This is a genomic window from Bradyrhizobium sp. CCBAU 051011 (assembly GCF_009930815.1).
In the GTDB taxonomy this organism is placed as follows: Bacteria; Pseudomonadota; Alphaproteobacteria; order Rhizobiales; family Xanthobacteraceae; genus Bradyrhizobium.
Window position 1 is genome coordinate 398,239 of sequence record NZ_CP022222.1, and the last position, 114,561, is coordinate 512,799.

Consider the following 114,561-nt stretch of genomic DNA (forward strand, 5'->3'; position numbering starts at 1 on the left):
ACGGAATGACGGCGCGCGCCTCAGCTCCTCATCGTCGATATCGAGTTCGTAGGCTTCGAACCTGGTGTTGTAGCGCAGCCGTCCCCAAGGCAACGGGATCAGATTGGCTCCGATGCCGAGAAAGCCGCCGAAACTCAGGATAGCATAGGATACTTTGCCGGTGACCTTGTCGATCATCAGCCGTTCTGATGTGGCCAATCGTATCCCCGTTCGGCCGGCGCACCGCGGTCCCCTCGACACGGTCGCTTGCGATCAACGGATGCGGCTTGGCCATGACGTCGCTTGCCATTGAACCCTCCACACATCTGTATAGAAACCAACGTTGCACTGCGTGAGCAGTTCCGCCGCCGAAATGAGACAACCATCCTTCCCTTTCGGAAAGGCTGGACAGGCCGACGCGGGAAGAACGTCAGCTCTGGAAGTCGATCAGAAGCGCCGAGTAACCTGGCCGGCAATCAAATCGTCGATCTTGGATTTGAGCTCGTCGGGCGAGGGCCGCGTGCCGCTGGCCTGGGCGCTGGCGCGGCTCGCCTGCATGGCGGAATCGATATCGGTCAGCGCCGCCGACAACGCGTCCTGATCGGACGAACTGATGGCGCCGGATTTAACTTCGGACAACAACTCGTTCCGCAACATCTGCAGGGGCGACTGACGGGTATTGATGGAGGCCGCCGAAATCGAGGTCATGATAGCTCCAGGGATGGGTCAGGTGATTCGGTTACTCGCGGGAACGCATCGGACGCGGCGAACGTAGGGCTCGCGCTCTTAACGAGGTCTCTTCAGCGCGCCCCTCGCCTGTTGCCCGGTATTGCCCGGGGCCATCCAGAAACATCCGGAAACAAAAATCCTTCGCCCACACGCCCGAATCACCGACAAAAGGTCGGAATGGCCCAGGCAATCCCAACATCCTCGTCGTCGAGGACGACCGCGAAACGCGGACGCTGATTGCAAAATACCTGCGCAATAACGCCTGCAACGTGAGGACGGCTGTCGATGGCCGCGAGATGGCGCGCGCCATGACCGACCGCCGGGTCGATCTGTTGATCCTCGACGTCATGCTGCCCGGCGAGGACGGTCTCACCCCTCTGCCGCAAGGTGCGCGCGGAATCACAGACGCCGATCGAGGACGATGATCCCGGCATTTCGGATGCGCAGAAGCAAAACATGCTGGAGCCGTTCGTGCGCGGCGACGACGCTCGCAACATGGATGAGGCGGCGGGCTTCGGCCTCGGCCTGTCGATTACGAACGCCATTGTGCTGGCGCATGGCGGGACGCTGTCGCTGCACGACCGGCCGCCGCACGGGCTGGTGGTGCGCATGCAATTGCCGACACGTCAGAACGGCGGCCGCGCCGCGGCCTAGTTCATCGCGTCAGGCAGCCAGCGCGTCGGGATCGGCTTCCTCGTAGATGGCGATCGCCTCGAAGCGATAGTCGCAGGCGCGGCAGAACCAGAGAAAGGAGGTGCGGCCTTGACTGCTCTCGACCCAATCGGGTCTCGGAATCGGCTTGCCGCACTGGGCGCAGGGATTTCCGCGAGGCAGATAGCTGGTGTCAAGTCGAGCCATGGCGCATCTCCCTAGATTTCGGACGCCGTAACGACGTCTCGCTTTTTGAAATTTCGTTGAATGGGACAGGTTTGCTGTCGGAATGAATTGATTGGGTATTTCGTCGCGGCGTCTTCTTTACACCTTGACTGCGACTTTTGCACGACATTCCTCGCGCGTCCGCATGACGCAGATTCGCGTCGACAGACGCGATGCATCGCACGCACAACGTTAACGTCACGTGAGCCGCGTTCGTTAACACATGCCTCCGCGCAGAGATCTCGCCGCGATGTCGTCCGCTTTTTGCCACATCTTGGCCCGCACATGGAACTAACCGGAAGCATCAATCGTTCACGCGTCCATCCGCCGAGATCGTTTTTATGAAAAGTTTTCCGAAATTCGTCTGGCTCGCGGCCACCGCGGCGCTGTTCGTTTCATCGGCCGCAATCGCGCAGAGCCGCGTGCAATATGAAAGCATGGTCGCATCGCACGCAGCCGCCAACAACGTGCCGGAAGCGCTGGTGCATCGCGTGATCGTGCGCGAGAGCAAATATCATCCGAACCTGGTCGGGCGCGGCGGCACCATCGGGTTGATGCAGATCAAGCTGCCGACCGCGCGCGGCCTCGGCTACACCGGCGATGCCGCGGGCCTGCGCGATCCCAGCACTAACCTCGCCTGGGGCATCAAATACCTTGCCGGCGCCTACCGCGCCGCGGGCGGCGACCACAGCCGAGCCGTGCGCTATTATGCGAGCGGCTATTACTACGCTGCAAAGCGCCAGCGCCAGGAACGGCCGCTGCAAATCGCGCCGGTCCTCGCAAGTGATGCACCGCCGAAAATCGTCGCCGCGCCGGTCGCGACGGCCAGAACGCCCGCCGACGCCAACGCGCTGCAGACGGCAAAATAGCTAAGTCTCGTGTCCCGGGCGCGGGGCAGCGCGTTTGCGCTGCTCCGCAAAACCGGGACCCAATGCCAGCCGTCCGAGACCCCAGCTCAGCAGCGCACCGCTGCTGCACTGCGCTGGGTCCGGGCGCGATAGCGGGGCAGGTTCCCGTACGGCCGCGTTGACACCTCCACCCAACCGCCTACATTAGACCTGTTCCGAGGGGTGCTCCGTGAGGAGCTGAGATACCGCAAACTTTGGGCCGAACAGCCCAAGACCGCGGTGACCCTTTGAACCTGATCCGGGTCATGCCGGCGAAGGGACAGGGATGTACCAGAAGTCAGATCTGCGCGGGGATTCTCCCGTTTCCATCATCGGCGCGGGCATTGCCGGCGCATGGCAGGCCTTGCTGTTCGCCCAGGCCGGCCACGCCGTCACTCTGTACGAGCGCAGTGACGCCGCTATGACGCTTTCCACCAGCCACTGGGCCGGCGGCATGCTGGCGCCCTGGTGCGAGGCCGAGACCTCCGAGCCCGTGATCGGCCGGCTCGGCATCCGCTCGCTCGATCTGTGGCGCGAGCATTTTCCCGATACCCCGTTCAACGGCTCGCTGGTCGTGGCACACCCGCGCGACCGCGCCGATCTCGAACGCTTTGCCAGACTCACCGCCGGCCATGTCAGGCTCGACGCGCAGGCGCTGAGCGAGCTCGAACCGTCGCTGGAAGGCCGCTTTCGCACCGGCCTGTTCTACGCCGACGAGGGCCATGTCGAGCCGCGAAAGGTGCTCCCCGAGCTGCACGCCCGCATCACAGCGGCTGGCGGCACCATCAAGTTCGACTGCGATGCAAAAGCGGAAAATCTCGACGGCGTCGTCATCGATTGCCGCGGGCTGTCCGCGCGCGACGAGCAGCCGGAGCTGCGCGGCGTCAAGGGCGAGATGATCATCGTCGAGACTTCAGAGGTCGAGCTGTCGCGCCCGGTGCGGCTGATCCATCCGCGCTGGCCGCTCTATGTGATCCCGCGCGGCGACGGCAAGTTCATGCTGGGCGCGACCTCGATCGAGGCCGAGGACACCGGCGTCAGCGTCCGCTCGGCGCTGGAGCTTTTGGGCGCCGCCTATGCCGTACACCCGGCCTTTGCCGAGGCGCGCATCGTCGAATTCGGCTCCGGCCTTCGTCCCGCCTACCCGGACAACCTGCCGCGGATCACGGCCGGCAAGAACAAGATCGCTGTGAACGGGCTTTACCGCCACGGTTTCCTGCTGGCGCCCGCGCTCGCGGAAGCGACACTCGCCTTTGTGCAGCGTGGCGCCATCGACAATGAGGTGATGCGATGCGTGTAACCGTCAACGGCGAAGCGCGCGAGATCGCCTCGACGCGCGTCGACGCACTGCTCAGCGAACTCGAATACGAAGGTACGCATTTCGCGATCGCGCTGAATTACGACGTGCTGCCGAAAAGCCGCTGGGCCGAGACGACGCTGAAGGCCGGCGACGAGATCGAGATCATCACGCCGCGGCAGGGAGGGTGAAGGCGATGGTGAGCAGAGCCGCAGTCTCCCTTAACCTCTCCCCGCTTGCGGGGAGAGGTCGGATCGCTCTTGGCGATCCGGGTGAGGGGGTACAGGTCTCGAGGCATCGGTACTCGCGGAAGCAGCCCCTCACCCCAGCCCTCTCCCCGCAAGAGCGGGGCGAGGGAGCAAACCGGAATCGCGGAGGCGCATAGTGCTGAACTTCTACGGCAAAACCTTTTCCTCCCGCCTGCTGATCGGCACGGCGCTCTATCCGTCGCCCGCGATCATGCAGGACGCGATCCGCGCCTCGCGCGCCAACATCGTCACCGTGTCGCTGCGGCGCGAGGCTGCCGGCGGCAAGAGCGGGGACGCGTTCTGGTCGCTGATCCGCGAGCTCGATGTCACGGTATTGCCGAACACCGCCGGCTGCCGCAGCGTGCGCGAGGCAGTGACCACGGCCAAGCTCGCACGCGAACTGTTCGGAACGCCCTGGATCAAGCTGGAGGTGATCGCCGACAACGACACGCTGCAGCCCGACGTGGTCGGCCTCGTCGAAGCCGCCGGCATCCTGATCAAGGACGGCTTTGAAGTATTCCCCTATTGCACCGAGGACCTGTCGGTCGCGATGCGGCTGGTCGACGCCGGCTGCAAGGTCGTCATGCCGTGGGCCGCGCCGATCGGAAGTGCAAAAGGCATCACCAACCGCGACGCGCTGAAATTGATGCGCGAACGCTTGCCGGATATCACGCTGGTGGTCGACGCCGGCCTCGGCGCGCCCTCGCATGCGGCGCACGCCCTCGAACTCGGCTACGACGCCGTGCTGCTCAATACCGCGGTTGCAAAAGCCGTCGATCCGGTCGCGATGGCGAATGCATTCCGGCTCGGCGTCGAAGCCGGCCGAACGGCTTACGAAGCCGGCCTGATGGAAGCCCGCGACTTCGCCTCCCCCTCAACCCCTGTGATCGGGACCCCGTTCTGGCATGCCGTATCCTGACAGATTTTATCCCGTGGTCGACAGCGTCACCTGGGTGGCCCGGCTGGCGCTGCTCGGCACCGGCACCATTCAACTGCGCGCCAAGGACCTCAATGAATCGGAGGCGCTGCAGATCGTCACCGACGCGCTCGAAGTCATCAAGGGCACCGACGTCAAGCTCGTGGTCAACGATTACTGGCGCGCGGCGATCGTCGCCGGCGCCCAGCATTTGCATCTCGGCCAGGAAGATCTCGTTGACGCGGACCTCAACGAGATCCGCAAAGCCGGGCTGACGCTCGGCATCTCCACCCATGACGACGAGGAACTGGCGACGGCGCTCGCCGCCAAGCCCGATTACATCGCGTTGGGTCCGATCTTCCCGACCACGCTGAAATCGATGCGCTTCGCGCCGCAGGGCATTCCAAAAATCACCGAATGGAAGAAACGCATCGGCGACATCCCGCTGGTCGCGATCGGCGGCATCAAGTTCGAACAGGCGGCCGAGATTTTTGCCGCCGGCGCCGACTCCATCGCCGTCGTCAGCGACGTCACCCAGAACGCCGATCCCGATGCAAGGGTGCGGCAGTGGCTTGGCCAGAGCGCGGAGGCTGCGTGAGATGAAGGCGAACCCATCAGCCGTCATTGCGAGCGAAGCGAAGCAATCCATTGGCACCGAGAATTCGGCGACAATGGATTGCTTCGTCGCTTCGCTCCTCGCAATGACGGACGAGACATATGCGCTCGCGGAGGCACCCCCACCCCAACCCTCCCCCGCAAGAGCGGGAGAGGGAGCGCAGCGAGTTCTTGGCGCCCTCCGCTTACGCCGCAGGGAGCGCAGCGAGTCCTCGTTACCCTCTCCCGCTTGCGGGGGAGGGTGGCGCGCGCGTCAGCGCGCGACGGGTGGGGGCTCGCGCCACAAATTTCGCTACCGGATGGATCCGCAGTGCGGCCCCGTCCGGAATGACAATAAGATAACGGAGGATACCTTATGAACATCCGCTCCAATCCCGACACCACCCTGCCCGCCGTCACCACCGGCCCGCTCGCCTCGTCGCGAAAAATCTTCGCCACCCCCGACGCCGCGCCCGATCTGCGCGTACCCTTGCGCGAAATCATCCTCAGCGAGGGCGCAGGCGAACCGGACCTGCCGGTCTACGACACCTCCGGCCCCTACACCGACCCGACCGTCACCATCGACGTCAACGCCGGCCTGCCGCGCAATCGTATGGCCTGGGTGAAGGAACGTGGTGGCGTCGAGGAATATGATGGACGCGCGATCCAGCCGGAAGACAACGGCAATGTCGGCGCCTCGCATGCCGCAAAGGCCTTCACCGCGCATCACAAGCCGATCCGCGGCCTCGACGGCCACAAGATCACCCAGCTCGAATTCGCCCGCGCCGGCATCATCACGAAAGAGATGATCTATGTCGCCGAGCGTGAAAATCTCGGCCGCAAGCAGCAGCTCGAGCGCGCGGAGGCCGCATTGGCTGATGGAGAAAGCTTTGGCGCCTCGGTGCCCGCCTTCATCACGCCGGAGTTCGTCCGCAGCGAGATCGCGCGCGGACGCGCCATCATCCCCTCCAACATCAACCATGCCGAACTCGAGCCGATGATCATCGGCCGCAACTTCCTGACCAAGATCAACGCCAATATCGGCAACTCCGCCGTCACCTCGTCGGTGGAGGAGGAAGTCGACAAGATGGTGTGGGCGATCCGCTGGGGTGCCGATACCGTGATGGACCTCTCGACGGGCCGCAACATCCACACGACGCGGGAATGGATCTTGCGCAACTCCCCGGTGCCGATCGGCACCGTGCCGATCTACCAGGCGCTGGAGAAGTGCGAAGGCGATCCGGTAAAACTGACCTGGGAGCTCTACAAGGATACGCTGATCGAGCAGTGCGAACAGGGCGTCGACTACTTTACGATCCACGCCGGCGTGCGCCTGCCCTACATCCACCTCACCGCCAACCGCGTCACTGGCATCGTGTCGCGCGGCGGCTCGATCATGGCGAAGTGGTGCCTGGCGCATCACAAGGAGAGCTTCCTCTACACCCATTTCGACGAGATCTGCGACCTCATGCGCAAGTATGACGTCTCGTTCTCGCTCGGCGACGGCCTGCGCCCCGGCTCGATCGCTGATGCCAACGACCGCGCGCAGTTCGCCGAACTGGAGACACTCGGCGAGCTGACAAAAATCGCGTGGGACAAGGGTTGCCAGGTGATGATCGAAGGTCCCGGCCATGTGCCGATGCACAAGATCAAGATCAACATGGACAAGCAGCTCAAGGAATGCGGCGAAGCCCCGTTCTACACGCTTGGGCCGCTGACCACAGACATCGCGCCGGGCTACGACCACATCACGTCGGGCATTGGCGCCGCCATGATCGGCTGGTTCGGCTGCGCCATGCTCTGCTACGTCACGCCGAAGGAGCATCTCGGCCTGCCCGACCGCAACGATGTCAAGGTCGGCGTCATCACCTACAAGATCGCGGCGCACGCCTCTGACCTCGCCAAGGGCCACCCCGCCGCGCAACTCCGCGACGACGCCCTCTCCCGCGCCCGCTTCGACTTCCGCTGGACCGACCAGTTCAACCTCGGCCTCGATCCGGACACGGCCAAGAGCTTCCACGACGAGACGCTGCCGAAGGAGGCCCACAAGGTCGCGCACTTCTGCTCAATGTGCGGCCCAAAATTCTGTTCGATGAAGATCACGCAGGACGTGCGGGACTACGCGGCAACGCTGAACGATCCGGCTGGAATCGGGATGTCGGTGAGCGGCACCATCGAGGATGGCATGGCGGCGATGAGCGCCAAGTTCAAGGAGATGGGGTCAAGTGTCTATCTGGATGCGGACAAGGTGAAGGAGAGCAACCGGGTGCTATGAGGACTGCGCACGCATCCGGACCGCGATGACCGACAGCCTGACCGGTGTCTGGGACGGCACCTTTGTTCAGCAGCAGGTAGGGATGGTCACGTTTCTGGCGACGCTCATCGAATCCGGTGGCGCGCTCACAGGAAACGTGACCGAACCCTGTACCGTCCCCGGCTGCCCGATCAGCACCCACAACGCTTCGATTGCGGGTCATCGATCCGGCAGCGCCGTCTCGTTCGTCAAACGCTACGAGCCGCCCGGCCACGGCTACAGCACTGTCTCTTACGAGGGCTCGGTCAATGCCGAAGCGACGGAAATCGACGGACGCTGGAAGCTGCCGGGCACGTCGGTATCAGGATCATTTCTGATGGTCCGCTCAAGCAAGCCTGCAGAAGCGGTGGCGGCGGAAGAACGGGCGAAGGAGCCGGCGCGGTAGCGAGCAAGCGTAGCCCGGATGAGCGCAGCGACATCCGGGACGAATATCCGCGCATATCGCTGCGCTCATGCAGGCTACGGCCCTCGGGCCTCCTGGCCAATACGCGACTGTCGAACTGCCACCCGGTCCGCATCATGTAAATTCGCCGAATGAGTTCTGGACCCGAGCAATTTCGGGCGTGCCCTACCCCGCCGATTTCGTAGTTGAGGCGGGCAAGGCATACTATCTGCTGCCCAAGCGTTGGGGCGAAGATGCCGTTACACCTACACCATGGTGGGTTCCGTCGTCGTGCCGCAGAGAAGCTCCGTCGCGCACAGCACCTTCTCCGTTCATGCCGCCGCTGCAAGCGCTCCGCCGCCGGCGGAATTTGACAAAATTGAGCTATGCGAAGCTCACGCCACTATCTGCCTGCTACCGAACATATACCTATAGGTGTGGAAAATAATCACCAAAACTTTTCCGTGCCTATTAATCTTTCGTTAACCATTCGCGCTCACGCTTCCCTGCGGCAGGGGGAGTGTGATTCCTGATGTTTCTGCTCCGCGTTTCGGAGCAGGCGTCGATCGGGAGGTGTTGATGCCCCGTGAGTATTTTGACGTTTATCTCGGCACGGACTGTGTTCCGGTGACCGAAATTCCGCTGTCGGATTTCAAAAGCCCGTCGCCCCATGAGATCGTGCCGATGCTGATCGGCTCGACGGTCGAGGCGATCGAACGCGAGCTCGTGCTGCAGACGCTGGCGCGCTGCCACGGCAATCGCACCCACGCCGCGCGCCTGCTCGGGCTCTCGGTGCGCACCATGCGCAACAAGATCCGGCAGTACGCGACCGATGGCGCCGACATACCGGCCCACAATTAGAGCGCAGCTTGAGCAAAGCGATCTTCGCCGACTTGTCCGCCGTAGCTCGCCAGAGCGAAGGCGGAAGCTTGGGGAGCGAAGGCGGAAGCGTGCCCACCATCATGAGCGCGGCGTGAGCTGGTGGGCACGGCGCTCCGCGCGTTTGCTCACCCTGCGGACCCGTCGCTGCGGACTGATTTGCTTTTCGTGCAAGCGCAATCTAAACGTGTACCCTGCGGCAAACTGGCACGACGGGCAAATCACTAAAACCTGTCCAGCACTTCGCGCAAAAAATATTCCGCTTAACATGGCGGGCAAATCAGCGGCATGACTCCGCTCGTCTCACCCGATGGAGGGGCGGCTCGCGATCGTTACGAACGTGCGGTGAGATGCGATGGACGTGAATGGCGCACACGACGTAGGCGCCTGACACGCCGTCATTGCGAGCGCAGCGACTTGTCCGCCGTAGCTCGAAGAGCGAAGGCGGAAGCAAATCCATCTATCCCGACGCCGAGACATGGATTGCTTCGCTTCGCTCGCAATGACAGGGATAGGCCGCGGCGTACCGGATCGCCCGTCAAGCCGGGCGACGACCATGGAAAGCTGAACGACGCCCCGACCAACCGCCACAGGCGATGACCATGCCTCTGAGCACAATCAGGCGGCACCATGCGCCTATTTGAAAATCAAATGACCGAGCCACACTTCGATTATTTTTTTGTTTACCCGTCGAGATTGAAATGACCTGACTTATTTTCGACGCACGAAACGCCAAGAAGAGTTGAGATCGCGGAGTCGCAATAAAGATAAAGTCCGTGGCGGGGAAAGGGAAAACGTGGGTGAACTCCTAGGCTCGTTAGCATTTTCTCTGATCGTCATCGCGCTGATCGCCGCCGCCTGGGCCTGGATTTCGACGCTGCTCAGGAAAGGGATGATGGCGTTGCTCGGCTTCGACCGGATCTGCGTCCAGCAATTCGAGACCGTGCTGCTCTACCGGAACGGGCGTTTTGAAAAAGCCCTCACCCCCGGCCCACACCGCATCCGCGCCGGAAGCCGCCAGCTAGTGCGGATCGATCTGCGCCCGGAGGTGTTTCGGTTCAAGCAAGGCGCCGTCTCCGCCGACCGCTTTGCCCTCAACTTCATCTATGTCGTGCGGACCCAGATCGTCGACCCCCGGGCCTCGTTCGAAAGCACGCAGAGCTACCGGGACGAGGTCTGCATGCGCCTGCAATCGGTGGTGAAGGCGGTGTGCAGCCGCAAATCCCGCCTCGAAATTCAGATGGACCACCAGACCTTCAGCAACAGCGTCCAGAAGGCGGCCAACCAGGTGTTTCGCTCGATCGGTTGCGAATGCCTGACCTTCGAGCTGATGGAGGTCGATGTCGCCGGGCTTGCCGTCGAGTTGGACAACAGGCGAGCGGGCGTAGCGGTGCACGCGCCTGTGGCCGTGGGTGAGAAGGGCGCGTTCGCTGCAATGTGATCGCGCCGGGCTCGGCGGCCGATCGATCGGGCACGCCGCCGCCGGCCACCGGGAATAAATTGGGCCGTCAGGGCCTGACAGGGAGACGGCTCCCGCTGCGCCACTCCCGATTTCGAATGAATCATTCTAGCCGGCGCCCCGGGCCGTATCGCGATGCCGTCACCAGGCTGAGCGCCTGCGCAGCTCGTCTGCGCAAGCCGAATGGCTTCCGGGATTGCGCAAATGGCGGCAATGCCCAACTCTTCCCTATCGTCATTCACCCGGACCCATCAGACATGAGCCAGACCAAACTGTTCGAGCCCTTCAAGCTTGGCCCGATCACCCTGCCGAACCGCTTCGCGATGGCACCGCTGACCCGCAACCGCGCGGTGCCTCCCGGCATGGTGCCGAGCCCGCTCGCGGTCGACTATTACGGCCAGCGCGCATCCGCCGGGCTTCTCATCACCGAAGCCAGCCAGGTCTCGCAACAGGGCCAGGGCTATCAGGACACGCCCGGCATCTATTCGAAGGAGCAGGTCGAAGGCTGGCGCAAGGTCACCGACCGCGTGCACGAAAAAGGCGGCCGCATCTTCATCCAGATCTGGCATGTCGGCCGCATCTCGCACACCACGCTGCAGCCCGGCGGCGGCAAGCCGGTGGGACCAAGCGCGATCCGCGCCAAGGGCAAGACCTTCGTCAACGGCACGTTCACTGAAATCTCAGAGCCCCGCGCGCTGGAGCTTTCGGAGATTCCGGGGATCATCGAGGACTTCAAGCGCGGCACCGAGAATGCGCTGGCCGCCGGTTTCGACGGCATCGAAATTCACGGGGCCAACGGCTATCTGCTCGACCAGTTCGCGAAAGACGGCGCCAACAAGCGTACCGACGCCTATGGCGGCGGAATCGAGAACCGCGCCAAACTGATGCTGGAAGTGTCGAAGGCGGTCGCCGCGGTCGCCGGCCCCGAGCGCACCGGCATCCGCATCTCGCCGGTGACGCCGGCCAATGACGTTTCCGACAGCAATCCGCAGCCTCTGTTCGACCACATCGTCGATGGGCTCAGCGCGCTGAAGCTGACCTATATCCACGTCATCGAAGGCGCGACCGGCGGCCCGCGCGACAACGCTCCGTTCGACTACGCATCCTTGCGCAAGCGCTTCAGCGGTGCCTATGTCGCCAATAACGGCTACGATTTCGACCTCGCGACAAAGGTGCTCGAGGCCGACGCCGCCGATCTCATCGCGTTCGGCAAACCGTTCATCTCGAACCCGGATCTGGTCGAACGTCTGAAGAAGGGCGCGCCCTTGAACGAATGGGACAAGGCAACGTTCTACGGCGGTGGCGCCAAGGGCTACACAGACTACCCGACGCTGGGAGCGGCGCAGGCGGCGGAGTGACCCCTCCCTCTGGCGAGGTAAGAAAAGAAAAAAGGCCGGGATCGCTCCCGGCCTTCTCCTGTTTGCATCACTCGCAGCTTGCGAAGCTTACTTCGCCTCGGCCCGCTTCGGCGGGGTGGCCGGCCACGACTTCACCAGCGTGTCGTAGTCGACGGTTTCGCCCTTCGGCTTTTCGTTCGCCAGCTTGCGCTGGGGAGCGACGTTGCCGTCCTTTTCGGACTTGGCGAACCAGAATTCGGCCGTTTCCTTCTTGTTCAGCTTCGGCCCGCACTCCTTCTGCACGCCGGACTTCTCAAGACGCTCGAGCACCGAGTCCTGGGCTGCGGCCAGCGCATCCATCGCCTGTTGCGGCGTCTTCGCACCGGACGACGCATCGCCGATGTTCTGCCACCACAATTGAGCAAGCTTCGGATAGTCAGGCACGTTGTTGCCGGTCGGGGTCCACTGCACGCGCGCGGGCGAGCGGTAGAACTCGATGAGGCCGCCGAGCTTCGGCGCACGCTCGGTGAACGACTTGTCCCAGATGTCGGATTCACGAACGAAGGTGAGACCGACATGGCTCTTCTTCAAGGACACCGTCTTCGAGTTGATGAACTGCAGATAGAGCCAGGCCGCCTTGCGGCGATCCGGCGGGGTCGACTTCAGGAGCGTGGCGGAGCCGGCGTCCTGATAGCCGAGCTTCATGCCCTCTTTCCAGTACGAGCCGTGCGGCGAAGGCGCCATGCGCCACTTCGGCGTGCCGTCGGCATTCACGACCGGGATACCGGGCTTCACCATGTCGGCGGTGAAGGCGGTGTACCAGAAGATCTGCTGCGCGATCGCACCTTGTGCCGGCACCGGTCCCGATTCGGAGAAGGTCATGCCTAGCGCCTGCGGCGGGGCATACTTCTTCATCCAGTCGAGATATTTGACGATCGAATAGACCGCCGCCGGGCCGTTGGTGTCACCGCCGCGCTCGACGGATGAACCGACGGGACGGCAGCCTTCCATGCGGATACCCCATTCGTCGACCGGCTTGCCGTTCGGGATGCCTTTGTCGCCGTTGCCAGCCATCGACAGCCAGGCGTCGGTGAACCGCCAGCCGAGCGAAGGATCCTTCTTGCCATAGTCCATGTGGCCATAGACCTTGACGCCGTTGATCTCCTTGATGTCGTTGGTGAAGAACTCGGCGATGTCCTCATACGCCGACCAGTTCACGGGCACGCCGAGCTCGTAGCCATACTTGGCCTTGAACTTGGCCTTGTACTCCGGATTGGAGAACCAGTCGTAGCGGAACCAATAGAGGTTCGCGAACTGCTGGTCGGGAAGCTGATAGAGCTTGCCGTCCGGACCCGTGGTGAAGGATTTGCCGATGAAGTCGTTGACGTCGAGCTGCGGATTGGTGACGTCTTTGCCCTCGCCGGTCATGTAATCCGACAGGATCACGGTCTGGCCGTAACGGAAGTGGGTGCCGATCAGGTCGGAGTCATTGATCCAGCCGTCATAGACGTTCTTGCCGGACTGCATCTGGGTCTGCAGCTTTTCAACGACGTCACCTTCCTGGATCAGGTCGTGCTTGACCTTGATGCCGGTGATCTCGGTGAAAGCCTTCGCCAGCGTCCGCGCTTCATACTCATGCGTCGTAATCGTTTCCGACACGATGTTGATTTCCATGCCCTTGAAGGGGGCGGCGGCCTTTTCGAACCACTGCAGCTCCTTCAGCTGGTCGGCCTTCGACAGCGTCGACGGCTGGAACTCGCTGTCGATCCACCTCTGGTTAGTGGCGTCGTCCGCACGCGCGGGTGCGGCAATGGTCATGGAAGCGGCGATCAGCGCAGCCGCGCTGGTCATCGTCAGAAAGCTCTCCTTGGTCAACGGACCATTCCTTCCTCTCAAGCGTCGCATGTTGGATCCTCCGGTTGCAGCGACAAACACAAACTCAGGCCCGGGTTGATCCCGGATCTGCTCTTCTTCGCTCCTCAGACGGTGCGGAAGATCGCAACGGCCGAGACCAGCGAAATCAGGGTTGCGAGCCACAGGCTCGAAATCTCAACGCCCTCCCCGATCGGCAGCGTGGCGATCGGATCGGTGCCAACAAAGGCGATCCACAAAAGGTGAATGACGGCTGACAACACCAGCGAAATGAAAAGCCGGTCGCCGCGTGTGGTCGGAATGCGCAAAACACCGACGCGCTCGGCTTCGGGATAGACAGCCGCAAGCCAGGTCATGGCGCCGAGCGTCAGCGCCAGCATCACGAAAAAGATCGCGGTCGGCAGCGTCCAAGCCATCCATGCGATGTGTTCCATGGCTACACCCGTCCCAGCGCGAACCCGCGCGCGATGTAGTTGCGGACGAACCAGATCACCAGCGCGCCAGGAATGATGGTGAGCACACCGGCGGCGGCGAGCAGGCCCCAGTCCATGCCGGCGGCCGAGACCGTACGCGTCATAATGGCCGAGATCGGCTTGGCGTTAACCGACGTCAGCGTTCGCGCCAGCAGCAATTCGACCCAGGAGAACATGAAGCAGAAGAATGCCGCGACGCCGATGCCGCTGGCGATCAAGGGCACCAGGATCTTGGCGAAGAAGCGCGGGAACGAATAGCCGTCGAGAAATGCAGTTTCGTCGATCTCGCGCGGCACGCCCGAGACGAAGCCTTCGAGAATCCACACCGCGAGCGGCACATTGAAGATGCAGTGCGCGAGCGCGACCGCCCAGGGCGTATCGAACAGGTTGATCGCCGAATAGAGGTTGAAGAACGGCAGCGCAAACACCGCCGCCGGCGCCATGCGGTTCGACAACAGCCAGAAGAACAGATGCTTGTCGCCGAGGAAGCGGTAGCGCGAGAAGGCATAGGCCGCCGGCAGCGCCACCGCAATCGAGATCACGGTGTTGATCAGGACGTAAGTCAGCGAGTTGATGTAGCCGGAGTACCAGCTCTCGTCGGTGAAGATGCGCTTGTAGTTCTCCAGCGTGGGCTGGTGCGGCCACAGCGTCATCGTCGTGACGATCTCGGTGTTGGTCTTGAAGCTCATGTTGACGAGCCAGTAGATCGGCAACAGCAGGAAGATCAGGAACAGCACCATGATGATGCGGCGGCCGGGAATCGAATTCATCAGACGCCTCCCGGCTTGGCGGGACGCTCAGTCCCGGCATTGGTCATGACGGTGTAGAACACCCAGCACACGATCAGGATGATCAGGTTGTAGACCAGCGAAAGTGCTGCGGCCTTGCCGAGGTCGAACTGCCCAAGCGCGATCTTGACCAGTTCGATCGAGACAAAGGTGGTGGAATTGCCTGGGCCGCCGCCGGTGACGACGAACGGCTCGGTGTAGATCATAAAACTGTCCATGAAGCGCAACAGCACCGCGATCAGCAGCACGCGGTTCATCTTCGGCAGTTGGATCGCCTTGAACACCGCCCAGCGCGAAGCGCCGTCGATCTGCGCCGCCTGGTAATAGGCGTCGGGGATCGACTTCAGCCCGGCGTAGCATAGCAGCGCGACGAGGCTGGTCCAGTGCCAGACGTCCATCACGATCACGGTGGCCCAGGCATCGAACTCGTTGGAAACATAATTATAGTCGAAGCCGAGACTGTTCAGCGTGTAGCCGAGCAGACCGATGTCGGGCCGGCCAAAAATCTGCCAGATCGTACCGACCACATTCCACGGAATCAGCAACGGCAGCGCCAGGATGACGAGGCATACGGCGACCGTCCAACCCTCGCGCGGCATCGATAGCGCCACCACGATGCCGAGCGGTACCTCGATCGCCAGGATGATGGCGGAGAACAGCAGGTTACGGCCGAGCGAAGCCAGAAAGCGACCGCCGAGATCGGTCGAGGGATCGAGCAGTTCCTTGAACCAGCCGACGCCGTTCCAGAAGAACTGGTTGTTGCCGAACGTGTCCTGCATCGAATAGTTCACGACTGTCATCAGCGGCAGGATCGCGGAGAACGCGACCACCGCGAATACCGGCAGCACCAGGAACCAGGCCTTTTGGTTGATGGTCTTGTCCATCAGGCAACCCCCTCGACCAGACGGCTGTCGGCATAGACGTGAACATGGGCGGGATCGAACACGAGGCCGACCGTATTGTCGGACACGGAGAATCCCGGCGGTACCCGCGCGGCGAACTTGGCATCGCCGATCCGCACGCGGGCGAAACGCGCGCGGCCGAGATCGTCGATGCGCTCGATCGTGGCCGACAGCAGGCCCGATGCGGGAGCGGCGATATTGACGAATTCCGGCCGCACGCCGATCTCGATCTTCGCACCTGCCGGCAGCACGCCGTAATTGCGGTGCAGGCCGATGACGTGGCCGTCGATCCGCGCCTCATGCCCGCCCACGACAGCCGGCACGATGTTCATGCCGGGCGAACCGATGAAGTAGCCGACAAAGGTATGAGCTGGCTTGTCGAACAGCTCGGCGGGCGTGCCGCTCTGCACCACACGGCCGTCATGCATGACGACCACCGTATCGGCAAAGGTCAGCGCCTCGGTCTGGTCATGGGTGACGTAGATCATCGTGAGATCGAGTTCGCGGTGCAGCGCCTTCAGCTTCGAGCGTAACTGCCACTTCAGTTCGGGATCGATCACCGTCAGCGGCTCGTCGAACAGAACGGCAGCGACGTCGGAGCGGACGAGGCCACGCCCAAGCGAAATCTTCTGCTTGGCGTCGGCGGTCAGGCGCGTCGCCTTGCGGCCGAGATAGGGCGTGAGATCCAGGAGATCGGCGATCTGCTTCACCCGCTTCTCGACCTCGACCTTCGCCACGCCGCGGTTCTGCAGCGGAAATGCAAGGTTCTGCCCAACCGTCATGGTGTCGTAGATCACCGGAAACTGGAACACCTGAGCGATGTTGCGCTTCTGGGTTGACAGCGGTGTGATATCGGTGCCGTCGAACAGGATTTTTCCCCGCGAGGGTACGACGATGCCGGAGATCAGGTTGAGCAGCGTGGTCTTGCCGCAGCCGGACGGGCCGAGCAGCGCGTAGGCGCCGCCCTGCCGCCAGGTCATAGTCACCGGCTTCAGCGCAAACGACTCCGCCGGCGCGTCATTTCCGCCGTAGGAATGTGCGAGATCGACGAGGTCAATGCGTGCCATGTCGCATCTTCCTCACATGCTCATGTTTTGTGATGGCGCGGCGACCAGGCGGTCGGCGGCGTCGAACACGAAGACATTGTCGGGATTGAGCACGGCATCGAGCACATGGCCGGGCTCGTATTCATGCACGCCCGGCAGCACCGCGACCCAGTTGGAGGCACCGCGGTTGAGATGCACAAAACTTTCCGAACCGGTGATCTCGGTCACGGTGACGGTGGCGTGAAAGGCATGGCGGCCGGCGACGCCGTTTGCCACTTCGAGCTGATGGGCGCGAAAGCCGACGCGATACGGACCGTCGGCGAGCGATGCGTAAAGCCCGGTGGCCGGCGCCTGGATGCCGCCGGCATATTGCACGGACCCGTTCTTCTTCTCGATGCCGACGATATTGAGCGGCGGATCGGAGAACACCTGCGCCACCCGCAGCGTATCAGGCTGGCGATAAACTCTTGAGGTATCGCCGGCCTGCAGAACCTTGCCTTCCCACATGCAGACGGTGTTGCCGCCGAGCAGCAGCGCCTCCGACGGTTCGGTTGTCGCATAGACGAAGATCGAGCCCGACGCTTCGAAGATGCGCGGTAGCTCAGCGCGTAATTCCTCGCGCAGCTTGTAATCGAGATTGGCAAGCGGCTCGTCGAGCAGGACGAGGTCGGCGCCCTTGACCAGCGCGCGCGCGATCGCCGTGCGCTGCTGCTGGCCGCCGGAAAGCTGCAGCGGCGTGCGCTTCAGATAGGGCTCGAGCCGCAGCAGTTTCGCTGCCTCCTGGACCCGCCGGTCGATTTCCTCACGCGGCCTGCCCTGCACCCGCAGGGGGGAAGCGATGTTCTCGTAAACCGTCAGCGAGGGATAGTTGATGAATTGCTGATAGACCATCGCGACCGAGCGCTGCCGCACATCGGCGCCGGTGACATCGTTGCCGTCGACCAGCACGCGGCCGGTCGCAGGCTTATCCAGACCGGCGAGCAGCCGCATGATCGAAGTCTTGCCCGACAGCGTCGGTCCGAGCAGCACGCTCAGCGTGCCGCGTTCCAGCGTTAGCGAGACGTCGCGAATGGTCGCCATGCCATCCACGGTTCGCGTGACATGTTCGAGCGTGACGCTCATGGCCGTCCTCCCGCCTCACGCAAGGGACGTTCGTCGGAGCCGCTGTTGGCCTTGATCCATTCGTCGAGGGCTGCGATTTCGTCGGCCGACAGCCTCAAGCCGAGCTTGGACCTCCGCCACACCACGTCTTCGGCGCTGCAGGCCCATTCGTTCGAAATCAGATAGCGGACCTCGCTTTCGGTCAGCGTAGCGCCAAACGACTGGCCGAGGTCGGCGAATGATTTCGCGTTGCCGAGCAATTTTGTCGCACGCGTGCCATAGGCATGCGCGAGCCGATTGGCGTGCGCCGGTTCGAGGAACGGATATTTCCGTGTCAGTTCCGCGGTCAGCGCAGCGACCGCCGAACCATCCATGTCGCCGCCGGGCAGCGGCGCCTTGCCGGTCCAACCTTCTTTGTCTTTCGCACTGTGCAGGTAGGGCGCGAGCCGCTCCAGCGCTTCTTCCGCCAGGCGCCGATAGGTCGTGATCTTGCCGCCATAGATCGACAGCAGCGGCGCGCCGCCCGGCGTGTCGAGTTCGAACACATAGTCGCGCGTCGCCGCCTTCGCTTCGCTGGCGCCGTCGTCGTAGAGCGGGCGCACGCCAGAATAGGTCCACACGACGTCGGCAGGCAGCACCGGCTTTTTCAGGTACTCGCTGGCCGACGCACAGAGATATTGAATCTCCTCGGGACTCGCCTTCACCTTGCCCGGATCGCCGTCATAGTCCCGATCGGTGGTGCCGATCAGCGTGAAGTCGTCCTGATAAGGAATGACGAAGATGATGCGGCCATCCGCATTCTGGAACATGTAAGCGCGGTCGTGATCGTAGAGCTTGCGCACCACGATGTGGGAGCCCTGCACCAGCCGCACCTTCGCGCGCGCGTTGACGCCTGAGCCCGACGAGAGCACCTGTTCGACCCATGGACCGCCGGCGTTGACCAGCGCGCGCGCCTGGATCGTGGTGCGCATACCGCTGATCGTGTTCTCGACGGTGAGGTGCCAGATGCCGTCGATTTGCCTGATCTCGACCGCGCGCGAGCGGGTGTGGATTTCTGCGCCGCGGTCCGCCGCATCCCGCGCAGTGAGCACGACGAGACGCGCGTCATCGACGAAGCAGTCGGAATATTCGAAACCGCGCCTGTAGCGGTTGGCGATCAAGGGTTTGCCCACTTCGTCATGGACGAGATCGACCGAGCGTGTCGGCGGCAGCAGATGGCGGCCGCCAATATGGTCGTACAGGAACAACCCTAGCCTGAGCAGCCATGCCGGGCGCAAGCCGGAATGGTGCGGCAAAACGAAACGCAACGGCCTGATGATGTGGGGCGCGATCTGCCAGAGAACTTCGCGCTCGATCAGCGCTTCGCGAACCAGACGGAATTCGTAATATTCGAGATAGCGCAGCCCGCCGTGCACCAATTTGGTCGACCAGGACGACGTTCCACTCGCCAAGTCATTCATTTCACAAAGGAAAACGGAATTGCCCCGGCCCACCGCGTCGCGCGCGATGCCGCAGCCATTAATACCGCCTCCGATAATGGCGAGGTCGAATATCCGATCCAACAGGCGCTTCCCCGGCGATCGCCTCTTCACTTCGGCGATTTTACTTTCGGATCTGAGTTAATCACAAACAAAAACGAAAGCAAGACGAAAGCGAAGTTAAGTGGAACCAGGCGTGGAGAATCCGCTTCGAGAGAGTTGGATAGGCCGCGCTGCACCCTTCGAGACGTCGCTGCGCGGCTCCTCAGGATGAGGTCTTAGACTTCCCTGGTGCCAAGCAGGAGGCACAGCCTTCCTGAATGGAAGACCTTAGACCTTCATGGTGAGGAGCGCGGTGAAACCACGCGTCGCGAACCATGAGGCCCGGACGGGCGCGCTGCACTACTTCAACCGCACCACCGCGGCTGACTCGCCTGGCTCATCGATATCCGCCGCCGGTTTCTCCATCGCCTCGATCACCTCGATGCCGCGATGGTGGCAGATGTTGGCAAGTCCTGCCGGCAACGGCGCGTCGGTCACAAAAGTCTGGATCTGACTGAGATGGGCGATGCGCACCGGCGCGCTGCGGCGGAGTTTTGTCGAGTCCGCGACCAGCATGACGCTGCGGGCGTTGGCGATGATGGCCTGCGCCGCCTGCACCTCGCGATAGTCGAAGTCCAAGAGCGCGCCCTCTTCGTCGATCGCGGATGCGCCGATGATGGCGTAATCGACCTTGAACTGGCCGATCAGGCTGATCGCGGTCGAGCCGATCACCGCGCCGTCGGCGCGGCGCACCGCACCGCCCGCCACGATCACCTCGATGCGCGGATGCCGATAGAGCAGCATCGCGACGTTGAGATTGTTGGTGATGACAAGCAGGTCCTCATGCGAGGTCAGCGCGCTCGCAACTTCTTCGGTCGTGGTGCCGATGTTGATGAACAGCGAGCAGCCGTTCGGAATCCGCGACGCCGCGGCGATGCCGATCGCCCGCTTCTCCTCCGCTGCCACGAACCGCCGCGCCTCATAGGCGAGGTTTTCGACGCCGGAGGCGATGATCGCGCCGCCGTGGATACGGGTCAGCGAGCGCTGGTCGCAGAGGTCGTTGAGGTCCTTGCGGATGGTCTGCGCCGAGACCTCGAAGCGCTTGGCGAGGTCTTCCACCATCACCCGACCAAAGGCGCGGGCGATGTTCAGGATCTCAGTCTGGCGGTGGGACAGTCCGGCCATGGCGGCACCCTTGAGATACTTTGGGGCACGAGGACAGTTTGGGGCACAAAGTTGCCGTCATGGTGCGGCTGATTGGCGTCGCGGTCAACGAGGGAGATCGGCCGCACGGGCAGCCGACGGGCCGAAACAGGGAAACTGGTTAAGGCAAGCGAAGTAGTACGCGGCGCTCGACAAAACGACAGATGGCTGAAAGAGTGCCGCACAACTCAAAAAATGGAGGAAACCATGAAGATCGATCGGCGTCAGCTCGCCCTGCCCGTACTCGCACTTGGGCTGACACTTGGGCTCATGAGCGTCGTCCCCGCGTTTGCCGGTGCGGACGAGGATGCCATTGCGAAGAACGTCGAAGCCTTCCGTGCGGCGCAGGCCGCTGGCAATGCCGAAGGGATCGCCTCACTCTGCGCCGAAGAACTTAGCTACAGCCACTCGAACGCCAAGGTCGACACCAAGGCGGCGCTTCTCGACGGCGTCGCCAAGGCCAACTACAAATGGACGTCGCTCGAATACAAGGATCCCACGATCCGCGTCGTCGGCCCGACCGCCATCGTGCGCTTCAACTTCGTCGGCGAGCAGGAGTTCACCGACGGCAAGAAGACGCCGCAGAACCTGCACATCCTGATGAACTGGCAGAAGCAGGGCAACGACTGGAAACTGCTATCGCGGGCGGCCACCAAACTCTGACCTGCACACGACCGGCGCTGGCGGCTAAGCCGCCAGCATCATCCCGCTGGCGAGACGGCAGGCCGCGCGCTCGGCCTCCCGCGCGTTGCGAAAAATCTGACCTTCCAACTGGTTGAAGCGGTGCGAGGCGGCAAAGAACCGATAGCCTTCCGGCGCGCGCACGATGATCCCCGCCGGCTGCGAACCGACTTCGATGATATAGGTGTCCGACATGACCCAGCCTCTGATTTCTTCCGGGCTTACAACGGGTTGCAGGGCTAATTGTTCCCCTTCACCGTTGCGTCGTGAGGTCGGTTTATGTCAAAGCTGGGCGTGGAATACGCTGGCGAATCGCCAAAATGGCCGGAGAACTGACATGATGCCGAAATTCGCGCTCTCGATGCTGGTCGCTCTGGCGGTTTGCGCGCCGCTCCAGGAGGCGGCGGCGCAGGAAAGCACGCTCGGCGGCGCACTGTTCGGCGGCGCCGCGGGCGCGATCGTCGGCGGCGCGCTCGGCGGTGGCCGAGGCGCAGCGGTCGGCGCGATCGTGGGTGCCACGACGGGGGCCGCAATCGGCGCCCAGGGCGAGCCACGGCCCGGCGGTTATCGCTGGTATCAGGGCGGCTGCTATGTGGAGCAGCCCGGCGGCTGGCAGGCAGTTTCGCCGCGCTATTGCGGCGTCCAGGCACAATACGCACCGCCGCCGCCCCGCTATTACGACGACACGCCGCGCTGCATGCGCTCGTCGACCTACGATCCGCGCCGCGGCACGTTCATCGGCCGCGACGGCTACGAGCGTCCCTGCCCGTAAGATTTTAGGTCTTAATCACGCCGTCCGCTCCAACCGGCTGCGGACGGCCGTTGTCGTCGATCGAGACGTAAGTGAAATTGCCGTCGGTCACCAGGATCTGTTGCAACTCCTTGCGGCGCACGACCCACGCTTCGAGATGGATCGTGAGCGAGGTGCGCCCGACCCGCACCAGATTGGCGTAGACCGAAACGAGATCGCCGACATAGACGGCTTTGCGAAAATTCATCGCCTCGATCGCCACCGTCACGGTGCGGGATTTGGCGATTTTGGAAGCAGCTACGCCGCCGCCGATATCCATCTGGCTGAGCAGCCAGCCGCCGAAGATATCGCCATTCGCATTGGTGTCAGCCGGCATCGCCAGCGTGCGGATGCAGAGCTCGCCGCGCGGCTCGGTTTCGGTGTCGGCCGGCGCGTGCACATGCGTCTCCGTCACTTGAACGTCTCCCAGCCGGCATCGGGCGTAAACCGGCCGCCGAATTTGTCGGTCAGCGCTTCCAGCGTCGAGACCACGTTCTCCACGCCCCGGGTTCGCGCATAGTTCAAGGGACCGCCGCGGAACGGCGCGTAGCCGGTGCCGAAGATGACCGCGCCGTCGACGACGTCGGCGTTGTCGACGATGCCCTCGCGCAAGCAGGCGACGCAGACATTCGACATCGGCAGGATCAGCCTATCGATCATTTCCGCCGACGGCTCCGAGATCACGGACATGCCGCCGGTGTCGGCCTTGCCGTCCTTCCAGGTATAAAAGCCCTTGCCGGTCTTGCGGCCGAGTTCGCCCTTGGCGACCTTTTCGCGCAGCCATGCCGGCGTCGGCGGCAGCATGTCGCCGAATTTCGAGCGCAGCATATCGCCGACGTCGAGGCAGATGTCGAGGCCGACCTGATCGGCCAGTTCGATCGGCCCCATCGGCATCCCGAACTTCTTGGCGGCGGCGTCGATCACCGTCTTGTCGATCTTTTCGTCCAGCATCACCATCGCTTCCAGCATGTAGGGCGTCAGCGCGCGGTTGACGAGGAAACCGGGCGAAGACTTCACCGGCAGCGGCAGGCGGTCGATGGCGCCGACAAAAGCCAGCGCCTCCTTCAGGAGTTGCGCATCGGTGCCGTCATGGCTGACGACTTCGACGAGCTGCAGCCGCGAGACCGGATTGAAGAAGTGCAAGCCCAGCAGCCGCTCGGGCCTTTGCAGCGTGGTGCGCAGGTCCTGCAACGGGATGCTCGAGGTGTTGGTGGCGAGGATCGCGCCCGCTTTCATTCTCGGCTCGAGGCCGGCGTAGACCTTCTGCTTCAATTCAAGCTTTTCCGGCACCGCCTCGATGATGAGATCGGCGTTCCGCACGCCTTCGGCCTGCATGTCCGGCATCAGCCGGTCCAGTGCATCGCGCACGGCCGTGCGCTTGCGCAGGATCTTGCCGTAGAGATCGGCGGCGCGCTTGATCGCGCCCGCGATCGGTTCCGGCTTCATGTCGGCTAGCGTCACCCGCAAATCCTGCCCGGCGCACCAGGCGGCGATGTCGCCGCCCATGGCACCGGCGCCGATGACGTGAACGTGCTCGATCTTATTGCCGCTGCCGGCAAGCTTCTTCATCTGCTCGCGCAGGAAGAATACGCGGATCAAGTTCTGCGCGGTCGGCGTCCCCATCAATCTGGCGAACGACGTCTTCTCCGCGCTCAGCATCGCCCGCCGGTCGCCGCCGTGCTTCTCCCAGAGATCGATCAGCGCATAAGGCGCGGGATAGTTCGCTTCCGGCGCAGCCTTGGCGGCCTCGCGGCGCATCCGTCCGGCGAGGAATCCCCTGACGGGGCCGAGGCTCAGAATAGTGTTGAGCGGCCCCGGCTGCGCGCGCTTCAGGCGGCCGGACACGGCGTCCTTCACCGCATTGCGAACATGCCGCTCCTGCGTCACGGCGTCGACCAACCCGAGCGACTTTGCCCGGCGCGCATCGATGGTCTTGCCGGTCAGCATCAGCGGCATCGCCTGCATCGGATTGACGAGCTGGGTGAAGCGCACAGTGCCGCCGAGGCCGGGATGCAGGCCGAGCATCACCTCGGGGAAACCGAACCGCGCGTCCTCGATCGCAATCCGCATCTGGCAAGCCAATGCCACCTCCAAGCCGCCGCCGAGGCAGAAGCCGTGAATCACGGCCACGCTCGGAACCCGCAAGGCTTCGAGGCGGTCGATCACCGCGTGCGCGCGGCCGATCTCGGTTTCGACTGCGGTTACGTCGGTCGCGCCGCGAAACGCGTTGACGTCGGCGCCGGCGATGAAGCCGGATTTCTTGGCGGAGCGGATCACGAGACCTGTGGGACGCTGGCCTTCCAGCTCGGACAATATCTTGTCCAACTCTTCGAGCAGGTCAGCCGACAGTGTATTGGCGCTGGTGCCCTCGCGATCGAACAACAGCCAAGCGACGCCATCGGCATCGCGCGTCAGCTTGAAATTCCTGTACGGGCTGTCAGCGCTGGGCGTCGGCCCGAGTTCGAGCACGCGATCGCCGAGAACGTTCATGATCTGGCTATCCATGCTCACACCGTCTCTATCAGCATTGCGCCGCCCTGCCCGCCGCCGATACATTCGGTGGCGATGCCGCGCCTGGTGCCCAACCGTTTCATGGCATTGACGAGATGCAGCACGATGCGGTTGCCGCTACACCCCACCGGATGGCCGAGGCTGATCGCGCCGCCATCGACGTTCAATCTGGTCTGGTCGAGTTGACCCGCCGCGCCGTCGAGACCCAGAATCTCCTTGCAGAACTTCTCGTCGTTCCAGGCAGCAAGACAGCCCAGCACCTGCGTCGCAAACGCCTCGTTCAATTCCCAGGTCTCGATATCGGAAAGCGTCAGCTCGTTGCGCTTGAGAAGCTCGGTCGCCGACAGCACCGGGCCAAGGCCCATGATGCCGGGATCGAGCGCCGACCACTGGCTGTCGAGAATAACCGCCTTCGGCACCAGTCCGTGTTTCGCCACCGCCTCTTCGGACGCGAGGATCACCCAGGAGGCGCCGTCGGTGATTTGCGAGGAATTGCCGGCGGTGACCTTGCCCCAGGGACGTTCGAACACCGGCCTCAGCTTTGCCAGCGACTCCGGCGTCGAGTCCGGCCGCACGCCATCGTCATGATCGTAGAACTTGCCGTCGCGCGCAAATGCGGTTTCGACCTCGCCCTTGAGCCAGCCTTCCGATTGCGCCTTCGCCAGCCGCCGGTGGCTTTCGGCGGCATAGGCGTCCGACTGCGCGCGGGTCACGCCGAACAAATGCCCGACCACTTCGGCGGTCTGGCCCATATTCAGTTCGGTGATAGGGTCGGTGAGCCCACGCTCGAGGCCGATGATCGGCTTGAAATAGCTCGGCTTCACCTTGAGCGCGGCCATGATCTTGGCGCCGATGCCCTTGGCTCCGGCAAGGCCTGCGAACCAGCGCACGCCCTGTTGCGGCCAGACCAGCGGGGCGTGGCTCAGCGCTTCGGCGCCGCCGGCAAGAATGAGGTCCGAGACGCCCTCGCGGATGTAGCGGTAAGCGGTATCGATCGACTGCATGCCGGAGCCGCAATTGATCTGCACGGTGAAGGCGACCATCTTCTCGCCCATGCCGAGCCGCAGCGCAGCGACGCGCGCGGGGTTCATCTCGTCGGCAATGACATTGACGCAGCCGAGGATGACCTGGTCGAAGGCGTCAGGCGCAAAGGGCTGCCGCGCCAGTAGCGGCCGGCCGCACTGTACTGCGAGATCGACCGGGGTGAACGGCCCGGGGCCGGAGCGTGCTTTCAGGAACGGCGTCCGGCTGCCGTCGACGATAAAAACCGGTCGCGCCATCAGCTTGCCGCCCTCTGTTCACCCAGTTCCTGGAAGAACTGATGCACGTCGGCGCCCTTCCTGTAAATCGGCGACAATGCCTCAGGTGCGAAATCATCAACCTCGATCACTTTGGCAACCGCCTCATGCGCGGCGGCCAGCTTCTCGCCCTGCGCCTGGGTGATGACGCCCTTCTTCACCGCCTCCTTCCAGTCATGAAGGCGCGCCGCGCGCATCTGCTTTGCGACGTCCTCCACCGCCGTGACCAGACGGAACGCCTTTTCCAGCCGCGCGATACCGCCGTCATCATCGACGGCTGACAGGTCGGCGGTGAGCCGGTCGCGTGCTGCCGACGGCTCCAGCACGAGCTGTGCACATTCATGCACGACACGGTCGGACGGCCCGGTCACCTTTGCGCCGAACGGCTGGATCAGGAATTTCAGGATCACAGCGACGAACCGGTTCGGCAGGTTGGCGAGGATTTCGGCGAAGCGGTTTTCGATTGTGCGGAAGCCGCTCGCCATGCACCATTCGAGTGCGGCGAAATCGGCCTGCTGGCGTCCCTCGTCCTGCCAGCGCTTCAACGCGGCCGACAGCAGATAGAGCTCGGAGAGGATATCGCCGAACCGCGCCGAGAGCATTTCCTTACGCTTGAGCGCGCCGCCCAACGTCAACAGCGCCATGTCGGCGCACAACGCGAACGCCGACGAATAGCGCGAGAGCTGGCGATAGAACCGCGTCGCCTCGCCGGCATCGGGCGCCGGCGCCAACATGCCGCCGGTCCAGCTCCGGCCCCAGGCGCGGAACATGGTTTTGAAACTGTGGCCGACATGGCTCCAGAACGCCTTGTCGAAGGCTTCCAGGCCCTTGGCACGGTCGGCCTCACCCAGTGCATTCATCTCGTCGAGCAGGAATGGATGTGCGCGGATCGCGCCTTGGCCAAACACGATGAGATTTCGCGTGAGGATATTGGCGCCCTCGACGGTGATGCCGACCGGCACCGCACGATAGAGGCTGCCCATATAGTTCTGCGGGCCGTCGATGACGGCCTTGCCGCCATGGATGTCCATGGCGTCGTCGATCACGATCCGCATCCGATCGGTGGCATGCAACTTCATGATGCCGGAAATGACCGCTGGGTGATGCCCCTGGTTGAGCGCCGCACAGGTCAACCGACGCGCGGCGTCGAGCAGGTAGGCGGTGCCGGCGATGCGGGCGAGCGGCTCCTCGATGCCTTCGAACTTGCCGATGGAAATGCCGAACTGCTCGCGGATGCGGGCATAGGCGCCGGTGGTGCGCGCCGCATAGGCCGCGCCTGCCGCCGAGAGCGACGGCAGCGAGATGCCGCGGCCGGCGGCGAGCGCCGTCATCAGCATCTTCCAGCCCTGCCCGAGCCGCTCCTGCCCGCCGATGATGTAGTCCATGGGAATGAAGACATCGCGGCCCCAGTTCGGGCCGTTCTGGAACACCTGCATCGCCGGCAGATGGCGGCGGCCAATGTCGACGCCGGGCAGATCGGTCGGGATCAGCGCGACGGTAATGCCGAGTTCTTCCTCGGTGCCTACGAGATGATCGGGGTCATAGGCCTTGAAGGCGAGACCGAGCAGCGTCGCGACGGGACCGAGCGTGATGTAACGCTTGTGCCAGTTGAGCCGCAGGCCCAGCACTTCACGCCCCTCGAAATTGCCCTTGCAGATGATGCCGGTGTCGACCATCGAGGCCGCATCGGAGCCGGCTTCCGGGCTGGTCAGCCCGAAGCAGGGAATGTCGGTGCCTTCGGCAAGGCGCGGCAGCCATCGCTGCTGCTGCTCCGTGGTGCCGAAGCGCATCAATAGTTCGCCGGGCCCGAGCGAGTTCGGCACCATTACGGTGACCGCTGCGGTCAGTGATCGCGAGGAGAGCTTGCGCACCACTTCCGAATGCGCATAGGGCGAGAAGCCGAGTCCACCAAATTCTTTCGGAATGATCATGCCGAAGAATTTGTGGCGCTTGATGAAGGCCCACGCCGCCGGCGGCAGATCGCGCCATTCCCAATTGATCTTCCACTCGTCGAGCATGGCGCAGAGCTCGTCGACGGGGCCGTTCAGGAACGTCCGCTCCTCTTCGGTCAAAGTGGCCGGTGCAGTCGCCAGCAATTTCGACCAGTCGGGATTGCCGGTGAAGAGGTCGGCATCCCACCAGACATCGCCCGCCTCCAGCGCCTCGCGTTCGGTATCGGACATCGCGGGCATGGCGCCGCGCGCGAAAGCGAAGATCGGCTTGCTGATGAAATCGCGGCGGAAGCTCATGGCGACCTCCTCATGATCGGGGCGCGACACCGCGCCTCACCTGGCCAAACGTCAGTTCATTCTAGCTGAAAAGCTCGGAATTCGGGGCCGTTAGCGGCCGGAATGAAGCGAAATTGATAAACCGGGAGATTAACGGCTGATGTCCCGGACCCGTTCCAGCACGACTTGCATTATCCGGCGGTTGAAGACGGACGTTGCAGGATGGTCCCGCGGCGCTGCCGGCCCGACCAGCGGGCGAACTTCTTACGAGTCGCGCTTGTGGCGTCGTCGTTCGTTGGGGACGAACACGGCAAACACTTCCCTAACGCGAACGGCCGGCGTCACGTCGCGGGTAAAGCGAAGCTCCGCCGTCGTCCGGGTTTCTTCGACGCGAGGTGCATAGAGAGCGCTGCCATAGAGCGATCCGTCGAACCGCAAATTGCTTTCGTCGTCAGTGAGGTAAGCGTTCGAAGCAAACAGGAATACGAGCAGCGTCGATCCGACGACGGTAAAATATTTGAATATGGGCATTGGTATACGAGCCTTCCCCTTCTTTGGAGGGAAGGTGCATCGCGCGTCATCAAAGCGAGGTTTAAGGGCGCCCAGCTTTTGCCCAAACGGTTGGCTGCCAGTTGCCTATTTGTGACAAATCTTAATGAATCGCCGCGGATCGACTAGCGAGACAACCCCGCGGCAGCTGCTCCACCCCGCCGTTGCGAGCAATCGCTTCGAACGATCGGGCCTCCGGCTCGCGCCGGTGCCCGATCGCAAAATTGAACCAAGAACCGCTCAGCCCGGTCCCGCCCCCTGCGTTGCAGTGTACACCGCGTAGAGCGACTGGCTCGCAGCCATGAACAGGCGATTGCGTTTCGGTCCGCCGAAGCAGATGTTGCCGCACACTTCGGGCAGGCGGATGCGACCGATCAGCTTGCCATCCGGCGACCACACCGTGACGCCGCTGTAGCCGACGGCGCGGCCGGCATTGCTGGAGCACCAGACATTGCCGTTGACGTCGCAGCGCACGCCATCCGGTCCGCATTTCACACCGTCGACCATGAAGTCGCTGAACCGCTTGTGGTTGGTGAGCTTGTTGTCGGTGCCGACATCGAACACGAACATGTCGCCCTTGCCGCCCGGACCGGTATCGCCTGGGCCTTTGCCGGTGCTTGCGACATAGAGCTTCTTATAGTCGGGCGAGAAGCAAAGGCCGTTGGGATCCGGCACCTGCTCCTCGGTGACGACGAGATCGATGCGGCCGGACGGATCGATGCGATAGCAATTGGTCGGCAGCTCGCGCTTGCCCGGCACGAAACCGGCTGGCTGGCCGATCCTTGGATTGAGCTTGCCGGCGGAATTGCTCGGTCCTCCAGCAACGTCGGGCTCGCCCTCGTAGAGCTGGCCGCCATAGGGCGGATCGGTGAACCAGTAGCTGCCATCCGGATGCGCGACGACGTCGTTCGGCGAATTCAGCTTCTTGCCATTGTAGGAATCGGCCAGCACGGTCGCGGTGCCGTCGTGCTCGTAGCGCACAACGCGCCGGGTCAGATGCTCGCAGGAGAGCTGCCGCCCCTGGAAGTCGAACGAGTTGCCGTTACTGTTGTTGGACGGCGTGCGGAAGACGCTGACGTGACCGTCGTCCTCCGACCATCGCATCTGCCGGTTATTGGGGATGTCGCTCCACAGCAGATAGCGCCCCTGCGAGCTCCAGGCCGGGCCTTCCGCCCACAACAGTCCGGTATGAGACGCTTGATCGCGGTGTTGGGCTGGGCGAGGTCGTTGAAGGACGGGTCGACGGCGATGATGTCGGGATCCCAGAAGTAGGTGGTCGGGGGGCGCCGCGCGGACTGAAATCGCGCGGCGGGCTGGTGACTGTCGACGGCGGCGCCACGGGGCCGGTCTGGGCCAATGCGCTGCCTATCCCGGTGGCGGCGGCGCCTGCACATGCCGCCAAACCCTGGACAAGCGTTCGTCGCGATATGGTGGCTTCTGAATCGCACTCCTCATGGCGCGTCATCGCGTCCTCCCAAATGTGTTTGCCGGCCGTTGATCCGGCCTGGCAACTTGAGGTTAGTCCGGACCGCGTCCGGTTGCGAGAGCCCGCTTTGGATTCGCACTCGCCTAATCAAGCTCGCAGTCGATCATGGCAATACCTCGTCCAAACGAATGTCTGTCGTGGGGGCTCCGCCGTCATCACTTGGGGCAATTGCCCACGTGGCGATCAGGCAGGCGACATGCTAATCATTCGACGGCTCGTCGAACTCCTCCGGCAAGTCCTCTGTCCGCGGGACAACAAAATGAAAATGCCGATGCGACGGATATTGCATTGCACCGCAGGATCGCGCGCCGGACGGCTTCTTGCCGCGGTCTTGTCGTTGGCGATGTGGACCAGCACGGCCGCAGCCAACCAGGCGGCCAGCATCCCCGCGCCATCTCCAGACAAGCTCGAGCGCATCACTGAATTTTTCAATAATGAGGTCGCGACCGGAAAGCTGCCGGGCGCCGTTATATTGATCCAGCAGCACGGCAGGCTGGCCTATCTGAAATGTTTCGGCGTCCAGGATGTCGAGACCAAAACTCCGATGTCATCAGACACGATCTTTGCGCTTCATTCGATGACGAAGCCGATCACCAGCGTCGCGGCCATGATGCTGATCGACGCAGGCAAGCTCTCGCTCGCCGACTCCGCCTCAAAATTCATTCCGGCATTTGCCGACGTCAAGGTAGGAGTGGCGTTTGCCGCGGCTGACGGGACGCCCTTTCTGAAACTTGTCCCACCGGACCGGCCGGTGACGATCGAGGACCTGCTGCGCCATACCTCGGGCATCATCTACGACTACATCGGCGGCAAGCTGATCGATAAAGCGTATAAGGGCTCCGGCCTTTTCGACGGCAGGTACAACAACAAGGTGTTTGCCGAGCGCATGGCCAGGTTGCCGCTGGCAAGACAGCCCGGCACGCTTTGGCGCTACGGCCATTCGACCGATGTGCTCGGCCGCATCATCGAGATTGTCTCCGGACAGACGCTCTATCAATTCGAGAAGCAGCACATCTTCGATCCGCTCGGCATGACCAGCACCAAATACGCTCTCGAAAGCGCCGGCGAACACGCCCGGATGGCGGAGCCGCTGCCGAACGACACCATCCTGAAGGATTCAGAGGCTGAACGGCGCGCCCATCCCGAATGGGAGTCAGGCGGCGGCGGGTTGGTCTCGACCTTGAACGACTATGCGCGCTTTGCCCAGATGATCCTCAACGGCGGGGAGTTCGACGGCAAACGCTACCTCAGCCCGGCGGCGTTCAGGGCGATGACATCTGACCATGTCGGGCCGACATCCGGCGTTGCGCGGGATTATTTCTACTTTCCCGGCGATGGCTTCGGCTATGGTTATGGCCTTGCCGTACGCACCGATCCGGGAAACGCCAAGCCGCCGCCGGGTTCGATCGGCGAACTCAAATGGGATAGCGGCAGCGGCACCTATTTCGGGGTCGATCCTCACCTGAACATGATCTACATCATGCTGGAGCAGACCCAGAACGAACGGGGCCGCATCCTGCCCGCCTTCAAGAAGCTGGTTTACGACGCATTCGCCACGGACAATTGATCCGGTCGCTGCGCTACGTCAAACCTTCGTCGGGAATATTCAGCACGTTGCCGCATGCCTTGCAGTGGACCGCATCGCTGTCGTGACGCTGCAATCCGCAGGTGGGGCAGGAAAACCGCACCTTGTGCGGGGTCAGCAGCGCGCGGGCGAGATTGAAAAACAGGGTCACGCCAAAAATCATGATGACGACCGTAATCATGCGGCCGGTCGTGCCCGACAGGGTAATGTCGCCAAAGCCGGTCGTCGTCAGCGCGGTCACCGTGAAGTACAGCGCGTCCGCATAGTTCGCAATCTGTGGATTGCGAAACTTCTGCGTCTCGTAAACGATCGCAGTCATCACGAAGATGAATACCGCGAGGTTGGTGACCGCAAAGATGACTTCCTCATTGCGCCGGAAGAAATTGCTGTCTTCGCGCAGACGCGCCAGCATCTGGTAGTCGCGCAACAATCGCAGCGTCCTGAGCACGCGAAGAAAGCCGCCGGCTTCTCCCGCCAGCGGCGCCAGGAATGATATGATCGCGACGATGTCCGTCCAGGTCGAGAAGCGGGTGAATTCGCGCAGCCGATGCCGGCTGACCAGCAATCGCGCGGAAAAATCCGCAAGGATAACGACCCCGAACAGAACGTCGAGCGTTTCGGTGATTTCATTCGAAGGCAGAAACGACGTCGCGATGATGAACAGGACAGTTACGATATCAAACACCAGCAGCGCATAGCGAAAACGGACGCCCTCCGGCGTCGCGCCCTCGTAGAGGCTGCGAGTGCTCCGTCTTATGGAAGCGAACGACATGGCGGCATCTTCACCATTCGCACGTGCTATTGCAAATGATGGTTGGTGGCGACGAGAAATCACTTCCTGTTGGCCGCTTCGCGTTCGATGAACGCCACCTCGGTGCCCTTCTTCAGGAGCATTGCCAGCCTGTCGGCGTCCCAGTTGGTGAGGCGCACGCAGCCATTGGACTCTGACTTGCTGACTTTAGACGGGTTGGGCGTCCCGTGAATGCCATATCCTTCCTCTGAAAGTCCGATCCATTGCGACCCGACGGGATTATTGGGGCCGGGCCTGATCTTGAAGGCTCGCTTGGATTTGACTCCCTTGAACTTGTAATCTGGATTGTACCGGTAATACGGATTTGCATCGATCGAGATCACCTTGAGGACGCCGCCGGGGCTCGGCTTCTCCTCGCTGCCCACGGTCGCGGGAAAAAATGCGATCAGTTCGGAGTTCGCGAAGGCTCTGACGGTTTGAGACGCCTTGTCGACCTCGACACGCGTCACGGCCGGCTTGCCCTCCTTGGCCGGGACGTTGACCACCGCGATGGTTTGTCCGGCCTCGTCGAATTTCTTGCCGGGATTAAGAGCTGCGAGCAGCGCTTCGCTCATGTGAAACTTTTCGGCGAGGGCTTCCCGCGGGCTGGTGTAGTCCAGCGACTTGAGGTCTTTCAGGTCTTCCATCTTCTCAGGAAGCTTCTTCAGGAACGGGCCTTTGACGTCCTTGTCCGCGATCTTGTAATCGACGACGACCGGATCCGAACCGGTGGCAAGCAAAGCGGCCCAGATTTCGGAAGTCAGGGGCTGCTTGTTTACGGCCAAGCCTTTGGATTCGGCAAACGCCTTCAGGGCTTTCTGGGCATTCTCGCCAAGCTTGCCGTCGATCTCGCCCGGGGAGAAATTGGCGCGGTCAAGCAGCACCTGAGCCTTGACGATGACGGGATCGATCTTGCCGTTGGCCGGCAGCTTGCCCTTGAATTCAGCATTGTTGATCGCTGCCGCGTCGGGGCCGGCAACGGCCGGCGCGGCGAAGCAGGCGAGCAGAAACAGCCCGGCAAACCAGCGGATCATCGGCAATCTCCCAAATACGGACGATAAAGATTTCGACGGGCCGGAGTTCCCTGCAGCCGTCGGTTCAGAAGCGTAGCCCGGGTGTAGCGAAGCGTAACCCGGGTAAGGGAGAAGAAAGATCAATCCGGCCGGATCATCTCGAACATGTTTTCCGGCTTGATCTCGAAATAATCGCCCCGGCGGCCGGCGCGGACGATCGGATGGGCCAGCCCGGTCTGGTAGACGCCGTCCTTGATGAAGGTCTTGTCGATGTGGACCGCGACGACTTCGCCGAACGTCACCCAGGCCTGCGCCTTCTCGCCGTCCTTGCCCTGCAACTGGAGTATCTGCGTCAGCTTGCACTCGAAGGCCACAGGGCTTTCCGCCACTCGGGGCACGTTGACGAGCTTGCAGGGCGCGGCCGTGAGCCCTGCGATCTTGAACTCATCGACGTCGCGGGCAACGTGCGCCGCCGTCGCGTTCATCTGCTTCGCCAGATCCATGGTGGCGAGATTCCAGACGAACTCGCCGGTGTCCTGGATATTGCCCGCGCTGTCCTTCCAATTGGTCGAGGAGAAGCCGATGATCGGCGGCACGTAGCAGAAGGCGTTGAAGAAGCTGTAGGGCGCCAGATTGACGTTGCCGCTGCCGTCGCGCGAGGAAATCCAGCCGATCGGGCGCGGGGCGATGATGGCGTTGAAGGGATCGTGCTTGAGGCCGTGGCCGTTCTTCGGCTCGTAAAAGTGCAGGTCTTTGGTCGTCACGCCGGGACTCTTCCGTCATTGCGAGGAGCGAAAGCGACGAAGCAATCCAGGCCGCGTCGCGCGGAGCCAGTGGATTGCTTCGCTTCGCTCGCAATGACGACGGAGTCAAGTGGCGAAGAGCTCAATTCGCCTTGCGCGGCTCAAGAGCCCGGAAAAGGAAATCGATCATCTGGTCGATCGTTGCGCTGGGCTTGTTGACGGCCTGCGCGATCATCTGCGGGTGGAAGAAGCGGACCATGCCGGTGCAGGTGCACAGCGCTGCCAAAGGCAGATCAGGCGCCTCAAACTCGCCGGACGCCACGCCCTGTGCGATCACCTGGCCGATGATATCTGTAACGCATTCAATATGGGCGACACAGACGTCCCAATCCTCCTCCATCGCGATCTCGACCATCTCGTGCAGCTTGGAATCGCCGACATAGCGCTCGGTGTTCATCCGATTGATGGTCTTGAGCAACTCGCGCAAGCGAGGTTTCGCCGGACCGGGCTGGGCTGCGATCCGCCGCGCCTCGACCTCGACCTCGCCCATCAGCGTGCGAGCCACGCCCTCGTGGATCGACTTCTTCGAATCGAAGAAGCGATAGACGTTGGCGGGGCTCATCCGCAGTTCCTTGGCGATGTCGGCGACCGTCGTCTTCTGGTAGCCCATCTGCCTGAACAGACGCTCCGCCACCACGAGAATCTTTTCCCGGGTATCCGTCTCGACGTGTTCAGAAATAAGCGTCATGTCAGCTCTCAATGTTCAATTATTCTGCGGCGTCGGCAAGCGGAATCGCGTGTGGTCCTTTCGGATGCAACTTGGCCTCATGCTGCGCCGCAAGATCAGGTTGCTCGGCCTGGCCGCTTTCCTCCAGGCTCTTCCTGAACCAGAGTGCGTAAAGACCCGGCAGGTACAGCAAGGTCAGGAAGGTTGCAACAAACAACCCGCCCATGATGGTGATCGCCATCGGCCCCCAGAAAGCGGAGCGGGACAGCGGAATCATGGCCAGAATCGCTGCCAGCGCGGTCAGCACCACCGGGCGGGCACGGCGGACGGTGGCTTCGACGATGGCTTCCTTGCGTGTCAAGCCCTGAGAAACATCCGCCTCGATCTGATCGACCAGGATCACGGCGTTGCGCATGATCATACCGGCCAGCGCGATCAGGCCAAGCAGCGCCACGAAGCCAAACGGCTGGTTGGCGACATTGAGGCCGAGCGAAGCGCCGACGATGCCGAGCGGCGCGGTCAGGAACACCAGGATCAGGCGCGAGAAGCTCTGCAACTGGATCATCAGCAGCGTCAGCATCACCATGACCATCAGCGGAAACAGCACGAAGATCGAGGCATTGCCCTTGGCGGATTCCTCGAACGCGCCGCCCGGCTCGATCCGGTAGGCCGGCTCGAGATGGTCGCGGATTTCCTTCAGCTTCGGCCAGATCTGGTTGGTGACGTCGGGTGCCTGGACACCGTCGACGACGTCGGTGCGCACCGTGATCGCCATGTCGCGGTTACGCCGCCACATGATCGGCTCCTCATGGGAATACTCGATCTTGGCGATCTGCTGCAGCGGCACGGCGACGCCGTTGCGTGAGGTCACGGTGAGGTCGCCGACGCTCTTGAGATCGAGCCGTTCGGACGGGATCGCGCGGGCGACCACGCCGACCTTCTCGATGCCGTCGCGGATGGTCGTGACCTGCGCGCCCGAGATCAGCATGGCAAGCGCCTGCGAGACGTCCTGCGGCGTGAGACCGAGCGCGCGGGCGCGGTCCTGATCGACCACGAGCTTGAGGTAGGGCGACTGCTCGTTCCAGTCGAGCTGCGGCTCCACGACGTTGGGATTCTGCTTCATCACGTCGCGCACCTTGTAGGCGATGTCGCGAACGGTATTGGCGTCGGGGCCGATGACGCGGAACTGCACGGGGAAGCCGACCGGCGGGCCGAAGTTGAAGCGATCGATGCGCACGCGCGCTTCGCTCAATTCGCCTTCGGAAACCGCCTTCTCCAGCCGCGCCTTGATGCGCTCGCGGGCCTCGACGTCCTTCGAGACGATGACGATCTCCGCAAAGGCCTCGTTCGGCAGTTGCGGATTGAGGCCGAGCCAGAAGCGCGGTGAACCCTGACCAACATAGGAGGTATAGGTCGCGATATCCTTGTCGTCCTTGAGCAGCGTCTCGGCCTTCTTCACGGACTTCTCCGTGACGTTGAAGGCCGTGCCCTCGGGCAGACGTAACTGCAGGAACAGCTCAGGCCGCTCCGACAGCGGGAAGAACTGCTGCTGGACCTGACCGAAGCCGACGATCGAAAGAGCGAACACGCCAACGGTGGCCGCAACCACTTTGATCCGGTGATCGACGCACCACTGCACCACAGCGCGCAGGCCGCGATACATCCGCGTCTCGTAGATCGCGTGCGGATCGTGGTTGTGATGCACGGCGATGTTGGGCAAGAGCTTGACGCCGATATAGGGCGTGAAGATCACCGCGACGAACCAGGAAGCGACCAGCGAGATCGCCACGATCCAGAAGATGCCGCCGGCATATTCGCCGACCGCCGAATTGGCAAAGCCGATGGGGAGGAAGCCAGCGGCCGTGACCAGCGTCCCCGTGAGCATCGGAAACGCAGTTGATTCCCAGGCAAAGGACGCCGCGCGGACGCGGTCCCAGCCCTGTTCCATTTTCACCACCATCATCTCCACCGCGATGATGGCGTCGTCGACCAGAAGGCCGAGCGCGATGATCAGCGCGCCGAGCGTGATTCGGTGCAGGTCGATCGACATCGCGTTCATCACGATGAAGACGATGGCGAGCACCAGCGGCACCGACATGGCAACCACGATGCCGGTGCGCCAGCCGAGCGCCACGAAGGAGACGAACAGCACGATCGCCAGCGCTTCGACGAAGGAATGCACGAACTCGCCGACCGCGCGTTCGACAACCTTCGGCTGATCGGCAATCTGCTCGACCTCGATGCCCTGCGGCACGGCCTTCATGAATTCGTTGGTCGCCTTCTCGACGTCCTTGCCGAGCTCGAGGATGTTGGCGCCCTTGGCGGTGACCACGCCGATGCCGATCGCGGGCTTGCCTTCCTGCCGCGCGACGAAGGTCGGCGGATCGACGAAGCCGTGGGTGACGGTGGCGATATCGCCGAGCCGGAACACGCGGCCGTTGCTTTCGACCGGAGTTTCCGCGACCGCCTTGGCGCCGTCGAGCGCGCCGGTGACGCGCAGCGGCACGCGCTGCGAGGAGGTTTCCACCGTGCCTGCCGGCGTGACGTTGTTCTGCTTGGCCAGAGAATCGAATAGCGCCTGCGGCGTGATGCCGAGGGTTGCCAGCTTGGCATGCGAGAACTCGACGAAGATGCGCTCGTCCTGGGTGCCGTAGAGATTGACCTTGGTGACACCCGTGACCTTCAACAGCCGCTGGCGCATGCCCTCAGCCGTTTTCTTCAACTGCGCATAGTCGGCGCCGTCGCCGGTCATCATATAGAGAATGGAATCGACGTCGGAGAATTCGTCGTTGACGTTCGGGCCGAGCAGGCCTGCGGGCAACTGGCCCTGCACGTCGGCAAGCTTCTTGCGCAACAGATAGAACAGGTAGGGCACGTCCTTCGGCGGGGTCGAATCCTTGAACGTGACCTGCATCGCCGTGAACGAGGGCTTCGAATAGGTCTGCACCTTCTCGAAGAACGGCAGTTCCTGCAGCTTCTTCTCGATGGGATCGGCGACCTGGGTCTGCATCTCCTGCGCGGTCGCGCCCGGCCAGATCGCCGAGACGTTGACCACCTTGACCGTGAAGAACGGATCCTCGGCGCGGCCGAGCCGCTCATAGGAGAAGAAACCGGCAGCACCCAGCACGATCATCAAGAACAGGATCAGGGTCGGATGGCTCACCGCCCAGCCCGAGAGATTGAAGCGCTTCATGTCACTCTCCGACGATAACCCAATTGCCAAATACGGTACCGTCATTGCGAGGAGCGAAGCGACGAAGCAATCCATGCTTCCACGCGGCGAAATGGATTGCTTCGCTGCGCTCGCAATGACGGCGGAAAACTCAGAACGACAGCGACGACACCACCCGGACCTTCTGGGCCGGATCGAGCTTCTGCACGCCGAGCGCGACCACCTTGGCGCCATCGCTGACGCCGCCGGAGATCACGACCGAATTGCTCTCGTAGGATTTCACAATGACCGGCTGCAGCTTCACCGCGCCGGCATCGTCGACGGTATAGAGCGAGGGATTGCTGCCTTGGCTGAACAGCGCCGACAGCGGCAGTTTTGCGACGCGCTCGGTGGCCGCATCCGCCAGCGTCAGCGTCGCGGTCATGCCGAGCGAGACCTTGTCGTCGGCCTCAGGCAGCGAGAACTTGGCGAGATAGGTCCGGGTTGCCGGATCGGCCGATGGCGCGATCTCGCGCAATTTCGCGGTGTATTTCTTTTCCGAGTCTGACCACAGCGTCACGCTGGCGGTGCCGGACTTGGCGCGGCCGACCAGCGTTTCGGGGATCGCGACCACGGCTTCCTTCTCGGCAAAGCGGGCGACGCGGATCGCGGTCTGGCCGGAAGCCACGACCTGGCCGGGTTCGATCAAGGTTGCGGTGACGACGCCGCGGGTATCGGCGAGGAGCGTCGCGTAAGAGAGTGAGTTCTTGGTAAGTTCGACCTGCCGCTCGGCGCGGTTATAGCGCGCTCTCGCCTCATCGGCGGCCGCGCGGCTCTGGTCCATCTGCGCATCCGTCGTCCAGCCCTTGGCGCGCAGATCCTTGGCGCGCTGTTCGGAGGCGCTCGCCTGCGCCAGCACACCGGTCGCGGCGCGGAATTCAGCCTCGGCCTGCTCGGCCTGCAGCTTCAGATCGACTTCATCGAGGGTGGCGAGCGGCTGGCCGACATCCACGGTCTGACCGACCTCGACCAAGCGCCGGGCGACCTTGCCGGGGACGCGGAAACCCATGTCGGTTTCGATCCTGGGCCGGATGGTGCCGACGAAGCTGCGTTCCGGGGTCTCAGCCGCGTATTTCACGGTCGCGACCAGAACCGGACGGCCCGGAGCGGCCGTTTCCGCCGCCTTTTCATTGCAGCCGGCCAACGCGAATACCGCAAACGCCAACGAAGCTCCCGTCAACAGCCTGTAATAGCTAGAGAAAACGGAACGGGCGAACATCGGACTCTCCATCGCAGGATCTGGTGAAGAGTATCGAATGCTCACTGACGATTGTCAACATTCGTCACTGATCATGAATTCGTGAAGGAAAGTTAAGTTAAGAGGTAATTGCTTTCCGGAGAGATGCCTCCCGGGCCGGCTCGATGCTTAGTCCAGATCTGCCCAATAAATCTCGGGGGACGGAGCCCTCAGCCCGCGCGAGGCTCCCCGGATCGCTGCACTCCACGGCTTTCGCTACCCTCGACCCGCCCGCATCAGGCACGTCGAGCTTTCTGGCGCTTCTTCTTTGCTGTGGTCTTCTTCGGGCCTCTCGCGGTCTTGCTCGCAGGCCTTGATTTTTGGTTGCTCGATTTCCCGGCGGCCGACCTTTTCGTCGCCTTTTTTGCGGTTCGAGTCTTGGCAGAGGAAGCCTTCGCATTTCGAACCTTGGCAGTTCGTGCCTTGGCAGCGCCGGCTTTCCTCGCCCTAGCTGCCGGCGCACTGCTCCGCTTCTTCGCCGTGCGCTTCCGACGCTCGGGCGCGGCTGCAACCGGCGGCGCCATCAGGGGATCGGAAACGAGGCCATCGGCAGCGAGGGGGACATAGACCGCCGCGCGTTCGTCAGGCTTCAAGCCCGCCTCATCGGTCTTCAACGCCTGGCTCGCGGCTTCCGTCGCGGTGCTGGCGATTTCCTTCACCGTGTCGGTGAATTTTTCCAGAATTGACTTGTCCTTGTCCATGTCGCCTCCCCGGCGGCTTTGCAGCATGGAACTAACAAACCCGGCAGCGGCGGGTTCCTAAACGGAAACCCTAGTCCGCTAACTGAAACCGCTGGAAGCGGTGCAGCTCTTCCTCGATGCGGCGCTTGTAGTCCTTGCGTGCCGCCCTCGCCGCGCCCTTGCCGACCCAGCTCCATTTCTGCATCAGCAGCTTCTTGTTCTGGCGATCGGTCTTGATATCGATCGCGGCGACGATGTCTTCGCCGACCAGCACGGGAAGCGCGAAATAGCCGAACAGGCGTTTCTCTTTCGGCACATAGGCTTCGAAGCGGTGGCCGTAGTCGAAGAACAATTCGGTACGCTTGCGCTGGATAACAAGCGGATCGAACGGCGAGAGAATGTGCACCGGGCCATTACCGGCCTCCACTGACAGCTTCGCCTCCAGCACTTCCGGCCGGGCCCAATGTTCCTGCTTGCCGGCGCCTTCGAGCGCGACCGGCACCAGTTCCTTGCGCCGCACCCGCGCCTCGATCAGCCGCCGCACCGCGGGCTTGCTCGGCGCGTCGAGATGGCAGATGGAATCCAGGCTGACGACGCCTTGGGAGCGCAACGCGCGCTCGAGCAGATAGGCGGTGATTTCCGCCGACCTTGCCGGCTTCGGCGGCTTGTCCCAGCCGAAGTGCCGCGCCATCAGCTCATAGGTCTTGAGCATACCGTTGCGTTCGGAAATCGTCACCTCGCCGGTGTAGAAGGCAAGCTGCAGCGCCCGCTTCGAGGGTTTGCGGCTCTGCCACAGATGTTCCTTCTCGGTCAGAACGTCGTCCTCGATGTCGCGGATGGTCAGCGGGCCGTCGCGCCGCAACAGCCGCATCACCTTGCGGGTGTCCTCAGGCTTGACGGACGCAAACCAGCGGTGACCCTCGCGCCGGTGCTCCCGCATCGCCGGAACGAAAAAGCGAAAATCCTTCGCCGGCACATAGGACAGCGCGTGCGTCCAGTACTCGAACACGCTTTTGTCGACGCTCTGCGCCTGGCGCAGGTCGGCGCGGGTGTAAGCCGGGATGCGGCTATAGAGAATGTGATGATGAGAACGCTCGATGACGTGGATGGTGTCGATCTGCACGTAGCCGAGATGATCCACCGCCGCCGCAACCGCGGCCGGTCCGGCGCCGAACGGCTCGCTGGTATCGAGCCGCTGAGCCTGCAGCCAGATTCGCCGGGCCTCAAGCTTGGTCAGGGAACGGGGTTCGGTCGCGCGGAGCATCGCGCGGCAATGTATCGGGATTCGCGCGCCTTGGGAGTCCCGGGTTCCCCGATCGCCGCCTCGCGGTGCGAACTCACCTCACCGCTTCTGCCGCTCTCCCACGCTGCCGGTTGCGATCTCGGCCTCGCAGGAGGCGCGACCCGGCTGGGGCGCATGGCATTTGTAGACCTGGCCGGTGAGACGATCGACCAGCCACGCGCTTTCCTCCGTCGGGCTTTCGAACCCGACATAGCGGCCGCCGAGCGCGTTGATCAGCGTCGACAGCAAAATTGCAGCGGCGATCATCGCCGCGCCGATCAGTGTTGGCATTGAACTTCCGGAACCGGCAGGCTCCGACGCGCTGGTGCGATAACCCTGATACTCACGCTGACGCTTGACTGACTGTAACACCCGCCCCGTCCGTTTGGTTGCGCCGAACGATTTGTATTCGGATTTTTTGTGAGTCGTTCTGCTAGAAGCGCATCTGGCCGTTTTGTTGTCCACAGATCGGCGCTGACGCGACGGTCCATCTTTTTTCTTTGCTGAAATCGACAGCGCAATTGACTCAACTGGCTGGATGACACGCCGCGCACCGTAGAACTACGTGCTGCAGGGCGTTGGGACCGCCATGCTTCGAGCACGCGTGGTCTCGACTTGCCGGAAGCTTTGCCGGAGTAGTGTCTTTGGAAAAATCAGCGACCCGTTCCGCCGATCGACGCGTGACTCAAATCACTCAAGCAACGTCGGATGAATCGATCCGCAGACAACACGACGGCAAGCAAGGCGACCTTGCGCGGCCTTCAACGCCTTGCAGCGCCTATTGAAAAGTACGCTCCCTACAGAAAGCCGGCGTTAGCCAATGTGATCTGAGTCACATTGCCCGCTTTGAACCCGTCCTATCCTCGCAGCATCAAAACGTCATGCACGCCGGTTTGCAGGCGTTAACAACTGAGGATTAAGACAATGACCCGCTTTGTTTCCATCATGACCATCGGCGCCGCGCTATCGATGACGGCGGGCGTCGCTGTCGCCGGCGACACCGTCTCGGCTGACAAAATTCTCGACGCCCTGAAGCCGAAGGCCGGCGTGACCCGCGGCCTCTCGACCGGCCCGCAGCAGCCGGTGGACGTTGCCGCAAAGGCCAAGGAAACCAACTTCGTCGACTCGCTCCGCAACCGCAAGACCCGGTCGCTGTCACTCGGCGAGCGCCAGGAAATCGCGGAACTTGCCGCGAGCAAGCCGAAGATCGATCTCGAAATCCAGTTCGACTACAACTCGGCCGATATCAGCAAGAATTCGGTTTCCGCCGTGCAGGAACTCGGCAAGGCGCTGTCCGATTCGACCCTGAAGGGTTCGACCTTCGTGGTCGCCGGTCATACCGATGCGATCGGCGGCGAGGCGTATAACCAGGATCTTTCCGAGCGCCGGGCCGATACGATCAAGCGATACCTGACCGAGAAGTACGGCATCGCTGGCGCCAATCTCGTGACCGTCGGCTATGGCAAGACCAAGCCGAAGGATGCGAATGCGCCGATGGACCCGACCAACCGCCGCGTTCAGGTCGTCAACATGGACACCAAGACCGCCGCGAAGTGAGGTCTTGTAAAATCGATCCGCCTGCCACCTGCGGCAGGCGGATTTTCTATTGGCGGATACAAATCGCCAAGGCGCAACGCTCCGACCCGTCGATCTACGACTTGTCGAGGATTTCCCTGATCCTTGCCGCCAGCAAGGCCTGGGTGACCGGCTTCTGCAGCAGCGACACGCCGGGGTCCAGCCGCCCCTGATGCACGATCGCATCCCGCGAATAGCCGGTCATGAACAAGACCCGCAGGCCGGCTTGGCGATGATGCAGTTGGTCGGCCAGTTCGCGGCCATTGAGGCCGGGCATCACGATGTCGGTCAGTAACAGATCGATCCGGAACGGATTGGCATCGAACAAGGCGAGCGCGGCCGCGCCGTTCGCCGCCTCGCGAACCCGGTAGTTCAGGTCTTTCAGCGTCTCGACCAGATACGATCTCACATCGCACTCGTCCTCGACCACCAGGACGGTTTCGCTTCCCGAACTGCCGACAAGAGGGCCCTCGCCCTGTCCGGCGATCTCGGGTGCGGCAGCGGCACGGGGCAGGTAGATCCTGATTGCCGTTCCATGTCCAACCTCGCTGTAGATCTTGATCTCGCCGCCGGATTGCTTGACGAAGCCGTAGACCTGACTCAATCCGAGGCCGGTGCCATGCCCCGGCTGCTTGGTCGTAAAGAACGGATCGAACGCCTTCTCCTGGACTTCTCGCGGCATTCCTGCGCCGGTATCGCTCACCGCGATCAGCACATATTCGCCCGGCGGCACGCCTGCGTTCCGTTGCGGATAGCCCTCGTCAACGGAGACATTGCTGGTCTCGATCGTCAGCCTGCCGCTGCCCGCCATCGCGCCCGAGATCTTGGCGTTCATGGCGTCCTTGGCATTCACGACGAGATTGAGAATCGCCGCCTCCAACTGGCTGGGATCGACCTCGACCTGCCAGAGGTCGGCGCCGCCGATGACTTCAAGGTCGATCGTCTCACCTAACGTCCGCCTGAAGAAATCCGACATGCCGGCGATCAGCTGGTTGACGTTGGTCCGTTTCGGATCGAGCGGCTGCCGGCGCGCGAATGCGAGCAACCGCTGCGTCAACATCGCCGCGCGCTGCGCGCCGTTCGCGGCGTTGGCGATCACCCGTGTCAGCCGTTCGCGCGTGGCATCGCTCCATGAATGCAAGCAGCGATCGGCGATCTCGAGATTGCCGCTGATGATCGTGAGCAGATTGTTGAAATCGTGCGCCACACCGCCGGTCAGATGCCCGATCGCCTCCATCTTCTGCGACTGCCGAAGCATGTCCTCGGCTTCGCGGCGGTACATGCCTTCCTGAGCCAGCGCGATTTCGGCCGCCCGCAACTGCGACGGCGAAGGCAACGCGAGCACTTTCGGCAACAGCGGCCACAGCATCGCCGCCGTCACGATCGACGCTGCGGCGGTCATCGCCTTGACGATGCCTTCGATGCCATAGACCGGATACCAGAGCGTGATGATCGACATCACATGGCCGACGCCGCAAGCCATGATGAAGAGCGCGAATGCCCAGAAGACCCAGCCGAAATCGACATCGCGGCGCTTCGAGACGAAGATCGAAAGCGCGATTGGGATCGAGAAATACGCAGCGGCGATGATGACGTCAGAGGCAACATGGAGCCAGATCAGCTGGGGTTCCCACAGCAGGCATATTCCATGCGGCGCAAACATCGATGAATCGAGCAGACGTTCAAAGAAGGCCCACATGCCGTTCGTTCCTTTAAACGGGGATTCGAGCGATTCATACAGCGACGAATCTACGGCGAGCCCATGACCCGTACAAGTGGACTACTCGGGTAACCAATCGTTAAGCGTTTGCGCCGAACGACAGTCTCAAATCCAGTTCTGGAAGATCATCAGGCGACTGAACGTCGCCATCGACGTGCCTATGAACGCGGCCGATATCGGCAACATTGCGGCGAATCCAACAAAACCGATTCCGACATAGGCCCATAGCAGCCATGCCGGCGTGCTGCCGCGTTTCAAGGCATAGACCAGCGCAAGACTCGCGGTGGTCCCCGCCGGCAGATAGTAATAGATGAAGCCGAGCGTTCGCGGCAGCAGTGCCCATGCGAGGTACGGGCCGAAATAGAATGCCAGGACCAGAAAGGCATCAACCCGCCGCGTCACGATCCAGTCGCGCAGACAGATCGCGACCGCGATCAGCGCCGGCCACAGGATCAGCGGATTGCCGAGGAAGACCACGGCGGCAATCCGGTCGTCATCTACTTTGTCGAAGAGGTACCAGACCGGCCGCACCAGGAACGGCCAGGACGGCCACGAACTCATATAGGTGTGACCCGCGATCGCGGTCGTGGTGTTATCGCCAAAGATCCGCCGTTGCGCTTCCATGATGTTCGCAACCGATAATCCGTAAAGCGGAATGAAGGTTGCGAGATAGACGGCGATCGGAAGCAGCACGAAGCAGATTGCGAAATGCCACCACCTGAAATCGGGCCACAGATCGGGCCGGTACCAGTCATCCGGCCGGGCGTCGGCGAACTGGGTGCGCCAGCTTTGCATCAGGCGGATCGCGGCGACGATGACGATGCAGACCGCGAGCACGAACAGCCCGCTCCACTTGCAGCCGACCGACAAGCCGAAGCCGATCCCGGCAAGCGCGAACCACAGATGCGGCCGCTCTGTTCGAAATCCACGCATGAACGCGGCGATCGCGAACAGGCTGAAGGTAAGCGCGAAAATATCCAGCATCGCGATCCGCGATTGCACGAACAGCATCTGGTTGAAGAAGGCGAGCAGGCTCGCTGCGATGGCCGGCCCCTGCGCTGCGAACAGCGCCAGGCCGCATAAATACACCGCGACGATGGCGAGCGATCCGAACAGCACGGCTGGATAGCGCCAGCCCAACGGCCCGTCGCCGAACGAATGGATCGACAGCGCGATGAGCTGCTTGGCGAACGGCGGATGCATCGGATTGAGCATCGGCTCTCGCATGACAGGCTCGAGCATCTGCCGCGCCGCCGGAACGTAATGCACTTCGTCGAAGTAGAATTTTTCCGGCGCAGTGACGCCAATCAGCATCGCGAAGTGCGCAAGAACAAAAAGGACTCCCGCGATGACGCCCGTGCGCATCATCGAATTTGGCAGAATGGAAAGTGATTGGGTTGCTGGCTTCACGGGCGATCGGGCTGGAATCAGGGACTAAAAGAGATTGCGGCAAAAATGAGTGTGACGACTCCAGATTTTTATGTCCATCGCATTGAACGCATTTCGATTTCGCAATTACTAACCGATCGGCGCGTAAGCCGCACAAGTGATAATTCTGCCACATCGCATGCGCGCGCGATCCGGTACGATGTCGGGATAAATCGATCGGTTTTTTGAAATGAATTTCTGTAACTGCTTTTCTTCGCTATCTGCAATTGGCCTGGTGACTGCGTTGATGACGGCTCCCGCGTGCGCGCAAACGCGCGTCGGCGAAGCAGCCGTCGTCAAGAATGAAGTGCTCCGCGTGGCCGGCCCCTCGACCACCCAGATCAAGGTTGGCGATGGGGTGCTGCGCGACGAGACCGTGCGCACCGGGATCGACAGCGCAACGCGGCTGGTGATGGCCGACAGCACCAACCTCTCGCTCGGCCCCAATGCGACGCTCAAGCTGGATCGCACCGTTTTCGACGACGAGCATCACTACCGCGAGGTCGCGATACGCATGACCTCGGGCGCGTTCCGATTCGTCACCGGTCAATCGGACAAGGCCGCCTACAAGATCACGACGCCGCTGGCGACCATCGGCGTGCGCGGCACTACGCTCGATATTCTCTCGCAGCGCGGCCAGACCATCGTCAATTTGCGGGACGGCGCGGCTTCGGTCTGCACGGTCAGCTTTGAGTGCATCCAGCTTACCCGACCCGGCGACACCGCCATCATCACCTCCAGCGGTGCCGGCGGCAGGTCGACTATCAAGAAGACCAACAGCCCGCCATGGACCTTCGCCGCGACCTGCGGCGCCGCGGCCGGACTCTGCAGCACCACGCAATATGCGGATGCGTCGCCGGCCATTGTCGACGACGGCAGCGATCCCACCGGCATGCTGTGCGGGCGCTGACAATGGCGAACTTCCCCCGCGGTCTTCTGCTGTCCGCAGCGCTCTTTCTGTCGCTGCTCGCGGCGCCATCATCGTCTGCGCGGGCACAGTCGCCGTCGCCGTCGCCCACTCCGGTGGAGGAATGCGTCGAGTGCTACACGCCGACGCCTACGCCGAGCCCCTCTCCCTCGCCGAGCCCTTCGGCTTCGCCTACACCGACGCCAAGCCCGACCTCGACGCCAAGCGCCAACGCGCCGCCGTTGGCCACGCCCGGCTCGAGCGCCGGATCGATCAACGACCTCGCCGGGCAGCGCTTCAACCAGATGATCACCAACCGCGTGCTCGGCAACGTGCTGCTCGGGATCAACGAGCAGGTCAATTGCAATGATTGCATCAGCGCGTTCGGTTCGGCTGGTTCGTTCTCGGCCGGCATTCACGGTCGCAAGAACCTGACGCCCAATCTGTCGCTGCTGGCCGGTATCGCCTACGCCCAATTCAATGAGGGCGGGTATCACGTCACCGGCGCGCCGATCGGCGCGTTCGCGCTGCGCTACGATTTTGTCGACTGGGGATCATCGCGGCCATTCTTCGATATCGGCACCATCCTGTCGCCGTTCCAGAAGGTGCGCTACTCGCGCAGCTATGCGACCAGCCTCGGCGCAGTATCGCTGGAAAGCTCGACATCGAGCGAAAACTACGCCGTGTACGGCCGCGCCGGCTGGATGAGCCGGTTTTCGCCGCGCGATGAGGCCGCAGCTTACGTCGAGGTCTGGCAGCTGTGGCAACGGGTGAAGGGCTATACCGACCCTGCGGCCGCGTACAATCCGTTCGACGCCTCGATCGCCACGGGCACCGACCGCACTAGCCTCATCAAGATCGGCGGACAATGGACGCACCTGTTCGGCTCGAGCGTCGAGGCCAACATCAACGGTGGATGGGTGCAATCCTTTGGGACGCGATCCGGCATCGTCGCCACCGTGACCGGCGACGGCACCATCGTGCCTACAATCGGCAACCAGGGCTGGTTCGAATATGGCGGCCGGCTCGGCTTCCGCATCACCAAGGGCTGGGTCGCCGATCTCTTCCTCAACGGCACCGCCGGCCCGCAGCCGATCGGCAACACGCTTCACGGCGGCATAGGGTTGCGGATCAGTTATTAGAAAACGTGTAGGCCTGTAGGGTGGGTTAGCGCAGCGTAACCCACCGTCTTTCTTCGCGCGTCGGTGGGTTACGCCTTCGGTTAACCCACCCTACGATCCTCCTACGCCGCGCTCTTGCCCTCATATGCGCGCTTCAGGCCTTCAACATCGAGCTTGACCATCCCGAGCAGCGCCTGCATGGCCCGCTTCGCGCCGGCGGAATCCGAACCACCGAGATATGTCGGCAGCGCACTTGGCACGATCTGCCACGAGACACCGAAGCGATCCTTCAGCCAGCCACATTTGCTGGGCTCGCCGCCATTCGCCAGCAGCGCATCCCAAAGCCGGTCGACCTCGGCCTGGTCGGCACAGTCGATCTTGAAAGAGACCGCGTGCGTATGTTCCAGCTTCATGCCGCCGTTCAGCGCCATGAAGCTCTGGCCGGCCAGCGTGAATTCGACCACCAGCACCGTGCCGGCCTGTCCGGGAGGGCCGTCGATCGGATTGCGCTGGATCTTCGTGATCCGGGAATCCGGCACCAGTGAAACATAGAGGTTCGCAGCCTCCTCAGCCTCGCCGTTGAACCACAAGCAGGGAGAAATCTTGGACATGGATAAACTCCGGTTGCTGATTCGATTGTCAGGCGGTTGCGGACTGCGCAGCGGTTGCAGCCGCAACATCCATCCACATCACTTCCCAATGGTGGCCATCGGGATCTTCGAAGCTGCGGCCGTACATGAAGCCATAATCCTGCTTCGGACCCGGATCGGCACCGCCGCCCGCGCTTTGCGCCTTGCGGACCATGTCGTCCACCGCATCACGGCTGTCGGCTGAAAGGCAGATCAGAACCTGGCTGGTGGCCTTGGCGTCGGCGATCTTCTTCGAGGTGAACTGGCGGTATTTGTCGTGCGTCAGCAGCATGACGTAGATCGTTTCGGAGAAAACCATGCAGGACGCCGTATCGTCGGAGAACTGCGGGTTCTTTTCGCCGCCGATCGCCTGATAGAAGGCGGTCGAACGGGCGAGATCGCTGACCGGCAGGTTGACGAAGATCATTTTGGCCATAAGTGGGCTCCTTTTCGCGGGGTTCGGGCATAGGACGAACGGACGGGGACGGGTCCGACATCCCTTTCAAATTATTTTTTCAGGCGGCGAACTGACGCGCGATCACCGGAAGCCGGCCGCGAACGGCCGCTACCTGCCCTTGAATTCGGGCTTGCGCTTTTCGGCGAACGCCTTGACGCCTTCCTTGAGGTCATCGCTGTCCCTGATGACATCGAGCAGCCGGCGCGCGTCGGCGACCGTTTCCAGCGGGCCCTTCGGCATGGACTCGCGGGCGAGCTTTTTCAACGCCCGCACCACCAGCGGCGCATTGGCGGCGATCTTGGCCGCCATTTCCTGGGCGAGCGCGACATGCTGTCCCTTCGGGGCAACCTTGTTGACGAAGCCGATCTGGTAAGCTCGTTCTGCCGACATTTCCTCGCCGACCAGCAAAAACTCCATCGCGATCTTGTGCGGCATGCGCGCCATCACCGAGGAGACGCCGCCGGCGGTGGTGCCGATCTTGCCCTCGGGGTAGATGAAGCGCGTCGTCTCCGACGCCACGCACATGTCGGCCATCTGGACCAGCACGAAGGCACCGCCGACGACCCAGCCAGATGTCGCGGCGATGACAGGCTTGTCCAGTTCGACTCCCAAGCCCGGCACGGCGTGCCACATGTTGACGGGAAGATCCCTGACGTCGGCGCCGACCGAAAAATATTTCTCTTCGGACGATGCGAGCACGACAACGCGGTCGTCGCTTTCGTGAAAGCGGAGCCAGGCTTCGCGCAGTTCATCACACAACGCATTATTGAGCGCGTTGTGCGCCGAGGCGCGATCCATGGTGATGGTGGCGACGTGGCCCGCGCTCTCGTAGCGAACAAGCTTCATGGGATTTCCCCGCGCGATCCGCACCAGGGCGGCGTTTGTTGTTTCTTATTTCTTCTCAGCGGGATCGCGGTGCACCGGGTCGACCCACAGCACGGTCTCCGGCTTTTCCACCGGCTCGATGTCGAGGTTGATCGCCACCGCCTCGCCGTCCGAGCGCACCAGCACGCATTCCAGCACCTCGTCGGGGCTGGCGTTGATCTCCTGATGCGGCACGTAAGGCGGCACGAAGATGAAGTCGCCGGGACCGGCTTCCGCGGTGAACTGCAGATGCTCGCCCCAGCGCATCCGCGCCTTGCCCTTCACGACATAGATGATGCTTTCGAGATGGCCGTGATGATGCGCTCCGGTCTTGGCGTCGGGCTTAATGGTAACCGTGCCCGCCCACAATTTCTGCGCGCCGACGCGGGCGAAATTGATCGCGGCCTTGCGGTCCATGCCGGCGGTCGAGGGCACATTGGGATCGAGCTGATTGCCGGGAATGACGCGGACGCCGTCATGCTTCCAGCGCTCGGCATCGTCATGAGAATGATCGTGGGAATGGGTGTGATCGCGAGTGCCGCTCATCTTGTTGCTTTCTCAATGGCCTGATTGCCCGAACGGTACATAAATCCTCGATGGCAAACCAGCCAAATCGAGGAACTTTTGAGCCGGTCTTGTATGCGCGTTCTTCTTACCTCCCCCCGCCTGCCGGGAGAGGTCGGATTGCACGCAGTGCAATCCGGGCGAGGGGTACAGGTCTATCGGAAAAATCTCATCGGGCGGAGAGAGCCCCTCACCCCAACCCTCCAAGAGCGAGCTTCGCTCGTCTCGACCCCGCAAGAGCGGGGCGAGGGAGCGCAGAGACTACCGCCGCGCCCTCCCCACCACATTCGGGTTGACCACGTTGATGGGTGAACCGGCGGCGTAGGCTGTGATCTGGTCAAAGATATCCGTGAACTGGATTTCGTATTCGTCGCGCGAGACGTAGCCGAGATGCGGCGTGCAGACCACGTTGTCCATGGTCAGCAGGGGATCGCTGACGTCGCGCAGCGGTTCCTTCTCGTAGACGTCGACCGCCGCCATGCCGGGACGCCCGGCGCGTAGCGCATTGACCAGTGCGTTCGGCTCGATCAGTGGCGCGCGGCTGGTGTTGACCAGCAGCGCCGTCGGCTTCATGCGTGCGAGATCTTCGGCCTTGACGATGCCGCGCGTGGCATCGACGAGGCGCATGTGCAGCGACAGCACGTCGCAGCGCTCAAAGAAATCAGCCTTGCTGGCGGCGGTCGCGTATCCGTCGGCGCGGGCCTTCGCCATGGCCGGCTCGCGCGCCCATACCAGCACGTTCATGCCGAACGCCTTGCCGTAGCCAGCAACGACGGCGCCGATCCGGCCGTAACCATAGATGCCCAGCGTCCTGCCGCGCAGCGTATGGCCGACGCCGATCTGCCATTTGCCGGCCTTCAGCGCCGCCATCTGCTGCGGAATGGCGCGCATCGCCGCCAGGATCAAGCCCCAGGTGAATTCGGCGGTGGCATAGGAGGGTGTATCGGCGTGCTGGCTCGACGACACGATAATGCCGAGCCCGGTGCAGGTATCGATGTCGATATGCGGATAGACGCTACGCTGGCTGATCAGCTTCAGCTTCGGCAGCCGCTCCAGTAGCGGCGTGCGGATCTGTGTCCGCTCGCGGATCAAGACCAGCGCTTCGGTATCCTTCAGGCGCTCCGCCAGCAGACCCACATCCTGGACGTGATCGTTCCAGATCGTGACGTCGTGCCCGGCGAGCTTACGAAAACAGTCGAGGGTGCGCACCGTGTCGAAATAATCGTCGAGGATCGAGATCTTCACGATGCGCTCCCATCAATGCGCAGCTATTTCACCGCCAGCAATTCGACGTCGAACATCAGCGTCGCATTCGGCGGAATGACGCCGCCGGCGCCGCGCGCGCCGTAGCCGAGCGCGGGCGGAATGATCAGCGTGCGCTTGCCGCCAACCTTCATCGAGGCGACGCCCTCATCCCAACCGCCGATCACCTGGCGCTGGCCGATCTTGAACTCGAACGGCTCGTTGCGGTCGACCGAAGAGTCGAATTTCTTGCCCTTCTGGCCATTTTCGTAAAGCCATCCGGTATAGTGCATGACGCAAGTCTGGCCGGTCTTCGGCGAGGCGCCGGTGCCTTCCTTGCTGTCGATGATCTGCAAGCCTGAAGCTGTGGTCATGGGTTTTCCTGCGGTCTGGGCCGATGCCATCCTAATGGCAGCGGGCGTGGAAACCGCCGCTGCCACGGCGGCACATGCGGTCCGGATAATCGTGAGTCGGGAGAAGCGCATCTCAGTATACCTCGTTCGAGAGACCGACGTCTCTAGCGCAGAGCGGGCGGTTTCCCTAGCCATTTTTCAGCGGCCAGCCATGCTGTCATCGCGATCGATGGCGAATTCGTGCAGCAGCGGCGAGGTTTTTCCGGCGATCAGATCGCCGATCAATCGTGCAGCGAGAAAACTGAACGTGATGCCGTTGCCGCCATAGCCGTAGGCCGCATAGATGCCCTTGGCGTCGGGGACCGGACCGACCAGCGGCAATCCATCATGCGTGGTGCCGAACGTGCCCGCCCAGCGGATTTCGACCTCGGTCTTTGCCGCCGGCCAGAGCGCGGCTAGCCTTCTTGCGAGGATGACTGATTTTTCGGAAATCAGGCGGTCACGCGCTTCCGGCTCGACAATCTCCGTGCTGTCTTCGCCGCCGATGATAATGCGTCCGGCCCGCGTCGTTCGCGCATAGAGATAATCCTTCGCGTCCTCCCAGATCAGCGTGCCACCGTTCCAGACGCTTTGCGGCTGCGGAACGGTCGCGATCGCCCAGCTCGACGACACCGCGTGCACGGAAGACTGCACGATGTCGGGCATGACGTAACCGGTGGCGAGAACGACAGATGACGCCTCAATCTCGCGGTCGTTGGAAAGACGGACGTTGACCGTGCGCCCGGCGGCATCGAACACAACGGCCTCCGCTTCGAACCGCCGCGCCCCGCGCGCCATCGCAGCCTCGAGCATCCCATGCGCCAGTTGCACGGGATCCGCATCGGCCGCACCCGAGGAGATGATCGCACCGGCACGCACAATGCCAAAGCTGTCGCGCAGTCTGCCGTGATCCAGAAACTCGCCCGGCAGGCCGGCGCGCATCCGCCGGCGGTGCTCCTCCATCAGATCAACGCTGTTCTCGTTCGCCGCGAGATAGAGCGAGTTCTTCTCCCGCATGCCGCAGACAATGCCGAGCTCGGCCACCAGCGATTTCAGGCCGGCGACGGCCTCGAAGCTGGCGCGATAGACCCGCGCGGCGCGCTCGAAGCCGCAAGCCTCGCTCAGGTCCCGCAGCGGCTGGTCGATTTCCCACAGCAGCATCGAGGTCGAGGCCGCGGTGCTGCCGCGGCCAGGCAGCTCGCGATCGATGATCACGACATCCAGGCCCCGACGCGTCAGGCGTTCGGCGACCATCGAGCCGGTGATGCCGGCGCCGACGATCAGTGCGTCGCATTTTATATTTTCGCTGAGTTCGAGACGCGCGTGCTGTCCCGCCCTCGCAAACCAGGGCGAACGACCGCCGTGCAGGTCGGCCTGATCGAAATCCTCGGGACCGAGTGAGCTGATGATCGCCCCCTGAAAACAGGCGGCCATCTCCTGGCAAAGAGGACGGCCCGCCGCATCGTCCTAACGAATGCGAGGGGCTTGCGGTTCCGGCGACGAAGACCCCGCTGGGCTCAGTAGCCCAGCGCGCAGCCGTCCTTGCGGGGATCGGAGCCGCCGGTCAGCGTGCCCTTCTCCCAGTCGATCCAGATCGCCTGGCCACCGCCGAGCGGACCGACCACGCTGGTGGTCTTGTGCCCGATCTTCTTCAGGCCTTCGACGATCTCGGGCGGCACGCTGTCCTCGAGCTGATAGACGCCCTCGTAGTGCAGGCCACGCGGCATATCGATGGCTTCCTGCACGTCGCAACCATAGTCGAGAATGTTGGTCAGCACATGGCTCTGCCCCACCGGCTGGTACTGACCGCCCATCACGCCGAACGGCATCACCGCGCGGCCGTTCTTCGTGGCGAGTGAGGGAATGATGGTGTGCAGCGGGCGCTTGCCCGGCGCGATGCAGTTGGGGTGGCCGGGTTGAATCCGGAAACCGCCGGCGCGGTTCTGCAAGAGGATGCCGGTCTTATTGGACACGATCGCCGAGCCGAACGAATGCGCGATTGAGTTGATGAACGAGCAGACGTTGCGGTCTTTGTCGACCACGGTGATGTAGACGGTCGACGGATTCATCGGCGGCGCGACGTTCGGCAGATCGAGCAGCCGATCCATCTTGATGTTGTTGATGTGCTCTTCGGCAAACTCCTTGGCGAGGATGCCGGCGACGTCGACATGCACTTGCTGGGGATCGCCGATGTACTGCTCGCGCATCATGTAGGCGATGCGCGCGGCCTCCGCCTCCAGATGGAAGCGCTCGATGCTGAGCGGCGCGAACTTGGTCAGGTCGAAGCGGGAAAGGATGTTCAGCATCACCAGCATGGTGATGCCAGGACCGTTCGGCGGGCACTGCCAGACGTCGTGGCCCTTGTACATCGTGCCGATCGGCGCTGTCGTTTCGGTCGAATGCGCGGCAAAATCTTCCAGCGTGTGCAGGCCCCCGATGCCGCGCAAGGTTTCCACCATGTCGGCGGCGATCTCGCCGGCATAGAAGGCGTCGCGGCCGTTCTTGGCAATGGCGCGCAGCGTCTTGCCCAGTTCGGGCTGGCGGATCACGTCGCCGGCGACCGCCGGCTTGCCGTGCGGCAGCAGATAGCGCTCGGTGTTGGTGCCGTTCTTCAGCTTCTCGAACTGGTTCTTCCAGTCGAAGGCGATGCGAGGCGCAACGACATAGCCTTCCTCGGCGGCCTTGATGGCGGGTTGCAGCAGCGTGTCGAGCCCCATCTTGCCGTGGTCGCGCAGGATCGTGTCCCAGGCGTCGATCGCGCCGGGAATGCTCACCGAATGGGCCGATGTCAGGGGCACCGAATGGATCTTGCGCTCCAGGTACCATTCGGCGGTCGCCGCCATCGGCGCGCGGCCGGAGCCGTTATAGGCGACGATCTTGCCCTCGCCCCTCGGCTGGATCAGCGCGAAGCAATCGCCGCCGATGCCGGTCGATTGCGGCTCGATGACGCCGAGCAGCGCACAGGCCGCGACCGCAGCGTCCGCGGCCGTGCCTCCGGCCCGCATCACGTCGATGGCGACCAGCGCGGCGTCCGGATGCGACGTTGCCACCATCGCGTTCTGGGCATGGACCGTCGAGCGGCCGGCGAAATGGAAATTCCTCATCGCGAGTGCTTTCTTTTCAGCGTTCTTGAGCATCCCGCGGGGACCATCGGGGCGGGTTTACAGACGGTTCTTTGGCATATTCATCCCCGGCAGGGCAATGGTTGGCATGCCAGCGGGGCGTCAGGGCCAATGTGCGGAGTATGCAGGGCTTTACGGGGTTTCCCCGGCCCGACCTGCCTGATAAACGGGCGCCATGCCGTTCAAGGTCGCCGCCTTCTATCAATTCGCCGCGCTGCCGGACTTCCGGGAGTTGCGCGAGCCGCTGCGCGCGATAGGCGCCGGCCTCGGGATCAAGGGCAGCGTGCTGTTGGCGCAAGAGGGCATCAACGGCACGGTTGCGGGCAGCGACGAGGGCATCGACGCGCTCGTCCACGAGTTGCAGCATGGCGCCCTTTTCGGCGGCCGGCTCGACAACCTCGAACTGAAATTTTCGACCGCTGGCGACATGCCATTTCAAAGGCTGAAGATCCGGTTGAAGAAGGAAATCGTTACGCTCGGAGATGCCACGGTCGACCCGACGCGGCAGGTCGGCACCTATGTCGAACCGTCGGAATGGAATGAGTTGATCGCCGCTCCCGACACGCTGGTGATCGACACCCGCAACGCCTTCGAGGTGGCGATGGGCACGTTCGAGGGCGCCGTCGATCCCGGCATCAAGAGCTTTGGGCAGTTCAAGGATTTCGCCGCGGAGAAACTCGACCCGGCGAAGCACAGGAAGATCGCGATGTTCTGCACCGGAGGCATCCGCTGCGAGAAGGCCAGCGCCTACCTTTTGGCCCGTGGATTTTCCGAGGTCTATCACCTCAAGGGCGGCATCCTCCGCTATCTCGAAGGGGTACCGGAGGAAGAGAGCCGTTGGCGCGGCGAATGTTTCGTGTTCGACGAACGCGTGGCACTGGGTCACGGCCTGCGGGAGCGCAGCGATGGCTCGCATGAGTGAAGTCAATAGATTGAGCGATAGCATCGACAGCTTGAACGATCGCCTCGACGCGCTGGAGATGCGGCTGACCTATCAAGACGTGACCATCGAAACATTGAATCAAACGGTCACGGCGCAGTGGGCCGAGATCGACAGGCTGACGCGGAAGGTCGCGGAACTGAAAGAGCGCTTGCGAGAAGCCGAGAACAACATGCCGGGCCCAACAAACGAACGGCCACCGCATTACTAACGCTTGCTCGCCCAAACAAAAGCGGCTCCTTAGGGAAGGAGCCGCTCCTGCCGCGCGATCATGCGCGGGTATTCAACGGTGAGTGCGCTAGCGGAAGACCGCGCGGACTTTGTCCCACAGCGATGGATTCTCATGTTCGCGATCGGCTTTCGACGGCGCCGGTTGCGCGGCGCTCACGGGGTCAGATGCCGGGAACGTGTCGACTAGCCCGGCCTGAAGCTTTTCGTGGGTTTCCCGATCAGCCTTGGCCGCTTCACGGGGATCGTCGGCGTGTTTGTCATGCGCCGCAGGATTGAATTTCTCGGCCATAGGTACCTCCATGGCTGAGATAACGGCTCGGTTTTGCGCCGGTTCCACCAACGTGTCTCGCATCATTCCTTGGCCAATCGGGAACCTGCGTGTATCAGAGGCGCCAGAGCAGTGTTGTCGCAGGAACCTTTCGTTTTGTCCCAGAAGTCCGCCGAAAAACCATTTCTCGAGGTGCTGTCCGGCCACAGGCAGAAGGTGCCGCCCGTCTGGATGATGCGGCAGGCCGGTCGCTATCTGCCGGAATACCGCGAACTGCGCGCGAAAGCCGGCGGCTTCCTCGATCTGTGCTTTACGCCCGAATATGCCGCCGAGGTGACGCTGCAGCCGATCCGCCGCTTCAACTTCGATGCCGCGATCATCTTCTCCGACATTCTCGTGATCCCCTACGCGCTCGGCCGCTCCGTGCGCTTCGAGGCCGGTGAAGGACCGCGGCTCGATCCGCTGGATACGCCGGAGCAGGTGACGACGCTGGCGCGCGAGGCCGATTTCGGCAAGCTCGAGCCGGTCTACGAGGCGCTGCGCCGCGTGAAGCGCGAACTCGCGCCTGAGATCGCGCTGATCGGCTTCTGCGGCGCGCCGTGGACCGTCGCGACCTATATGGTCGCAGGACAGGGCACCCCGGACCAGGCGCCGGCGCGCATGATGGCCTATCGCCATCCCGATGCGTTCGCCAAGATCATCGACGTACTGGTGGAGAATTCGATCGAGTACCTGCTCGGCCAGCTCAAGGCCGGCGCCGATTGCCTGCAGATCTTCGATACCTGGGCCGGCGTGTTGCCGCCGCGCGAATTTCAGCGCTGGTCGATCGAACCGGTGAAACGCATCGTCGCCGGCGTGCGCGCGCAAGCGCCCGATGCGAAGATCATCGGCTTTCCCCGCGGCGCCGGCGCGCTGCTGCCGGCTTACGTCGAGGCGACCGGCGTCGACGCAGTCAGCATCGACTGGGCGGCGGAGCCTTCCATGATCCGCGAGCGCGTGCAGAACCGCGTCGCCGTGCAAGGCAATCTCGATCCGCTGGTATTGATCGCAGGCGGCGCCGCGCTCGACCGCGCCGTCGACGATGTGCTGGCGAACTACGCGCAGGGGCGGCTGATCTTCAACCTCGGCCACGGCATCCAGCCGGAAACCCCGATCGCTCATGTCGAGCAGATGCTGAAGCGGGTAAGGGCATATAAGGGCTGAGGTTCAGCGCCTACCGCGCGTCCTCCAAGATCATGTCCGACGCCTTCTCGGCAATCATGATGGTTGGCGCGTTGGTGTTGCCTGACATCAAATCCGGCATGATCGACGCATCGACGACGCGCAATCCTTCGATGCCGCGCACGCGCAAGCGCTGGTCGACGACGGCGAGCGCATCGCTCCCCATCCGGCAGGTCGAGGTCGGGTGATAGACCGTGCTGCCGGTACGGCGGCAGAAATCGAGCAGTTCATCGTCGCTCTGCACTTTCGGACCGGGATCGACTTCCGCGACCGCGTAGGCCTTCAGCGCGGGTGCTGCAAGAATCCTGCGCAGGATACGGATGCCGTCGATGAAGGCGCGGCGATCGGTTTCGGTCGCGAGATAGTTGATGCGGATTTCCGGCGGCACGGCGGGATCTGCGCTCTTGATGCGGAGCGAGCCGCGGCTCTCGGGACGCAACTGACAGACCGAAGCGGTGAAGCCGGAAAGCGCGTGAAGTTTCTCGCCCATCTTGTCGGTCGAGAACGGCAGGAAATGAATCTGGATATCGGGCGAGGCCAGCCGCGGGCTGGTCTTGAAGAACGCGCCCGACGTGCCGGCGGCAATCGTCAGCGGCCCCTTGCGCAACGCGGCGTACTGAATGCCCGCCATCATCTTGCGGATCGGATGATTGACCACGTCATTCAGGGTGACCTTTTGCGCGCAGCGCGTGATCAGTCGCACCTGCAAGTGGTCCTGCAGATCGTTGCCGACGCCTGGCGCGTCGAGCACGATCTCGATGCCGTGTTGCTTCAACAGATCTGCCGGCCCGACACCGGAGAGCTGCAGCAGTTGCGGCGAATTATACGCGCCGCTGGAGACCAAAATCTCCTTGCGCGCCCGCGCCGTGCGCACGCGGCCTTCCTGCTTGTACTCGACCGCTTTCGCGCGACGTCCTTCGAACAGGATGCGCTGCGCCAGCGCTGAAGTTTCGATGTGGAGGTTGGGCCGCGTCCTGGCGGGACGAAGATAAGAGAACGCCGTGCTGGCGCGGCGCCCGCGCCGGGTCGTGGTCTGGAAGAACCCCGCCCCTTCCTGCGTGGCGCCGTTGAAATCGGGATTGGTCGGAATGCCGGCCTCGGCGGCGGCAACGACAAACGCTTCCGATAACGGATCGTGGTGCCGCCAGTCGGATACCGGGAGCGGGCCATCGCTGCCGTGATATTTGTCCGCGCCGCGCTGCTGGTTCTCGGCCTTCTTGAAATAGGGTAGCACGTCGTCATAGCCCCAGCCGGCATTGCCGCGCTGGCGCCAGCGATCGTAATCCTCATGCTGGCCGCGCACGTAGAGCAGGCCGTTGATCGAACTGGAGCCGCCGAGCACTTTTCCGCGCGGCTGGAACACCTGACGACCGTTCAGGCCCGGTTCCGGCTCGGTCTGGTACATCCAGTTGACAGATTTTTCCTTGAACAGTTTGCCGTACCCGAGTGGCACGTGGATCCAGAGATTGGTATCCTTCGGCCCCGCCTCCAACAGCAACACGGAATGTTTGCCGTCGGCGCTCAGGCGATTGGCAAGCACGCATCCAGCCGAGCCGGCGCCGACGATAACGTAATCGAATTCGGAAGCTTCATTGTTCTTGTTCATTTTGTTTCCCCCGCGGGCGGACAGAAGAGGTAGCGGGGCGGCCACAGCCGGTCAATTCCCTCCCGGTCGCAGGCGTGGAAATAGACGATTTCCAATCGTGGTGCGGCAACTTCGCCGGACAATCTGCCGCATCCCGGAATGACGACGCGCTCGTCCGTCATATCCCAGGATGCATTTTTCACCTGCGGAAGATTACTGAAATTCGTTCGACTAGCTGGCGGCGAGCTTCAGGAAGTCCGGCGGCCGGCGCTCGGCGAATGCCACGAAAGCCTCTCGCGCCTCGGCGGTCTTCAGGCGAGCCGCGAACTGCTCGCTTTCCGTCTTGATCTGCGCCATCAGAAGTTCCGGGTTGCGCATCAGCCGCTTGGTGGTGCTGACGGCGCCCGCCGGCTGTTTCGCCAAACGCGATGCGAATGCCCTCGCCTCTGCGTCGAGCTTGTCGAGCGGCACTACGCGGTTGGCGAGACCCCAGGCGAAGGCGGATTTGGCATCGACGGCTTCACCGAGCGCGAACATCTCAAACGCGCGGGCATAACCGATGCGAGCCGGCATCAAGATGCTGGAAGAGGCTTCCGGCACCAGCGCCAGATTGACGAACGGCGTCGACAACAGCGCATTCTCGGCCAGCACAACGAGGTCGCAATGCAACAGCATCGTGGTGCCGATGCCGACGGCGCGACCCTGAACGGCTGCGACCAGCGGGCGGCTCGAATGTGCGAGCGCCTGCAGGAAGCGGCCGACATGCCGCTCGCCCTGGACGGCGCCGGTCGCGATAGCGGCGAACTCGCCGACATCATTGCCGGCAGTGAACATATCGCCCTCGCCGCGAATCAGCAGCACGCGCACAGATGCATCCGTCTCGGCGGCTTGGATCGCATCCGCCAGCGCGCCATACATCGCGTTGGTGAGTGCGTTCTTCTTGTCGGGACGGGCCATCGTCAGCGTCAGGATCCCGTCGCTCTTCTCGATCTTGATATGCTCTGTCATTCGTCTTCTCCTCTGGGAAATCTCGTTTGCATCGTGGTCAGCCAGCGCGCGACGACGTCGATCTCGGCGTCGGTAAATCCATCAGTGAGGCGCGCGTTGACCTCGACGAGCCCGGCTTTCGACTGCGCCATCGCCTCGCGGCCGGCCGGTGTCAGCCACAGACGCCATGCGCGCCCGTCATCGGGATCGGGGCGCCGCTTGATCAGGTTTGCCGCCGTCATCCGGTCCACCAGGCCGCTGATGCCGGGCGGCCCGAGATCGAGCGCTGCCCCCGCCTCGCCCATCAGCACGCCGTCACGCTGGCCCAGAATGAACAGCAGGCCGACCTGTGTAGCGGTTACGCCGCTGTCCTGCCTGCGCGCCGTCATCCAGCGCTGCAGCCGGCGCTGCGCGACGTTGAGCAGGAACACCAGCCGGTGCTCGCGACGGGGGCTCATCGCTGAGGTCAATTTATTTCGCACGCGAACTATCTAGGTGAGTGCGGGGAGGTTGTCACGATGATTTTGAGCCGATGCCACGAGGACATTTCTGGGGCTAATCCGCCCACAGCGAGCTGGTTTGAAAGAAAACGCCGCTCGATCAGCAGCTTATTAAAAAAATCGATTTTCGATTGACGATCTCGCCTCTCCTCGCCACTCTGGGCCGCATGAGCAGTATCGGGTTGAGTTTTGGCGACAGCCTTGCCCACGAACGGCCTCGCAGCCTGACGTCCGCCGTTCAAGAACGGCTGCGCGCGGACATTCTCTCGACCCGGTTGTTGCCCGGCCAGAAGCTGCATATCGCCGGTCTCGCCAAACAGTTTTCGGTCAGCCTCGCCGCGGTGCGCGAAGCGCTGTCGCGGCTGGTCGCGGACGGGCTGGTGCAGGCGTCCGACCAGCGCGGCTTTCGCGTCAGCCCGGTATCGCCGGCCGACCTGCGCGACGTGACGCAAACCCGTGTCGACATCGAGGGCCTGGCGCTGCGCCGCTCGATCGAGCGCGGCGATGCGGCCTGGCTTGCGTCGGTGGAGAAGTCGTTCGCGGCGCTGTGCGCCGTTCCCCACACCTATCCTGATGATCCGACGCATCACTATGAGGAATGGGTGGTCCGGCACCGCGTCTTCCACCGTACGCTGGTGAATGCCTGCGGCTCGCAATGGCTGCTGGGCTTTCGCGACGTGCTGCACGAGCAGAGCGAGCGCTATCGACGATTAGCGATCCGGCGCAACACCGAAAAGTCCCGCAACGTTGAGTCCGAACACGCCGCGATCGTGCGCGCCGTGCTCAAGCGCGATGCCGATGCCGCGGTCGCGGCGCTCGCGACACATTTCCAGACCACCATGCGTCTCGTCGAGCTCGCAGCACCGAAAATTTCCGGAGGTGGCGACACCGCCTGATCGAGCGCTCGAACATCAAATCAAGAAAAGCAAAAGGGAAACGTCACAATGAAGATCACGCGACGCCACATACTGGCAACGATATCAGCCGCCACCGTGCTGGGCGCATCGGCCATGGCGCAAGCCGCCGACACCGTTCGCATCGGACTTCCGACCAAAACCTACTGGCCGACCACGATCGCGGAAACCGCGGTGCGCCAGAAACTGTTCGAGAAGGAAGGCATCAAGGCCGAACTGACGATCTATCGTGGCGGAGCCGAGACGTTCGAGGCGATGGCGGCAGGTGCCGCCGATGTCATTCTCGACGCGACTTCGCTGGTATCGGCCGGGCGCAAGAAGGGGGTCAACTCCAAGGTGCTCGCGAACGCCGCCATGGGCTATTACGGCTGGCAGTTGATGACGCTTTCGAAATCGACGCTCGGCGTCAACGATCTGAAAGGCAAGAAGGTCGCCATCACCTCCGCGGGCTCCGGCTCCGACCTGCTGGCGCTGTGGACCCAACAGGACAAGAAGATCGAGTTCACCCGCGTTCCCGTCGGCGGCGGTGGGCTGGTGCCGAACCTGCTCGCAGGAAACGTCGACGCAGCGGTGGTTTATTCGCCGCTAAGCTTCCAGATCTCCAAATCGGGCGAAGCGCGCAGCATTCTCGACTTCTCCAAGGAAGTACCGCCGAACCTCGCTGCGGGGTGGATCGCGCTCGACAAATACGTACAGGACAAGCCGCAACTGGTGCAGAAGACGCTGAACGCGCTCTATGGTGCGCTGATGTTCATGCGCGCCAACAAGGACGCCTCCGTCAAGCTGATCACCGAGCTTTATGAAATACCCGCCGAGATCGCGGCGCTGGAATACGAAAACACGATCATGAAGCTTGAAACCGACGGCAGCATGGACGGGCCGAAGATCACCGAGCAGCTTCAGCTCGCACTCGACATGGCCAAGGCCGGCGGCATGAAGGACCTTGGGCCAGCGGCGGAGATCATCTCGACGCAGTTCAAGCCGGTTCCGACCAAGTTCTGAGGCAGACGCAATGCGAGCAGGCATTGGCGTAAAGGCGGCGCGGATCGCCATTGTAGTGGCGCTGTTTGCGATATGGGAGATCCTGTCGCGGACCGGCATCGTCAATCCGCGCCTGCTCCCTTCCGCCTCCGACACGCTTGTCACGCTGGGCGATCTCCTGCAGCGGGCGAGCGTGCGTAGGGATCTCGTAGTCACCGCGAGCGAGGTGGCGACCGCGTTCGCACTCGCCGTTCCCGTCGGTGCCCTGATCGGCTTCCTGATCGCGGAGAACCGTTACTTCGCCGATGTCGCGAAACCGCTGCTGTTCTTTGCCTTCAGCATCCCGAAATCGATCTTCCTGCCGATGTTCATCCTGGTGTTCGGGGTCGGCTTTTCGCAGAAGGTCGGCTTCGGATTCTTCTCGACCATCTTCATCGTGATCATGTCGACCACGACAGCGGTGGAGTCGGTCAAGGTCGAACACCTGACGGTCGCCCGCTCCTATGGCGCGACGCCGATGCAGACCGCATTTCGCGTCTATTTGCCGAGCATGCTCCCCGTTCTGCTGGAGGCGCTGCGGATATCGATGATCTTCAATCTCACCGGCGTCATTCTCGCCGAAATGTACGCCTCGCGCGACGGCATCGGCCATCAGATCGCGACCTGGGGCGAGAATTTTCAGATGAAGCAGTTGCTCGCCGGCGTGGTGATGATCGCGGCCATCGCAATTGCCTTCAACGAACTGGTCAGATGGGTGGAAACACGATGCAGCCATTGGCGAACATAACCCCGTTGAAGCCGGCCGGCGCGATCGAGGTCCGCAATGTCGGGCAGGTCTTTAAGACCACGACGCAGGATGTCGTGGCGCTGGAGGATGTTTCGCTGGACGTCAAACCCGGCCGCTTCGTCGTGCTGGTCGGCCCGAGCGGCTGCGGCAAGTCAACGCTTTTGATGATGATGGCCGGGCTGCGCCAGCAGACATCAGGTACCATCACCATCAGCGGCGCGCCGATCCCCGTGCCCGACCCGAATCGCGTCGGCGTGGTATTTCAGGAAGCCAGCCTTTTTCCCTGGCTCACCGCAGAAGAGAATGTCGAATTCCCGCTGGCGTTGCGGGGAGTCACGAAAAGCGATCGCCGCACCCGAGCGCAGGATGCGTTAAAGCTCGTCGGCCTCGACGGTTTCGGCAAGCGCCATCCACATGAACTGTCCGGCGGCATGAAGCAGCGCGTCTCGATCGCGCGCGGCCTGGTGCAGGATCCGCCGGTATTGCTGATGGACGAGCCGTTCGCGGCGCTCGACGAGCAGACCCGCATGACCATGGGCGATGAGCTGCTGCGGATCTGGGCAGCGACCGGCAAGACCGTGGTGTTCGTCACCCACAGCCTGACGGAAGCGGTCTACCTCGCCGACGAGGTGATCGTGATGTCGCCGCGGCCCGGCCGCATCGTCGATCATCTGCAGGTCTCGCTGCCGCGGCCGCGCACCTATGAGATGCTGAGCGGCGACGCGTTCGGCAGCCTGCGCGACCGCATCTGGCGGCATATACGCAAATCGGCATGAGGCGAGCATGAGCGCGGCAACGCTTCGCAGATTGATCGTGGTGGCCCTGATCGCGCTGTGGGAAATCCTGCCGCGCGCAGGCCTCATTCCCGAGTTGTTCCTGCCATCGCTGTCCTCGACGCTCGCGGCCGGCTGGAACGAGGCCGGCGAGTACGGCCACGCGCTGGCCGTGACGCTCTATGAGGTCGCAATCTCGATGGCATTCGCCTGCGGCGGCGGCATCCTGCTCGGCGCCATCGTCGGCAGCCTGCCGCGGCCGCGCATCCTGATCATGCCGATGGTCTCGAGCCTCTATGCGGTGCCGCTCGTCATCCTCTATCCTGTCTTCACAGTCTGGCTCGGCATCGGCTCGGAATCCAAGATCGCCTTTGCCTCGATCTATGGCTTCCTGCCGACGATGCTGGCGACCGCCGCCGGCATCCAGACCATCGATCCGCAGCTATTGCTCGCCGCGCGCAGCATGGGCGCGACGCTGAGCCAGCGCCTGGTGTGGGTGATTATCCCGGCGGCGATCCCGACCGTGCTTTCGGGGCTGCGCGTCGGTGGCGCGCTGGTCATCGTCGGAGTCGTCGTCTCGGAAATGCTGATTTCCTCCGCCGGCATTGGCTACCTGATCTCACGCTATCGCACCATTCTCGACAGCCCGCATGTCTTCGCCGGCGTGCTGCTGGTGCTGGCGATGGCGATCGCGTTCAACGCCGCGATCAAATGGATCGAGCGCAAGGCCGCGATCTGGCAGACCGGCACCCGCGCCGGACAAACTGCGTCGGAAGAAATAGCGCCCACGGCGCTGCAGCCTGCTACCTGACGGAGAAGCTGCGTGTTCGACCTGACGCTGACTTTCGACAATGGTCCCGAGCCCGGCGTCACGCCGCGCGTGCTCGATACCTTGCGCGAACGCGGCATCAAGACGACCTTCTTCGTGATCGGCGAAAAGCTTGGCGACCCCGAGCGCCGTCGGCTGGCAGGGCGCGCGCACGACGAGGGCCACTGGATCGGCAATCACACCTTTACGCATTCGGTGCCGCTTGGGCGGCAGCACGATCCGGAAACGGCACACAACGAGATCGGCCGGACGCAAGACGCGATCGGCGACCTCGCCCATTCAGAGCGCTGGTTCCGGCCGTTCGGCGGCGGCGGCAATCTCGATCGGCGGCTGTTGAAGCCTTCGGTCGTCGATTACCTCATCCGCAACAAGCATAGCTGCGTGCTCTGGAACGCAATCCCGCGAGACTGGGATGATCCGGACGGCTGGGCCGACCGGGCCATCGAGCAATGTCAGACGCAGCCGTGGAGCCTGATGGTGCTGCACGATCTACCCGGCGGCGCCATGGATCATCTCGAACGCTTTATCGACCGCGCCACGAAAGCCGGCGCACATTTCCACCAGGACTTTCCGCCTGACTGCGTCCCGATCCGGTCGGGCGAGATCGTGCTGCCGATCCAACCCTACGTTTCCAACATCGAAGAGAGTGTCACACCATGAAGATCGCGAGTTTCAAGGCCGGCCCGACCGTAACCTACGGCCTGATCACGAACACCGGCATCATCGATGCCGGGAAGCGGCTGAAAGCGCATCCGACACTGAAGTCGCTGCTCGCAAAGGGATCGCTCGACGAACTGAAAGCGCTGCAAGGCGAACGGCCCGATTACGCGCTGGCCGAAATCGAATTGCTGCCGACCGTGCCCGACCCGGACAAGATTTTCTGCATCGGCGTCAACTACGCCACGCATCTGGCCGAAAGCGGCCACCCCACCCCGCCGCATCCGATGATCTTCACCCGCTTTGCCAACAGCCAGGTCGGCGGCGGCCAGCCGATGATCCGGCCGCTGGAATCAGAACGTTTCGACTTTGAAGGCGAGATGGCCGTCATCATCGGCAAGGCCGGCCGCCGCATTGCGCGCGAAAAGGCGCTCGCGCATGTCGCAGGTTATGCCTGCTACAATGACGGCAGTATCCGCGACTGGCAGCGTCACACCTCGCAATTCGCGCCGGGCAAGAATTTCGTCGGCACCGGCGCGTTCGGCCCCTGGATGGTCACGACGGATGAAATCCCTGATATCAGCAAGCAGACCATTGCGACCCGCCTCAACGGCGTCGAGGTGCAGGCCGCGCCGATCTCGGACCTCGTGTTCGATGTTCCGGCCCTGATTGCCTACTGCTCGACCTTCACCGAACTCGTACCCGGCGACGTCATTGTCACCGGCACCACCGGCGGCGTCGGCGCCTATCGCACACCGCCGCTCTGGATGAAGGATGGCGACGTGGTCGAAGTCGAAGTGTCCGGCATCGGCGTGCTGCGCAATCCGGTCAAGGACGAGGTTGCTGCGACTGCAACGCGCGCGGCCTGATTCTCTTTTTTGTTGACGCGCTTTCTTCACGCGAACCGGTACCCACTTCGCTTGAAAACGCTATGCGAATACCAAGAACAAGGAGGTAATCATGAACCTGCCCAAGCATCTGCTGCCGACCACGGTCGTCGGCAGCTACCCGCAGCCGGAATGGCTGGTCGATCGCGCGATGCTGTCCAAAGTGGTGCCGCGCACGCGTTTGCATGCGATGTGGCGGCTGCCGGCCGAACATCTGGAGGAGGCGCAGGACGACGCCACCATCGTCGCCATCCGCGACATGGAGCGCGCCGGCATCGATATCGTGACCGACGGCGAAATCCGCCGCGAAAGCTATTCGAACCGCTTTGCCACCGCGCTCGAGGGCATCGACGACGAAAATCCGGCGATGATCACCTCGCGCAGCGGGCACGCGACGCCGGTCCCGCGCGTGGTCGGCCCGGTGAAACGCCGCGGCCCGGTCGAGCGGCACGACATGGAATTCCTGCGCAAGAACACCGACCGCGCGGCCAAGATCACTCTGCCCGGCCCGTTCACGATGAGCCAGCAGGCCAAGAACGAATACTATAAGGACGACGAAGAGCTGGCGATGGCGTTCGCCGAAGCCGTCAACGCCGAAGCGCTCGACCTGCAAAAGGCCGGCGCCGACGTGATCCAGCTTGACGAGCCCTGGGTGCGCAACAATCCCGATCTTGCCCGGCAGTACGCCGTCAAGGCGATCAACCGCGCCTTGCAGGGCATCACCGTGCCGACCGTGGTGCATCTGTGCTTCGGTTATGCCGCGGTCGTCCCCGGCTCGACCAAGCCAGCCGGCTACTCCTTCCTCGCCGAGCTCGCCGACACCAGTGCCGAGCAGATTTCGATCGAGGCGGCGCAGCCAAAACTCGATCTCGGCGTGCTCAAGGATCTGTCGTCGAAAAAGATCATGCTCGGCGTGCTCGACCTCGGCAATCCCGAGATCGAAACCGCCGATGTGGTGGCCGGCCGAATTCGCAACGGCCTGAAGCATGTCGCGGCCGATCGGCTGGTTGTCGCGCCCGATTGCGGCATGAAATACATGCCGCGCCATGTCGCGTTCGGAAAGCTCAAGGCAATGTGCGATGCGGCCGCGACCGTCCGCAAGGAGCTGAGCTAGGTCCGGCCGCTTCATCTATCAGGCTGAGGAGCTGTTCGAACGGATCCCGCTCGCGGGCCCGTACCAGATGGATCGGTGCACTGGAAAGACGCAGCCAACTCTCTGCTTCGGCCAGCCAATACACCTTGCTGTGTGGTTCGCGCCGTGCGAGCTGCCTGCAAAGTGCCGCCCGCCAACTCAACTCCAGGCGACTTGCCATGCGCATCCCCTGCCATGGGTGATGCTTCATGCTGGTCCCGGGGACTGGACGGGTTCCTTGATCTACGTCAAGCGTCGCGACGATTTAGGACGCTGCGCTAGATCGGATTACCTTTCAACCACGCCGCGCCCCGCGCGTATAATGCCTCGACTTCGGGCCCCTTCAGACCGGGCATGTCGCGCTTGACGGTATAACCGATGCGGGTCTGCAGATAAGCGAGGTGCCGGTAGCCCTGTGGAAACTGCTCAAGCAACGCCCTATCCAGAACAGGCGCTGTGCCGGGGGTAACGGGGTCCATCCGGTCCTTCTCATAGATCGGCTGGCGCAGCACGATTCCCCATCGCCCTTCCCGCTTTTCGAGGAAGTCGTAGAACCGCCCGGTGCAAAGCACGTCGCACAGCACGCCTTCTACCTCGGCGCGCTGCGAAATCGTCATCTTGGTCTGCGAGATCGCCCGGTTTCCGGCGAGATCGACCGAAACACCACCCAGGAAGTGCAGGATGCTGATGCCCTTGGCCCAGGCCTGCTTGCTGATTTCGATGAATTCGTCGCCGGTGCCCTGCGTCCAGGTCGCCATCATGCGGCCGTCCGGATGCCAGACCGTGCGGAAGCGCTCCCAGTCGCCGGCATCGCGCCAGATCGCCCAGTTCTGCAACAATTCCCGGATCAGGCGATCGTCTTCAATCTCGGCGTCACGTCTGGGCATGCGGACGTTTCCCTTAGGACTTAGTTCTCAAGTGTTCATGAGACATAGCCGCGCCAGGCATAAGCTGACAAGCCGGGCTCATAACAGCCTGGCGCGAACGAACAGCGCGCGCAGCGCGTTGGTCGCCTGCACGGCCAGCATCGCGTTATCGGCGGCACCTTGCAGTGCACTGACAGCATCGGCGTGCAGCGCGCGGAATTCGATCCATTCGATCGAAGAGAGATTAGTGATGAAGCGATAGGCCTGACCGACGGTGGCGATCGACACCGTCCTGCCGTTCAGGTTGATCTTGAAGACCGCTCGCAACGGCGTATCGGAATCGGCGACGTCGCCGGCGACCGAAGTCATGACGGAGACGGTGAACGCCGCGATGCGGTCAGGCCTTCGCGAAGGCTCGGCACAACGACGAGCCGCTTCACCTCGCCGTTCCGGTAGGCCTGCAGGAACCTGTCATAATCCTTGATCGAGACGCAGCCGTTGGAATCGCCGTTGGGACCGAGCAGGTAGCTGTGGACGAGCAAGCCGTTTCGCCCATGCATTTCGTTTTCGCCGACCGGCGTCATGCGCAGCGCCGCGACGCCATGAAACAGTTTCTCGCGCGGTTTCAGATCGTAGACGTTCGGCGGCGTCGCGCCGACCATGCGCTGGTCGACATGTGCCGGATTGTCCATCAGGCTGCCGAGCCCGGAGTGTGCCTCAAGCTTGACGCCATTCGGCAAGTACACCGTGCGGGCCGAAATATCGTAGACGGCGGTCTGACTGTCGTAGCCAAGCGCGGCCAGATCCTTGCGCTCGCTGAGCAGCCCGTCTCCCGGCGTCAGCGACGCCAACGAGAAGCGCATCGGCACCAGGTCGGCGAGCTTCTCGAACATGGTGCGATTATCGGCCGAGACCGTCGGCGGATCGTTCCTCATCGACTGAAGATTGGCCAGGACCGGCCGGGATCTTGGCAAGGGAATCGCAGCCTCAACCGTTGGCGCAGGCTGCTCGGGCTCGGGCTGGACAATCTGCTCTCGCGATGGTCCGCCCAACTGGCTTTCGATATGCCCGAACTCAGCCTCGAAGTCAGAGCGTTGCGGGCGTACGGCGGGACGCGAGGGGTAATTGATGGCCAGCGAACGGCGCACGGAGGACGGACCGAACCGCTCGTCGAACGAGGTTGTGCTGGCAAAATTCGCGGATGCGGGATCGACCCAGCGGGACAGATCGAAATCGGTCGCCCAGGCAGCCAGCCCCAATGCCATGGCGAACGCCGCGACCCCGAATGCCGCTTCGCGGTACAATCGGGTACGCGGGCGCGAAGCAAGCTCGGCTGCGCTGGTCGTACGATTACCCATCTATCCCCGGCTCGGCGCTTCGGAATCACGTCTGATTCCTAAAGGATTCACCGAATAAGTCCCCACCATAATGCAAACCAAAGTAAGGCATAATCGAGACAATGTTTGCCGCCATCATGACCTGCGCAATCCGCAGGTTCAAGCCTTCTGACAAGGCCGCACCGGCGGGTCGGCGGCTCTCAGGGCCTCAGGACCGGATTGGTATTTGGTACCGGCGCCTGCTCCATTTCAGCGTGCTCCGGCAGCTTGTCCGCATGCACCGCGAGCGCCGGCCCGATCCAGATCGGATCGGCCAGATGGTCCCGGCGCGGATTGGTCGTGTTCGGATGGACCAGAACGCTCAATTTGCCATGGTTGAGCATCAGCCAGGGCACCAGTTCGGGGAATATCTCGCGGGCAAAGGCGACCTGGTACATGGCCTGATCGTGCGGCCCGACCTTGACATCGTGCCAGCGCCCGAGCGTGACCGAGAAGCGCTCGCCGATCCAGCTGCGCAGTTGCTCGGCTTCGGCCCGTGTGGTCGCTGGATCGTAATAGATATGGGCGTGATAGCTGGCGATCTCGCCCAGTGGTCGCGGCCCGCCCGCTCCCGGCTCACCCGTCATGGCCTTTGCTCCACGCCATCGCTGCTTTGGACCGGTCGATGATCGCTGCAACCGGGGGCGTGGTCAATGTGCAGGTGTCAGCCCAACCGCTTCTTGCTGCTCTCGAAGACGGTCATGCCGGCGGCGGCGTCGAGGTCGACCTCGGTTGCTTCCGTCAGGCGCGCCATCGTCATGTAGAATCCGATCGCAAGGATCGATTCGACGATCTCCTGCTCGCTGAAGTGCTGGCGCATCGCGGCAAAGACCGGTGCTGCAACGCGCACGTTCTCGATCACTTCACGGCCGAACGCCAATAGCGCCTTTTCGGCCTCATTGAAGGCGGCGTCCTCGTATTTGCCCTGCTCGATGCAGTCGATCTGCCGTTGCGTGACGCCGACGCCGAGCGCGATCGGAACATGCTGCCGCCACTCATATTCCCCATGCTCCCACTGCGCGACCTGGAGGATCAGCAACTCGCGATTGACGTGGCTGAGCTTCTGGCGGTGCAGGATCGAATTGGCGAACCGCATCGCCGGAATGAAATTGGCCTCGGCATGCGCCATCATCCGGAAGATATTAAGGACGACCGGCATCCTGTCGAAGGAGGTGCGTATGTCGCCGCCGGTTGCCGCCGGGTCGATCAGAGGAAGTCTTGCCATCCGCTTTTTCCTTATGTTGCTGTTCTTGTTGTTGAATCGTTGGCGACGCTGCGCCGCTCAACGGCCGCCCACCTCGCGGATGGGATCGGAGCCGTCCCAGCCGGCGGCGACCTTGCGGATGTGCTCGAAGAAGCTCCCCTTGCTGCCGCTGATGTCTGAAATTTCCACCACGGTCCCGGGATGGGCCTGCGTATCGAAATATGCAAAGCGGCCCTTTTCGCCGCCGATCTGGCCCTCGTGACCCACGTTATAGCCAAGCGACAGCGCGCGGTCGTAGACGGCCTGATAGTCGCGGGTCCAATACGACATGTGTTGCAAGCCTTCGCGGCCGGAATCGAGAAACTCCTTGTACATCGAGGGCGCATCGTTGCGCTGCTGGATCAGCTCGATCTGGAGATCGCCGGAATTGGCGAGCGCCACGCTCATCTCCATGGCGGAGTACTGGCCGCGGTGGCGGAAGTAATCGGTCTTGACCTTGTCGATGTAGTACCAGGGCCCGACGCCCATCACATTGACCCAGTGATCCATCGCGGCGCGGATATCACGCACCACATATCCGTTCTGGCAGACCGCGCCAAAGATACGGCTCATTGAAACCTCCCGTCTGCTTGCCGGCGGTACATGCTTGCCGCCTCGTGTTCTTCTTGATCCCGCAGTTCAGCCGATCGACCTGCCTCCGTCGATCACGAGTTCGGTGCCGGTGACGTAGCGGCTTTCATCGCTGGCGAGCCACAGAATGCCGTTGGCGATATCTTCAGGTGCCGCCTTGTACCCGAGCGGGACGGCGCGTTCGGTGAGCTTATCCAGCGTCGGGCCGCGCTCCCGTCCGCCGTTCGCGCCGTCCTCGACGGTGCCGATCAGCGTGTCCCAGATCGCGGTTTCGGTGATGCCGGGATGCAGTGAGTTGACGCGTACACCGTCCCTGGCGGCGGCGCATTCCAGCGCGACCGATTTCGTGAACAGCCGCACGCCGCCCTTGGTCGCGCAATAGCCCGAGACGTTCGGCGACGCCTTGATCCCCGCGATCGAGGAAACGTTGATGATGCTGCCGCCGCCACCTGCCCGCATCAGCGGCAGCGAATGCTTCACGCCGAGGAAGACGCCGTCGAGATTGACGGCCACCTGCCGCTTCCAGTCGGCGAAAGCCATATCGACGACAGGGCCCGAAAGGCCGATACCGGCGTTGTTGACGAGGACATCGAGCCGGCCAAACCGCGCCTTGATCGCGGTCACGACCGACTGCCAGTCTTCTTCGCGCGTCACGTCGTGGTGGTAGTATTCGCACTCGCAGCCACCGGCGCGCAATTCGCGCAGCAGGCCTTCGCCCTTCTCATCCTGCAGATCGGTCGCGACAATCTTCGCGCCCTCGCGGGCCAGCACCAAAACGGCGCCCCGCCCGATGCCATTGGCAGCGCCGGTCACCAGAACGACCTTTCCTTCGACACGCCGCGTCATGGCTGGGTCCGTTTCCCCGCTTTTCAGGCCGTTCGGCCGTGTTGTTGCCCTGCAGGAATAATGGTCAGGTTTCTGGAAACGTTTCCATACTTTATCTATCTAAGCCGCGCAAGGTCAGTATTTTAGGACATATCATCTTGTATATCGTTTTCAGATTACGCTAGATTTCAGCGTTGCGCGGCCTAGCGCCGCAATCTTCGGCCGATCGAGATGTAGCGATGAACAGGGTGCAAGAAGGACCAGCGGCAAAGGGCCGGCGGATCAGGCCTGCACGTGCCACCATTCGTGATGTCGCGGCCCAGGCCGGCGTATCCGTCAGCAGCGTCAGCCGGGTCATGAACGGCGAGCCGCATACCAGCCCCGAGTTGCACGCGCGGATCATGCGGGCGGTGAACCGGCTACGCTTCGAGCCGCATTCGGCGGCGCAGGCCCTGCGTTCGCGCGAGAGCAAGACAATCGGCTGCATGGTCTCCGACCTCTCCAATCCTCTCTACAGCGAGATGATCAACGGCGCGGAGGAAGAATTGCAGCGCGCCGGCTATGTGCTGATGCTCGCCGCGACCCGCCACGAGGAAGGCCGCGAGACCGCGTTCGTCTCAGCGGTGCGCCGGCGGCGGATGGACGGATTGCTGCTGTTTGCCGGCGACAATGCCCACACCGATTTCACCGGTGCGCTCGCAAACCTCGACCTGCCCTGCGTGGCGATCGATCGCGAGGTGCCCGGCGTGCCGTCCGTGCGCGCGGACCATCGCGGCGGCGGCCTCGAAATCACCCGCTATCTGATCGGGCTTGGCCATCGCCGCATCGCCCTTCTCACCGGACGCGCGGCGCTGCTGCCGAGTTCGGAGCGGCTTGCCGGCTATCGTCAGGCCCATGCCGAAGCCAAGATCGAGGTCGATCCTGATTTGATCCGGCCGCAGACGCAGGGCTCGAGCATTGCGTTCAGCGACGTCTGCCAATTGCTGCGGGACCCCAACCGTCCGACGGCGATCATTACGCTGGGCACGCACATGCTGGCCGGCGTGATGGACGCACTCGCCAGCAGCGGCCTGCGTTATCCCGACGACGTGTCGCTGGTATGCATCGGCGACACCGACCTCGCCCGGCATGCAACGCCGGGCATTTCTGCGTTGACCTGGGATCTGGACCAGATGGGCCGGGTCGCCGCCAACATCCTGCTCGACCGTATCAGCGGCGGTGACGAGGCCAGGAAAATACGGCCGGTCTACCTGCCGACGCGGTTCATCCTGCGGCACTCCGGTGCCGCGCCTCGCGCGCCCTGATGGCGCGACGGGCTTCATCTCTACGCCCGGCGAACAACGCCGGCGACGAACGACCAGAACAAAAAATAAAACCCAGGGAGTGAGTAAAATGAAGTTACGCGCGATCGTGCTGTCGCTGCTTGCGCTGTCATGGATGACAGTTTCAGCGCACGCCGAGGAAACTGCCGACTACCCCTCCAAGAAGATCAAAATGCTGTTGCCGTTCGGGGCCGGTGGCGGGGGCGACGTGCTCGGCCGGCTGCTTGCCGACCGGATAGGCAAGCGCCTCGGCCAGACCTTCTATGTTGAAAACCGCACCGGCGCCGCTGGCACCATCGGCGCGCAGCAGGCGGCAACCTCTCCGCCCGACGGTTACACCATCACGATCGGCGGCATGACTACCCACGTGCTCGCGCCGGCGGTCTATCCCGCCCTGCCCTATGATCCGATCAAGGATTTCACGACCATCGGTCGGATCGGAACGTCATCCATCCTTCTCATCGCCACGAAGGATTTTCCCGCCAGCGATCTGCGCGCGCTGACCGAGCTCTCGCAAAAGGGAGAACCGATCCAGTATGGCAGCTGGGGCGTCGGCTCGACCGGGCACTTCTGCGGTGAGATTCTCTCCCAGAAAGCGGGCGTTCGCCTGCAGCATGTCCCGTTCAGCGGCGCGGCCAAGCTCGCGAACGACCTGGTGGGCGGGCATATCTCGGTGGGGCTGGTCGACATGGCGACCGGCACGCCGCTGGTGAAGGACGGCAAGCTGAAGGCGCTTGCAGTATGCGGGGGACGATCGCCGAGTCTCCCGGAAGTTGCGAGCTACAAGGAGCAAGGCGTCGATTTTGAGCGCAGCCTGTCCTGGGTGATGTATGCGCCGGCTGGCCTTCCCGTTCCGATCGCGCAGAAAATTGCCGGCGCCTTGAAGGAATCGCTGGCGGAGGCCGACATCGCCGAGAAGCTGCTGGCGCTCGGCATCTCCGTGGACTTCATCGCCGGAGACCAGCAGCGCGACATCAATACGCGTGACATCGAGGCCTGGAAGAAGCTCGCCAGCGACGCAAAGATCGAGGTCAAGTAGCGGCCAAATGCAAAAGGAGGGCCGAGCCAATCGGCCCTCCCGCTTTATCCCTCGAACCTCAGTTCGCCTTGCCGAACAGGAAGGGCAATTGACGCGGGCCGCGCACGGTGCCTTCCGACCATGTGACCTTGCCGGCCGGATCGAGCCGGAAATCCGGAATCCGCTTCAGCCATTCCTCGATCGCGACCGTCATCTCCATGCGGGCGAGGTTGGAGCCGACGCAGCGGTGAATGCCGAGACCGAACGCGGCGTGGCGATTTTCCTTGCGGTCGATCACCACCTTGTCGGCATCGGGGAACATCGCTGGATCGCGATTGGCGGCCGGGAACGACAGCAGCACCATGTTGCCGGACTTGACCGGGCAGCCGCTGACGGTCGTCTCCTTCATCACCTCGCGCGCCATCGTCACCGGCGAATAGGCCCGCAGCAGTTCCTCGACTGCGAGCGGCATGAGCTCCGGCTCCTTGACGAGGCGCTCGCGGTCCGCCGGCGTTTTCGCCAGATGCCACAGCGAGGAGCCGATCGCGCTCCAAGTGGTGTCGATGCCAGCGATCAACAGCAGCCGCAGCGAACCCAGCACGTGCTCGTCCGCCAGCGGATTGCCGTCCTTGTCCTTCGCCTTCATCAGCGTCGAGATCAGGTCGTCGGTCGGATTCTGCTTGCGCTGCTCGAGATGGGCGGCGAAATAGCCGGTCATCTCCCTTACCGCTTCCATCAGCGCGTTGTCATCCTTGATGCCGAGTTCGAGGATGCCGTGAATCCACTTGATGAAGAGGTCGCCGTCCTTCTCCGGAATCCCGAGCATATGCGCGATCGCGCGAACCGGAACATGCTTGGTGTAGCGCGCGGCGGCGTCGCATTTGCCGTCGGCGATGAACTCGTCGATTAGCTCGTTGCAGATCGCGCGCACCCGCGGCTCCAGCTTCTTCATCGCGTCCGGCGTGAACGGCGGCAGCAGCAATTGCTTGGCCGGCTTGTGCTCCGGCGGATCGGACGTGATCGGCGGCGCCCGCGCCGTGATCTCCGGCCGTACGTCGCGCACGATTACGCGCCGGGAGGAAAAGTGCTCGGTATCGTAGGCGATTTCCTTCACCGCCTGGTAGGTGGTCGGCATGTAGCAGCCGAGAAAGCGCTCGGTGTGAACGACGGGCGAAGCCGCGCGCAGTTTTTCCCAGATCGGAAACGGATTTTCCGTCCAGGTCGGGTCGGTGTGATCGAAATCGTTGACCCAGTCGGTGACCGGCGGGTGTTCGGGCATGATGCTGGCGGAATCGGACATCGGAGCAATTCCTCTGCTTGGTTCGTTCAGATCGTGATGGATGAAAGATCTCGCGACCGGATTATTCTTCGGTCACGTCGATGGCAATTTCCGGACAGTTACTCTGGGCAAGCCAGGCCTTGTCTTCCAAACCCTCCGGCACCGAGCCGTCGCCGACTTCGTGCGCGTTGCCGAATTCGTCGAGGTCGAACAGTTCGGGTGCCAGTGATTTGCAGCGCGCGTGTCCCTGACATTTGTCCTGGTCGACGCGGATCTTCAGCTTTCCGGCCATCGCAGCGTTCCCCTCTTTCTGGTGCGCATTGTCTCGCGCCGCCTTCTTGCGGCATGCCGAGACAAACTCGCCGGCGTGCCGCGAAGTTATATCATATTACATTCGCGTTGCCGTTGTGCTGTCAAGGCAAAAGTTATAGATCATGGAACTGAATGCCGCCGCGACCCGCACGAAAAGCGCTCAATGCCTATCACCATGGGGATCTCCGTGATGCCCTGGTTCAGGCCGCGTTGCATGAGGTCGAGCTCGGCGGCCCCGAAGCAATCAGCATCAGCGCGCTTGCCAAGAAGCTCGGCGTCTCGCAGCCGGCGCCCTACAAGCATTTTGCAGATCGCGAGACGCTGCTGACGGCCGTCACCGCCGAAGCATTCCGCCAGTTCTCAGCCATGATGCGCGCGGCGATCGAAAAGCCGTCAAGACAGTCGAAGCTGTCGCGCTTCGCCCAGCTCACGCTCGATTTCGGGCTGCGCCGCAACGGCATCTATCGCCTGATGTTCGCGTCGCGAACCATGGCCTGCGCGCCGAAAGGCAGCGAGCTGCAAACCGCGGCCATGGAGACGTTCGAACTCCTGGTGGAAGCGCTGGAGGCACCCGCCGTGGGACTGTTGCGCGAGCGCAGCGCGCTGAAAATCTGGGCCTCGCTGCATGGCGTGGTCATGCTCGCCGAACAGGGACTGCTCACCGGCCAGGTTGCCCATGTCAGCCGGGAAGAGCTGGTCGAGGACATCGTGAAGGAAACCAAGCTCGCGCTGTCCGTCGCAATAGAGGCCAGCGGCAAGGCCGGCCAATGACAATCAAGGCTCCGGCATTCGAGGGTCCCGACACACGGGCCTCTATGGCGGCGCCATTCTCGGTCTGGCCGCCATCGCGGCGCTTGCCGTTGCAAACTCGCCGTTCGCGGCGCAAACGTGCCACACTGGCGACGAGATCGCAGCATGCGTCATGGCGGCTGCTTGAATTCTGGACCGGCAGGTGATCAGCTTTTCTGCTCATGGGCATCGCCGGTTGAACACAAATTCTGCCAAATCCACTGCGCATCTCCGTCTGGAACTCGCACGACCCTGCTCCGCGAGAAGCGTCGCGTTGGGCGCCTTGGCCTCGCTATGCATTTTCGGCGCGGCACTTGGAAAGGACGATGGCGACGATGAGGATGCGGCCGCCACCAAGCCGACCCTGCCGAACCTCTACCTCGATATGCGAACCATCTACTCGACGCTGCCTGCCGGCACGCTGTCGATCGGATTTAGCGCCCCGCCTTTGCTGGCGACGCTGGCGAACCTTTCCGCGCTCCGAACCCTTAACTCACCCTCCAGCCAAAGTGTCTCGATCGACCTGCCGTTGACGGTCGATGTCAACGATCAGCTCTCGGTCTATGGCGGCGTCAGTGGCGCTACGTCGCAGGCCGGCACCGATCCCTGGACCGCTTTCTCGATCTTCAGCTTTACGCTCGGATTCCAGGCCGACATCTATCAGCAGAACGGCGGAATGTTTCCGACCATCACCGTTCAATCCAATGTGTCGCGATCGACTTCGGACTCTCCGCTGGCCTCGACGACCTACAACACGATCCTGGAGGCCGGCTACGCGCTGAATGCGGATGAGACGCGAGGGCTGCTCGCGGGAATGCAGTACGCCAAGGTCCTGATCGATACCCCGCTTGCCCGCGTCAGCCCTGACGTCATGGGCTATCTCGGCGGCTATTATCAGTGGGACAACAACTGGAAGTTCACCGGCCGCTTCGGCGTGCAGCACTTCGGCGGCGCGCAGCTTCTGAACCTGACGCCGTTTCCCGCGTTCACGCAGCCGATCCTTCGGCTCGACCTCGACCGCATGGATGACAACGACAATCGGCTGTTCGGCATCACCGCGCAGATCGCCTGGACGCCGAAGCCGTCGTACCAGCTAACGCTGCGAACGCCGCTCTACGCGATCAAGAATTAGCGGCCAGATTGCCGCAAGCTCATGCCGGCTGCGAATCCCGCACGGCCGCGCTGTGCAGCAGCTTGCTGATCTCCGGCTTGCACGCACCGCAATTAGTACCAGCCTTCAGACGCCGGCCGACGTCCTCGACGCTGGCTGCCCCTTTTTTGATTTCGGCCGAGATCTGATGCTGCCCGACACCGAAGCACGAGCAGACGATCGGCCCGACGTCCTGACCGGCATCGAGCGGCTGCCCCGTCAGCAACGACATCCGCGCATTTGGTGACAATGCCTGTTCCGCGAACAGGCCGGTCAGCCACGACCGCGATACCAGCTTGTGATCGGGTGCGATGAACACACAACCTTCCAGCCGGCCGTCGCGAACGGCTGCGTAGCGGAAGCGGCCAGCCTTCGGATCGCGATAGGCGATCCACTCGATGTCGTGATCTCCGACACGAAGCTGCGCCCGCGCCCAGTCGCGCCAGCTCGGCGGACGCTCGTCGCCGGCGAGTTCCATTCGCCAGCAGGTCCCCGAAAGCCCGCCGACCCAGTAACCCGCTATGGGACGTTCGATCTCCTGGCGACTGAGGATGAAGGCGTGCCATTTCGGCGAGTAAGCGGCCGCCTTAACCGGCGTGTGCTTGGATTCAGGCTGTCCGGAAATCGGATCGGTGGCCGGATTGACCAGCGCGTTGACCCGGCCTTCGCCGGCATACTCGCCATTCCAGTGCATCGGTACGAACACGCAGCCGCGCCGCTGCTCGGCGGTGACGACAACGCGCGCCACCATCTCGCCCCAGGCACTGGTCAGCCGCACGAGCCCGCCATTCTCGACGCCGGCCGCGCGTGCATCGTCGGGATGGAATTCGGCATAGGGCTCGAAAATATGCGCTAGCAGCCGCGGGGATTTCCCGGTTCGCGTCATGGTATGCCATTGATCGCGGACGCGCCCGGTATTGAGCACCAGCGGATAGTCGCGGCTGGTCGCGTTGACGGCAGGGCGCGGCGTCACCGGCACGAAACGAGCCTTGCGGTCGGCGGTGAAGAATTCGCGCGTCTCGAACATCCGCGGCGTGCCGGTCGGATATTCCCGCGTCACCGGCCACTGGATCGGGGTCAGCGCATCGTAGGCGCGATCGTCGAGCGTATTCAATGCGGACAGATCGAAGTCGCGCGTGCCCTCATTCTCGAAACTGGAAAGCCTTGCGTGCTCGCGGAAGATCTCGGCTACGCTTGCATAGTCAAATCCCGAATACCCCATGCGTTGCGCGACGTCGCAGATGGTCCGCCAATCCGCCCGTGCGGCGCCGGGCGCCGGCAGGAACGGCCGCTGCCGGGAGATCCGGCGCTCGGAGTTGGTGACGGTGCCGTCCTTTTCGCCCCAGGTCAGCGCGGGCAGCAACACGTGAGCATGACGCGTGGTGTCGGTATGACGCATGCAATCGGAGACGACGACGAGCTCGCAGGCATCGAGCGCGCGGCGCGCGCGGTCGGCATCCGGCAGGCTGACCAGCGGATTGGTCGACATGATCCAGACCGCCTTGATGCGGCGGTCGGCGATCGCGTCGAACATGTCGATCGCCTTGAGGCCCTGCTTGTCCGCGATCACAGGCGATTGCCAGAACCGCTGCACGATGTCGCGATGGCCAGTGTTTTCGATCTCCATATGGGCGGCAAGCTGGTTGGCCAGCCCGCCGACCTCCCGGCCGCCCATGGCGTTGGGTTGTCCGGTCAGCGAGAACGGCCCCATGCCGGGACGCCCGATGCGGCCGGTCAACAAATGACAGTTGATGATCGCATTGACCTTGTCGACGCCGCTGCTCGACTGGTTGATGCCCTGCGAATAGAGCGTGACGACGCGTTCGGTCCTGGCGAACCAGTCGAAGAACAGTGCCACGGCACCCTCGGAGAGGCCGCAGATATCGGCGGTCTGCGCGACCGACTGGCCGGCGACCTGCTGCAGCGCGGCTTCAGCCCCGGTGGTGAATCCCTCCACGAACGCGCCGTCGATGGCGTTGCGCGATGCAAGGTAGGCGAGCAATCCGTTGAACAGCACGGAATCGCTGCCCGAGCGAAGCGGCAGGTGCAGATCGGCGCCGTCGCATGTCGCGGTCCGCCGCGGATCGATGACGACGATACGGCACGCCGGGTTGCTGGCCTTGGCGGCCATCATGCGCTGGTAAAGGATCGGATGGCACCAGGCGGCGTTGGAGCCGACGAGAACCAGCAGATCGGCGCTCTCGAGATCCTCGTAACAGCCCGGGACGGTATCGCTGCCGAACGCGCGCTTGTGGCCCACCACGCTCGAGGCCATGCACAGCCGCGAATTGGTATCGATATTGGCGGTGCCGATGAAACCCTTGGCGAGCTTGTTGACGACGTAATAGTCCTCGGTGAGGATCTGGCCGGAGACATAGAAGGCGACCGCGTCAGGACCATGCTCGCGGACGGTTCTGCCAAATCCATCCGCGACGTAGTCGACCGCCGTATCCCAGTCCGTCTCCTGCCCGTTGACCATGGGCGCGAGCAGCCGTCCCTCGAGGCTGATGGTCTCGGCGAGCGCCGAGCCTTTCCCGCACAGCCGGCCGAAATTGGCGGGATGCAGCGGATCGCCGCGGACGGTCACAGCGCCCGCGGCATCCCTGTCAGCGATAACGCCGCAGCCGACCCCGCAATACGGACAGGTTGTTTTCACCGGCACGGGCGATCACCCTCACTCGGCAGGCACGGCCGCCGCCGTCTGGACGCTAAGCCAGACGACGCCATTTTCCACCTTGGTCGGATGCGCGCGTGTGCATCCCTCATCGGGCGCGACCGCCGTGCCGCTCTTCAGTTCGATGACGAAATTGTGCAGCGGACAGGTGACGCGCTTGTTGTGAACGATGCCTTGCGACAACGGTCCGCCCTTGTGCGGACAGCGATCGTCAAGCGCAAACACCTCGTCGTCGCTGGTCCGGAATACCGCGATGTCTCCGGATGCCGTCCGCACGACACGCGAACCGAGGACCGGAATATCGTTCAGCGCCCCGATTTCGATCCATTTGGTCATGCGAGTTCCAGCTCCGCCAGGGGGGTGAATTCATTGCGGTCGACGCCGCGCTGGGCACGCGCCGCCCAGGGATCGCTCTGCGAAAATTGCTGCGAATGGGCGAAACGGCTGAACAGCGCCTTGCGGTTGGCGACGTCGTCGACCACCTGCTTGCGGATCGCGTCGAGACCGATCCGGTCGCACCATTTGTACATGCGCTCCAGATACCAGCCCTGCTCGCGATAGAGCTGCGTCAGCGCAGCGATGATCTCGAGCGTCTCCTCCTCCGTCGCCACCTTGGTCAGGAATTCAGTGCCCTTGATGTGCAGGCCGGCGGCGCCGGCGAAATGGATCTCGTAACCGGAATCGACGCAGACGACGCCGACATCCTTGCAGGTCGCCTCCGCGCAGTTGCGCGGACAACCTGATACCGCAAGCTTCACCTTGGCCGGCGTCCACGAGCCCCACATGAACTTTTCGAGCTTGACGCCGAGGCCGGTGGAATCCTGCGTGCCGAAACGGCACCATTCCGAGCCAACGCAGGTCTTCACCGTGCGCAGTCCCTTGGCGTAGGCATGGCCCGACACCATGCCGGCAGCATTGAGATCGGCCCAGACCGCGGGCAGATCTTCCTTCTTCACGCCGAGAAGATCGATGCGCTGTCCGCCGGTCACCTTGACGGTCGCGATATTGAACTTGTCCGCAACGTCAGCGATGGCACGCAGTTCGTCCGGCGTCGTGACACCGCCCCACATCCGCGGCACAACCGAATAGGTCCCGTCCTTCTGGATATTGGCGTGAACGCGCTCGTTGATGTAGCGCGACTGTTGGTCGTCGCGATACTCGCCGGGCCAGGTCGCGAGCAGGTAATAGTTCAGGGCCGGCCGGCAGGAGTGGCATCCGTTCGGCGTCTTCCAGTCCATGAACTTCATGACGTCGGGAATGGTCTTCAATCCATTCTCGACGATGACGCGGCGCGCGTCATCGTGGCTGTGATCGGTGCAGGCGCACATCGGCTTCACCTTCGGCGCCGCCGAATAGTCGCCGCCGAGCGTGAAGGCCAGAACCTGCTCGACGAGACCGGTGCACGAACCACACGACGACGATGCCTTGGTGTGGGCCCGCACGTCGTCGATCGTGAACAGCTTCTTTTCGCTGATCGCCTTGACGATGGCGCCCTTGCAGACGCCGTTGCATCCGCAGATTTCCGTCTCGTCGCTCATGGCGGCGACCGAGTTCTTGCCGCTATGGCCGCCGTCGCCGAGGTTGGCGGCGCCGAACACCAGCCGCTCGCGCATGTGCGAAACGTCGGTGCCGTCGCGCAGGTGCTGGAAGTACCACGGACCGTCGATGGTATCGCCATAGAGCACAGCGCCGACGATCTTCTTGTCGCGCAGGATGATCCGCTTGTAGACGCCGCGGGAGGCGTCCTGCATCACGATCTCTTCCTTGTCCGCGCCCGGTGCGAAGTCGCCGGCGGAGAACAGGTCGATGCCCGTGACCTTCAGCTTGGTCGAAACCACGGACCCGTCATAGGTCGCAAAACCCTTCATGGCGAGGTGGTTGGCGCAAACCTTGGCCTGGTCGAACAAGGGTGCCACGAGACCGTAGGTCTGGCGCCGGTGCTGCACGCATTCGCCCACGGCATAGATTCGCCCGTCGTAGGTCTGCATGGTGTCGGAAACGACGATGCCGCGCTCGCAATGCAGGCCCGCCTTGCGCGCCAGCTCGACATTCGGACGGATGCCGACCGCCATCACGACCAGATCGGCGGGGAGTTCCTCACCATCAGCGAAGCGCACGCCGGTCACGCGATCCGTGCCGAGGATCGCCTCCGTCTGTGCGGGCATCTTGAACACCATGCCGCGTTCTTCGAGCGACTTGCGGAGCAATCCGCCCGCGACCTGATCGAGCTGCCGTTCCATCAGCGTGTCGAGCAGATGCACGACGGTGACGTTCATGCCGCGCTTCATCAGGCCGTTGGCGGCTTCGAGGCCGAGCAGGCCGCCGCCGATCACCACCGCATTCTTGTAGCTCGTCGACGCATGGACCATATGCTCGACGTCCTGGATGTCGCGAAAGCCGATGACACCAGGAAGATCCTTGCCCGGAAGCGGCAGCATGATCGGGTTCGAGCCCGTGGCGATCAGCAGGCGATCGTAGGGTACCCGCGCGCCTTCCCTCGTCACGACTTCGCAGGTACGCCGATCGATCATCTCGATCATTTCACCCTTGCGCAGCGTGATCCCGTTATCGTCGTACCACTGCTCCGTGTTGAGCATGATGTCGTCGACGGTCTTCTCGCCGGCAAGCACGGGCGACAGCAGAATTCGGTTGTAGTTGCCGTATGGTTCGGATCCGAACACGGTGATGTCATAGAGATCCGGCGCACGGTCCAGCAGCAATTCCACCGTGCGAATGCCGGCCATGCCGTTGCCGATCACCACCAACTTTGGCTTGTTCACTTTATTGAGCATGCTCTGCCTTCCGATCCAGGTTCCGATGGCCCCGCTCGCCGACGCAACTCTGCATCGTCGATTGGCAAGAAGTATCGATTGATTGGGATCGCCCATCGGCGGGCAGCGGACCATCGACTCTGACGATCGTGATCTTTCATATTCAAGAGACGTGCCAACGCCGAACCCGTAACTTTTCGGGCCCAATGCGGGGCTGCAGCCGATAAATCGTTAATTGAGCGCACTTGCGCGTGCACCAATGCCCAAAAAATCACCCACTCGGGCTATCCATTGTGCACCGCACGAACCTTCGCCGTGCCCCGGCGGCAACCGGCTTCCTGGAAACGGCACGACAGGGACAAGCGGATTTCAGCAGCGCTTTTCCGTTAATATTTCGAACAGCATAATAAAACACCACACTGCACGTTCGAGCGGCTGGTTTTGCCAACGAACGGAGCACCGACCGCATTCGCAGCGCTTTATCTACCTGCCAAGGCCCTGCAAATACACGCAAACTGGCGCGCTTGTTTTTCTGGCACACGAATTGCTGACATTGAGACCTGAAGTGCGTCTCAACGACGAGACGACTCGCTCCCAACATTCCGTCCCTTGTGCCGAGACCACCGCGCGCCGCGCGGTGTCGCGCGCCAATGTTCGAGGCTGCTCGATGAAGTTTGCTGAATTCAAGAAGGCCGGCCACTGGCCCACGCTGCTCGCCGCCTTCCTCTATTTCGACATAAGCTTCATGGCTTGGGTCGCGCTCGGTCCGTTGATCGTCTACATCGCGCACGACATGAACCTTGCCGTCGACGAGAAGTTCACCCTCGTCGCCATCCCGGTGCTGGCCGGCGCGCTGTTGCGGGTTCCAATGGGTCTGCTCGCCGATCTCATCGGCGCCAAGCGAACCGGAGTCATCGCGCAGATCGTCGTCATCCTTGCAACGGCGTGGGTTTGGTACTTCGGCCTCAACAGCAAACTCGCAATCGAGATATTCGGTCTCGCGCTCGGCATCGGCGGCGCGTCGTTTGCGGTAGCGTTGCCGCAGGCGAGCCGCTGGTATCCGCCGCAATATCAGGGCGTGGTGATGGGGATCGCTGGCGCCGGCAATATGGGTGTCGTGCTCGACACGCTGTTCGCCCCGACGATCGCCGAGCATTGGGGCTGGCAGGCCGTGTTCGGCGTGCTGCTGGTTCCGATGCTGCTGATCCTTGCCTACTATGTCTTCGCCGCCAAGGATGCGCCCGGCGAGCGCAAGCCGGTTTCGCTGAAAGGTTACGGCGCCCTGCTGCGCGATCCAGACAGCCGCTGGTTCATGTTCTTCTACTTCATCACCTTCGGCGGTTTCGTCGGGCTGGCCAACGCGTTGCCGCTGTACTTCACCGTGCAGTATCACGTGTCCGGCGTCGCGGCGGGCCTGCTGGTGGGGTTGATCGTCGCTTTCGGCTCGGGCTTCCGCCCCGTCGGCGGACTGATCGCCGATCGCATCGGCGGCATCCGCTCATTGTCGATATTGTTTGGCGTCGTCGTCGCGGCCTATCTCGTCATCGCCTTCATGCCGGAGGGGCCGGCTGCACCGACATCTACCGGCTGGACGTTCATGCAGATGCCGCGCATTGCCTGGATCTCGGTGCTGCTGTTCTCGATCGGAGTTCTGGCGCTCGGCATGGGAAATGGCGCCGTGTTCCAGCTCATTCCCCTGCGCTTCCGTCATGAGATCGGCCTGATGACCGGTCTGGTCGGCTGCGCCGGCGGCATCGGCGGCTTCTTCCTTGCCAAGGCGCTCGGCGTCGCCAAGGGAATGACCGGTGGATTCGGCGCAGGCTTCCTGTTTTTCGGCTTGCTGGCGTTGCTTGGCTTTCTGGGACTTGCCATGGTCAAGGTCCGCTGGCGCACCACATGGGGCGCCGCATCGGGAGCGCGGGTCTGACCACGCGCTGCCCGTAGCGTTTTCAAGCGAAGTGGTTACCGGTTCGCGTAAAGAAAACGCGTCCTAACAAAGGTCCGACAGGCCGCGCGGGTGACGATCGGTTCGCAACGAAATCTCGGGGTACGCGTCGGCTTCGTCAGCGAGACCGGCAAGCGGTCCGCCAATGAGGATTATGTCGGAACCTGTCTCGGCCGGTCCGGCGTAAGCAATCGCGATATCGTCGCCGCGGTTGCCGACGGCGTCGGCGGACACAAGGGCGGACGTGAAGCCGCCGAGCTCGCCATTCGTTGTTTCATCGACGCATACTATTCCCTTCCCGAAACGCTCGGCGTGCGTCGCCGGGCGTCGCGTTCGCTGGAAGCCGCCAATAGCTGGATCTACACCCAAGGCCGGACCGATCCCCGGCTCAGCGGCATGAGTTGCGCCTTCTCCTCGGTCATCCTATCGCGCCGGCTCTGCCACATCATTCACATCGGCGACACCCGCGCCTACCGCCTGAGCGAGGGACGCCTGGAGCGGCTGACCACCGACCACATCGCCGGTCGCGGTGATCTCGCCCATCTGCTCAACCGCGCGATCGGCTTCGAGGATTTTGCCCGCTTCGATTACGCCACTGTCGGACTGCGCCAGCACGACCGGCTCTTGATCTGCAGCGATGGCGTTCATGGCGTGCTGCCCGATCACCGCCTGCAGGTGCTATTGAGCGCACGCACCTCGCCGGAAGAATCCGCCCGCGCACTCGTCGACGCGGCGCTGAATGCCGGCTCTACCGACAACATGACCGCGCTGGTGCTCGACGTCGTCGACCTGCCGCCCGCCGACCGCGACGAGCTCACCCACTCCATCGCGACGCTGCCGATCCTGGATCTACCCGAGACCGGCGACGTCGTCGACGATTTCACGCTCGGCGAAATATTGTCGGATGGACGCTACAGCCGGCTGTTCAAGGCGATCGACAAGCGGCAGGGCCGCGAGCTCGTGCTGAAGTTTCCGCATCCGCGCGTCGCCAGCGAGGGTTCCTATCGCCTCGCCTTCGTGCGCGAAGCCTGGGTCGCGGCGCGCGTGCGCAGCCTGTGGATTGGCGAGATCATCGAACTGCCCGCCGAGCGGCAGACCCGCCTCTATTCGGTGATGCCGCTTTATGAAGGCGAGACGCTGGAGCAGCGGCTCAACCGTTCGCCGCAGCTTTCGCTGGCCGAAGGCATCGGCATCGCGACCAAGCTGGCACGCGCGGTTGCGACCCTGCATCGGGCCGGCATCATCCATCGCGACATCAAGCCGGACAACGTGATCCTGCTGAAGGGCGGCGGGTTGCGGCTGGTCGATCTCGGCGTTGCGCGCGTGCCGCTGCTGGAGGATTTTCCGGCCGAGGATATTCCGGGCACGGCGAGCTACATGGCGCCCGAGCTGTTCGGCGGACGGCCTGGCGACGAGCTTTCCGATCTCTATGCGCTCGGCGTCACCGTGTACCGGATGTTCACCGCGGCCTATCCCTATGGCGAGATCGAGCCGTTCTCGCGGCCCCGCTTCGGCAAGCCCGCCTACCTCTCGCGCTATCGCCCCGACCTGCCGGCCTGGCTGGATGCTGTGATTGGCAAGGCGCTCAACGTCGATCCGGCGCAGCGCTATGGCGACGTCATCGAATTCTCGCACGAGCTCGAAAACGGCGCGATGTGGGCGAAGCCGGCCGTCACGTCGCGGCGCTCGCTCTATGAGCGCGATCCGCTGGTGTTCTGGAAGAGCCTGTCCGCAGGACTGATCGTGCTCGTCATCCTGCTGCTTGCCTGGATCGTAAAAAATTAGCCCGACGCTCCGGTGGAACGCCGGGCCATATCATGTGAGCGAAGCAAACTGCGTTGGCTTCGCGGCTTGGTTCACACCCCGGTCTGGGTGATGAACTTGGTGTTGAAATAGCCTTCCATCGCCTCGATGCCGCCTTCCGAGCCGTAGCCGGAATCCTTGACACCGCCGAACGGCACTTCGGGCAGTGCGAGACCAAAGCTGTTGATCGAGACCATGCCGGCTTCGATAGCAGCGCCGATCGCGGTCGCCGTCTTGGTCGAACTGGTGAAGGCGTAGGACGCCAGACCGAACGGCAGGCGGTTGGCTTCCTCGGCCACCTCGTCGAAGGTCGAGAAGCGCGAGATCAAGGCCAGCGGCCCGAACGGCTCCTCGTTCATGGCGCGCGCATCCTTCGGCACGTCGCTGACGACCGTCGGCTCGAAGAAGTAGCCCTTGTTGCCGACCCGATGACCGCCGGTCTCGAGTTTTGCTCCTTTGCCCACGGCGTCCTGCACCATGCCTTCGATGGCGGTGACGCGGCGCGGATTGGCGAGCGAACCCATTTTCGAGTCAGGATCGAGGCCATTGCCGACCTTCATCGACTTGGCGCCTTCGACGAACTTGTCGACGAATTCGCGGAACACATCGTCTTGCACCAGCATTCGCGTCGGCGAGATGCAGACCTGGCCGGCATTGCGATACTTCGCCGCCGCCAGAATCTTCGCCGCCGACGTGACGTCCGCGTCCTTGAACACGATGGCCGGCGCGTGGCCGCCCAGTTCCATGGTGGCGCGCTTCATGTGCAGGCCTGCCAACGCAGAGAGCTGCTTGCCCACGACGGTCGATCCGGTGAACGAGATCTTGCGGATCACCGGATGCGGAATGAGATATTCCGAAATCTCCGACGGCACGCCATAGACTAGGTTGATGACGCCATCAGGCACGCCCGCATCGACAAATGCCTTGATCAGTTGCGCAGGCGACGCCGGCGTTTCCTCGGGCGCCTTGACGATGATCGAGCAGCCCGCCGCGAGACCCGCGGAGAGCTTTCTGACAACCTGGTTGATCGGGAAATTCCACGGCGTGAAGGCCGCGACCGGGCCGACCGGCTCCTTGACGGCGATCTGGTAGATGCCGGGGCCGCGTGCGGGGATCACCCGGCCATAGGCGCGCTTGGCTTCTTCCGCAAACCACTCGATGACATCAGCGGCCGCCATGGCTTCCATCTTGGCTTCCGCCAAGGTCTTGCCCTGCTCCATCGTCAACAGCGGCGCGATCTCGTCATTGCGCTCGCGCATGATTTGAGCCGCCTTGCGCATGATCCTGCAGCGCTCGAACGGCGCCACCGCCCGCCAGATCTTGAAACCCTTCGCGGCCGCTTCCAGCGCTTCGTCGAGATCAGCGCGGTCGGCATGCGCGACGGTGCCGATGGTTTCCTCTGTCGCCGGGTTGAGCACGGCGATGGTCCTGCCCGACTGGCTCGGACGCCATTTGCCGTTGATGAAGAGCTGGGTATTCGAATATGCCACGAGACTTTCTCCCTGTCTTGTTGTGGGTCACCGAACGGCGAGCGATCCGGCTAATTTCAGGCGCGCCTTTATGATGGAAGCCCGCCCGGATTGCAAAGCGGATTCAGTTGCGTACGACCGCATGACCAGCGCAAGGCGCTTCCGCGGCCGACATCATTCCCTGTCTCACCGATCAGCTCCGATCCCACGACATCGCCCGTGAATTGCATCGTCACCATCGACGAAGTCGCGCGCGTCCTCGAAGTGATCGCAGGTCCTGGAAGTTTTCGTCTCAGGCCAAGTGCTGCCGTCGATGTGGGAAGTGCTGGGTGGCGTGAATGCAGGCGGGATCGGATTTGTTGGTAGCAAAAACGCCGCCCCTGATCCCCGAAATATGAATCCCGTACTCGCCATTCAGCATGGCACCGCATGTCCGGACAGTCACTTGCATCTTCAGCACCCGTCCAGCGCTTCCTGGACCTCTTGAAGGCTTGTTGCAATTAGTTCGCATTTGCACTATTGATGCAAGTAATTCGCATTTGCAAAAAATGGGGAGGTTTTGATGCACGCATTGCGGGCGGCTTGGCCGAGCAAATTTGGCTCGCAGCATGGCCAATTCGAATTTGACAACGGATTCGATGGACCCTTCCCGTTCGGCTTGCACTGGTCCGGTGGGGGCCAATCAAGCGGGTCGCCCTGGTCGATCCATGGCCACCATCAGATTCGGGACTGGTGCCCGCAACCGCCGACGCCGGTCACGATCCAGTTCCGCAGCTTTGACGGTTCGGGAAACAATCTCTCCAGCCCCGGCCTCAATACCGCCGGCACGGCGGTCGACCGCATTGGTCCCGCTCATTTCGCGGACGGTGTTTCCGATCCGCTCGATGGCCCCAATCCACGCACCATCAGCAATGTCGTGGTTGGCGAGGGCGACGCGAACGTCCCGAATGAGCAAGGCGTGTCGGCATTCATGTACGCCTGGGGCCAGTTTATCGATCACGATCTGACGCTGACGCGCAGCGACGGCACCAACGACATCAGCATCCTGGTGCCCGACGGCGACCCGGTGTTCGGCGACGACGCGATCATGCCCATGACCCGCGCGATCATCGATCCGTCGAGCGGAACGGGCCCGGACAATCCAGCCACTCCCCTCAATTTCAGCACCGGCTGGCTCGACGCCTCCATGGTCTACGGCTCCGACGCGGCGACGGCCGCGAGCCTGCGCCTGCCCGACGGGCACATGAAGACGTCGGAGGGAGGCAATCTGCCGATCGTCAACGGCCTATTCGCCGCCGGCGATCCGCGCGCTGCGGAGAACTTTGCGCTGACCTCGCTGCACGCGCTGTTCGTGCGCGAACACAACTACCAGGTCGACAAGCTGCATAAGGCGCATCCGAACTGGAGCGGCGATCAGCTCTATAATTACGCGCGCGCCATCGTCACGGCCGAGATCGCGAACATCACGTACAAGGAATTTCTGCCGAACCTGATCGGCGGCGACGCGATCGGGGCCTACCAAGGTTACGATTCGAGCGTCGATCCGCGCCTCTCGCTCGAGTTCAACATCGCCTTCCGCTTCGGGCATTCGATCGTTTCAGCGGAAACCGAGAGTCTGACGGAGAGCGGCGAGGTCGTCGAAGGATCGGAGCGCGAACTCAGAGACATCTTCTTCGCACCGCCGTCGGATTTTGTCGCGTCCGGCGGCGCCGATGGGCAGTTGCGCCATCTGGCAGGCGACCCGTCGCAGGCGATGGATGTTCGCATCGTCGAGGATCTCCGCAATTTCCTCTTCGACCCACCCGTGAGCATGGATCTTGCAGCGATCAATATCCAGCGTGAACGCGATTTCGGTATCGGATCGCTCAACGACGTGCGCGAATCTCTCGGCCTCGCCCGATACACGGATATCGACCAGATCACCAGCGATCCTGGAACGCGGGCGGCTTTGAAGATAGCGTTCTCGAACAACGTCGATCTGATCGACCTTTGGACCGGGGGCCTGGCCGAGAATCATGCCCCCGGCGCGCTGATCGGCGAAACTTTCCAGACCGTCATCGCGATGCAGTTCGAGGCCTTGCGCGATGGCGACCGGTTCTGGTTCGAAAATCAGGGCTTCGACGCCAGGACACTGCAGCAGATCAAGCAGACGACGCTTGCCGACATCATCCTCCGCAACACCGATACCCAACATATCCAGGATGATGTCTTCATCTCCTACACACGGCACACCGGGCTGAAAGGCGGCGTCGAATCGGAGGATCCCGAAGCGCGGCAGCTCGTCATCGGCTCGGACGGCAAGGACACACTCATCGGCGGGCCACAGGGAGATTTCCTGTTCGCCGGTACCGGAAAACAAACACTCACCGGATTGAGCGGGGCCGACCATTTCGTCTTCGACAAGGGCGCGACCAAGGCTGTCATCACCGACTTCCAACCCGGCATCGACAAGCTCGAGTTCAAGCATGCCGGAAATCTCGACTGGCATGATGTCTGCATTTCATCCGCGCATGGCAATGCCGTCGTGTCGGTCGGCGATGACAGCATCGAACTGGTTGGCATTCGTGCCTATGCGCTTCACAAATCTGATTTCATTTTCGATGTCTGAAGGCGTGGCGGAACGAAACCCGGCATGCTCTGGGAGAGCCGGGGTTGGTGGCGCGCGCCGTCAAGATCGGTGGAGAGGACGTGCGCGCGGTGCTCGACCGCAACCTGCTCTCACGCTGGCTCGAAGAATCCGGGATTTGTCGCGAGGTAACTTGCCAGGCGCGGATCGCTATATTTCCGCGCGACGCCGGCGCGGCGCAGGTCCTCGGCGTAGAACGCCAGCAGCATCGCGACGATCTCCGGATGTTTCGCCGCGACATTGGCGGTTTGCCGGGGGTCGACGCGCAGATCATAGAGTTCGATCGGCTCGCTCGGGGTGGCGTAGAGCAGCGACCAGTCCTGCGTGGTGATGGTGACAGGCTGCCACTCGACGACGGTCCGCATGAGATCATCGACCACTTCGACGGTCTCGCCGGGATTGGCGAGCGGAAGCGCCGTCAACACATGGTCGCGTCCCTCGAACGCCTGACCTGTTACGGCGGGAAGCAGCGAAAGGCCCTGCATCTCCGCTTGTCGCGGCAGGCCGGCGAGATCACAGATCGTCGGCGCGATATCGAGCGCGCAGGCGAGCTTTGACGTCCGGCCGGGCTTGGCGCCGGGCACGTGGATCAACAGCGGCACGCGCGCAATTTCCTCGTATAGCGGCGAGCGCATCCATGTCGCTTCACCGGGCGCGCGGCGGACCATCTTGCCCATCAGCCCGTGCTCACCGAGGAGGAAGCCGTGGTCGGAAACGAAGATGATCGCGGTCGTTTCCTCGATGCCGAGATAGGCGAGCTGGCCGAGCAGATGCCCGATCCAGCGATCGACAAGCTCGAGCTCGCCGCTATAAAGCGCGCGCGCTACCGCGATATCGCGTTCGGTCATGCCGTGCTTCTTGCATTCGCCATAGGGCGGATGCACGCGCTCGCCGGCATAGTCGGGAAGATAGTGTCTGACGTAATAGGCCGGCGGGTCCCACGGCTCGTGCGGATCCCAGGTGTCGACCAGCGCAAAAAACTTGTCCTCGTAGATTTCCTCCAGGCATTTTGCCGCCTGCACCATGGTGAGCGGCGCCGGGCAATCCATCTCTCCAGTGCGCGGATCGGGCTGCACCTTGCCGGTGATCGGCCATTGCGGCAGCTTGCCGCCGCCCTGGCGCTTGGTCTTGCCCGGCGCGCTGTAGGAGGAGTAGTGCGGCGTGCCCAGGAGCTGGGACTTCATGTCGTAGAAGTAGTTGAAGCCGCGATCGTACGAATAGCCGTTGACCTGGTAGAAAGGTGTGTCGACGACGCCGAGCGTGGTGTAGCCCGCATCCGTCAATGCACTCGCAATCGAGCGGTCGGCGCGCGGCAATGCGCCCCAGCCGACGCCGGCGAAAGCGGGCTTTCCGGTGAGATAGTCGTAGCGAGCGGGAACGGTCGGGAAGCTCGACGCATAATAACGGTCGAATACCATCGATCGGTCGGCAAGCCGGTCGAGATTTGGCGTTCTGACCTCGCCGCCGTTGTAGCCGAGCATGTCCCAGCGGACGGTGTCGGACACGATCATCAGGATGCGATCCACCACGGCTTACCTCCCTGTTTTTGTATTTAATAGTAATATATCACATATCACTTCGTCTTGCGTCAACAGTAATATGTTACACATTACATTTACTCGGCTGAGAATCTTGGATAGGCCGTGGGCATGGTGAGACAGGGCGGCGCACTCAGCTTGATGTCCGGCCCGAGCCTGCGCGAGCAGGCGCGGAAGGTGATCCGCGGGCTGATCATCACCGGGCAAATGCAGGCGGATCAGCTTTATTCGGTGCCGCGGCTCGCTACCGAACTCGGCGTTTCGGCCACGCCTGTGCGCGAGGCGCTGCTGGATCTGGCGCGCGAAGGTCTGCTTGAGCCGGTGCGAAATCGCGGGTTTCGCGTGGTTGCGCTCTCGTCAAAGGAGCTCAACGATATCTTCGCCATCCGCGTGCTGCTCGAAGTCCCGAGTGTCGCCGATATCGCGCGCGCCGGTCTCGCACCGGCACAACTTGCAGAACTGCGCGAGCTTGCGGCGGCGACCAAGCGCGCGGCCGATGCCGGCAATCTGATTGAGTTTCTCGAGACCGACCGCACGTTTCACGTCGGCCTGATCGGAACGCTCGGCAACAAGCCGCTTACCGAGCTGGTGGAGACGCTGCGTGATCGCGTCCGGCTTCGCGGATTCAAGAACGCCTCGGGCCGCGAGTATATCGCGCAATCGGCAGCACAGCATTTTCAGTTGCTCGATTTCCTGTCGAAACAGGACGAAGCCGGAGCCGTCGCGGTCATGCGGCGCCATCTGGAAAGGTCGCAACAGGTCTGGGACGACGGGCACGACGCATAGCGGCGCAACGATCGTCGGTGGCAACGCGATCGCGCTGGGCGGCGAATGCCTCACCTCATATCGTTCGGACGCGATGGCCCATGTGCAAGCGTCAGCAAAGCCGCAGCGAGTGCCGCAGGCGCCCTTTCGACGTGCCGAGCGGGCGCTTGGCAAGGCTGACGAAGAAAATCATGGAACGATCCTGATCCGCGATTGGAGCCTGGAGCATGATCCGGAAAAGTGGGTACCGGTTTTCCGAAAAGATCATGCTCAAATCAAAGAGATAGAGCCGGATGACGATTCAAAGAAAAGTCATCACGCTCTAGCTGTGAGCTTTCAGGAGGTTGTCCATCCAGTCCTGAACGAGGAAGCTGAAGTTGTCGAAGCTTTAGCCAATCCCCGGAGGACCGAATGGACACCCATAAGAATGCGCCTCTGACGCCGAAAGGTCGAGAGGCCATGGTGCGGAGCGTGATCGAGGGCGGCCTGACGAAGGCCGCAGCCGCGCTCCGGTTCAACGTCACAGCGAAGACGGTCGCCAAATGGGTCAAGCGCTCCCGGGAGGAAGGTGTTGATGGGTTGCGTGATCGCTCCTCACGGCCCCATTCATTGCCAGGCCAAACCCTGCCTGCCACATGCGCTGCGGTCGAGGCGCTGCGCCGACAGCGCCACACGGGCAAGCAGATCGCGGCCGAACTCGGCATCTCTCCGGCGACTGTCAGTCGTGTCCTGCGGCGACTGGGATTGAACCGGTTGCGCGACCTGGAACCGGCCGAACCGGTGCGGCGCTACGAGCGTGAACATCCCGGCGAACTGATCCACATCGACATCAAAAAGCTCGGCAAGTTCAACCAGGTAGGCCATCGCATCACCGGCGATCGAACCGGTCAGAGCAACCTGCGTACCCGCGGCGAAGGGCCTGGCTGGGAATACGTCCACGTCTGTATCGACGATGCTTCCCGGATCGCCTTCAGCAAGGTCATGAAGAGCGAACGGCAGGGTTGCGCCGTGGCCTTCCTCAAAGCTGCGATCGCTTACTACGCCAGCCTGGACGTCAGGGTCGAGCGGGTGATGACCGACAACGGTTCTTGCTATAAATCGCGCGCCTTCCGCAAAGCCTGCCAGCGCCTCGGCCTCAAGCACATTCGCACCAAGCCATACACGCCGAAGACCAACGGTAAGGCCGAACGCTTCATTCAGACCAGCTTGCGCGAGTGGGCTTATGCCCGCGCCTACAACACCTCAGGAGAACGCGCCGCCGAACTGCCAAGATGGCTTCACCGCTACAATTGGCATCGCCCTCATGGCAGTATCGGCGCGATGCCACCCATCAGCAGACTCGCTCTAACCGGGAACAACCTGTTGAGGCTCCACATCTAGCCCCTTCGTGAATGCAGTGGACGCGAAAGCGGAAAGTCGCGGATCGACGTTGCATGCTGCTTTTGCCTCCCAGGAGCACCATCAGAGGCTGCCGGTCCCCACGAGCACAAAAGGCGCCCATATGGCGGGTTGCGCGTTCTCGCCGCCCTTCGCGATCAAGGCCGAGAGCGAGCGGCGAAGCGCCTCGGCGCGGCCGACATCGGGACCCGCCTTCATGGCATCGATGGTGCCGGTGGTGATGGCGACCGCAGCGTCGGAGCTGACCGCCCAGTGCGAGACCAGCAAAGCGCGCGTGCCCGCATAGAAAAATGCGCGCGCAAGACCAGAGAAGGCCTCTGAATTGGAAGCCTGACCGCCAGCCGTATTGCAGGCCGACAGAACCACCCAATCGGCATCCAGCTTGAGGCCCGAAATCTCCGACGACGAGAGATAGCCGTCATCGGCTTGTGTAGCGGTCGGCGGCGGACTCAGGATCAGTCCCGGCTCGATCGATCCATTCACCTGCCCGGCCAGCGCGCCATGGGTCGCAAAATGCAGAATACGATATTTTGCGAGGTCGCCGCTTTCGCTGAGCGCCCTTATCTTCGTCTCGGTAGCGCTATTGCCGAGATAGACGTCGCCTTTGACCGGCGCGAAACTGTTTGCCACCGAGCACAATTCAAGCGCGGTTTCCGGTAGCGGCATCTGGCGCCTGAGCTGCTCGATATCGGCGGTGCCGCCGGACAGCGCGGTGACCGTGCGAAAACCTCTTTGCGCGACCTGGCTTGCTTGCGCTGGAATGGCTGCACAATTCTGGATCTGGCGCGTCAGCCTGGCGCGCGCAACCGCAAGATCGCTGCGGCCATCTCCATCGAGCAAGGGATTGCCGAAGCCGAGGAACGGCTTCGATGCGCTGCTCTTCTGCGCGATCTGGCGCAGCGCCTTGAGGCTGGAGACCGAGGGCAAGACGGTCGTCGCAAATCGCTTGACCAGCCAGGGCGCTTTCGAAAGGTCCGCGTTCGCGCCGTCCTTGCCGGCGTCCGGCGCAGGCTTGTCGGTCAGCAGCGTCCCGAAAGGCAGCATGGCCAGCGGACCTGATGGCACCAGGATCAGTTCCTTGCCGTCGATGTCGCGGGCGACCGGGCCGAGCAACGCCCGATAGAGCGCAAAGGACCGCTCCTGGTCGAACGGCAATGGCTCGCGTGCCGCCAGTGGGCGCTTCAGGCCAAGTTTTTCCGGACATGTGGACGCCTTGTCCAGCCACGCTTCCGCATCGAGGCCGCAGCGCAAGATGCCGACCGTATCGGCGAGCTGCTTCTCGCCGATATCGGCAGCGTGCCACCGCACGTCCGAACGCGTCACCGTCCAGACAAAGGTGAAGCGCAAGGTCGTCGTAAACAGCAGCAAGGCCTCGTTCGGATGGAGCTGCTTCTGAACGTCCTCGATCGAAATGGGAGCCTTGGTGGCCAGCGCCGAATAGTCCGGAAACTGCGTGCGGATCTTGTCGTCCAGTTGCCGGATCTGGCCGGCGATGGCCGAGGCTCGGGCGCGAAGCGCCTGCTCCACCACTTTGTTGCGCGCGGCATCAGGCTGCGAGAGGGCCGCGACCAGCATCTTGTCGGTGGCGATTGCCTGCTCGTCGAGGTCCTGCCGCTCGCGAACGCGCGCCGCCAGATCCCCGCTGCCTTTTGCGATGCGGGCCGACATTCCGGCAATCGCTCGCGCCGCCTTTTCGTCGCCGATCCATTGCGCCGCCTCGAACGCCTGCGATCGCAGCACGCTGGCCCGCCCGCCATCGGAGGCGCCTGCGAGATTGTAGGCGGCGACGATCAATCCCGGGAACGGATTGGTGTCTTCATGGGCTTTCAGATCGCTCCGGCCCCTTTCCTCGCTAGACTCCGTGGCGCCGCGGCTGTTCTGGATGGCCGCCGCCCGGGCATACGCATCGTGGGCTTGCCGCCAATCCTTCACATCGAGATAGTGTGCGCCGAGATTGACGATGCTGTTGGCGACGTCGGGATGCGCATCGCCGAGCGTCTGCAGGCGCATGTTCAGCGCCCGTTTCAGCAGCGGCTCGGCCTCCTGCGGCCGCCCGGTACTGTCCAGCACCACAGCTAGATTGTTGAGGCTGCTTGCGAGGAGCGGGTGAGAACCGCCGAGCGCGGCTTCGCGTATGGCAAGCGACCGGCGCGCCAGCGGTTCCGCTTCCGCGTAACGATCGCCGCTGCCAAGCAGCGCCACGAGATTGTCGAGAGAAACGGCAACATCCAGATGGGTCGCACCGAGGCTCCTCTCGCGAATGGCCAGCGATTTCCGGAAGAGCTGTTCGGCTTCCTGCGTGCGCCCCAGACGCATCCACGCTTCGGCAAGATTGTTCAGAGCCGTCGCCACCGTCGGATGCGTCGTTCCAAATGCCTTTTCGTGAATCGCAAGCGCGCGGGCAAGCAGGCCCTCGGCTTCGGCTTCCCTGCCATCGCGCGAGAACACCAACGCCAGATTGTTGAGGCTCGCTGCGACGTCGGAATGGTCCGGACCCAGCGCTTTTTCGCGGATGGCCAGGGTCCTCCGGGCCAGTTGCTCGGCCTCCTGAAGTCGCCCCTGGGCGCGACGGAGCTCGCCGAGATTATTGAGCGTGGCCGCCAGATAGATGCTGTCGGCGCCATGCTTTTTTTCCTGGAGATCGAGCGCTTCGGCAAAGCGCGTCTCCGCCAATTGCAGCCGGCCCTGGGCCCGATAGACTTCGGCGATGTTGCTCAGGGTCACCGGGATCATGATGTCCGCCTGCCCCGGAGACCTCCTGAAGACTTCCAGCGCGCCGTTGAAAATATCGAGCGCCTCCGTCTCCTTCATTTGACGGTGACGGAGATTGACGAGCTGCATGCGCGTCAGCGCCGTCGTGAGATGGTCAGGGCCCAGTGCACGCTCATTGATGCCAATCGCGCGCATAATATCGCGCTCGGCGTCATTCAGCCGGTTCTGGCCCAGCTCGATCTGGCCTAGCGTGACGAGCACGGCCGCAACATCGGGATGATTTGGACCGAGGCTTTTCTCGCGGATGGCAAGCGCTCTTTTCAGGACACTTTCGGCTTCGGCGGTTTCGCCTTGCGTCTGCAGCACCTGGCCCAGCACGACCAGTGTCGTTGCCGTCAAAGGCGACTGACGCCCGGACGTTCTTTCGGCCTCGCTCTGGAGCTTCCTCGCAAGACTGACCGCCTCGCCGTAGGTGCCCTCTTTTGCAAGCGCCGTGATGCGTTGCATCAGCGTCAGCATTTCCTGCGGACCCGCGCCGCAGGGCGACACCACGACGCTCACAAGAAACAGGACACCGAAAAACCGCCCGGCAAACCCCAGCCACCCTGCCCGCATGCTGCGCTTGCTCCCAATTCCCCGAACCTGCCATTTGGTAGGACACAGCAAGATGGAGGCCGTGTGACCGCGCCATGGCCTATTCCGGGGGCAGCAATGCGAGCCAAATGGCCGGCCGCCATCACCCGCACCTGGTATGGCTCAGCGGGATTTTCCAAACGTCGCAGCGATGTCGTGGACCGGCAGTCGGCGCCTGCGTATGGGTCGAAAGATCCGCCTGGATCACATTACATTGCGGGTGCTAAAGGCGTCGGCGATCAGCTACGCGGCATTGAAGCCCAGCCACTATCCGCCCTCATGATTGAAGGCAACTTAGCCGCGCACCACTCGCGGCAATTGGACGAAATCGCTGAAAATCGTAGGCAGGCGTGCAGAATCGTAGATTTGGTAGCGAGAGAGGGACTCGAACCCCCGACCCCAGGATTATGATTCCCGTGCTCTAACCAGCTGAGCTACCTCGCCACGGTTCACCGTCACGGCCTACTATACCGCATTCGCGAACGCGCGGCATATAAGGAGTGGGTCGAGGACCTGTCAAGCAAAGCCAGCGGTCTAACCAAGCCTCTGCATAGCGCTATTTTGGCCGGATTGTCGGGTCGCCGCCGGGGCTGCCGGGCGGCGGAATCACCGGCGTCTTGCCGGCGTCGGGGGCCGGCGCGTGCATTTCAGGATCGATGCCGGGAGGTGGGCACAAAACACCATCCGAACGGGCCAATTTGTCGCCGAGCGGTTCGGCCCGCTGGCCGGTCGTCGTCCCCTCCGGAACCTTCTCGCCGGAGTTCGGCAACGGCTGCATCGGCGCGCAATTGGCCGCGCGCTGAGGCGACGGGGGCGCGGTCTGGGCCGGCGGCGTGGCCGGGGTCGGCGGTGCCTGTGCAACTGCCATGCTGGCCGTCGCCGCCCACACACACGAGATCAAAAAGGCGCGTTTCATTGCCATGCAAGGAAAACGGCCCGCGCTCGCGGAGGTTCCGCGGCTAGATTGTCGCGTTCTTTGTTTGACGCGATTTCTTGACGCGAACCGGCAGCCACTTCGCTCGAAAACGCTATGCGTTCACGATTTCCGAAAGCGGATCAGCGAAAAGTGTCCCATCGGCGGCATCGGCCGCCGTTCGGTCAAGGTGACGCCGCCATGCTTGGCAGCCCAGTTGGTCAGGCGCTCCCACGGAAATTCCGGCCGCCAGCCCAGCCGGCGCGCCAATGGCGCGAACGCCAGTTCGAACATCCGGCGCGGCCCGCTTTCGGCGCCGATGTGATTGACCAGGATCAGTTCGCCGCCCGGCTTCAGCACGCGGATGAAATCATCCAGCGTCCGCTCCGGATCCGGCACCGCGGTGATGACATATTGCGCCACCACTGCGTCGAAAAACGAATCCGGGAACGCAAGATTCTTGGCGTCCATCACCGCGAGCGCCTCGACATTGGTCAGGCCGAACTCGCGCACGCGCTTGAGCGCACGCCGCAGCATCGGCTCGGAAATGTCGACGCCGCATAATTTGGTATTGCGCGAATATTCCGACAGCGATAGCCCGGTGCCGACACCGACATCGAGAACGCGTCCGCCGATCTTGTCAGCCTCCGCAATGGTCGACCGGCGGCCCTCGTCGAACACCTTGCCGAAAACCAGATCGTAGACCGGCGCCCAGCGCCCATAAGCCTTTTCGACCCTTTCGCGGTCGATGTCCCCAGCCATTTCCTCTGCCCCGATTTTCTTTAAGTGCGCATCACCTCGGCGAGCGGCGCGGTCTTTTCCTGCGCCCCTGCCCTCGCCGCCACATGGCGTGCGGTCGCGCTCTTGATGAATCCGCCGCCGAGCACCCGCGCCTGTCCGGAAGGCGCATCGTAGAACACGCAGGCTTGGCCGGGCGATACGCCCTCTTCGCCGGCAACGAGTTCGACCTCATAACCGCCATCGACTGCGCGCAAGCACGCCGGCTGCGGCGCACGCGTCGAGCGCACCCGCACGAACATCTCGATGCCGTCACCGATGACGCGGTCGAGCGCGCCGTCGCCGATCCAGTTGACGTCACGCAGGCGGATGCGATCCATCCGCAGCGCCTCGCGCGGCCCGACCACGACGCGGCGGCTGGCCGCATCGAGCTTGAGGACGTAGAGCGGTGCACCGGAGGCGATGCCAAGTCCCTTGCGCTGGCCGACGGTGAAATGAACGATGCCTTGATGGCGGCCGATCACATGGCCATCGAGATCGACGATGTCGCCCGGCTCGATCGCGCCGGGCTTGAGGCGGCCGATGATGTCGGTATAGCGCCCGGTCGGCACGAAGCAGATGTCCTGGCTGTCCTGCTTGTCGGCGACTTCGAGGCCGAAGCGCCGCGCCAGTTCGCGCGCCTGCGGCTTGGTCATGTCGCCGAGCGGGAAGCGCAGATAATCGAGCTGCTCGCGCGTGGTCGCGAACAGGAAATAGCTCTGGTCGCGATCGGCGTCCGCAGCGCACACCAGCGCCCGCGATCCGTCGGCCAGGCGGCGCGAGGCGACGTAATGCCCGGTTGCGAGCGCCTGCGCGCCGAGTTCGCGCGCGGTCGCCAGCAGGTCGCGAAATTTGACCGAGCGGTTGCATTCGATGCAGGGCACCGGCGTTTCGCCGAGCGCGTAGCTGTCGGCAAAATTGTCGATCACGGATTCGCGGAAGCGGCTCTCATAGTCGAGCACGTAATGCGGGATACCGATCCGTTCGGCGACGTTGCGGGCGTCATGGATGTCGCGGCCCGCACAGCAGGCGCCCTTGCGATGGGTAGCCGCGCCATGATCGTAAAGCTGCAGCGTGATCCCGACCACGTCGTAGCCCTCGGACTTCAGCAAGGCAGCCGTCACCGACGAGTCGACGCCGCCGGACATGGCGACCACGACCCGTGTGTCCTGCGGGCGGCCTTCGAGATCCAGACTGTTTCGCATGCCAGGGGTCATCGACTTCAATCGCGAGCGCGCCGGGCGGTTCGCGGAACAGGGTTGAAAAGCCTTTTGCATATAAGGCCTTAGGGCGTCATTCGGCCATACCGGGCCGGATCGGGCGCCGCTCTTTAATATAGGCCGTATTCCCGTGAGGCAATCAGCCGACCCGCATTTTGAAGCGTGTCCAGGACGGCAAATCTTGCCGCCGGGCAGAAAAGGGGGCCGCGGTCCCGCGCTGACTTCCGGCCGAAGTATTCGTAAGCAATTGAAATATAACGATATTTTTTGCCGCGGCAGGTGGCCCGGTCCTTGCTGAAGGATAGCGGAGAGCTCAGCGCGAGGGTTGCCCGTGGTTAGTGTCACGTCAGAAGTATCGGCAAACGCATCTTTTCAGACCGCAGCAGCGCGGTCCGCCCGTCCGGATGCCGAGCCGTCCGCCGGAAACGACAGCTTCGCGGCGCTGGTCGACAGCAATACGGCGGCGAGCCGCGACAGCCATCGCGCACCTGATACGGCGCCCGCCCCGCGCCGCTCCGACGACACGCCAGCGGCCTCCGACAACCGCTCGCGCGACAATGCTGCCGCTCCCGACAAGGCCGCGCGCAATGATTCGAATGCTCGCGACGCGGCGGCCAAGACACAAAACGACAAGACGCGCGGCGACAAGGCAAACGACGACGGCGACGTCGATACCAATGCCGAGGCCGGGACCAAAGACGTAAAGACCAAATCGAAGTCCGACGCGCCGAAGTCCGACAAGGCGAAATCGGACGAGACGACGCAGGCCTCTTCCGGCGATGTTTCCGCGGCCACCGATCAGGCCGAGACGACGCAGGATGCAACGTTGACGGCCGACGCGATTGCCGTCGCCATCTCTACCGCTGCAGCGCCGGCGCCGACGGCTTCGACGACACCCACAACCGACAAGGCGACCGCGCCGCTTGCCATCGCGGCGGCTGCGATCGCCGCCTCCGCTTCGCTCGCCGCCGAGACCGCGCCAGCGGCTACCGCCGCTGAAGGCACCGAAGCCACCGTCACCGCGCTCGCCGCCGCAAACACCACGCAAGCGGACGGCGCCAAGGCCAGCGCGCAGGGCGGCGTCGGTCAGGCCGTCAGCGCCCAGACCATATCCGCCGACCCGTCCGTCACGACGGGCATCGCTCAGGCCGCGTCAACGGTCGCCGCGACTCCTGCCGCCGGCACCAAACCTTCCGCACAGCTCAAGAACCCCGATCTCGCCAGGAAAGGCGCGACGACGGTCGTCGAGCAGACCAAAACCACCGACACCGCCGCACCCGCAGCACCTGCCGCTGATACCACCGTGCCCGCCGTCACGGCGGCCGCCGAAGCCGCAGGAAAGCCGAACTCCGAGAACGGCATCGCCGACGCCGCGAAGGCCGATGCGTCAGGCAATTCCGTCGCGCCATCGGCCGCGAACGTCAACGCCAACACCACCACGCATTTCGCCGCTCCTGATATCGTCGGCCAGACGCCGCTCAACGCGTCCGGCAACGGCCTGCAGGCTTCCATCCAGACGCAGCAATCGGCCACTTCTGCCACGACGACGGCTGCAGCCGCTAGCCAACTCACCGCTACGGCAGCGACGAGCGCCGCGGTGCCGGTCAGCGGGCTTGCGATGGAAATCGCCGCGTCCGCCAGGAGCGGCAAGACCCGCTTCGAAATCCGGCTCGATCCCGCCGAACTCGGCCGCATCGACGTCCGCATCGATGTCGATCGCCACGGCCAGGTGACGTCGCATCTGACCGTCGAACGGCCGGAAACGCTGTCGATGCTGCGTCAGGACGCCAACCAGTTGCAGCGTGCGCTCGATAACGCCGGCCTCTCGACCGGCAATGGTGGCTTGCAGTTCAGCCTGCGCGATCAGTCCTCGCAGGGCCAGAACGACGGCAACCAGTCAAATCCAAATGCGCATCGCCTCGTCGTCAGCGAGGAAGACAGCGTGCCGGCCGTCGTCGCCGGCCGCAGCTATGGCCGCATGCTCGGCGCGAGCGGCGGCGTCGATATCAGGGTTTAGTTTAAAGGAGTTCGCCATGGCAGTCGATGCAACCATGCCGACGACGGTCGTCTCGGCGCCCGGGACCAATACCACCACCAGCAACACTACGTCCTCGACGAAGACGGCGGGGATTGCGGATAACTTCCAAACCTTCCTGACGCTGCTGACCACGCAGCTTCAGCACCAGAATCCGATGGATCCGCTCGACACCAACCAGTTCACTCAGCAGCTCGTGCAGTTTGCCGGCATCGAGCAGCAGCTCAAGTCGAACGAGCAGTTGAAGGCGCTGGTGGAAATCGAAAAGAGCGCCCAAGCGACGCAGGCGCTGGTCTATGTCGGCAACACCGTTGCCGTCGACGGCAGCAAGGCACAATTCAACAAATCGGCGACCTGGAATTTCAATTCCGAGAAAGACACCAGCGCGACGATCACCATCACCAATTCGGCGGGACAGACCGCCTATACGGGCAACTATACGCTGAAGAAGGGCGGCTCCAGTTTCGTCTGGGACGGCAAGGGCAATGACGGCGTGCAGTGGCCGGCCGGCACCTACACCTTGACCGCCACCGGCAAGGACAGCTCAGGCAACAACGTCGCGATTTCCACCGAAGTGCAGGGCATCGTGGATTCGGTCGATCTGACCTCCTCCCCGCCGCTGCTGTCGATCGGCGGCCAGAGCTACACCACCGACAAGATCAAGCGAGTGGTCCGCCCGAGCACCTCCAGCTAGCGCACCGGCCAGCCCCCCAGCACCCCGGCCTTCCCGGCCCGGCAGCCTCCGAGTGAACGCAATTGCGTCCCCGGAAGCCCGGGCCGAAGCCGTTTTCGGTCATTTTCAAGGAGATTCGTATTGGAGCCGTATGCTTAGGCAAATTTTAAGCCGAGGGGCGTAGATTTACTACCGTGAGTTCAGTGGTTGAGAGTTTGTGAGTACGCCATGACAGAACCCCATCGCCCGAGGGTAAAATACGTCATCGGGCCTGACGGCAGTCCGTTAACAATTGCTGACCTGCCAGCGCCCGGAACCAAACGGTGGGTGATCCGCCGCAAGGCAGAAGTCGTTGCCGCGGTCCGCGGTGGCCTGCTTTCCCTCGAAGAGGCCTGCAGCCGCTATACCCTGACGGTCGACGAGTTCCTTTCCTGGCAGTTTTCCATCGACCAGCATGGTCTGGCAGGCTTGCGGACCACTCGGATCCAGCAATATCGCCAGTAAGCTCTCCTGAATCAAAAGATTTGATGAAAACCGGCTTCGTTTTACGAAGCCGGTTTTTTTCATGCCGGAACTATTCGGGGCGGCTTTAGTGGTTGTTAACCATATGGAAACCATCCCCTAGGCAATAATTGCCCAGTCGGTCCTTGGGGCCGAAACCCTGGGGGCAGTTGGTGCAAAGTCTCGTTGCTTTCTTGAAAGGCCTCGGCGCAGCACGGCTGATGGCCATGGTTGCGGTCACCACCGCCCTGATCGGCTTCTTCGCTTTCGTCATCATGCGCGTCACGACGCCGCAGATGACCACCCTGTTCACCGACCTCTCCTTTGAAGATTCCTCCAGCATCATCAAGGATCTGGAACGCCAGGCCATTCCCTTCGAGCTGCGCAATGAAGGCGCGGTCATCATGGTGCCGAAGGACAAGGTCACGCGGCTGCGGATGAAACTCGCCGAAGCCAATCTGCCCAAGGGCGGCGGCGTCGGCTACGAGATCTTCGACAAGTCCGACGCGCTCGGCACCACGAGCTTCGTCCAGAACATCAATCATCTGCGCGCGCTGGAGGGCGAGCTCGCCCGCACCATCCGCGCCATCGACCGCATCCAGGCCGCCCGCGTCCATCTGGTGCTGCCGGAACGGCCGTTGTTCGCGCGTGAAGCGCCGGAGCCGTCGGCCTCGATCGTGGTGCGGGTGCGCGGCAGCCTCGAACCCCAGCAGATCCGCGCCATCCGCCATGTCGTCGCCTCCGCCGTCAACGGATTGAAGCCGCAGCGGGTCTCAATCGTCGACGAGGCCGGCCGCCTGCTAGCCGACGGCGCCACCAAGGATGCCGAAATCGCCATCGGTGACGAGCGCCGCACCGCCTTCGAGAAGCGCATGCGCAACGAAGTCGAGGCGATCGTCTCTTCAGTGGTCGGTCAGGGCCGCGCCCGCGTCCAGCTCACCGCCGATTTCGACTACAACAAGGTCACCCAGACCTCGGACAAGTTCGATCCCGAGGGCCGCGTGCTGCGCTCGACCCAGACCCGCGAGGAATCTTCCGCCAGCGCCGGCGACGGCGGCCAGGTGACCGTCAACAACGAATTGCCCGGCAACCAGGCCAACAGCGGCACGGCTACCGCCCGCGACCAGAGCAAGAAGAGCGAAGAGACCAACAATTACGAGATTTCCCGCACCACCAAGACCGAGGTCACCGAGGCCGGTCGGGTCAACCGGATCTCGGTCGCGGTGCTGGTCGACGGCGCCTACACCAAGAACGAAAAAGGCGAGATGGTCTATCAGGACCGCAGCAAGGAGCAGCTCGACCGTATCGCCACCCTGGTGCGCTCGGCGATCGGCTTCGACCAGAAGCGCGGCGACCAGGTCGAGGTCGTCAACCTCCGCTTTGCCGAAGCCCCCACCGTTCCGCCGGTTGTCGAGCCCGCCGGTCTGCTCGGCATGCTGCAGTTCACCAAGGATGACGTCATGTACGTCATCGAGCTCGGCGTCATGATGCTGCTCGGCCTCGTGGTGCTGTTCCTGGTGATCCGCCCGCTGGTCAAACGCATCCTGGCTGCCGAAGTCATCCCGGCCCTGGCCGAACCGGCGCCGGCCTTGATCGAGGGCAACGGGCCGAACGGAGAACTCGGTCCCAATCAGGCCTTGATCGCCGGCACCAGCGGCACCGCCCAGTTGATCGACGTCGCCCAGGTCCAGGGCCAGGTCCACGCCCAGGCCGTGCACCGGGTCGGCGAACTGGCCGAACGTAATCCGAACGAAACCGCTTCCATCGTTCGCCAGTGGCTGAGCGAACCCGCCGAGAGCTGACATGGCCGCAGTACCGCAAACCTCAAACGCAAACGACATCACCACCGTCATCTCGGCGCTGGCGAGCCGTCAGAGCAACCGGCCCAAGGGCCAGCCGCTGAGCGGCCCGAAGCGCGCCGCCATCCTGATGCTGGCGCTGGGCGAGCAATATGGCGGCAAGGTGTGGTCGCTGCTCGACGACGACGAGGTGCGCGAACTGTCGATCCACATGTCGACGCTCGGCACCGTCGAGGCCGACGTGGTGGAAGACCTGCTGCTCGAATTCGTGTCGCGGATGTCGGCGTCCGGCGCGCTGATGGGCACCTTCGACGCCACCGAGCGGTTGCTGCAGCAATATCTGCCGTCCGAGCGCGTCACCGGCATCATGGACGAAATCCGCGGCCCCGCCGGCCGCAACATGTGGGAGAAGCTCTCCAACGTCCAGGAAGAGGTGCTCGCCAACTACCTCAAGAACGAATATCCGCAGACCATCGCGGTGGTGCTGTCGAAGCTCAAGCCGGAGCACGCCGCGCGCGTGCTGGCGATCCTGCCCGAAGATCTCGCGCTCGACGTGGTCGGCCGCATGCTGAAGATGGAAGCGGTGCAGAAGGAAGTCATCGAGCGCGTCGAGCAGACGCTGCGCACCGAATTCATGTCCAACCTGTCGCAGACCCGGCGCCGCGACGCGCATGAGGTGATGGCCGAAATCTTCAACAATTTCGACCGCCAGACCGAGACCCGCTTCATCACCTCGCTGGAAGAGGAAAACCGCGAATCCGCCGAGCGCATCAAGGCGCTGATGTTCACCTTCGATGACCTGATCAAGCTCGACTCCGCCTCGGCCCAGACGCTGATGCGCAACGTCGACAAGGACAAGCTCGGCATCGCACTCAAGAGCGCCAACGAGGAGGTGCGCGCCTTCTTCCTCGGCAACATGTCCTCGCGCGCCGGCAAGATGCTGATGGACGACATGGCCGCGATGGGACCGGTGCGGCTGCGTGACGTCGACGAGGCGCAGGCACTGCTCGTCAACCTCGCCAAGGACATGGCGGCCAGGGGCGAAATCACCCTGACCAAGAACCGCGCCGACGACGAGTTGGTGTACTGATGGCCGCGCCCGCAAAATTCCTGTTCGACACCGACTTCGCCGCGCCCGACAAGACGCGCGAGCGTGCCGCGACCGCCGCCGAGATCGCGCAAAAGGTCGCGCAGGCCGAGGCACGTGCCTACCGCGCCGGCTACGAGGCGGCCCAGCACGAGGCCAAGGTGGAAAGCGACCGTCGCTCGGCGCTGGCGCTGGAAGAGATTGGCATCGCCATCAGGGGCATCGCCACGCGCTTCTCCGGCATCGAAGCCAGAATGGAAACCGAGGCTGTCGATGTCGCGGTCGCAGTGGCGCGCAAGCTGTGCACCGAACTGGTCGCCCGCGAGCCGCTCGGCGAGATCATGGCGCTGGTCAGCGACTGCTTCTCGCATCTGGTTGCGACCCCGCATCTCGTCGTTCGCATCAGTGACCAGCTCTACGAGGCTGCCCGCGACAAGATCGAGCGGCAGGCATCCCAAAGCGGTTTCGAGGGCCGGCTGGTGATCCTGGCCGAGCCCGGCATCGCCACCGGCGACTGCCGGATCGAATGGGCCGACGGCGGCGTGGTGCTGGAACGCGCGGCCATCGAAGCGAAGATCAGCGAACTCGTCGGGCGCTATCTGGCGTCCCGCGACCAGGCCGGAACGTGAAGGCCATGAGGACTGAACCATGAGTGACACCGACGCACAGGTACCGCTACCCGATCTCAACGCCGCGGACGCGCCGCCGATCGACGACCTCGCCTACAACGAGGACGAACAGGCCTCGCGCATCGCAGCCGACCTCGAAGCCGTGTTCGACGTGCCGGTGCAGGTCTCGGCCGTGCTCGGCCGCTCCAAGATGGATGTCGGCGAGTTATTGAAGCTCGGCCCCGGCACTGTGCTCGAACTCGATCGCCGCGTCGGCGAGGCCATCGACATCTACGTCAACAACCGCCTGGTGGCGCGTGGCGAAGTGGTGCTGGTGGAAGACAAGCTCGGCGTGACCATGACGGAAATCATCAAGGCCGAACGCAGCTAACAATTTTGGCGACACGCGCTCGAACGACGCGAACAGACGGACAGGAGACAGACATGCGGCTTCTCATCGTTGGCACATTGAAGGGCCAACTCACGACCGCCACCAAGATCGCGATGGCAAACGGGGCTTCCGTGACCCACGCCGAAGCGATCGAACAGGCGATGGCCGTGCTGCGCGGCGGCAAGGGCGCCGACCTGCTGCTGGTCGACGTCGCCCTCGACATCCGCGACCTGGTGATGCGGCTGGAAGCCGAACACATCCACGTGCCGATCGTGGCCTGCGGCATCTCCAACGACGCCCGCGCCGCGGTCGCCGCGATCCACGCCGGCGCCAAGGAATACATCCCGCTGCCGCCCGATCCGGAACTGATCGCCGCCGTGCTCGCCGCAGTCGCCAATGATTCACGTGATCTGATCTATCGCGACGAAGCCATGGGCAAGGTGATCAAGCTGGCACAGCAGATCGCGGGCTCGGATGCCTCGGTCATGATCACCGGCGAATCCGGCACCGGCAAGGAAGTGCTGGCGCGTTATGTCCATTCCCGCTCGAACCGTGCCAAGCGCCCCTTCATCTCGATCAATTGCGCCGCGATCCCCGAACACTTGCTGGAGTCCGAACTGTTCGGCCACGAGAAAGGCGCCTTCACCGGCGCCGTCGCCCGCCGCATCGGCAAGTTCGAGGAGGCCAGCGGCGGCACGCTGCTGCTCGACGAAATCTCCGAAATGGACGTCCGCCTGCAATCGAAACTCTTGCGCGCGATCCAGGAGCGCGTCATCGACCGCGTCGGCGGCACCAAGCCGGTGCCGGTAGACATCCGTATCATCGCGACCTCGAACCGCAATCTCTCTGAGGCCGTGCGCGACGGCACCTTCCGCGAGGATCTCTTGTTCCGCCTCAACGTCGTCAATCTGAAGATTCCTCCCTTACGCGACCGCCCGGCCGACATCCTTGAACTGGCGCAGCACTTTGCCAAAAAGTACGCCGAGGCTAATGGCGTGCCGCTGCGTCCCATCTCCGCCGATGCCCGGCGGGTGCTGACCTCGAACCGCTGGCAGGGCAACGTCCGCGAACTCGAAAACACCATCCACCGCTCGGTGCTGATGGCGCAGGGCGACGAGATCGGGCCGGACGCTATCGTCACTCCCGACGGCGACCGCCTCGATCTCGCCAAGACTGCGCCCGCGGTGGCGCACGCCACCTTTGCCGCCGAACAGGTCACACGTGCTCTGGTCGGCCGCACCGTCGCCGACGTCGAGCGCGACCTGATCCTGGAGACGTTGAAACACTGCCTCGGCAACCGGACCCATGCCGCCAACATCCTCGGCATCTCGATCCGCACGCTGCGCAACAAGCTGAACGAATATGCCGACGGCGGTATCCCGATCACGCCGGCCGGCGCGGGGGAGCATCAGCGGTTTATGACGGCGGGCTAGGCTTTACGCCGCCTCCGTCATTGCGAGGAGCGAACGACGAAGCAATCCATACTTCCTCGCCGGGAAGATAGATTGCTTTGCTACGCTCGCAATGACGTTGAAAGGGCGGAGTAACTTGGCGCGTCGGGCTTGCGGAAAATGTGAATGGGATCGCCGGGCTGCAGGTCGCGCCCGGTGAAAACCGCATAGGCATACAGCGCGAGATAGGCAATCGCGAGCGCGCCGACTGCGTAAAATGTCCAGGTTGCGAGACGCTTCATTCGCCGGGTTTAGATCGGCCGCAGCGAAAAAGCCAGCCCGATGGCGCCGGTCGGCCGCAGAGCAATTCCGTCAGATCTTCCGTGCGGCCTTCCGCACCGGCACGCTGACCTCGGCAAGCTTCGCCGCATCCTCGTCCTGATCAATGGCGACATAGCGCCCCTGCCAGTAGGCCAGCGCCGCGGTTCGGGTCGAAACCGCAATATCCAGCACCCGCCCAATGACGATCGCGTGCGAATGCCGTTCGACAACGTCCTCGACTTCGCAATCAATCACTGCCAGGGCGTCTGTCAGTAGCGGCACCCCTGATACACGCGTCGTCCAATGTGCGCTGGCGAAGCGTTCGGCGCCCTTCAGCCCGTCCTTGCCGGTAAAGCGTTCGGCGATATCGATCTGGTCCGAGGTCAGGATGTTGACGCCGAAGAAGCCGTACCGCCTCACGAGCGGCCAGGATGAAGATTCCCGGTTGATGCTGACGATCAAAGCTGGCGGATCGACCGACAGTGACGACACCGACGTAACCGTCATGCCCGAGATGTCCCAGCCTATACCTGCGGTGATGACGCTGACGCCTCCCGTCAGTCGGCGCATCGCACTGCGAAAGTCACCGGAGGAAACCTCGGAATCGATCGACACGGAACGAACAATGGAGTTCATGAGCACCTCACAGGTCGGAAGTATCTTCCGTACCTTCCAGCAGATTTTTCAGGATCGCGCCTTCCAGCGCCGCCAGTTCGGCCGAACCGCGCTGCCTCGGACGCGGAACATCGACGCTGAAATCCTCGGCGATGCGGCCGTCCTCGATGACAAGCACGCGATCGGCCAGGGCTACGGCCTCGGCGACGTCGTGCGTCACCAGGATCGCGGTAAAGCCCTGATCGTGCCAGACCCGTTCGAGCAGCCGTTGCACGAAATGCGCGTCAACGCATCCAGCGCGCCAAGCGGCTCGTCGAAGGCGAGCACGCGCGGCTGGCTGACCAGCGCGCGGGCCAGCGCCACGCGCTGCTTCTGTCCGCCTGACAGGACCGCCGGCCACTGGGTTCGCTTGTCCGTGAGACCGACCTCGGCCAGCGCTTTCTCGGCCCGAGCCTGTGCATCGGCCGAGCTTCGCTCGCGTCCGAGACCGACCTCGACATTTGACAGCACCCGCGCCCACGGCAGCAGCCGCGGCTCCTGGAACATGACGCGGACGTCTTCCGGGCGCGCGTCCTCGCCGAGGCTGATCGTGCCGGCGGTGATGGTCTCCAGACCTGCAATCAGCCGCAGCAACGTGCTCTTGCCGCAGCCGCTGCGGCCGACAATCGCGACCGACTGGCCGGCGGGAATATGCAGGTCGATCCCGCGCAGCACCTCATTGTCGCCGAAGGATTTTCGCAATCCCCGGATGGTCAGCGAAAGCCCGCGGGCCTGCGCTTCCGGACTGCGCCGCAACTGACGCGCCTGTTCGACAAAATCCGTGCGCTTGACCGGCTCGGCATCCAGGGAACGAAAACGAAGGGCTTCTTGCATTTCTTGTCCTCAGTGTTTCTGGAAGGCCGGATGCCAGGACAGCGTCAGCCGTTCCAGCGCGCGCGAGGCGCTGTCGGCCAGTTTTCCGAGCAACGCATAGATCAGGATCGACAGCACCACGACGTCGATCAGCATGAACTCGCGGGCCTGCATCGCCATGTAACCGAGACCCGATGACGCGGCGATCGTCTCGGCCACGATCAGGGTCAGCCACATGATACCGAGCGCGAAGCGCACGCCGACGAAGATCGACGGCAACGCGCCCGGGAAGATTACCCGGCGGAACAATTCGCCATCGGTCATGCCATAGATGCGGCCCATCTCGATCAATTGCGGATCGACGGTGCGAATGCCGTGCAGCGTGTTGAGGTAGATCGGGAAGAACACGCCGAGCGCGACCAGAAACAGTTTTGCCGATTCATCGATCCCGAACCAAAGGATGACGAGCGGGATCAATGCAAGATGCGGGATGTTGCGCACCATCTGCAGCGTCGTATCTGTCAGCTTGCTGGAGGTCGGCGACAGACCGTTGGCAAGGCCGAGCGTGAAGCCGATGCTGCCGCCGATCAGAAATCCGATGCTGGCGCGCCAGAAGCTGACCCAGATGTTGCGGGCGAGCTCGCCTGACAAGAGGAGCTTCCACCCCGCCAGCGCGACGTCGCTTGGCGCTGGCAGCACGCGTGCCGATACGAAGCCGGTGACGCAGGCAAGCTGCCAGATCAGGATGATCGCGAGCGGCACGATCCACGGGATCAAGCCGTCGATCCGCGGCAATTTCGGTGCGCCGACGCGCGGAAGACTGTCGATCAGACTCATGATTGCGATGCCTGTTTCTGCGGCCGGTATTCGTTACCGATGGTTTCGCCGAACGGCCCGGTGTTGACGCGGATCGGCGTGACGTTGTTTTGCTGGTTCAGCGACAGCAGCGGAAACACCAATTCGGCGAAGCGATAGGCTTCCTCGAGATGGGGATAGCCCGACATGATGAAGGTATCGATGCCGATATCCTGATATTCCCTGATCCGCGCCGCGACCGTCTCGGGATCACCAACCAGCGCGGTGCCCGCGCCGCCGCGCACCAGGCCGACGCCGGCCCAGAGATTGGGGCTGATCTCGAGCTTGTCACGGCGACCGCCATGCAGCTCCGACATGCGCTGTTGGCCGACCGAATCCATCCGCGAGAAGATCTTTTGCGCCGAAGCGACCGTCTCATCGGTGACGTGCTGGATCAATTCGTCCGCCGCCTTCCAGGCTTCCGCATTGGTCTCGCGCACGATCACATGCAAGCGGATGCCGAACGAGAGCTTTCGCCCGCGCGCCGCCGCTGCGGCCTTCACCCGGTTAACCTTTTCGGCGACCTGCGCCGGCGGCTCGCCCCAGGTCAGGTACTTGTCGACGGTATCGACGGCGACGTCGACGCCGGCATCCGACGATCCGCCGAAATAAAGTGGCGGCCGCGGCGACTGCACCGGCTGGAACAGCAATCTGCCGTCCTCGATTCGGATATGCTTGCCCTCGACATTGACAGTCTTGCCCGCGAGCAGGTCGCTGTAGACGTTGAGGAACTCGCGCGTCACCTGGTAACGCTCATCATGCGACAGGAAAATGCCGTCGCCTTTGTTCTCGATGGGATCACCGCCGGTGACGACATTGATCAGCAGACGTCCGTTCGACACCCGGTCTAACGTCGCCGTCATGCGGGCGGCAACGCTCGGCGATTGCAGTCCGGGCCTGACAGCCACGAGATAACGCAGCCGCTCGGTCCACGGCGCCACGGCCGAAGCCACCACCCAGGAATCCTCGCAGCTTCGCCCGGTTGGCAAGAGCACGCCGAAATAGCCGAGTTGATCGGCGGCCTGCGCGATCTGGCGCAGGTAGTTGAAGTTCACTTCGCGTCCGCCAGTGGTGGTGCCGAGATAACGGCCG

Annotated in this window: 105 protein-coding genes, 1 tRNA gene, 6 pseudogenes and 1 riboswitch (2 of these 113 cut by a window edge); of the genes and pseudogenes, 47 read left to right on the plus strand and 65 right to left on the minus strand. The window is 63.0% G+C overall.

From position 1 onward, the window contains the following. Together ACH79_RS01910 and ACH79_RS01915 are read right to left on the minus strand one after the other, a co-directional pair. A pseudogene (locus ACH79_RS01910) lies at positions 1-289 on the minus strand (PRC-barrel domain-containing protein) (it extends 90 nt beyond the left edge of the window). Between the two features lie 137 nt (positions 290-426). Beyond that, positions 427-687: a hypothetical protein gene (locus ACH79_RS01915; protein WP_161849504.1), complete on the minus strand. Its 261-nt coding sequence runs from the start codon at positions 685-687 to the stop codon at positions 427-429. 218 nt (positions 688-905) lie between these two features. On the opposite strand from ACH79_RS01915, the pseudogene ACH79_RS42830 reads away from it, so the two are divergent. Both ACH79_RS42830 and ACH79_RS42835 read left to right on the plus strand, forming a co-directional pair. Then, positions 906-1,122 (plus strand): annotated as a pseudogene (locus ACH79_RS42830) (response regulator); the annotation flags it as partial. Beyond that, positions 1,120-1,362: pseudogene (locus ACH79_RS42835) on the plus strand (ATP-binding protein); the annotation flags it as partial. The pseudogenes ACH79_RS42830 and ACH79_RS42835, both read left to right, overlap by 3 nt. Before the next feature lie 9 nt (positions 1,363-1,371). Here ACH79_RS42835 and ACH79_RS01925 read toward each other — a convergent pair. After that, positions 1,372-1,566, minus strand: coding sequence for a hypothetical protein (locus ACH79_RS01925; RefSeq protein ID WP_057859503.1), 195 nt, complete (start codon positions 1,564-1,566; stop codon positions 1,372-1,374). A 359-nt stretch (positions 1,567-1,925) separates the two neighbouring features. Here ACH79_RS01925 and ACH79_RS01930 point away from each other — a divergent pair, with 359 nt between their 5' ends. The 10 genes from ACH79_RS01930 to ACH79_RS01975 all read left to right on the plus strand — a co-directional run bounded on the left by ACH79_RS01930 (position 1,926) and on the right by ACH79_RS01975 (position 11,918). Then, complete coding sequence (locus ACH79_RS01930) at positions 1,926-2,453, plus strand: lytic transglycosylase domain-containing protein (RefSeq protein WP_161849505.1); 528 nt, start codon at positions 1,926-1,928, stop codon at positions 2,451-2,453. 187 nt (positions 2,454-2,640) lie between these two features. Next, a riboswitch (TPP riboswitch) is annotated at positions 2,641-2,770 on the plus strand. Next, on the plus strand, positions 2,758-3,771 hold the full coding sequence (locus ACH79_RS01935; RefSeq protein WP_161849506.1) for an FAD-dependent oxidoreductase: 1,014 nt from the start codon (positions 2,758-2,760) through the stop codon (positions 3,769-3,771). Its footprint overlaps the riboswitch before it by 13 nt. Further along, positions 3,762-3,959, plus strand: coding sequence for a sulfur carrier protein ThiS (gene thiS / locus ACH79_RS01940; RefSeq protein WP_161849507.1), 198 nt, complete (start codon positions 3,762-3,764; stop codon positions 3,957-3,959). Before ACH79_RS01935 ends, thiS begins: the two co-directional genes overlap by 10 nt. A gap of 193 nt (positions 3,960-4,152) precedes the next feature. Next, positions 4,153-4,935: a thiazole synthase gene (locus ACH79_RS01945; RefSeq protein WP_161849508.1), complete on the plus strand. Its 783-nt coding sequence runs from the start codon at positions 4,153-4,155 to the stop codon at positions 4,933-4,935. Then, the gene (locus tag ACH79_RS01950; RefSeq protein ID WP_161849509.1) at positions 4,922-5,530 is read left to right on the plus strand and encodes a thiamine phosphate synthase; all 609 of its coding nucleotides are present in this window, start codon (positions 4,922-4,924) and stop codon (positions 5,528-5,530) included. Before ACH79_RS01945 ends, ACH79_RS01950 begins: the two co-directional genes overlap by 14 nt. Positions 5,531-5,902: 372 nt before the next feature. Further along, positions 5,903-7,801 carry a phosphomethylpyrimidine synthase ThiC gene (thiC, locus tag ACH79_RS01955; protein ID WP_161849510.1) on the plus strand — a complete coding sequence of 633 codons (1,899 nt, stop codon included), beginning with the start codon at positions 5,903-5,905 and terminating at the stop codon, positions 7,799-7,801. Positions 7,802-7,826: 25 nt separating this feature from the next. Continuing rightward, a complete protein-coding gene (locus tag ACH79_RS01960) occupies positions 7,827-8,225 on the plus strand; it encodes a hypothetical protein (RefSeq protein ID WP_161849511.1) in 399 nt (132 codons plus the stop codon). A gap of 576 nt (positions 8,226-8,801) precedes the next feature. Then, complete coding sequence (locus tag ACH79_RS01965; protein ID WP_161849512.1) at positions 8,802-9,083, plus strand: helix-turn-helix domain-containing protein; 282 nt, start codon at positions 8,802-8,804, stop codon at positions 9,081-9,083. Positions 9,084-9,996: 913 nt separating this feature from the next. Next, the gene (locus ACH79_RS01970; RefSeq protein ID WP_161849513.1) at positions 9,997-10,542 is read left to right on the plus strand and encodes an SPFH domain-containing protein; all 546 of its coding nucleotides are present in this window, start codon (positions 9,997-9,999) and stop codon (positions 10,540-10,542) included. Between the two features lie 275 nt (positions 10,543-10,817). After that, positions 10,818-11,918, plus strand: coding sequence for an alkene reductase (locus ACH79_RS01975; RefSeq protein ID WP_161849514.1), 1,101 nt, complete (start codon positions 10,818-10,820; stop codon positions 11,916-11,918). Positions 11,919-12,005: 87 nt separating this feature from the next. On the opposite strand, the gene ACH79_RS01980 is transcribed toward ACH79_RS01975, so the two are convergent. From ACH79_RS01980 to ACH79_RS02015, 8 genes are all read right to left on the minus strand, one after another. Next, on the minus strand, positions 12,006-13,802 hold the full coding sequence (locus ACH79_RS01980) for an ABC transporter substrate-binding protein (RefSeq protein ID WP_161849515.1): 1,797 nt from the start codon (positions 13,800-13,802) through the stop codon (positions 12,006-12,008). A gap of 74 nt (positions 13,803-13,876) precedes the next feature. Further along, positions 13,877-14,203: a DUF2160 domain-containing protein gene (locus ACH79_RS01985; protein ID WP_161849516.1), complete on the minus strand. Its 327-nt coding sequence runs from the start codon at positions 14,201-14,203 to the stop codon at positions 13,877-13,879. 2 nt (positions 14,204-14,205) lie between these two features. Next, on the minus strand, positions 14,206-15,012 hold the full coding sequence (locus ACH79_RS01990) for a carbohydrate ABC transporter permease (protein ID WP_161849517.1): 807 nt from the start codon (positions 15,010-15,012) through the stop codon (positions 14,206-14,208). Then, positions 15,012-15,914 (minus strand): carbohydrate ABC transporter permease, encoded by a 903-nt coding sequence (locus ACH79_RS01995; protein ID WP_161849518.1) that lies wholly within the window; start codon positions 15,912-15,914, stop codon positions 15,012-15,014. The genes ACH79_RS01990 and ACH79_RS01995 overlap by 1 nt, the downstream gene beginning before the upstream one ends. Beyond that, positions 15,914-16,999, minus strand: coding sequence for an ABC transporter ATP-binding protein (locus ACH79_RS02000; protein WP_161849519.1), 1,086 nt, complete (start codon positions 16,997-16,999; stop codon positions 15,914-15,916). Before ACH79_RS02000 ends, ACH79_RS01995 begins: the two co-directional genes overlap by 1 nt. A gap of 12 nt (positions 17,000-17,011) precedes the next feature. Then, positions 17,012-18,100, minus strand: a complete 1,089-nt coding sequence (locus tag ACH79_RS02005) for an ABC transporter ATP-binding protein (RefSeq protein ID WP_161849520.1) — start codon at positions 18,098-18,100, stop codon at positions 17,012-17,014. After that, positions 18,097-19,641: a glycerol-3-phosphate dehydrogenase gene (gene glpD / locus ACH79_RS02010; RefSeq protein WP_161849521.1), complete on the minus strand. Its 1,545-nt coding sequence runs from the start codon at positions 19,639-19,641 to the stop codon at positions 18,097-18,099. The genes ACH79_RS02005 and glpD overlap by 4 nt, the downstream gene beginning before the upstream one ends. A gap of 318 nt (positions 19,642-19,959) precedes the next feature. After that, complete coding sequence (locus tag ACH79_RS02015) at positions 19,960-20,784, minus strand: DeoR/GlpR family DNA-binding transcription regulator (protein ID WP_161849522.1); 825 nt, start codon at positions 20,782-20,784, stop codon at positions 19,960-19,962. A gap of 225 nt (positions 20,785-21,009) precedes the next feature. Here ACH79_RS02015 and ACH79_RS02020 point away from each other — a divergent pair, with 225 nt between their 5' ends. Further along, entirely contained in the window at positions 21,010-21,465 is a 456-nt protein-coding gene (locus ACH79_RS02020) for a nuclear transport factor 2 family protein (protein ID WP_161849523.1), read from the plus strand. Positions 21,466-21,489: 24 nt separating this feature from the next. Here the strand turns inward: ACH79_RS02020 and ACH79_RS02025 are convergent, their stop codons facing one another. Beyond that, the gene (locus tag ACH79_RS02025) at positions 21,490-21,678 is read right to left on the minus strand and encodes a hypothetical protein (protein WP_161849524.1); all 189 of its coding nucleotides are present in this window, start codon (positions 21,676-21,678) and stop codon (positions 21,490-21,492) included. A gap of 142 nt (positions 21,679-21,820) precedes the next feature. Between ACH79_RS02025 and ACH79_RS02030 the strand changes: the two are divergent. Continuing rightward, positions 21,821-22,120, plus strand: a pseudogene (locus ACH79_RS02030) (glycine zipper domain-containing protein); the annotation flags it as partial. 139 nt (positions 22,121-22,259) lie between these two features. On the opposite strand, the gene ACH79_RS02035 reads toward ACH79_RS02030, so the two are convergent. The 6 genes and pseudogenes from ACH79_RS02035 to ACH79_RS02060 all read right to left on the minus strand — a co-directional run bounded on the left by ACH79_RS02035 (position 22,260) and on the right by ACH79_RS02060 (position 30,324). Continuing rightward, positions 22,260-22,688, minus strand: coding sequence for an acyl-CoA thioesterase (locus ACH79_RS02035; protein WP_161849526.1), 429 nt, complete (start codon positions 22,686-22,688; stop codon positions 22,260-22,262). Beyond that, entirely contained in the window at positions 22,685-24,778 is a 2,094-nt protein-coding gene (locus ACH79_RS02040; RefSeq protein ID WP_161849527.1) for a 3-hydroxyacyl-CoA dehydrogenase NAD-binding domain-containing protein, read from the minus strand. The genes ACH79_RS02035 and ACH79_RS02040 overlap by 4 nt, the downstream gene beginning before the upstream one ends. A gap of 2 nt (positions 24,779-24,780) precedes the next feature. Further along, positions 24,781-26,064, minus strand: a complete 1,284-nt coding sequence (locus tag ACH79_RS02045; RefSeq protein WP_161849528.1) for an acetyl-CoA C-acetyltransferase — start codon at positions 26,062-26,064, stop codon at positions 24,781-24,783. Beyond that, a complete protein-coding gene (locus ACH79_RS02050; protein WP_161849529.1) occupies positions 26,064-28,331 on the minus strand; it encodes an acyl-CoA dehydrogenase in 2,268 nt (755 codons plus the stop codon). The genes ACH79_RS02045 and ACH79_RS02050 overlap by 1 nt, the downstream gene beginning before the upstream one ends. Before the next feature lie 243 nt (positions 28,332-28,574). Then, positions 28,575-28,841 carry a hypothetical protein gene (locus tag ACH79_RS02055; protein WP_161849530.1) on the minus strand — a complete coding sequence of 89 codons (267 nt, stop codon included), beginning with the start codon at positions 28,839-28,841 and terminating at the stop codon, positions 28,575-28,577. A gap of 258 nt (positions 28,842-29,099) precedes the next feature. Continuing rightward, positions 29,100-30,324, minus strand: a pseudogene (locus ACH79_RS02060) (SMP-30/gluconolactonase/LRE family protein). 364 nt (positions 30,325-30,688) lie between these two features. On the opposite strand from ACH79_RS02060, the gene ACH79_RS02065 reads away from it, so the two are divergent. Then, positions 30,689-31,912: a serine hydrolase gene (locus tag ACH79_RS02065; protein WP_161856169.1), complete on the plus strand. Its 1,224-nt coding sequence runs from the start codon at positions 30,689-30,691 to the stop codon at positions 31,910-31,912. A gap of 13 nt (positions 31,913-31,925) precedes the next feature. Here ACH79_RS02065 and ACH79_RS02070 read toward each other — a convergent pair whose 3' ends face one another. The 9 genes from ACH79_RS02070 to ACH79_RS02110 all read right to left on the minus strand — a co-directional run bounded on the left by ACH79_RS02070 (position 31,926) and on the right by ACH79_RS02110 (position 41,904). After that, positions 31,926-32,702 carry a potassium channel family protein gene (locus tag ACH79_RS02070; RefSeq protein ID WP_161849531.1) on the minus strand — a complete coding sequence of 259 codons (777 nt, stop codon included), beginning with the start codon at positions 32,700-32,702 and terminating at the stop codon, positions 31,926-31,928. 59 nt (positions 32,703-32,761) lie between these two features. Beyond that, a complete protein-coding gene (locus ACH79_RS02075) occupies positions 32,762-33,754 on the minus strand; it encodes a L,D-transpeptidase family protein (RefSeq protein WP_161849532.1) in 993 nt (330 codons plus the stop codon). Positions 33,755-33,873: 119 nt separating this feature from the next. After that, positions 33,874-34,497, minus strand: a complete 624-nt coding sequence (locus tag ACH79_RS02080; protein ID WP_161849533.1) for a flavin reductase family protein — start codon at positions 34,495-34,497, stop codon at positions 33,874-33,876. Positions 34,498-34,618: 121 nt separating this feature from the next. Further along, the gene (locus tag ACH79_RS02085; protein ID WP_161849534.1) at positions 34,619-35,224 is read right to left on the minus strand and encodes a TetR/AcrR family transcriptional regulator; all 606 of its coding nucleotides are present in this window, start codon (positions 35,222-35,224) and stop codon (positions 34,619-34,621) included. Between the two features lie 19 nt (positions 35,225-35,243). Next, entirely contained in the window at positions 35,244-38,396 is a 3,153-nt protein-coding gene (locus ACH79_RS02090; RefSeq protein ID WP_161849535.1) for an efflux RND transporter permease subunit, read from the minus strand. A gap of 130 nt (positions 38,397-38,526) precedes the next feature. Next, a complete protein-coding gene (locus ACH79_RS02095; protein ID WP_161849536.1) occupies positions 38,527-39,633 on the minus strand; it encodes an efflux RND transporter periplasmic adaptor subunit in 1,107 nt (368 codons plus the stop codon). Between the two features lie 254 nt (positions 39,634-39,887). After that, positions 39,888-40,352, minus strand: coding sequence for a hypothetical protein (locus ACH79_RS02100; protein WP_161849537.1), 465 nt, complete (start codon positions 40,350-40,352; stop codon positions 39,888-39,890). Between the two features lie 70 nt (positions 40,353-40,422). Beyond that, positions 40,423-41,595, minus strand: a complete 1,173-nt coding sequence (locus tag ACH79_RS02105) for a winged helix-turn-helix domain-containing protein (RefSeq protein WP_161849538.1) — start codon at positions 41,593-41,595, stop codon at positions 40,423-40,425. Positions 41,596-41,673: 78 nt separating this feature from the next. Next, positions 41,674-41,904: a hypothetical protein gene (locus ACH79_RS02110; RefSeq protein WP_161849539.1), complete on the minus strand. Its 231-nt coding sequence runs from the start codon at positions 41,902-41,904 to the stop codon at positions 41,674-41,676. 633 nt (positions 41,905-42,537) lie between these two features. On the opposite strand from ACH79_RS02110, the gene ACH79_RS02115 reads away from it, so the two are divergent. Further along, a complete protein-coding gene (locus tag ACH79_RS02115) occupies positions 42,538-43,170 on the plus strand; it encodes an OmpA family protein (protein ID WP_161849540.1) in 633 nt (210 codons plus the stop codon). Positions 43,171-43,264: 94 nt separating this feature from the next. Here ACH79_RS02115 and ACH79_RS02120 read toward each other — a convergent pair whose 3' ends face one another. Both ACH79_RS02120 and ACH79_RS02125 read right to left on the minus strand, forming a co-directional pair. Then, complete coding sequence (locus ACH79_RS02120; RefSeq protein ID WP_161849541.1) at positions 43,265-44,887, minus strand: response regulator; 1,623 nt, start codon at positions 44,885-44,887, stop codon at positions 43,265-43,267. Positions 44,888-45,013: 126 nt separating this feature from the next. Next, the gene (locus tag ACH79_RS02125) at positions 45,014-46,276 is read right to left on the minus strand and encodes a phospholipid carrier-dependent glycosyltransferase (RefSeq protein WP_161856170.1); all 1,263 of its coding nucleotides are present in this window, start codon (positions 46,274-46,276) and stop codon (positions 45,014-45,016) included. A 307-nt stretch (positions 46,277-46,583) separates the two neighbouring features. Between ACH79_RS02125 and ACH79_RS02130 the strand changes: the two genes are divergently transcribed. Further along, a complete protein-coding gene (locus ACH79_RS02130; RefSeq protein WP_246738392.1) occupies positions 46,584-47,246 on the plus strand; it encodes a FecR domain-containing protein in 663 nt (220 codons plus the stop codon). Between the two features lie 2 nt (positions 47,247-47,248). Then, complete coding sequence (locus tag ACH79_RS02135) at positions 47,249-48,385, plus strand: hypothetical protein (protein ID WP_161849543.1); 1,137 nt, start codon at positions 47,249-47,251, stop codon at positions 48,383-48,385. A gap of 101 nt (positions 48,386-48,486) precedes the next feature. Here ACH79_RS02135 and ACH79_RS02140 read toward each other — a convergent pair whose 3' ends face one another. The 8 genes from ACH79_RS02140 to ggt form a co-directional block, all read right to left on the minus strand. Further along, positions 48,487-48,975 (minus strand): VOC family protein, encoded by a 489-nt coding sequence (locus tag ACH79_RS02140; protein ID WP_161849544.1) that lies wholly within the window; start codon positions 48,973-48,975, stop codon positions 48,487-48,489. Between the two features lie 28 nt (positions 48,976-49,003). Beyond that, positions 49,004-49,429, minus strand: a complete 426-nt coding sequence (locus ACH79_RS02145; RefSeq protein WP_161849545.1) for a VOC family protein — start codon at positions 49,427-49,429, stop codon at positions 49,004-49,006. 129 nt (positions 49,430-49,558) lie between these two features. Beyond that, positions 49,559-50,296, minus strand: a complete 738-nt coding sequence (locus tag ACH79_RS02150) for an enoyl-CoA hydratase/isomerase family protein (RefSeq protein ID WP_161849546.1) — start codon at positions 50,294-50,296, stop codon at positions 49,559-49,561. A 45-nt stretch (positions 50,297-50,341) separates the two neighbouring features. Beyond that, positions 50,342-50,860 (minus strand): cupin domain-containing protein, encoded by a 519-nt coding sequence (locus tag ACH79_RS02155; protein ID WP_161849547.1) that lies wholly within the window; start codon positions 50,858-50,860, stop codon positions 50,342-50,344. Between the two features lie 279 nt (positions 50,861-51,139). Beyond that, the gene (locus ACH79_RS02160; RefSeq protein WP_161849548.1) at positions 51,140-52,123 is read right to left on the minus strand and encodes a D-2-hydroxyacid dehydrogenase family protein; all 984 of its coding nucleotides are present in this window, start codon (positions 52,121-52,123) and stop codon (positions 51,140-51,142) included. A 23-nt stretch (positions 52,124-52,146) separates the two neighbouring features. Beyond that, positions 52,147-52,605, minus strand: a complete 459-nt coding sequence (locus tag ACH79_RS02165) for an FKBP-type peptidyl-prolyl cis-trans isomerase (protein WP_246738393.1) — start codon at positions 52,603-52,605, stop codon at positions 52,147-52,149. Positions 52,606-52,671: 66 nt separating this feature from the next. Continuing rightward, positions 52,672-53,946 carry an FAD-binding oxidoreductase gene (locus ACH79_RS02170; protein ID WP_161849549.1) on the minus strand — a complete coding sequence of 425 codons (1,275 nt, stop codon included), beginning with the start codon at positions 53,944-53,946 and terminating at the stop codon, positions 52,672-52,674. Between the two features lie 83 nt (positions 53,947-54,029). Beyond that, positions 54,030-55,616: a gamma-glutamyltransferase gene (gene ggt / locus ACH79_RS02175; protein WP_161849550.1), complete on the minus strand. Its 1,587-nt coding sequence runs from the start codon at positions 55,614-55,616 to the stop codon at positions 54,030-54,032. A 193-nt stretch (positions 55,617-55,809) separates the two neighbouring features. Between ggt and ACH79_RS02180 the strand changes: the two genes are divergently transcribed. Beyond that, positions 55,810-56,556 (plus strand): rhodanese-related sulfurtransferase, encoded by a 747-nt coding sequence (locus ACH79_RS02180; protein WP_161849551.1) that lies wholly within the window; start codon positions 55,810-55,812, stop codon positions 56,554-56,556. Continuing rightward, the gene (locus ACH79_RS02185) at positions 56,549-56,785 is read left to right on the plus strand and encodes a SlyX family protein (protein WP_161849552.1); all 237 of its coding nucleotides are present in this window, start codon (positions 56,549-56,551) and stop codon (positions 56,783-56,785) included. The genes ACH79_RS02180 and ACH79_RS02185 overlap by 8 nt, the downstream gene beginning before the upstream one ends. Positions 56,786-56,872: 87 nt before the next feature. On the opposite strand, the gene ACH79_RS02190 is transcribed toward ACH79_RS02185, so the two are convergent. Continuing rightward, entirely contained in the window at positions 56,873-57,094 is a 222-nt protein-coding gene (locus ACH79_RS02190) for a hypothetical protein (RefSeq protein WP_161849553.1), read from the minus strand. Positions 57,095-57,229: 135 nt separating this feature from the next. On the opposite strand from ACH79_RS02190, the gene hemE reads away from it, so the two are divergent. Beyond that, entirely contained in the window at positions 57,230-58,276 is a 1,047-nt protein-coding gene (hemE, locus tag ACH79_RS02195; protein ID WP_161849554.1) for a uroporphyrinogen decarboxylase, read from the plus strand. Between the two features lie 10 nt (positions 58,277-58,286). Here hemE and ACH79_RS02200 read toward each other — a convergent pair whose 3' ends face one another. The 3 genes from ACH79_RS02200 to ACH79_RS02210 form a co-directional block, all read right to left on the minus strand. Further along, entirely contained in the window at positions 58,287-59,900 is a 1,614-nt protein-coding gene (locus ACH79_RS02200; protein ID WP_161849555.1) for a GMC family oxidoreductase, read from the minus strand. Positions 59,901-60,110: 210 nt separating this feature from the next. After that, on the minus strand, positions 60,111-60,887 hold the full coding sequence (locus ACH79_RS02205) for an enoyl-CoA hydratase (RefSeq protein WP_161849556.1): 777 nt from the start codon (positions 60,885-60,887) through the stop codon (positions 60,111-60,113). Next, positions 60,884-61,324 (minus strand): MarR family winged helix-turn-helix transcriptional regulator, encoded by a 441-nt coding sequence (locus ACH79_RS02210; RefSeq protein WP_161849557.1) that lies wholly within the window; start codon positions 61,322-61,324, stop codon positions 60,884-60,886. The genes ACH79_RS02205 and ACH79_RS02210 overlap by 4 nt, the downstream gene beginning before the upstream one ends. A gap of 173 nt (positions 61,325-61,497) precedes the next feature. Here ACH79_RS02210 and ACH79_RS02215 point away from each other — a divergent pair, with 173 nt between their 5' ends. The 8 genes from ACH79_RS02215 to ACH79_RS02250 all read left to right on the plus strand — a co-directional run bounded on the left by ACH79_RS02215 (position 61,498) and on the right by ACH79_RS02250 (position 68,308). After that, complete coding sequence (locus tag ACH79_RS02215) at positions 61,498-62,262, plus strand: GntR family transcriptional regulator (RefSeq protein ID WP_246738394.1); 765 nt, start codon at positions 61,498-61,500, stop codon at positions 62,260-62,262. Positions 62,263-62,310: 48 nt separating this feature from the next. After that, entirely contained in the window at positions 62,311-63,282 is a 972-nt protein-coding gene (locus ACH79_RS02220; protein ID WP_161849558.1) for an ABC transporter substrate-binding protein, read from the plus strand. A gap of 10 nt (positions 63,283-63,292) precedes the next feature. Beyond that, on the plus strand, positions 63,293-64,048 hold the full coding sequence (locus ACH79_RS02225; protein ID WP_161849559.1) for an ABC transporter permease: 756 nt from the start codon (positions 63,293-63,295) through the stop codon (positions 64,046-64,048). Continuing rightward, positions 64,027-64,824: an ABC transporter ATP-binding protein gene (locus ACH79_RS02230; protein WP_246738395.1), complete on the plus strand. Its 798-nt coding sequence runs from the start codon at positions 64,027-64,029 to the stop codon at positions 64,822-64,824. The genes ACH79_RS02225 and ACH79_RS02230 overlap by 22 nt, the downstream gene beginning before the upstream one ends. A gap of 7 nt (positions 64,825-64,831) precedes the next feature. Then, positions 64,832-65,632: an ABC transporter permease gene (locus ACH79_RS02235; protein ID WP_161849561.1), complete on the plus strand. Its 801-nt coding sequence runs from the start codon at positions 64,832-64,834 to the stop codon at positions 65,630-65,632. 12 nt (positions 65,633-65,644) lie between these two features. Next, on the plus strand, positions 65,645-66,310 hold the full coding sequence (locus tag ACH79_RS02240) for a polysaccharide deacetylase family protein (RefSeq protein WP_161849562.1): 666 nt from the start codon (positions 65,645-65,647) through the stop codon (positions 66,308-66,310). Then, positions 66,307-67,176: a fumarylacetoacetate hydrolase family protein gene (locus ACH79_RS02245; RefSeq protein ID WP_161849563.1), complete on the plus strand. Its 870-nt coding sequence runs from the start codon at positions 66,307-66,309 to the stop codon at positions 67,174-67,176. The genes ACH79_RS02240 and ACH79_RS02245 overlap by 4 nt, the downstream gene beginning before the upstream one ends. A gap of 91 nt (positions 67,177-67,267) precedes the next feature. Further along, the gene (locus ACH79_RS02250) at positions 67,268-68,308 is read left to right on the plus strand and encodes a uroporphyrinogen decarboxylase family protein (protein ID WP_202639165.1); all 1,041 of its coding nucleotides are present in this window, start codon (positions 67,268-67,270) and stop codon (positions 68,306-68,308) included. A 296-nt stretch (positions 68,309-68,604) separates the two neighbouring features. Here the strand turns inward: ACH79_RS02250 and ACH79_RS02255 are convergent, their stop codons facing one another. The 7 genes from ACH79_RS02255 to ACH79_RS02285 form a co-directional block, all read right to left on the minus strand. Further along, complete coding sequence (locus ACH79_RS02255) at positions 68,605-69,213, minus strand: nuclear transport factor 2 family protein (RefSeq protein WP_161849564.1); 609 nt, start codon at positions 69,211-69,213, stop codon at positions 68,605-68,607. Between the two features lie 78 nt (positions 69,214-69,291). Continuing rightward, positions 69,292-69,561, minus strand: coding sequence for a hypothetical protein (locus tag ACH79_RS02260; protein ID WP_161849565.1), 270 nt, complete (start codon positions 69,559-69,561; stop codon positions 69,292-69,294). Beyond that, positions 69,558-70,550: a DUF2778 domain-containing protein gene (locus tag ACH79_RS02265; RefSeq protein ID WP_161849566.1), complete on the minus strand. Its 993-nt coding sequence runs from the start codon at positions 70,548-70,550 to the stop codon at positions 69,558-69,560. Before ACH79_RS02265 ends, ACH79_RS02260 begins: the two co-directional genes overlap by 4 nt. 179 nt (positions 70,551-70,729) lie before the next feature. Then, entirely contained in the window at positions 70,730-71,155 is a 426-nt protein-coding gene (locus tag ACH79_RS02270; protein WP_161849567.1) for a DOPA 4,5-dioxygenase family protein, read from the minus strand. 77 nt (positions 71,156-71,232) lie between these two features. Continuing rightward, positions 71,233-71,793, minus strand: a complete 561-nt coding sequence (locus ACH79_RS02275; protein ID WP_161849568.1) for a carboxymuconolactone decarboxylase family protein — start codon at positions 71,791-71,793, stop codon at positions 71,233-71,235. A 57-nt stretch (positions 71,794-71,850) separates the two neighbouring features. Further along, positions 71,851-72,384, minus strand: coding sequence for a VOC family protein (locus ACH79_RS02280; RefSeq protein ID WP_161849569.1), 534 nt, complete (start codon positions 72,382-72,384; stop codon positions 71,851-71,853). A gap of 66 nt (positions 72,385-72,450) precedes the next feature. Next, positions 72,451-73,248 (minus strand): SDR family NAD(P)-dependent oxidoreductase, encoded by a 798-nt coding sequence (locus tag ACH79_RS02285; protein WP_161849570.1) that lies wholly within the window; start codon positions 73,246-73,248, stop codon positions 72,451-72,453. Between the two features lie 218 nt (positions 73,249-73,466). On the opposite strand from ACH79_RS02285, the gene ACH79_RS02290 reads away from it, so the two are divergent. Both ACH79_RS02290 and ACH79_RS02295 read left to right on the plus strand, forming a co-directional pair. After that, positions 73,467-74,531, plus strand: a complete 1,065-nt coding sequence (locus ACH79_RS02290) for a LacI family DNA-binding transcriptional regulator (RefSeq protein WP_161849571.1) — start codon at positions 73,467-73,469, stop codon at positions 74,529-74,531. An 88-nt stretch (positions 74,532-74,619) separates the two neighbouring features. Further along, complete coding sequence (locus tag ACH79_RS02295) at positions 74,620-75,588, plus strand: tripartite tricarboxylate transporter substrate binding protein (protein ID WP_161849572.1); 969 nt, start codon at positions 74,620-74,622, stop codon at positions 75,586-75,588. 58 nt (positions 75,589-75,646) lie between these two features. Here ACH79_RS02295 and ACH79_RS02300 read toward each other — a convergent pair whose 3' ends face one another. Both ACH79_RS02300 and ACH79_RS02305 read right to left on the minus strand, forming a co-directional pair. Beyond that, a complete protein-coding gene (locus ACH79_RS02300; protein WP_161849573.1) occupies positions 75,647-76,867 on the minus strand; it encodes a cytochrome P450 in 1,221 nt (406 codons plus the stop codon). 61 nt (positions 76,868-76,928) lie between these two features. Continuing rightward, positions 76,929-77,138 carry a ferredoxin gene (locus ACH79_RS02305; RefSeq protein WP_161849574.1) on the minus strand — a complete coding sequence of 70 codons (210 nt, stop codon included), beginning with the start codon at positions 77,136-77,138 and terminating at the stop codon, positions 76,929-76,931. A gap of 152 nt (positions 77,139-77,290) precedes the next feature. On the opposite strand from ACH79_RS02305, the gene ACH79_RS02310 reads away from it, so the two are divergent. Continuing rightward, complete coding sequence (locus ACH79_RS02310; protein WP_161849575.1) at positions 77,291-77,929, plus strand: TetR/AcrR family transcriptional regulator; 639 nt, start codon at positions 77,291-77,293, stop codon at positions 77,927-77,929. A gap of 292 nt (positions 77,930-78,221) precedes the next feature. Continuing rightward, positions 78,222-79,079: a hypothetical protein gene (locus ACH79_RS02315; RefSeq protein WP_246738396.1), complete on the plus strand. Its 858-nt coding sequence runs from the start codon at positions 78,222-78,224 to the stop codon at positions 79,077-79,079. Between the two features lie 19 nt (positions 79,080-79,098). Here ACH79_RS02315 and ACH79_RS02320 read toward each other — a convergent pair whose 3' ends face one another. Genes ACH79_RS02320 through nirB form a run of 3 tightly spaced genes read right to left on the minus strand, consistent with a single transcriptional unit; the run spans position 79,099 to position 84,563 of the window. Further along, positions 79,099-81,759 carry a nitrate reductase gene (locus tag ACH79_RS02320; RefSeq protein WP_161849576.1) on the minus strand — a complete coding sequence of 887 codons (2,661 nt, stop codon included), beginning with the start codon at positions 81,757-81,759 and terminating at the stop codon, positions 79,099-79,101. Positions 81,760-81,771: 12 nt separating this feature from the next. Then, entirely contained in the window at positions 81,772-82,107 is a 336-nt protein-coding gene (nirD, locus tag ACH79_RS02325; protein ID WP_161849577.1) for a nitrite reductase small subunit NirD, read from the minus strand. Continuing rightward, positions 82,104-84,563: a nitrite reductase large subunit NirB gene (gene nirB / locus ACH79_RS02330; protein ID WP_161849578.1), complete on the minus strand. Its 2,460-nt coding sequence runs from the start codon at positions 84,561-84,563 to the stop codon at positions 82,104-82,106. Before nirB ends, nirD begins: the two co-directional genes overlap by 4 nt. 646 nt (positions 84,564-85,209) lie before the next feature. Here nirB and ACH79_RS02335 point away from each other — a divergent pair. Then, positions 85,210-86,469: an MFS transporter gene (locus tag ACH79_RS02335; RefSeq protein ID WP_161849579.1), complete on the plus strand. Its 1,260-nt coding sequence runs from the start codon at positions 85,210-85,212 to the stop codon at positions 86,467-86,469. A 90-nt stretch (positions 86,470-86,559) separates the two neighbouring features. After that, complete coding sequence (locus tag ACH79_RS02340) at positions 86,560-88,272, plus strand: bifunctional protein-serine/threonine kinase/phosphatase (RefSeq protein ID WP_161849580.1); 1,713 nt, start codon at positions 86,560-86,562, stop codon at positions 88,270-88,272. A gap of 71 nt (positions 88,273-88,343) precedes the next feature. Here ACH79_RS02340 and ACH79_RS02345 read toward each other — a convergent pair whose 3' ends face one another. Next, positions 88,344-89,780 carry an NAD-dependent succinate-semialdehyde dehydrogenase gene (locus ACH79_RS02345; protein WP_161849581.1) on the minus strand — a complete coding sequence of 479 codons (1,437 nt, stop codon included), beginning with the start codon at positions 89,778-89,780 and terminating at the stop codon, positions 88,344-88,346. Between the two features lie 541 nt (positions 89,781-90,321). Here ACH79_RS02345 and ACH79_RS02350 point away from each other — a divergent pair. Next, positions 90,322-92,367, plus strand: a complete 2,046-nt coding sequence (locus ACH79_RS02350; RefSeq protein ID WP_161849582.1) for a peroxidase family protein — start codon at positions 90,322-90,324, stop codon at positions 92,365-92,367. 110 nt (positions 92,368-92,477) lie between these two features. On the opposite strand, the gene ACH79_RS02355 is transcribed toward ACH79_RS02350, so the two are convergent. Then, positions 92,478-93,914, minus strand: coding sequence for a sulfatase (locus ACH79_RS02355; RefSeq protein WP_161849583.1), 1,437 nt, complete (start codon positions 93,912-93,914; stop codon positions 92,478-92,480). Positions 93,915-94,034: 120 nt separating this feature from the next. Between ACH79_RS02355 and ACH79_RS02360 the strand changes: the two genes are divergently transcribed. The 3 genes from ACH79_RS02360 to ACH79_RS02370 all read left to right on the plus strand — a co-directional run bounded on the left by ACH79_RS02360 (position 94,035) and on the right by ACH79_RS02370 (position 96,068). Next, a complete protein-coding gene (locus ACH79_RS02360) occupies positions 94,035-94,709 on the plus strand; it encodes a GntR family transcriptional regulator (protein WP_246738627.1) in 675 nt (224 codons plus the stop codon). 73 nt (positions 94,710-94,782) lie between these two features. Beyond that, on the plus strand, positions 94,783-95,127 hold the full coding sequence (locus tag ACH79_RS02365; RefSeq protein WP_161849585.1) for a hypothetical protein: 345 nt from the start codon (positions 94,783-94,785) through the stop codon (positions 95,125-95,127). Continuing rightward, on the plus strand, positions 95,100-96,068 hold the full coding sequence (locus ACH79_RS02370) for an IS481 family transposase (RefSeq protein ID WP_161849586.1): 969 nt from the start codon (positions 95,100-95,102) through the stop codon (positions 96,066-96,068). The genes ACH79_RS02365 and ACH79_RS02370 overlap by 28 nt, the downstream gene beginning before the upstream one ends. A gap of 81 nt (positions 96,069-96,149) precedes the next feature. On the opposite strand, the gene ACH79_RS02375 is transcribed toward ACH79_RS02370, so the two are convergent. From ACH79_RS02375 to mnmA, 5 genes are all read right to left on the minus strand, one after another. Then, positions 96,150-99,413 (minus strand): CHAT domain-containing tetratricopeptide repeat protein, encoded by a 3,264-nt coding sequence (locus ACH79_RS02375; RefSeq protein WP_161849587.1) that lies wholly within the window; start codon positions 99,411-99,413, stop codon positions 96,150-96,152. Positions 99,414-99,798: 385 nt separating this feature from the next. Continuing rightward, positions 99,799-99,875: transfer RNA gene (locus ACH79_RS02380), tRNA-Met, on the minus strand. A 112-nt stretch (positions 99,876-99,987) separates the two neighbouring features. Next, complete coding sequence (locus tag ACH79_RS02385; RefSeq protein WP_371419353.1) at positions 99,988-100,299, minus strand: hypothetical protein; 312 nt, start codon at positions 100,297-100,299, stop codon at positions 99,988-99,990. Positions 100,300-100,467: 168 nt separating this feature from the next. Further along, positions 100,468-101,106 carry a class I SAM-dependent methyltransferase gene (locus tag ACH79_RS02390; protein WP_161849589.1) on the minus strand — a complete coding sequence of 213 codons (639 nt, stop codon included), beginning with the start codon at positions 101,104-101,106 and terminating at the stop codon, positions 100,468-100,470. 20 nt (positions 101,107-101,126) lie between these two features. Further along, positions 101,127-102,326: a tRNA 2-thiouridine(34) synthase MnmA gene (gene mnmA, locus ACH79_RS02395; RefSeq protein WP_161849590.1), complete on the minus strand. Its 1,200-nt coding sequence runs from the start codon at positions 102,324-102,326 to the stop codon at positions 101,127-101,129. Between the two features lie 346 nt (positions 102,327-102,672). On the opposite strand from mnmA, the gene ACH79_RS02400 reads away from it, so the two are divergent. From ACH79_RS02400 to ACH79_RS02435, 8 genes are all read left to right on the plus strand, one after another. After that, a complete protein-coding gene (locus ACH79_RS02400; RefSeq protein ID WP_161849591.1) occupies positions 102,673-104,358 on the plus strand; it encodes a flagellar hook-length control protein FliK in 1,686 nt (561 codons plus the stop codon). Between the two features lie 16 nt (positions 104,359-104,374). Then, complete coding sequence (locus tag ACH79_RS02405) at positions 104,375-105,070, plus strand: flagellar hook assembly protein FlgD (RefSeq protein ID WP_161849592.1); 696 nt, start codon at positions 104,375-104,377, stop codon at positions 105,068-105,070. Between the two features lie 207 nt (positions 105,071-105,277). After that, complete coding sequence (locus tag ACH79_RS02410) at positions 105,278-105,553, plus strand: DUF1153 domain-containing protein (RefSeq protein WP_002714638.1); 276 nt, start codon at positions 105,278-105,280, stop codon at positions 105,551-105,553. A gap of 170 nt (positions 105,554-105,723) precedes the next feature. Continuing rightward, the gene (gene fliF, locus ACH79_RS02415; RefSeq protein WP_161849593.1) at positions 105,724-107,352 is read left to right on the plus strand and encodes a flagellar basal-body MS-ring/collar protein FliF; all 1,629 of its coding nucleotides are present in this window, start codon (positions 105,724-105,726) and stop codon (positions 107,350-107,352) included. Between the two features lies 1 nt (position 107,353). Next, on the plus strand, positions 107,354-108,439 hold the full coding sequence (fliG, locus tag ACH79_RS02420; RefSeq protein ID WP_161849594.1) for a flagellar motor switch protein FliG: 1,086 nt from the start codon (positions 107,354-107,356) through the stop codon (positions 108,437-108,439). Next, positions 108,439-109,065 carry a FliH/SctL family protein gene (locus ACH79_RS02425; protein ID WP_161849595.1) on the plus strand — a complete coding sequence of 209 codons (627 nt, stop codon included), beginning with the start codon at positions 108,439-108,441 and terminating at the stop codon, positions 109,063-109,065. Before fliG ends, ACH79_RS02425 begins: the two co-directional genes overlap by 1 nt. A 19-nt stretch (positions 109,066-109,084) precedes the next feature. Beyond that, positions 109,085-109,435, plus strand: coding sequence for a flagellar motor switch protein FliN (gene fliN, locus ACH79_RS02430; protein WP_108521346.1), 351 nt, complete (start codon positions 109,085-109,087; stop codon positions 109,433-109,435). A gap of 53 nt (positions 109,436-109,488) precedes the next feature. Continuing rightward, a complete protein-coding gene (locus ACH79_RS02435) occupies positions 109,489-110,868 on the plus strand; it encodes a sigma-54-dependent Fis family transcriptional regulator (RefSeq protein ID WP_161849596.1) in 1,380 nt (459 codons plus the stop codon). 80 nt (positions 110,869-110,948) lie between these two features. On the opposite strand, the gene ACH79_RS02440 is transcribed toward ACH79_RS02435, so the two are convergent. From ACH79_RS02440 to ssuD, 5 genes and pseudogenes are all read right to left on the minus strand, one after another. Next, positions 110,949-111,128 (minus strand): hypothetical protein, encoded by a 180-nt coding sequence (locus ACH79_RS02440; protein WP_161849597.1) that lies wholly within the window; start codon positions 111,126-111,128, stop codon positions 110,949-110,951. A gap of 70 nt (positions 111,129-111,198) precedes the next feature. After that, the gene (locus tag ACH79_RS02445; protein WP_161849598.1) at positions 111,199-111,783 is read right to left on the minus strand and encodes a flavin reductase family protein; all 585 of its coding nucleotides are present in this window, start codon (positions 111,781-111,783) and stop codon (positions 111,199-111,201) included. Positions 111,784-111,790: 7 nt separating this feature from the next. After that, positions 111,791-112,635 (minus strand): annotated as a pseudogene (locus ACH79_RS02450) (ATP-binding cassette domain-containing protein). A 9-nt stretch (positions 112,636-112,644) separates the two neighbouring features. Then, the gene (gene ssuC, locus ACH79_RS02455; RefSeq protein WP_161849599.1) at positions 112,645-113,451 is read right to left on the minus strand and encodes an aliphatic sulfonate ABC transporter permease SsuC; all 807 of its coding nucleotides are present in this window, start codon (positions 113,449-113,451) and stop codon (positions 112,645-112,647) included. Beyond that, positions 113,448-114,561: the 3' portion of an FMNH2-dependent alkanesulfonate monooxygenase gene (gene ssuD, locus ACH79_RS02460; protein WP_371419442.1), read on the minus strand. It continues 56 nt past the right edge of the window; only the last 1,114 of its 1,170 coding nucleotides appear in the window; the start codon falls outside the window, past its right edge; the stop codon is at positions 113,448-113,450. The genes ssuC and ssuD overlap by 4 nt, the downstream gene beginning before the upstream one ends.

Coding starts and splice junctions, on each gene's coding strand:
- ACH79_RS01915 (WP_161849504.1), bottom strand. CDS start 687: ATGACCTCGATTTCGGCGGCCTCCATCAATACCCGTCAGTCGCCCCTG.
- ACH79_RS01925 (WP_057859503.1), bottom strand. CDS start 1,566: ATGGCTCGACTTGACACCAGCTATCTGCCTCGCGGAAATCCCTGCGCC.
- ACH79_RS01930 (WP_161849505.1), top strand. CDS start 1,926: ATGAAAAGTTTTCCGAAATTCGTCTGGCTCGCGGCCACCGCGGCGCTG.
- ACH79_RS01935 (WP_161849506.1), top strand. CDS start 2,758: ATGTACCAGAAGTCAGATCTGCGCGGGGATTCTCCCGTTTCCATCATC.
- thiS (WP_161849507.1), top strand. CDS start 3,762: ATGCGTGTAACCGTCAACGGCGAAGCGCGCGAGATCGCCTCGACGCGC.
- ACH79_RS01950 (WP_161849509.1), top strand. CDS start 4,922: ATGCCGTATCCTGACAGATTTTATCCCGTGGTCGACAGCGTCACCTGG.
- thiC (WP_161849510.1), top strand. CDS start 5,903: ATGAACATCCGCTCCAATCCCGACACCACCCTGCCCGCCGTCACCACC.
- ACH79_RS01960 (WP_161849511.1), top strand. CDS start 7,827: ATGACCGACAGCCTGACCGGTGTCTGGGACGGCACCTTTGTTCAGCAG.
- ACH79_RS01965 (WP_161849512.1), top strand. CDS start 8,802: ATGCCCCGTGAGTATTTTGACGTTTATCTCGGCACGGACTGTGTTCCG.
- ACH79_RS01970 (WP_161849513.1), top strand. CDS start 9,997: ATGGCGTTGCTCGGCTTCGACCGGATCTGCGTCCAGCAATTCGAGACC.
- ACH79_RS01975 (WP_161849514.1), top strand. CDS start 10,818: ATGAGCCAGACCAAACTGTTCGAGCCCTTCAAGCTTGGCCCGATCACC.
- ACH79_RS01980 (WP_161849515.1), bottom strand. CDS start 13,802: ATGCGACGCTTGAGAGGAAGGAATGGTCCGTTGACCAAGGAGAGCTTT.
- ACH79_RS01985 (WP_161849516.1), bottom strand. CDS start 14,203: ATGGAACACATCGCATGGATGGCTTGGACGCTGCCGACCGCGATCTTT.
- ACH79_RS01990 (WP_161849517.1), bottom strand. CDS start 15,012: ATGAATTCGATTCCCGGCCGCCGCATCATCATGGTGCTGTTCCTGATC.
- ACH79_RS01995 (WP_161849518.1), bottom strand. CDS start 15,914: ATGGACAAGACCATCAACCAAAAGGCCTGGTTCCTGGTGCTGCCGGTA.
- ACH79_RS02000 (WP_161849519.1), bottom strand. CDS start 16,999: ATGGCACGCATTGACCTCGTCGATCTCGCACATTCCTACGGCGGAAAT.
- ACH79_RS02005 (WP_161849520.1), bottom strand. CDS start 18,100: ATGAGCGTCACGCTCGAACATGTCACGCGAACCGTGGATGGCATGGCG.
- ACH79_RS02015 (WP_161849522.1), bottom strand. CDS start 20,784: ATGGCCGGACTGTCCCACCGCCAGACTGAGATCCTGAACATCGCCCGC.
- ACH79_RS02020 (WP_161849523.1), top strand. CDS start 21,010: ATGAAGATCGATCGGCGTCAGCTCGCCCTGCCCGTACTCGCACTTGGG.
- ACH79_RS02025 (WP_161849524.1), bottom strand. CDS start 21,678: ATGTCGGACACCTATATCATCGAAGTCGGTTCGCAGCCGGCGGGGATC.
- ACH79_RS02040 (WP_161849527.1), bottom strand. CDS start 24,778: ATGGATAGCCAGATCATGAACGTTCTCGGCGATCGCGTGCTCGAACTC.
- ACH79_RS02045 (WP_161849528.1), bottom strand. CDS start 26,064: ATGGCGCGACCGGTTTTTATCGTCGACGGCAGCCGGACGCCGTTCCTG.
- ACH79_RS02050 (WP_161849529.1), bottom strand. CDS start 28,331: ATGAGCTTCCGCCGCGATTTCATCAGCAAGCCGATCTTCGCTTTCGCG.
- ACH79_RS02055 (WP_161849530.1), bottom strand. CDS start 28,841: ATGCCCATATTCAAATATTTTACCGTCGTCGGATCGACGCTGCTCGTA.
- ACH79_RS02065 (WP_161856169.1), top strand. CDS start 30,689: ATGTGGACCAGCACGGCCGCAGCCAACCAGGCGGCCAGCATCCCCGCG.
- ACH79_RS02070 (WP_161849531.1), bottom strand. CDS start 32,702: ATGTCGTTCGCTTCCATAAGACGGAGCACTCGCAGCCTCTACGAGGGC.
- ACH79_RS02075 (WP_161849532.1), bottom strand. CDS start 33,754: ATGATCCGCTGGTTTGCCGGGCTGTTTCTGCTCGCCTGCTTCGCCGCG.
- ACH79_RS02085 (WP_161849534.1), bottom strand. CDS start 35,224: ATGACGCTTATTTCTGAACACGTCGAGACGGATACCCGGGAAAAGATT.
- ACH79_RS02090 (WP_161849535.1), bottom strand. CDS start 38,396: ATGAAGCGCTTCAATCTCTCGGGCTGGGCGGTGAGCCATCCGACCCTG.
- ACH79_RS02095 (WP_161849536.1), bottom strand. CDS start 39,633: ATGTTCGCCCGTTCCGTTTTCTCTAGCTATTACAGGCTGTTGACGGGA.
- ACH79_RS02100 (WP_161849537.1), bottom strand. CDS start 40,352: ATGGACAAGGACAAGTCAATTCTGGAAAAATTCACCGACACGGTGAAG.
- ACH79_RS02105 (WP_161849538.1), bottom strand. CDS start 41,595: ATGCTCCGCGCGACCGAACCCCGTTCCCTGACCAAGCTTGAGGCCCGG.
- ACH79_RS02110 (WP_161849539.1), bottom strand. CDS start 41,904: ATGCCAACACTGATCGGCGCGGCGATGATCGCCGCTGCAATTTTGCTG.
- ACH79_RS02115 (WP_161849540.1), top strand. CDS start 42,538: ATGACCCGCTTTGTTTCCATCATGACCATCGGCGCCGCGCTATCGATG.
- ACH79_RS02120 (WP_161849541.1), bottom strand. CDS start 44,887: ATGTGGGCCTTCTTTGAACGTCTGCTCGATTCATCGATGTTTGCGCCG.
- ACH79_RS02125 (WP_161856170.1), bottom strand. CDS start 46,276: ATGATGCGCACGGGCGTCATCGCGGGAGTCCTTTTTGTTCTTGCGCAC.
- ACH79_RS02130 (WP_246738392.1), top strand. CDS start 46,584: ATGACGGCTCCCGCGTGCGCGCAAACGCGCGTCGGCGAAGCAGCCGTC.
- ACH79_RS02135 (WP_161849543.1), top strand. CDS start 47,249: ATGGCGAACTTCCCCCGCGGTCTTCTGCTGTCCGCAGCGCTCTTTCTG.
- ACH79_RS02140 (WP_161849544.1), bottom strand. CDS start 48,975: ATGTCCAAGATTTCTCCCTGCTTGTGGTTCAACGGCGAGGCTGAGGAG.
- ACH79_RS02145 (WP_161849545.1), bottom strand. CDS start 49,429: ATGGCCAAAATGATCTTCGTCAACCTGCCGGTCAGCGATCTCGCCCGT.
- ACH79_RS02150 (WP_161849546.1), bottom strand. CDS start 50,296: ATGAAGCTTGTTCGCTACGAGAGCGCGGGCCACGTCGCCACCATCACC.
- ACH79_RS02155 (WP_161849547.1), bottom strand. CDS start 50,860: ATGAGCGGCACTCGCGATCACACCCATTCCCACGATCATTCTCATGAC.
- ACH79_RS02165 (WP_246738393.1), bottom strand. CDS start 52,605: ATGCGCTTCTCCCGACTCACGATTATCCGGACCGCATGTGCCGCCGTG.
- ACH79_RS02170 (WP_161849549.1), bottom strand. CDS start 53,946: ATGGCCGCCTGTTTTCAGGGGGCGATCATCAGCTCACTCGGTCCCGAG.
- ggt (WP_161849550.1), bottom strand. CDS start 55,616: ATGAGGAATTTCCATTTCGCCGGCCGCTCGACGGTCCATGCCCAGAAC.
- ACH79_RS02180 (WP_161849551.1), top strand. CDS start 55,810: ATGCCGTTCAAGGTCGCCGCCTTCTATCAATTCGCCGCGCTGCCGGAC.
- ACH79_RS02185 (WP_161849552.1), top strand. CDS start 56,549: ATGAGTGAAGTCAATAGATTGAGCGATAGCATCGACAGCTTGAACGAT.
- ACH79_RS02190 (WP_161849553.1), bottom strand. CDS start 57,094: ATGGCCGAGAAATTCAATCCTGCGGCGCATGACAAACACGCCGACGAT.
- ACH79_RS02200 (WP_161849555.1), bottom strand. CDS start 59,900: ATGAACAAGAACAATGAAGCTTCCGAATTCGATTACGTTATCGTCGGC.
- ACH79_RS02205 (WP_161849556.1), bottom strand. CDS start 60,887: ATGACAGAGCATATCAAGATCGAGAAGAGCGACGGGATCCTGACGCTG.
- ACH79_RS02210 (WP_161849557.1), bottom strand. CDS start 61,324: ATGAGCCCCCGTCGCGAGCACCGGCTGGTGTTCCTGCTCAACGTCGCG.
- ACH79_RS02220 (WP_161849558.1), top strand. CDS start 62,311: ATGAAGATCACGCGACGCCACATACTGGCAACGATATCAGCCGCCACC.
- ACH79_RS02225 (WP_161849559.1), top strand. CDS start 63,293: ATGCGAGCAGGCATTGGCGTAAAGGCGGCGCGGATCGCCATTGTAGTG.
- ACH79_RS02230 (WP_246738395.1), top strand. CDS start 64,027: ATGCAGCCATTGGCGAACATAACCCCGTTGAAGCCGGCCGGCGCGATC.
- ACH79_RS02235 (WP_161849561.1), top strand. CDS start 64,832: ATGAGCGCGGCAACGCTTCGCAGATTGATCGTGGTGGCCCTGATCGCG.
- ACH79_RS02245 (WP_161849563.1), top strand. CDS start 66,307: ATGAAGATCGCGAGTTTCAAGGCCGGCCCGACCGTAACCTACGGCCTG.
- ACH79_RS02250 (WP_202639165.1), top strand. CDS start 67,268: ATGAACCTGCCCAAGCATCTGCTGCCGACCACGGTCGTCGGCAGCTAC.
- ACH79_RS02255 (WP_161849564.1), bottom strand. CDS start 69,213: ATGCCCAGACGTGACGCCGAGATTGAAGACGATCGCCTGATCCGGGAA.
- ACH79_RS02260 (WP_161849565.1), bottom strand. CDS start 69,561: ATGACTTCGGTCGCCGGCGACGTCGCCGATTCCGATACGCCGTTGCGA.
- ACH79_RS02265 (WP_161849566.1), bottom strand. CDS start 70,550: ATGGGTAATCGTACGACCAGCGCAGCCGAGCTTGCTTCGCGCCCGCGT.
- ACH79_RS02270 (WP_161849567.1), bottom strand. CDS start 71,155: ATGACGGGTGAGCCGGGAGCGGGCGGGCCGCGACCACTGGGCGAGATC.
- ACH79_RS02275 (WP_161849568.1), bottom strand. CDS start 71,793: ATGGCAAGACTTCCTCTGATCGACCCGGCGGCAACCGGCGGCGACATA.
- ACH79_RS02280 (WP_161849569.1), bottom strand. CDS start 72,384: ATGAGCCGTATCTTTGGCGCGGTCTGCCAGAACGGATATGTGGTGCGT.
- ACH79_RS02285 (WP_161849570.1), bottom strand. CDS start 73,248: ATGACGCGGCGTGTCGAAGGAAAGGTCGTTCTGGTGACCGGCGCTGCC.
- ACH79_RS02290 (WP_161849571.1), top strand. CDS start 73,467: ATGAACAGGGTGCAAGAAGGACCAGCGGCAAAGGGCCGGCGGATCAGG.
- ACH79_RS02295 (WP_161849572.1), top strand. CDS start 74,620: ATGAAGTTACGCGCGATCGTGCTGTCGCTGCTTGCGCTGTCATGGATG.
- ACH79_RS02300 (WP_161849573.1), bottom strand. CDS start 76,867: ATGTCCGATTCCGCCAGCATCATGCCCGAACACCCGCCGGTCACCGAC.
- ACH79_RS02305 (WP_161849574.1), bottom strand. CDS start 77,138: ATGGCCGGAAAGCTGAAGATCCGCGTCGACCAGGACAAATGTCAGGGA.
- ACH79_RS02310 (WP_161849575.1), top strand. CDS start 77,291: ATGCCGCCGCGACCCGCACGAAAAGCGCTCAATGCCTATCACCATGGG.
- nirD (WP_161849577.1), bottom strand. CDS start 82,107: ATGACCAAATGGATCGAAATCGGGGCGCTGAACGATATTCCGGTCCTC.
- nirB (WP_161849578.1), bottom strand. CDS start 84,563: ATGCTCAATAAAGTGAACAAGCCAAAGTTGGTGGTGATCGGCAACGGC.
- ACH79_RS02335 (WP_161849579.1), top strand. CDS start 85,210: ATGAAGTTTGCTGAATTCAAGAAGGCCGGCCACTGGCCCACGCTGCTC.
- ACH79_RS02350 (WP_161849582.1), top strand. CDS start 90,322: ATGCACGCATTGCGGGCGGCTTGGCCGAGCAAATTTGGCTCGCAGCAT.
- ACH79_RS02360 (WP_246738627.1), top strand. CDS start 94,035: ATGGTGAGACAGGGCGGCGCACTCAGCTTGATGTCCGGCCCGAGCCTG.
- ACH79_RS02365 (WP_161849585.1), top strand. CDS start 94,783: ATGGCCCATGTGCAAGCGTCAGCAAAGCCGCAGCGAGTGCCGCAGGCG.
- ACH79_RS02370 (WP_161849586.1), top strand. CDS start 95,100: ATGGACACCCATAAGAATGCGCCTCTGACGCCGAAAGGTCGAGAGGCC.
- ACH79_RS02375 (WP_161849587.1), bottom strand. CDS start 99,413: ATGCGGGCAGGGTGGCTGGGGTTTGCCGGGCGGTTTTTCGGTGTCCTG.
- ACH79_RS02385 (WP_371419353.1), bottom strand. CDS start 100,299: ATGGCAGTTGCACAGGCACCGCCGACCCCGGCCACGCCGCCGGCCCAG.
- ACH79_RS02390 (WP_161849589.1), bottom strand. CDS start 101,106: ATGGCTGGGGACATCGACCGCGAAAGGGTCGAAAAGGCTTATGGGCGC.
- mnmA (WP_161849590.1), bottom strand. CDS start 102,326: ATGCGAAACAGTCTGGATCTCGAAGGCCGCCCGCAGGACACACGGGTC.
- ACH79_RS02405 (WP_161849592.1), top strand. CDS start 104,375: ATGGCAGTCGATGCAACCATGCCGACGACGGTCGTCTCGGCGCCCGGG.
- ACH79_RS02410 (WP_002714638.1), top strand. CDS start 105,278: ATGACAGAACCCCATCGCCCGAGGGTAAAATACGTCATCGGGCCTGAC.
- fliG (WP_161849594.1), top strand. CDS start 107,354: ATGGCCGCAGTACCGCAAACCTCAAACGCAAACGACATCACCACCGTC.
- ACH79_RS02425 (WP_161849595.1), top strand. CDS start 108,439: ATGGCCGCGCCCGCAAAATTCCTGTTCGACACCGACTTCGCCGCGCCC.
- fliN (WP_108521346.1), top strand. CDS start 109,085: ATGAGTGACACCGACGCACAGGTACCGCTACCCGATCTCAACGCCGCG.
- ACH79_RS02435 (WP_161849596.1), top strand. CDS start 109,489: ATGCGGCTTCTCATCGTTGGCACATTGAAGGGCCAACTCACGACCGCC.
- ACH79_RS02440 (WP_161849597.1), bottom strand. CDS start 111,128: ATGAAGCGTCTCGCAACCTGGACATTTTACGCAGTCGGCGCGCTCGCG.
- ACH79_RS02445 (WP_161849598.1), bottom strand. CDS start 111,783: ATGAACTCCATTGTTCGTTCCGTGTCGATCGATTCCGAGGTTTCCTCC.
- ssuC (WP_161849599.1), bottom strand. CDS start 113,451: ATGAGTCTGATCGACAGTCTTCCGCGCGTCGGCGCACCGAAATTGCCG.